The sequence below is a fragment of the Priestia sp. TRN 1309 genome (genome assembly GCF_050846875.1).
Taxonomy (GTDB): Bacteria; Bacillota; Bacilli; order Bacillales; family Bacillaceae_H; genus Priestia; species Priestia zanthoxyli.
On record NZ_JBOZGM010000007.1, the window covers coordinates 1 to 115,343 of the forward strand.

A 115,343-nucleotide genomic window follows, 5' to 3' on the forward strand; every position below is an offset into this window, starting at 1 on the left:
CAGGTTGATAGGTCAGAGGTGGAAGCGTGGCGACATGTGTAGCTGACTGATACTAATCGATCGAGGACTTAACCAAACTTTAAAAGCGTAAGCTTTACTCAGCAAACTGTTACCTAGTTTTGAGAGAGCAATCTCTTGTCTGGTGGCGATAGCGAAGAGGTCACACCCGTTCCCATACCGAACACGGAAGTTAAGCTCTTTAGCGCCAATGGTAGTTGGGACTTTGTCCCTGTGAGAGTAGGACGTTGCCAGGCCAATAAAAAGACTAGTCATTCAATGACTAGTCTTTTTTGTTTCTAAAAATTACAGCATGAATTTAACTTTTAAATTATGTTACACTATAGTGGATTCATTTAATTTTTGTTATAAAAGCTCTTTTTGACGCTGTAAGAAACTTTTTTCGAACTGGAGGCTGCATTTTGGGTAAGAAATCAAAAAAAGTACTGTATGAATTACAAGAAAATGAAACAATCGCAAGTTGTTTAGATCGGATGAAAAAAGATGGGTATATGCCTGTTCGACGAATGGAAAAGCCTATTTTTGAAGAAAAAGAAATAAATGGTAAAAAGGACTATGTTCCGGTAAAGCAACAGATTGTTTTCGAAGGGAAAAGTCTCTAAATACGAACATTTTAATGATAAAAATAGTAAACATTCGATTTTTAGGTTGACTTTTTTCTAGTTTGGCTGTTATTATTAAGTTGTCAATTGAGATATCCGAAACCTCATATAATAGTGGGAATATGGCCCACGAGTTTCTACCCGATGACCGTAAATCATTGGACTATGAGGAGAGTACAATTACTAAATAGGTAAACATGATTCCTTTTCAAAAGGAATGTTGATACATGAAACCTAGGGTAGTTGTGGCTTTCCTTTAGTGAGCCATAACTTACCCTAGGTTTTTTTATAACGTGAAAAAGGAGCTTTTATTCATGAATGTAAAAGTTGCTGTTGTAATGGGCAGTCAGTCAGACTGGAGCACTATGAAATATGCGTGTGACATTTTAGATGAATTAAATATTCAATATGAAAAGAAAGTTGTATCAGCACATCGAACGCCGGATTATATGTTTGAATATGCTGAAACAGCGAAAGAACGAGGGATTAAAGTTATTATTGCTGGCGCTGGGGGTGCTGCGCACTTACCTGGTATGATTGCCGCAAAAACAATTTTACCTGTAATAGGAGTACCCGTTAAATCAAGTAACTTAAACGGTTTAGATTCACTTTTATCGATTGTTCAAATGCCAGGCGGCGTACCGGTAGCTACAGTAGCTATTGGGAAAGCTGGTTCTACGAACGCTGGCCTGCTAGCAGCACAAATCTTAGCAACACAGGATCCAACGTTAAGTGATCAACTTGAAAATCGTAGAGAGTCTATCAAATCATCTGTGTTAGAAAGTAGTGATCAACTTGTCTAATTTACTTATACCTCCTGGTAAAACAATTGGAATCGTAGGCGGTGGACAGCTAGGAAGAATGATTGCACTATCTGCTAAAGAAATGGGTTATTACATTGCAGTGCTTGAACCAACAGAAGATTCTCCTTGCGGTCAAGTAGCAGATATTAAAGTCATTGGCAACTATGATGATAGAAAAGCGGTTGAACAGCTTGCTGAAGTGTCAGATGTCATCACCTATGAATTTGAAAACGTTGATGTTGAGATGATGAAATGGCTAGAAACAAAATGCTACGTGCCACAAGGCAGTCATTTACTAGCCGTTACACAAAATCGTCGTTTAGAAAAAGAAATGATTACAAAGCTTAATCTAGACGTTCCTGATTACGCAATCGTTACGACTGAAGAAGAACTTTTAAAAGCTGTCGAAACAATTGGTTATCCATGTGTCGTAAAAACTTGCCGAGGCGGATATGACGGTAAAGGGCAAGTTCTAGTGAAAAATGAGAATAATATTCGTGAAGCAGCTGAGCTATTAGCACAGTCGGAATGCATTGTAGAACAGTGGATGAACTTAGATAAAGAAGTATCAGTTATTGTACACCGAAATGCAAAAGGCGAAACGGTATGTTTACCAGTAGCTGAGAACATTCATAAGCATCATATTTTGCACCAAACGATTGTTCCGGCACGTATTACAGCAGATCAAGAAGCGAAAGCTCTTCAATATGCGCAAGAAATAGCAAAAGGATTAGATTTAGTTGGTACATTAGCAGTTGAGATGTTCCTAACTGAAGAAGGTCAGCTTTATATAAATGAAATGGCACCTAGACCTCATAACTCAGGTCATTATTCAATCAATGCTTGTGATCTTTCTCAATTTCAGCAGCATGTAAGAGCCATTTGTAACTGGACCCTAGCACAGCCGACTTTATTAAAACCTGCTGTGATGGTTAACCTATTAGGGGAACATATTGAGAACACAATGGCAAAAATCGAATGTTTAGATGATATGCACTTACATTTGTACGGAAAAAAAGTTGCAAAAGAGAAGAGAAAAATGGGACATATCACGGTATTAGCTGATAAGATAGATGAGGCGATAGAAAAAGCCGAATCTCTAGGAATTTGGGAAAGAACGGAGGAAGTAACAACATGATTGAACGTTATACAAGACCAGAAATGGCAGCTATTTGGACAGAAGAAAATAAATTTAAAGCTTGGTTAGAAGTTGAAATTCTAGCTTGCGAAGCATGGTCAGAATTAGGACATATTCCGAAAGAAGATGTGAAGTTAATTCGTCAAAATGCATCTTTTGATATTAACCGCATCAATGAAATTGAACTAGAAACGCGTCATGACGTAGTAGCTTTCACTCGTGCAGTATCTGAAACGCTTGGTGAAGAGCGCAAGTGGGTACACTACGGTTTGACTTCAACTGACGTAGTTGATACAGCTCTATCTTATTTATTAAAGCAAGCTAATGAAATCTTGCTAAGTGACGTAGAGCGCTTTGTAGAAGTACTAAAGGAAAAAGCTCAAGAACATAAATATACGGTTATGATGGGACGTACACACGGTGTACACGCTGAGCCAACGACATTTGGTTTGAAAATGGGATTATGGTATGAAGAAATGAAGCGTAACCTAGAGCGTTTAAAACGTGCTGCAGCTGAAGTGGAATTTGGTAAAATGTCAGGAGCAGTTGGAACGTTCGCTAACATCGATCCTTTCGTTGAAAAATACGTATGTGAGAAGTTAGGAATTTCACCAGCACCAATCTCTACGCAAACATTACAGCGTGACCGTCATGCACACTATATGTCAGTACTAGCGTTAATTGCGACATCTATTGAGAAATTTGCAGTAGAAGTTCGCGGTCTTCAAAAAAGTGAAACACGTGAGGTTGAAGAATATTTTGCAAAAGGTCAAAAAGGCTCATCTGCAATGCCTCATAAACGTAATCCAATCGGTTCTGAGAACGTAACGGGACTTGCTCGCTTAATTCGCGGCTATATGGTTACAGCTTATGATAATGTACCGCTTTGGCATGAGCGTGACATCTCTCATTCATCGGCAGAGCGTGTCATCTTACCTGATGCAACGATTGCTTTGAATTACATGTTAAATCGTTTTGCAAATATTGTTAAAAACTTAACAGTATTCCCTGACAACATGAAGCGCAACATGGATCGTACACTAGGGCTAATTTACTCACAGCGTGTACTTTTAACATTAATTAACAAAGGTATGGTACGTGAAGAAGCATACGACTTAGTACAGCCAAAAGCAATGGAAGCATGGGAAACGCAAGTTCCTTTCCGTTCTTTAATTGAAGGCGAAGAGCGCATTACTCGCCACTTATCGCCAGAAGAGATTGAAGATTGCTTCGATCATAAGCACCATTTAAAAAATGTAGATATGATTTTTGAACGTTTAGGTCTTTAATAAAAAAGGCAAGGCACGTCCTTGCCTTTATCTAAGAAAGTGTATCTGAATATTCTGTATGTAGAGGTGACAGCATGGAAAAGCAAGAGTTACTTTATGAAGGAAAAGCGAAAAAAATTTACGCTACTGATGAGCAAGATGTACTGTGGGTTGCTTATAAAAATGAAGCTACAGCATTCAACGGTCAGAAAAAAGCAGAGATTAGCGGAAAAGCACAGCTGAACAATCAAATTAGTAGTTTACTATTTTCAATGTTACATGAGCAAGGGATTACAACTCACTTTGTGAAGCAGCTTTCAGATCATGAACAGGCGGTTAAGAAAGTAGAAATTGTTCCGCTTGAAGTCGTTGTACGAAATGCTACAGCAGGAAGCCTTGCGAAGCGAATTGGCGTAGAAGAAGGTATTCGTTTTGAACAGCCAATCGTTGAACTTTACTACAAAGATGATGCGCTTGGTGATCCATTAATTCTTGCAGAACATGCGATTTTCCTTAAGGCTGCAACTCAAGAAGAGATTGATAGTTTAAAGGCACAAGCACTTCAAATCAACGAAGTATTATCGAAATTTTTCAAAGATAAAGACATTTTCTTAGTGGATTTTAAATTAGAATTCGGCCGTACTTCTCAAGGCGACATTATTTTAGCGGATGAAATTTCACCTGACACTTGCCGCTTCTGGGATGTTCATACGAACGAAAAATTAGATAAAGATGTATTCCGCAGAGACTTAGGCGGTTTAACAGAAGCATACGAAAAAATCTTACAGCGAATCGGAGGATAACCCAACCATGTATAAAGTAAAAGTATTTGTCACATTAAGAGAAAGTGTATTAGACCCTCAAGGAGTAGCCGTTAAAAATTCATTGCACCGTATGTCTTATGAAGAAGTTCAAGAAGTACGCATCGGTAAATTTTTAGAGCTAACAATCGACAGCACAGATTCATTAGATGAACGCGTAAAAGAAATGTGTGAAAAGCTTTTAGTTAATACAGTAATTGAAGATTACCGTTACGAGGTTGAGGAGGTTGTCGTACAGTGAAATTTGCTGTAATTGTTTTTCCAGGATCAAACTGTGACGTAGATATGTATCATGCTATCAAAGATGAGCTTGGTGAAGAAGTAGATTACGTTTGGCACGATACAGAATCATTAGATCAATATGATGGTATCTTGCTTCCAGGTGGTTTCTCATATGGAGATTACCTTCGTTCAGGTGCTATCGCTCGCTTCTCAAATGTAATGGATGCTGTAAAAAAAGCAGCAAGCCAAGGAAAGCCAGTACTAGGTGTATGTAATGGATTCCAAATTTTATTAGAAGCAGGATTACTGCCAGGTGCTATGCGCCGTAATGAAAACTTAAAATTCATCTGTAAAACAGTGAATTTGAAAGTAGCTAATAACGAAACAATGTTTACAAATGCTTATGGCAAAGATGAAGTAATTGCTATTCCAGTGGCACACGGTGAAGGCAACTACTATTGTGATGAACATACGTTACAAAAATTGATTGAAAACAACCAGATTCTTTTCCAATACGCAGGTGATAATCCAAACGGAAGTCTTCAAGATATTGCAGGGATTACGAACGAAACAGGCAACGTATTAGGAATGATGCCTCACCCAGAAAGAGCGGTAAGCGATCTTTTAGGAAGCGCGGACGGACTTAAATTATTTCAATCAATCGTAAAGCAGTGGAGGGAACAAAATGTCGTTACTTCTTGAACCAAATGTAGAGCAAATTAAAGAACAAAAGTTATATCGAGATATGGGATTAACAGACGAAGAGTTTGCGAATGTAGAGCAACTGCTTGGTCGTACTCCTAACTATACAGAAACAGGCTTATTCTCTGTTATGTGGTCAGAGCACTGTAGCTATAAAAACTCTAAGCCTGTACTGAAAAAATTCCCTATCACGGGTGAAAAAGTATTACAAGGTCCTGGTGAAGGAGCTGGTATCGTTGATATTGGTGATAACCAAGCCGTTGTATTTAAAATCGAAAGTCATAACCATCCATCAGCGATTGAACCTTATCAAGGAGCAGCAACTGGTGTAGGTGGCATCATTCGTGACGTCTTTTCAATGGGAGCAAGACCGATTGCACTTTTAAACTCTTTACGTTTTGGTGAATTAACATCTCCAAAGGTTCGTCATTTGTTTGAGGAAGTAGTAGCGGGAATCGCAGGTTACGGTAACTGTGTAGGAATCCCAACAGTAGGTGGAGAAATTCAGTTTGAAGCTTCATATGAAGGAAATCCGCTTGTTAACGCTATGTGTGTTGGTTTAATTAACCACGAAGATATTCAAAAAGGTCAAGCTAAAGGCGTTGGCAACACGGTTATGTACGTAGGAGCAAAAACGGGACGCGACGGTATCCACGGCGCTACATTTGCTTCTGAAGAGCTATCTGATCAGTCAGATGAAAAACGTCCTGCTGTACAAGTAGGAGATCCATTTATGGAAAAACTTCTTCTTGAAGCTTGCTTAGAGCTTATCAAGTGTGACGCTTTAGTAGGTATTCAAGATATGGGTGCTGCGGGCTTAACAAGTTCTTCGGCAGAGATGGCAAGTAAAGCAGGTTCTGGTATTGAAATGAACCTTGATCTTGTACCTCAGCGTGAAACGGGTATGACACCATATGAAATGATGCTTTCAGAATCTCAAGAGCGCATGCTCATCGTTGTTGAAAAAGGCCGTGAAAATGAAATCGTCGAAATCGTTGAAAAATACGGATTAGAAGCTGTTTCAGTCGGTCACGTAACCGACGATAAGCGCCTTCGTTTAACTCATAACGGAGAAGTAGTAGCAGATGTTCCTGTAGATGCATTAGCAGAAGATGCACCGGTATACCACAAACCATCTCAAGAACCAGCATACTATCGTGAGTTCCAAGAGCAGTCAGCATACGCTCCTACTGTTGAAAATCACAGTGATATGTTAGTAACGCTTTTAAAACAGCCTACGATTGCAAACAAAGAGTGGGTTTACAACCAATATGACTACCAAGTACGTACAAACACAGTTGTATCTCCTGGATCTGACGCGGCGGTTGTTCGTGTACGTGATACAAATAAAGCATTAGCGATGACAACAGACTGTAACTCTCGCTATTTATACCTAGACCCGGAAGTAGGCGGCCGTATCGCAGTGGCAGAAGCTGCTCGTAACCTTGTATGTTCAGGTGCACAGCCTCTTGCGATTACAGACTGCTTAAACTTCGGCAACCCTGAAAAGCCAGAAATCTTCTGGCAAATTGAAAAAGCAACAGACGGTATGAGCGACGCTTGCCGTGAGCTATCGACTCCGGTTATCGGCGGTAACGTATCTCTGTACAATGAGACAAAAGGTGAAGCAATTTACCCAACTCCTGTTATTGGAATGGTTGGTCTAATCGACGATATCAACCATATTACAACTCAATATGCGAAGCAAAAAGATGACTTAATCTATGTTATTGGTAAAGCTGAAGCAGAATTCGCAGGTACTGAGCTTCAAAAAGTACTAGAAAACGGTACGGTATTCGGCCAGTCACCTAAATTAGATTTAGCGGTTGAAAAAACACGTCAAGATCAGCTTCTTCAAGCAATTCGTGAAGGTGCAGTTCAATCTGCTCACGATATTGCAGAAGGAGGATTCGCGGTAGCCCTAGCTGAAAAAGTGATGAACGGCAGCGGGTTAGGCGTAAACGTAACGGTAGACGGTGAAGCAACAGCAGAGCTATTCAGTGAAACACAATCACGCTTTGTCGTAACGGTTTCACCAGAGAATAAAGAAAAATTCGAAATGCTTGTACAAGATGCAACATTAGTAGGACGCGTAACAGAAGACGCAACATTAACTGTTAAACATCAAGAAAATGTTCTTGTTCAATTATCAGTTGAAGAATTAACTACTGCTTGGAAAGGAGCGCTTCCATGCTTGCTGAAATCAAAGGCTTAAACGAAGAATGTGGCGTATTCGGTGTATGGGGACATGAAAATGCAAGCCAGATTGCTTATTACGGTTTGCATAGCTTGCAACACCGCGGACAAGAAGGCGCTGGTATTGCTGTAACAGACGGAGAAAAAGTGACAGTGATGAAAGGCGTCGGTCTTGTTAACGAAGTATTTGGCCACGGAGAGTTAGAGCAACTAAACGGTAAAGCAGCAATTGGACACGTTCGTTATGCAACAGCTGGAGGCGGAGGGTTTGAAAATGTTCAACCCCTTCACTTCCGCTCTCATAGCGGAAGCCTTGCGTTAGCTCATAATGGAAACTTGGTTAATGCAAATGCATTAAAGCATCAGCTGGAAAACCAAGGGAGTATTTTCCAATCAACATCTGATACAGAAGTACTTGCTCATTTAATTAAACGAAGCGGCTATGAAGATATGAAAGATAAAGTGAAAAATGCTTTATCCATGGTTAAAGGCGCATACGCATTCGTTATTTTAACGGAAGATACGATGATGGTTGCACTTGATCCTCACGGACTGCGTCCATTATCAATTGGACGATTAGGTGATGCCTATGTAGTAGCTTCTGAAACATGTGCGTTTGATATTGTTGGAGCGGTTCATGAGCGTGATGTAGAGCCTGGTGAGTTACTTATTATTAATGATGAAGGTATTCAATCAGAGCGATTCACACTAAACGTAAACCGTGCTATTTGCAGTATGGAATATATTTATTTCTCAAGACCAGATAGTAATATTGATGGAATCAATGTTCACTCTGCTCGTAAAAACCTTGGGAAACAACTTGCAGTTGAGTCACCGATTGAAGCAGACGTTGTAACAGGCGTTCCGGATTCAAGTATTTCAGCAGCGATTGGTTTTGCAGAACAGTCAGGGATTCCATACGAATTAGGTTTAATTAAGAATCGATACGTAGGCCGTACATTCATTCAGCCTTCACAAGAATTGCGTGAACAAGGTGTAAAAATGAAGCTGTCTCCTGTACGTAAAATTGTAGAGGGTAAACGTGTTGTCATGGTAGATGATTCTATCGTTCGCGGCACAACAAGCCGTCGCATTGTTCGTATGCTTCGAGAAGCAGGAGCAACTGAAGTACATGTACGCATCAGTTCACCTCCTATTAAAAATCCATGTTTTTATGGAATTGACACATCGTCATCCTCTGAGTTAATTGCTGCTACGCGCTCTGTTGAAGAAATTCGTGAATTGATTGAAGCTGATTCACTTGTTTTCTTAAGCAACGAAGGTTTAGTAGACGCAATCGGCAGACAGTATGAAGGCAACGGCGGACAGTGTATGGCATGTTTTACTGGAAAGTATCCAACTGAAATTTATCCAGATACTGTACACCCTCATGAAAAGGTAACTTGTTAGTTTTAACGTAAAAAAGGAGTGACAACATGTCATATTCATATAAACAAGCTGGAGTTGACTTAGAAGCAGGATATGAAGCTGTTTCACGTATTAAAAAGCACGTAGAACGAACTGCTCGTGCAGGTATTATGGGAACAGTCGGCGGCTTTGGCGGAATGTTCGATTTATCTACATTGAATTTAAAAGAGCCTGTTCTTGTTTCTGGTACAGATGGAGTAGGAACAAAATTGAAACTTGCTTTTCAAATGGATAAGCATGACACAATCGGTGTGGATGCAGTGGCCATGTGTGTAAACGACGTTTTAGCACAAGGAGCAGAGCCTCTCTACTTCTTAGATTATATTGCTTGCGGGAAAGCAGTTCCTGAAAAAATTGAATCGATTGTAAAAGGAATTGCAGACGGCTGTGAACAGTCCAACTGTGCGTTAATTGGCGGAGAAACAGCTGAAATGCCAGGTTTATACGAAGAAGATGAATATGATCTTGCAGGGTTTACAGTAGGAGCGGTAGAAAAGTCAGAAATTATTACTGGAGATGAGATTAAAGCTGGACAGCTGTTGATCGGTATCTCATCTAGCGGTATTCACAGCAACGGCTACTCTCTTGTACGTAAAATTGTTGATGATCAAGGGTTAAATCTTCACGAAACTTACGCTGGTTTTAATGAAAAGCTCGGAGTTGAGTTATTAACGCCAACAAAAATATACGTGAAGCCGGTCCTAAAAGCATTACATGCAGCTAAGATTGCAGGTATGGCTCATATTACTGGAGGCGGATTTGTTGAAAATATCCCTCGTATGCTTCCTGAAGGTTTAGGTGTAGAAATCGATTACGGTTCTTGGCCAATTCCATACGTGTTTGATTTCCTTGAAGAGCAAGGCAAGCTAGACCGTAAAGAAATGTTCGAAGTATTCAATATGGGAATCGGATTTGTTTTAGCTGTTGAACCTGAAGATATGAATAAAGTCATTGAAGCAATTGAAAACGAAGGCGAAAAAGCATTTGTTATCGGACGTGTCAAAGAAGGAACAGGTGTTGAATTTGCTGGAGGGACGTTTGCATGATAAATATTGCAGTGTTTGCTTCTGGAAACGGCAGTAACTTTCAATCCATCTACGAAGCAACTCAGTCAGGTCGATTAAAAGCAAATATTGCGCTTGTTGTTTGTAATAAACCGGATGCATACGTAATTGAACGAGCAAAAGCATGTGGAATACCATGCTTTGTTTGTTCGCCTAAAAACTATGAAAATAAAGAAGCGTATGAAGCAGCAATTCTTGCAGAGCTTACATCAGCTAAAGTAGAATTTCTTGTTTTAGCAGGATATATGCGATTAGTTGGTTCGACGTTGCTTAAGCCATACAAAAATCGTATTGTTAATATCCACCCTTCGCTTTTACCTGCATTTCCTGGGATTGATGCTATTGGTCAAGCTTTTGATGCAGGAGTAAAAGTGATTGGAATTACCGTGCATTTTGTAGATGAAGGCATGGATACAGGACCAATTATTGACCAGCAGGCTATTCGCATTGAAAAAGGCGATACAAGAGAAACAGTTGAGGCCCGTATTCATGAAATTGAACATCAATTTTATCCCGCGGTACTGAATGAATTATTTGAACAAGCCGCAGTTAAATAAATAGGATGTAACCTTGTCAAAAAAGTTTTAATCCTTTACTATGGTAGAGTAGTAGTGAAAGGAAGATTTTAAATGAGAGATCGGATCAGGAGGAGTTTACAAAATGACAGCAAAACGCGCGCTTATTAGCGTATCTGATAAAGAAGGTATTGTTTCATTTGCACAAGAATTAAAGGACTTAGGAGTAGAAATTATTTCAACTGGCGGTACAAAGCGTACCCTAGAAGAAAACGGCATTGATGTTATCGGAATCTCTGAAGTAACTGGTTTCCCAGAAATTTTAGACGGCCGTTTAAAAACATTGCATCCTAACGTTCACGGTGCTTTATTAGCGTTACGCGATAATGAAGAGCATCAAGCTCAAATGAAAGAGCATAATATCTCGCCAATCGACTTTGTAGTTGTAAACTTATATCCATTTAAAAAGACAATTGAAAAAGAGGATGTAACGCTTGCTGAAGCGATTGAGAATATTGACATCGGTGGACCTACAATGCTTCGTTCAGCTGCGAAAAACTATCGTTCTGTCTCAGTTGTAGTAGATCCAAGCGATTACGCAACCGTAGTAGAAGAGTTAAAAGCGGATGGCAATGTTTCATTTGAAACCAACCAACGATTAGCAGCAAAAGTATTCCGTCATACGGCAGCTTATGATGCATTAATCGCTGAATACTTAACAAACATTACAGGTGAAACAACTCCTGAGAAATTAACAGTAACGTATGAGCGCGTTCAAGGCTTACGATACGGAGAAAACCCTCACCAACAAGCTTCTTTTTATAAAAAGCCGTTAACACAAAAAGGTTCTATTGCAACAGCTACGCAGCTGCATGGAAAAGAGTTATCATACAATAATATCAACGATGCAAACGCAGCTCTTCAAATCGTAAAAGAATTCAAAGAGCCGGCTATCGTAGCGATCAAACATATGAACCCTTGCGGTGTAGGTGTGGGTGAAACAATTGCTCAAGCTTATCAAAAAGCATATGAAGCGGATCCTACATCTATCTTTGGCGGCATCGTAGCAGCTAACCGTCCTATCGACCGTGAAACGGCTATTCAGTTAAAAGAAATTTTCTTAGAAATTATCATTGCTCCTGCGTTCGATCAAGAAGCATTAGATGTATTAACAGCTAAGAAAAACCTTCGTTTACTAACGATAGAGCTTGATGAAAAAGCAGAAAAAGAAGCTTTCTTAACGTCTGTAAAAGGCGGCGTGCTTGTTCAGGATGAAGACGTATTCGGATTTGATGATGCAACGATTACTGTTCCAACGAAACGCGAGCCAACAGAAAAAGAGTGGGCAGATTTAAAATTAGCATGGAAAGTTGTTAAAAATGTTAAGTCTAATGCTATTGTACTTGCAAAAGATGACATGACAATTGGCGTAGGTGCTGGTCAAATGAATCGCGTGGGCGCTGCAAAAATTGCAATTGAACAAGCTGGTGAAAAAGCACAAGGTTCAGCTTTAGGTTCAGATGCTTTCTTCCCAATGGGCGATACAGTAGAAGCAGCAGCTAAAGCAGGAATCACAGCTATTATTCAGCCAGGCGGATCAATTCGTGATGAAGAGTCAATTGCAAAAGCAGATGAATACGGCATTGCAATGGTATTTACAGGCGTAAGACATTTTAAACATTAATGAGGTGAAGAACGTGAATGTTTTAGTTATTGGAAAAGGCGGAAGAGAGCATACAATTGCATGGAAAGCTTCAAAAAGTCCACTTGTTAACGAAGTGTTTGTAGCACCAGGAAACCCAGGCATGAGAGATGTGGCAACGATTGTACCAATCGATGAAAGCAGCCAAGAAGAGCTTGTGCAGTTTGCAAAAGAAAATAAGATTGGATTAACAATTGTTGGACCAGAAAATCCGCTAATTGAAGGCATTGTTGATCGATTCGAACAAGAAGGTCTTCCGGTCTTTGGACCGCGCAAACAAGCAGCGATGATTGAAGGAAGCAAAAGCTTTGCAAAAGAGCTCATGAAAAAGTATGATATTCCAACCGCAGCGTATGAAACATTTACGTCTTACGAGGAAGCAAAAGCATATGTGGAAAAGCAAGGCGCTCCAATTGTTATTAAAGCAGACGGCTTAGCAGCTGGTAAAGGTGTAACTGTTGCTTTAACAGTAGAAGAAGCTGTAGATACATTACGTGATTTTCTAGTTGACCAAAAATTTAAAGAAGCAAGTGCCAAAGTAGTTGTAGAAGAATTTTTGGATGGTGAAGAATTTTCATTAATGGCATTCGTACGCGGGACAAATGTGTATCCAATGGTAATTGCACAAGATCATAAGCGTGCTTTTGACGGCGATCAAGGTCCGAACACAGGAGGCATGGGAGCTTACTCTCCTGTTCCGCAAATTAGTGATGCAGAAGTACAAGAGGCTGTAGAAAACATCTTACTTCCAATGGCTAAAGGATTAGCTGAAGAAGGCTGTGAGTATACGGGAATTCTATATGCTGGTCTGATTCAAACACAAAAAGGACCAAAAGTGATTGAATTTAATGCGCGTTTTGGAGATCCTGAAACACAGGTTGTACTGCCCCGTATGAAAAGCGATTTAGTCGATGTGCTTCTTCGCATTTTGAAAGAAGAAAAAGTAGAAATTGAATGGGATAACGAAGCAGCTATTGGAATTGTATTAGCAGCAGCGGGTTACCCAGAAGATTATCAAAAGGGTGCGCCAATTAACGGATTGGATGCGATCAGTGAAGACGCGCTTGTTTTCCACGCTGGTACGGCTTTAGAAAACGACACATACGTTTCGAACGGCGGCCGCGTTCTATTAGTAGGTGCCAAAGGAGCAACTCTTCAAGAAGCGCAGCAAGAAGTATACAAACAAATGGCTCATATCGATGTAGAAAAAGGCTTTTTCTATCGCAAAGACATCGGCCATCGTGCATTAGCAAAAGCAGCTTTAAAATAAAAAAGGAGAGCTCCGGCTCTCCTTTTTACCTTATGAAGGATTATACGTTTCTTCGTTTCCATTTGGATGGTGTTCATGTTCATCGTGTTTTTGACACGAATCATATGCGTACGTAAGGGGGCAAAAACGCGTGATGCCTTCTGCAACTTTTAAAGCTCCCATTAACCCTAAGAAGATGTATGAATCTTTGTACGGTCTGCGAGATAAACGAGATGTTGTCCAAGAAAGAAGGGTAAAGCCCAGTGTAAGTCGAATTAATGCGTTAACAATACCGATATTTGGTTTCATGTTTTATCACCTTTATTCATAAAATTAATAACAGTTTCTGAATGCGTTTACATCACGGATGTGTTACGATAAAAATACATAGTAAATTAGGGGGAATTTAGCATGCCGGAACAGAGATACCGCTGGAAAAGCAAACATATTAGACAGCAGCTTTTAGTATTAAACGGTCAAAAAGCACCAACTATTGTCTTAAAAGATGCAACATATTTGAACGCTCGAATGAAGCAGTGGAAAAAAGCACATATTTGGGTTTACCAAGATCGTATTGTATACGTTGGCTCAGAGATGCCTAAGCACACAGACGCTTCTACAGAGATTATAGACTGCAGTGAGAAATATGTGGTTCCTGGGTATATTGAGCCGCATGTTCACCCGTTTCAGTTATATAATCCCCAGACTTTTTCCCAATATGCAGCCAAGCACGGAACAACCACTTTATTTAATGATAATTTAATTCTCGCTTTACAGCTTGAACAAAAAACGGCATTTTCATTGATTGAAGAAATGAAAACGTTACCACAGTCACTGTATTGGTGGTGCAGATTTGATTCGCAGACAGAAATTGATGAAGAGGCTGATATCTTCTCACATACGAACATTACTTCTTGGCTACAAAATGAAGCTGTCTTACAAGGAGGCGAACTGACAAGTTGGCCGAAGCTTTTAGACGGAGATGATTTAATGCTTCACTGGGTTCAAGAGACAAAGCGGATGAGGAAGCATATTGAAGGACATTTCCCGGGGGCGTCAGCATTTACCTTAGCAAAAATGAAATTGCTCGGGGCAGACAGCGATCATGAGTCTATGACAGGGGAAGATGTTGTTGCTCGGTTAACGCAAGGCTATGACGTTGCTTTGCGCCACTCTTCCATTCGGCCAGATTTGCCAAAACTGCTGCAGGAGTTAAAAGAGCTGCAGGTAGATTATTTTGACCATATTACCATGAATACAGACGGTTCTCCGCCTTCTTTTTACCAAAACGGCGTGTCAGATATGTTAATTACATTAGCTATTTCAGAAGGAGTTCCTGTGTTAGATGCTTATAATATGGTGTCTGTAAATATTGCTCGCTATTATAACATGGAACATTTGCACGGGCATGTAGCAACAGGCTGTGTGGCTAATATTAATATTTTAGAAGATCCTATGCGGCCTACTCCGGTATCTGTCTTAGCAAAAGGAAAGTGGATGAAAAAAGAAGGCAAAGAACAAGCATTAGCCTCGGTAGAATTTCCTTGGGGAAAGTTTGGTTTTTCACCGTTAAAGTTAGACTTTGATTTAACGATGGACGATTTTCAATTTTCAATGCCAGTAGGCGTGAAAATGAAAAATGCTGTTATTATGGAGCCGTATTCAATTCACTTAAATGTGAGCGGAGATGTATTAGCCTCTGATCATGATGAAAGCTTTTTAGTGCTGGTGGACCGAGAAGGCAAGTGGCGCATCAATACGCTGTTAAAAGGATTTGCGACAAATGTATCGGGAATGGCGAGTTCGTTTTCAAATACAGGTGATTTTATTTTAATTGGAAAATCGAAAAAAGATATGATGTGTGCATTCAAACGTATGAAAGAAATTGGCGGCGGTATTGTTATTACAGAAGGTGAGAAAGTAGTATATGAACTGGATCTTCCGTTAAAAGGAGTCATGTCGAATCTGCCGATGGAAGAGCTAAGTAAACGAGAGGTGGAACTCAAGAAAGTGCTGGGTGAGCGAGGATACAAACACGATGATCCTGTCTATTCACTGCTGTTCTTTTCGTCTACACATTTGCCTTATATTCGTATCACGCCAGTAGGAATTTATGACGTTATGAATAAAAAAGTACTTTTTCCGTCTATAATGCGTTAAAATATAAAAGTATCAAAGGAATTTGAAATTTGTATGAAATTGGCTGTCTTCATACAGAATGAATGTATGTGCAAATAAATATAGAAACTGTATTTTATAGATAGAAACAACTAGTAAAGAAAGCCAATGATAAAGGAGTTCGATACGATGCAAATCAACAAACTACGAGGAAAAGAATTAGATCAGCTATTTCAAGCGATTTTATCATTAGAAAACATTGAAGAATGCTATCAATTTTTTGATGACCTATGTACAGTTAATGAAATTCAATCATTAGCACAGCGCTTAGAAGTAGCAAGAATGCTAAGAGAAGGCAACACGTACCATAAAATTGAGACGGAAACTGGAGCAAGCACAGCGACGATCTCCCGTGTTAAACGCTGCTTGAATTATGGAAGCGATGCGTATCAAATGGTGTTAGAACGCCTTCAAGAAGATTCAAATCAAAAGTAAAGCGTATGGCTGAAGCAGCCATACGCTTATTTTTTTTATTAAAATTGAGTTGCTTCTTCAATGATATTTTTAAGGTCGCTAATTGCTACACGTTTTTGTTCCATTGTGTCGCGGTTACGGATTGTTACTTGATTGTCTTCTAATGAATCGAAGTCGAATGTAATACAGAACGGCGTACCGATTTCATCATGGCGACGGTAACGTTTACCGATTGAACCAGCATCATCATAGTCAATCATAAAGTATTTTGCTAAATCTTCAAAAACAGCGCGAGCTTCGTTAGAAAGCTTTTTAGAAAGTGGTAATACAGCAGCTTTAAATGGTGCTAAAGCAGGGTGAAGCTGCATAACTGTACGAGAAGAGCCGTCTTCTAACGTTTCTTCTTCATATGCATCAATCATATAAGCTAGTGTTACACGGTCAGCCCCTAAAGAAGGCTCGATGCAGTAAGGTACATAGCGTTCGTTTGTTTCTTGATCAACATATTGGAAGTCTTCTCCAGAGTGTTCCATGTGCTGTTTTAAGTCGTAGTCAGTACGAGAAGCTACGCCCCATAGTTCGCCCCAGCCGAATGGGAACTTGTATTCAAAGTCTGTTGTTGCATTACTGTAGTGAGAAAGTTCATCATCATCATGGTCGCGAAGACGAACGTTTTCTTCTTTCATACCAAGAGAAAGAAGCCATTTGTTACATGTTTCTTTCCAGTAGTTAAACCACTCTAATTCAGTGCCTGGTTTACAGAAGAACTCAAGTTCCATTTGTTCAAATTCACGCGTACGGAATGTGAAGTTACCAGGTGTAATTTCGTTACGGAAGCTTTTACCCACTTGGCCGATACCGAATGGAAGCTTTTTACGCATTGAGCGCTGAACGTTTTTAAAGTTTACGAAAATACCTTGAGCCGTTTCAGGACGAAGATAAATTTCATTTGTTGATGTTTCAGTTACACCTTGGTGCGTTTTGAACATTAAGTTAAATTGACGAATTTCAGTGAAGTTAGCTGAACCACACTCAGGACATGTAATTTCGTGTTCTTTAATTAAGTCAGCCATTGCATCAAATGAAAGGCCGTCTACGATCATTTCAATGCCTTTTTCTTGAAGCTTTTCTTCAATTAATTTATCGGCACGGTGACGAGCTTTACAATCCTTACAGTCGATCATTGGGTCATTAAAGTTTCCTAAGTGACCAGAAGCTTCCCATGTTTTTGGATTCATTAAAATCGCAGCGTCTAAACCAACGTTGTATGGAGATTCTTGAATGAATTTTTTCCACCATGCTTTTTTAATATTGTTTTTTAATTCTACGCCAAGCGGGCCGTAATCCCATGTATTTGCAAGACCGCCGTAAATTTCAGAACCTTGAAATACAAAGCCGCGATGTTTGGCGTGAGATACGATTTGATCCATTGTTTTTGACATTCTAATTCCTCCTGTAAATGGTAGTAATTCAAGCGAAACAAAAAGAGCGGGTACAAAAAAACTCTCGTCCCTGGGCATATCAACAATATGCCCAGGGACGAGAGTTTTTCCCGCGGTTCCACCCTGGTTGATACAAAATGTATCCACCTTCGTCTGTATATACTCCAGATTGCCTTTTCCTTAAACCATTCTCTAGGCTCCCACCGTCCCTAGTTCGCTTTGTGAAGAGGATTTAAGTACTATTGATCCTTCAGCGTATATCATATGAATTTTAGTAGCTATATATTAGCATATCCTATGCAGAGAAACAATAACCTTGTGCAAAATGGGCTTTTTTTGTGATGTTTTCTTCCGGAATTTGAGGATAAAACCATATCTTTTATCCATATTTTTTGAAAACAAAAAACGTGATGAAAAGTTCGGTTTTCTTTTCATTTCACCCTCTTAGTTTTGTTATAATGAACAAATGGACGAGCGCGAACTTTTAAGTGTAAAGAAATGGAGGAACCTATATGTATGATATTAAAGAGTGGAGACATGTCTTTAAATTAGATCCTAATAAAGAAATTTCAGATGCAGATTTAGAAAAAATTTGCGAATCCGGCACGGATGCGGTTCTTGTTGGAGGATCAGACGGAGTAACTTTAGACAATGTGCTGCAGCTGTTAATGCGTATTCGCCGCTATACGGTGCCATGTGCGCTAGAAGTATCAACAATTGACTCTGTAACGCCTGGTTTTGATTCTTATTTCATTCCGACCGTTTTAAACAGCAAGGATCCAAAGTGGATTGTTGACTTACATCATGCGGCGATGAAGGAATACGGTGAAATCATGGACTGGGATGAAATTTTTGTAGAAGGATACTGCGTACTTAACCCCGAAGCAAAAGTAGCTGCGCTAACGGAAGCGAAAACCGATTTGGATGCAGAAGATGTTGTAGCGTATGCTCGCATGGCTGAACGCATGTTTCATTTGCCCGTTTTCTATCTAGAATACAGTGGAACATATGGAGACCCTGCATTAGTGGCAGAAGTGAAAAATTCGCTAAATGAGACGAAGTTATTTTACGGCGGCGGTATTGAGACAAAAGAGCAAGCAAGTGAGATGGGAGAGCTAGCTGATACAGTTATTGTAGGAAATGTTATTTATACAAATTTATCGGAAGCATTAAAAACGGTAAAAGCGGTAAAAAAGAATATTGCACAGTGAAAAATAAATAAAGTAGAATAGAGAATATATGTTCGATATAGGCGGTGAAAACGTGAATTTTTTAAGTGAAAAATTATTAACAGGATTAAACCCTCAGCAGCAAGAGGCAGTTAAAACAACAGACGGACCATTATTACTTATGGCCGGTGCAGGAAGTGGGAAAACACGCGTATTAACGCATCGAATTGCGTTTTTAATGGCGGAAAAAGAAGTTGCACCTTGGAATATTTTAGCTATTACCTTTACAAACAAAGCAGCTCGTGAAATGAGAGAGCGTGTGGCAAGTATCGTTGGCGGAGTGGCAGAAGATATCTGGATTTCAACGTTCCACTCGATGTGCGTACGTATTTTACGAAGAGATATTGATCGTATTGGCTTTAATCGCAACTTTACGATTTTAGATTCAACGGATCAGCTGTCCGTTATTAAAAACATTTTAAAAGATCAAAACATCGACCCAAAAAAATTCGATCCGCGCTCGCTATTAGGAAGCATTAGTTCAGCTAAAAATGAACTGAAAGTAGCGGAAGAATTTGATAAAACAGCAGCAGGACCATATGAAGAAGTTGTAAGTAAAGTCTATAAAGAGTATGAAAAGCGTTTAAAGAAAAACCAAGCGCTCGATTTTGATGATTTGATTATGACAACGATTCAGTTATTTAAACGAGTTCCTGAAGTGTTAACGTACTATCAGCGCAAGTTTCAATATATTCATGTGGACGAGTATCAAGATACAAACCATGCACAATATATGCTGGTTCGCTTGCTAGCCGCACGATTTGAAAATGTATGCGTAGTAGGGGATTCAGATCAGTCTATTTACCGCTGGCGCGGGGCTGATATTACAAATATCTTGTCATTTGAAAAAGATTACCCAAAAGCCAAAACCATTTTGCTTGAACAAAATTATCGTTCAACGAAAACGATTTTGGCTGCGGCAAACGGCGTCATTGCAAACAATATGAATCGTAAAGTGAAAAACTTATGGACGGAAAACGATGAAGGCCAGAAGCTTTATCATTACCAAGCAATGAGTGAGCATGATGAGGCACAGTTTGTAGCACGTAAAATCAAAGAAGCAGTAGACAGCGGCAAACGTAAATATAGCGATTTTGCCATTTTGTATCGTACAAATGCACAGTCGCGTGTAATGGAGGAAGTACTGCTAAAATCCAATATTAACTATACAATTGTCGGCGGGATTAAGTTCTACGACCGCAAAGAGATTAAAGATTTGCTTGCGTACTTGCGCTTAATTGCCAACCAAGATGATGACATTAGCTTAGCTCGTATTGTGAACGTTCCAAAACGCGGAGTTGGAGCTACTTCAGTCGATAAAGTAGCCAATTACGGAAACGTTCATGACATTTCTATTTTCAAAGCGCTTGATGAAGTAGAATTGATGGGGTTAACGGGTAAAGCAACAAAAGCACTTCGTGATTTCCAATCCATGATTTCAAACTTAGCTCAAATGCAAGACTATATGTCTGTAACAGAGCTTGTGGAACAAGTATTAGAAAGAACAGGGTACCGTGAAGCGCTTAAAGTAGAAAAAACAATTGAAGCACAAAGTCGCTTAGAGAATATTGATGAGTTTTTATCTGTTACAAAAACGTTTGAAGAAGCAAGTGAAGATAAGAGCTTAGTAGCATTTTTAACCGATTTAGCGCTTGTTGCTGATATCGATAAGCTTGACGACGAGGAAGAAGAAGAGAACGAACAAGTGATTCTGATGACGCTTCACTCAGCAAAAGGTCTAGAGTTCCCGGTTGTTTTCCTAATGGGTATGGAAGAAGGCGTATTCCCTCATAGCCGATCGTTATTCGAAGATAATGAAATGGAAGAAGAACGACGCTTAGCCTACGTAGGGATTACACGTGCTGAACAAGAATTGTATTTATTAAATGCTCAAATGCGTACACTATTTGGTAAAACAAACGTCAATCCAAAATCGCGCTTCATTGGAGAAATCCCAAGCGAGCTTGTGGAATCTTTAAATGAAACGATGCGCAAGCCTGCTGCTGGTCGTTCAGGGGCTTCAGCTTCGCCGTTTGCAGCGCGCCGACAAGCGGCCGTGGCAACAACGAAGCTTGTATCAACGGGCAGTGAATCGATTGGATGGAGCGTTGGAGATAAGGCCGAGCATAAAAAATGGGGAATTGGTACAGTTGTAAGTGTAAAAGGAGAAGGAGACTCAAAAGAATTAGACATTGCTTTTCCTAGTCCTACAGGTGTAAAAAGACTGCTTGCTAAATTTGCCCCGGTTACGAAAGTGTAATCGTGAAAAGGAGCTAGAATATGGAGTTTGAGACAGCAAAATCACGCGTTCAAGAATTACGTGACTTATTAAATCAATATGGTTATGAATATTATGTGTTAGATCAGCCATCTGTTCCAGATGCAGAATACGATAAATTAATGAATGAGTTAATTGAAATAGAAGAATCGTTTCCAGAATTAAAAACAGCTGACTCACCTACTCAGCGCATCGGCGGCCAAGTGCTCGATGCGTTTGAGAAGGTTCAGCATCAAACGTCTATGCTAAGTTTAGGAAATGCATTTAATGAAGAAGACCTTCGAGATTTTGATCGCCGAGTGCGCCAAGCCGTTGAAGACGAGTTTTCTTATGTATGCGAACTTAAAATTGATGGCCTTGCTGTATCTCTTCGCTATGAAGATGGATACTTAGTGCTGGGTGCTACGCGCGGAGATGGTACGACTGGTGAAAATATTACTGAAAACTTAAAAACAATTCGCTCGATTCCACTGCGAATTAAAGAACCGTTATCAATGGAAGTTCGCGGAGAAGCATTTATGCCGAGGAAATCATTCGAAGCACTTAATGAAGCAAAAATGGAAAGAGATGAAGTTCCGTTTGCTAACCCCCGTAACGCAGCTGCTGGCTCACTGCGTCAGCTAGATCCTAAAATTGCGGCAAAACGTAATTTAGATATCTTTGTCTATGCCATGACTGATACAGGAGAATTAGAAATCGACTCTCACAGCGAAAGTTTGAATTTACTCGATGATCTTGGCTTTAAAACAAATAAAGAAAGACAGACGTGTGAAACCATTGATGATGTGATTGCTTATATCGAAAGCTGGCAAACGAAACGTCCAGAACTATCTTATGATATTGATGGCATTGTTGTAAAAGTAGATTCATTTGATCAGCAGGCTGAGCTTGGAACAACGGCCAAGAGTCCACGCTGGGCTATTGCTTATAAGTTTCCTGCTGAAGAAGTTGTAACCAAGCTTGTAAATATTGAGCTGACGGTAGGCCGGACAGGTGTCATTACGCCAACAGCTATTTTGGAGCCGGTTCAAGTAGCAGGTACGACGGTACAGCGTGCGTCTCTTCACAATGAAGATTTGATTCGTGAAAAGGACATTCGCATCGGAGATTATGTCGTGGTGAAAAAAGCAGGAGATATTATTCCTGAAGTAGTGAATGTGATTGAAGAGAAGCGAACGGGAGAAGAGCAAGAGTTTACGATGCCCACTCACTGCCCTGAATGTGAAAGTGAACTGGTACGTTTAGAAGGAGAAGTTGCGCTTCGCTGCATTAATCCAAGCTGTCCTGCTCAAATTCGTGAAGGACTTATTCATTTCGTGTCCCGCAATGCGATGAACATTGATGGACTTGGTGAAAAAGTTATATCACAATTATTTCGTGAACAGTTAATTAAAGATGTAGCAGATATTTATACGCTGACAAAACAGCAGTTAATCGAGCTTGAGCGCATGGGTGAGAAATCTGCTGATAATTTGATTGCGGCCATCGAAGCTTCTAAAGAAAATTCACTTGAGCGTTTGCTTTTTGGTTTGGGCATTCGCCACGTTGGAGCAAAAGCTGCAAAGACGTTAGCTCAGCACTTTGAAACCATAGACAAGTTAACAAAAGCAACGTATGATGAATTAGTGGCAATTAATGAAATTGGTGCCAAAATGGCTGATGCTATTGTCGCTTACTTTACACAAGAAGAGGTTCAAGAACTTATACATGAATTAAAAGAGTATGGAGTAAACCTTACATACAAAGGACCCAAGCTTGTAAGTGTAGAAAATGTAGATTCTGTTTTTGCTGGTAAAACCGTTGTATTAACAGGTAAGCTTGAACAGCTATCTCGCAATGAGGCAAAAGCACAAATTGAAGCACTTGGCGGTAAAGTCACAGGAAGCGTAAGTAAAAAGACAGACCTTGTTGTGGCAGGGGAAGAGGCTGGTTCCAAACTGACAAAAGCTAACGAGCTTGAAATTGAAGTATGGGATGAAGCAAGGCTACTTACGGAATTAAATAAATAAGAGGTGTGTGTAGTTGAAAAAGATATTGTTACTTTCTCTTGCGGTCATGCTTGTAACTTCAGCGTGTGCACCGAACCTTTCGGACGATAAAGAGACTGTTCAACAAACCAACAACAAGAAAGAAAAAGCAGTTATTCCGAAGTATAGTATTTCAGACGATTATTACCGAACAATTCTTCCATTTAAAGCGGGAGTGGCAAGAGGCTTAGTAGCAGCAAACTTAAATAACCGCTTGGATGCGCAAGAATTTGAAACAGGCTTAATGCGCTTATCGACAGATAGCTATTCTCCGAAAAAATATGTGTATCAAGAAGGCCAGTACCTTGATAAAGATACTATTCGCTCATGGTTAAGCCGTAAGCTGAGTGATAAACAGTTTAAAGATCTTCAAAGCAAAACAAAAGATGATACGGCGAAAAAGAAGCTTAAAAACAATGGGTTAAACCCAATTGATACAGAAAAAGGCGATTTGAAAACTCGTAACGAAACAAGTCCAATGTACTTAGCGAACATTACTGAACAAGACTACCTTATTCAAGACGGAGACGACAAGGTAAAACTTGGAGGCGTCACAATCGGCTTAGCGATGAATTCTGTTCATTATTATACAGAAGAAAATGGTTATGCACGTGAAGTGAAGCTTACAAATAAAGAGATTGAAGCGCAAGGAAAGCAAATGGCAGATGAAATTGTTAAGCGTATGCGCAACATCAAAGGCTTAGAAAATGTGCCAGTTCGAGTAGCATTATTCAAACAAAGTGCTAAGTCCTCTTTAACACCGGGTAACTTTATAGCTGTCGGAAATGCAGGTTCAAATGATACGGCCGTTGGCAGCTGGGATAATTTAGACGAGCAATATTATTTATTCCCATCATCAGATGCAACAAAAGATCACCGAGATGATGCGATGAAGTTTGATGAGTTTAAAGCGCAAATCGAAGACTACTTCCCAAACTTTACAAGCGTAGTAGGGAAAGGGTATTACAAAGATGGACAGCTTCAAAAAATGACGATTGATATTCCCGTACAATTTTATGGAAAAGGTGAAATTGTAGGATTTACTCAGTACGTTGCTGGTTTAATGCTTGATCATTTCCCTTCATATATGGAAACGAGTATCTCTATTAACTCAGTAAGCGGACCGGAAGCTCTTATTGTTAGAAAAGCAGATGAAGACAAGCCGTTCGTTCATATTTACGAAGAGTAAGCAAAAAAAGACACTGCTCAAGCAGTGTCTTTTTTTAATTCTATGAAATTGCCTCCTATGAAGAAATGGCGTGAGAATTTTGTCTCGTAAACTTAGCAAGATAATAAGCAGCAAATGCAAATGCATCTTGTTCGGTTGTCCGCTCTTCATACGGGCGTTTTTTATCCAGCTCAAATTCTTTCTGATAATAAGGGATGTGATCTTGAATATAGTGACGCAGCTCGTGAAAGATGGTTTCAACAAGCGGAAGGTAGTCATCAAATTTAAAAATAAATATAATGCCGACTTCTCGCCAGTAAACACCTGAGGCAAACTGCAGGTATTCTGCTTCTTCTTCTCCAAGAGCGGAGACAATTTTATTGGCTTCACATGAATCACAAAAAATGATAGGAATATGAAAGGCTTTATTTAAACAAGCAAAAACATCTTTTTGCAAGGTGGACAAATCCCACTTGAATTCTTCATCTAATACAAACCATCTTCCGCTTTGCTGATACACAGGGCGCTGGTGGATGACTGACTGTATAAGTATTTTATTCAATTTTTATAGCACCTCTTTTACGGTAAAGTAGTTATTCGTTTTCTTTACTTTCCCAAAGACTAGTGAAATTAAAACATGGTGGTGTGTTCTTCTAAAGCATGTTTCTCTTTCTATCTATCTTTTCTAAAAAGAAGGTTATTTTATACCTATGCAAGAGAGAAATATTTTATGACGAAGGAAAAGTATGGAATGTTGTTTGAATGAAATAGATTTGGTATAAAATAGAAGTGATAAATGTAAGCCCTGTCTTGTCTGGCGGGGTTTTTAATATTTTAGGAACTAGTCTCAGAAATGTTGCCTGTTGCTAGTGAAGTTTGGTATTATCAGTATATTGTAGTGGGACGAATATTCGGAGGTGAAGGAACATGTCAAGAATTTCTGTTGATCAAGTAAAACACGTTGCAAACTTAGCGAGACTTGCGGTGACGGATGACGAAGCAGAACTATTTACAAAACAATTAGATGCTATTATTACATATGCAGAACAATTAGATGAGCTAGATACTACAAATGTAAAACCAACTTCTCACGTATTGGATATGAAAAACGTGATGCGTGAAGATAAGCCAGCTAAAGGCTTACCAATTGAAGACGTAGTAAAAAACGCGCCAGACCACAAGGATGGCTACATTCGAGTACCAACTATTTTAGAATAAGGAAGGAGGCTTTACGATGTCTTTATTCGATCGTAAACTTTCAGAACTACATAGCCTTTTACACAAGAAAGAAGTACGTGTACAAGATTTAGTAGACGAATCATACAAACGTATTAATGAAGTAGATGATAAAGTAGGTGCGTTCTTAGCGCTTAATGAAGACAACGCTCGTGCTTATGCAAAAGAGCTAGATGAAGCATTACAAACAAAAGATGAATTTGGCCTATTATTTGGTATGCCGATCGGTGTAAAAGATAATATTGTCACAAAAGATTTACGTACAACTTGCTCTAGTAAAATTCTAGCAAACTTTGATCCGATTTATGATGCAACAGTTGTTCAAAAACTGCAGGCAGCTGAAGCAGTAACAATCGGTAAATTAAATATGGATGAATTCGCAATGGGTTCTTCAACTGAAAACTCAGGTCTTCAGTTAACGCGCAACCCATGGAATTTAGATTACGTACCGGGTGGATCTAGCGGTGGTTCAGCTGCAGCTGTAGCAGCAGGAGAAGTTCCGTTCTCTTTAGGTTCTGATACAGGTGGTTCAATTCGTCAGCCAGCTGCTTATTGCGGTGTTGTTGGATTAAAACCAACGTATGGTCGCGTATCTCGTTACGGATTAGTGGCATTCGCATCTTCTTTAGATCAAATCGGACCAATCACAAATTCTGTTGAAGATAATGCATACTTACTTCAAGCAATTTCAGGCGTAGACCCAATGGATTCTACTTCTGCTAATGTTGATGTACCGGATTATGTATCTGCTTTAACAGGTGACGTAAAAGGCCTTAAAATTGCTGTTCCAAAAGAATACTTAGGCGAAGGTGTGGGCGAAGAAGCTCGCCAGTCTGTTTTAGATGCACTAAAAGTGTTAGAAGGACTAGGCGCAACTTGGGAAGAAGTATCGCTTCCACACTCTAAATACGCATTAGCTACGTATTATCTATTATCTTCTTCTGAAGCGTCTGCTAACTTATCTCGTTTTGACGGCGTTCGCTACGGATACCGTACAGATAATGCTGAGAACTTAATCGAAATGTACAAGCAGTCTCGAAGCGAAGGCTTTGGAAACGAAGTAAAACGCCGTATCATGCTTGGGACATTTGCGTTAAGCTCTGGTTATTATGATGCTTACTACAAAAAAGCACAGCAAGTACGTACGTTAATTAAGCAAGACTTTGAGTCTGTATTTGAAAACTATGACGTTATCATTGGACCAACTACACCAACTCCATCATTCAAAATTGGTGAGAAAACAGATGATCCATTAACAATGTATGCAAACGATATTTTAACAATCCCAGTAAACCTTGCTGGAGTACCTGGTATTTCTGTGCCTTGCGGCTTATCAAATGGATTGCCATTAGGGTTACAAATTATCGGTAAGCATTTCGACGAAAGCACAATCTATCGTGTTGCTCATGCATTCGAACAAGCAACTGAGCATCATAAAGCGAAACCAGCACTGTAAGGGGTGAGATAAAGATGAACTTTGAAACGATTATTGGTCTTGAAGTACACGTTGAGCTTAAGACAAAATCTAAAATTTTCTCAGCAAGTCCAAACGCATTTGGTGCGGCTCCAAATGCTAACACAAGTGTAATCGACTTAGGTTATCCTGGCGTACTACCTGTGTTAAACAAAGAAGCAGTTGATTTTGCAATGAAAGCGGCGCTTGCGCTAAACTGTGAAATCGCAACAGATACAAAGTTTGATCGTAAAAACTATTTCTATCCGGATAACCCAAAAGCTTATCAAATCTCTCAATTTGATAAACCAATTGGCGAGAACGGTTGGATTGAAGTAGAAGTTAAAGGTGAAACGAAGCGCATTCGTATCAACCGACTTCATTTAGAAGAAGATGCTGGTAAGTTAACGCATACAGGCGATGGCTATTCACTAGTAGACTTCAACCGTCAAGGTACACCTCTAATTGAGATTGTATCGGAAGCAGATATGCGTTCTCCTGAAGAAGCATATGCTTATTTAGAAAAACTAAAATCAATCATTCAATATACAGGCGTATCTGACTGTAAAATGGAAGAAGGTTCACTTCGCTGTGATGCCAATATTTCTTTACGTCCAGTTGGACAAGAAGAGTTTGGTACAAAAGCTGAGCTAAAGAACTTAAACTCATTTAACTATGTGCGCCGCGGTCTTGAACACGAAGAAATTCGTCAAGAAAAAGTGTTATTGTCTGGTGGCCTAATCGAGCAGGAAACACGCCGTTTTGATGAGTCTACGGGTGAAACAATTCTGATGCGTGTAAAAGAAGGATCTGACGACTACCGCTACTTCCCAGAGCCTGACTTATTAGAATTACACATCGACGAAGAGTGGAAAGAACGCGTTCGTGCTTCGATTCCTGAACTTCCAGATGCTCGTAAAAAGCGCTATGTAGAAGAGCTTGGCTTACCTGCTTATGATGCAATGGTATTAACGCTAACAAAAGAAATGTCTGATTTCTTTGAAGCAACACTTGCTGCAGGCGGAGATGCTAAGCTATCTTCTAACTGGTTAATGGGTGAAGTTTCTGCTTACTTAAACTCAAATCAAAAAGAACTTTCAGATGTAGCATTAACACCTGAAGGTCTAGCTGGTATGATTCAATTAATTCAAGAAGGTACAATTTCGTCTAAAATTGCGAAAAAAGTATTCAAAGAATTAATTGAAAATGGCGGAGATGCAAAGAAAATTGTAAAAGAAAAAGGTCTTGTACAAATTTCTGATGATGCAACTTTACGTAAATTCGTAACAGATGCATTAGATGCAAACCCTCAATCTATTGAAGATTTCAAAAACGGTAAGGATCGTGCAATCGGCTTCTTAGTTGGTCAAATTATGAAAGCTTCAAAAGGTCAAGCGAACCCACCGATGGTTAATAAAATTCTTTTAGAAGAAATTAATAAACGCTAAATTTGATAACTAAATGTGAGGTGGGTATCCATCTCACATTTATTATGAGTAAGGGCGATCGCGCTGAAGGTATGAATAAAAACCGAAACGTGAATATTGTATATCAAGGTTAATTTCTTTATAATATGTTTGTTCATGCCCCCTCTTGTTGATGATGTAATGTGAGGGGGCATTCTTTCACTGATAAAAGTAGGCAAAGATTTGTGACAAATTATCATTATTAGGATGATGAATATGAAAAGAGCGAGAATTATTTATAACCCGACATCGGGCCGTGAAATTTTTAAGAAAAACTTACCGGAAGTTTTGCAAAAGCTAGAGCAAGCAGGCTACGAAACATCTTGTCATGCTACAACTTGCGCTGGCGATGCAACAGAAGCTGCCAAAGTAGCAGTAGAGCGCCGCTTTGATGTTGTAATTGCAGCCGGTGGAGACGGTACCATCAATGAAGTCGTAAACGGTATTGCCGGACAAGACTATCGTCCGCAGCTAGGTATTATTCCTGTTGGAACAACCAATGACTTTGCTCGTGCCATTAATGTCCCGCGTACAATTGAAGGCGCTGTTGATGTTATTGTAGAAGGTGTAACGAAGCCAATTGATTTAGGCTGTGTAACAAACGACGGAGAAACGCATTACTTTGTAAATATCGCCGGAGGCGGCCGTTTAACTGAATTAACGTATGAAGTGCCAAGCAAGTTAAAAACAATGCTTGGACAGCTAGCTTACTATTTAAAAGGCATGGAAATGCTTCCTTCTATTAAACCAACATCCGTTGAAATTGAGTATGACGGAAAATTCTTTGGCGGCGAGATTATGTTCTTCCTCGTTTCCTTAACGAACTCAGTCGGCGGTTTTGAAAAGCTGGCACCAGACTCTTCTTTAGATGACGGCATGTTTGATTTAATTATTTTAAAGAAAGCAAATTTAGCTGAGTTTATTCGAATTGCGACACTTGCGCTGCGAGGAGAACATATCAATGATCCTCATATTATTTATACAAAAGCGAACCGTGTTAAAATTCATACGAATGATAAAATGCAGCTAAATCTAGATGGCGAGTACGGTGGGTTATTGCCTGGGGAATTTGTAAACTTATATCGCCATGTAGAAATCTTTGTTCCAAAAGCAACAGCTGAATTGATGGAAAAAAATGAGATCGCCTAATTGCGATCTTTTTTCATGCTTTCCTTTGTTTGGCTTTCGCTCTTATGGTACAATCAGTTCAGCATTTTCAAATGACTAAAAGGATGTAACGATAAATGGAAAAATTAAAACCACCTGTAGAAAAAAATGAATATATAGATGTTGCGTTTGAAGATTTAACGCATGACGGAGCGGGTGTAGCGAAAGTGAACGGATTTCCTATTTTCGTTCAAAATGCGCTGCCCGGCGAAAGCGGCCAAGTAAAAGTCATTAAAGTAAAAAAAGGCTATGCGTTTGGCAAGCTTATCAAGCACCATACAATTAGTGAGCAGCGTGTTGAAGCACCCTGTCCGGTATACAAGCAGTGCGGAGGCTGTCAGCTGCAGCATGTAAGCTATGAAGGACAGCTGCAATTTAAACAAAAGCAAGTAAAAGACGTCATGGCGCGAATTGGCCATTTACCTGACGTTCCGGTACATTCGACGCTAGGAATGAACGATCCTTGGCGCTATCGAAACAAAGCTCAAGTTCCCGTAGCAGAGCGAGAAGGCGGTTTGGTCGCTGGGTTTTATCAGCAGCGAAGCCACGATATCATTAACATGGATGCCTGTTTGATTCAGCAGCAGGCAAATGATGATGTTGTTCAAGCTGTCAAATCAATCTGTGAAAAGCATGGGGTTTCTGCTTACCAAGAACAAAAGCATAAAGGCTCGCTTCGTCATATCATGGCGCGCTACGGACTTGTAACGGGTGAAATTATGGTTGTAATTGTGACTCGTACAGCTGAGTTGCCAAACAAAAAGCGTATTATAGAAGACATTATCGAAGCCGTGCCGAACGTGAAATCAATTGTTCAAAACGTCAACAGCAAGCGCACGAACGTCATTTTAGGGAACCAAACGAACGTACTTTGGGGAGAAGAATATATTTACGACTATATCGGCGACGTTAAATTTGCCATTTCAGCAAAATCATTCTACCAAGTAAACCCTGAGCAAACGAAAGTGCTTTACGACAAAGCGCTCGAGTATGCAGATTTAACAGGAGAAGAAACGGTCATTGACGCCTACTGTGGAATCGGAACAATCTCGTTATTTCTCGCTCAAAAAGCGAAAAAAGTATATGGCGTTGAAATCGTGCCTGAAGCGATTGAAGATGCAAAGCGCAACGCTGAGCTAAACGGTATTCACAACGCTGAATTCGAAGTAGGCGAAGCAGAGGTCGTCATTCCAAACTGGTACAAACAAGGCATCAAAGCGGACGTCATCGTCGTAGATCCACCGCGAAAAGGATGCGACGAAGCCCTTTTAAATACCATCATCGAGATGAAGCCGAAAAAAGTTGTCTATGTTTCATGCGGACCAGCAACTCTTGCGCGTGATCTAGCTATTCTAGAAAAAGGCGGCTATGAGACGGTTGAAGTTCAGCCTGTTGATATGTTCCCGCATACGACCCATGTGGAGAATGTGGCGGTGCTTACATTAAAATAAGAAAATTGTTTAAAACACCACTATCATTAGGAATGGTAGTGGTATTTTATATTGGCTTTTATTTTTAATACAGTACGGAATATACTAAAAGATTTATAGAGAAACAAATAAAAGCAATTATAAATGGGAGTAAAAAGATTCCTAAATATACATAAGGCAAAATGGATGAAGCAAATTGATTACGTGGGAAACGGATGAAAAAGAGGTAAGTTTAGAAACCATTTTAGATGTAGAAAAAGCATGGGATGTATTATTTCCAATTTACTTTATGGAATGTGTAACAAAGTATCATGGTGGAGAACCTTCAGCTGATGGATTTAATGTTGGAAAGAGAGAATGTTCTTTTTACCAATTACTAAGTTTTAATCAGGAGAAAAAGGATTACATTTTAAACGTGTACCATGATCTTAAATGCCAGCTAGTTGATGGTATTTACCCATTTGGAGATGACATAGCGGATAACCATGTATGTTTTGACTACCGTTCTAACTCTCAGCGGCCTCTTATCGTTTTTATAAATCATGAACTAGCATATGAGAATCCTGAAAGCAGTATTTTTTTCGTCGCCCATTCATTTGAAGAATTTATTAATGGTCTATATGAAGAAGAATAAAATTAAAATAACTTTCCACCAAGAGGCTGGGACAAAAGTATTTTAACCCAAGTAAAAAACGAACCATTAATTAACATGTTTGATTCGTGGTTTATTTTTTTGTTAGGGCAAATAAGTGTCGTCTGTTTCGTTCCTTTTAGCAGTTGATTGGAGGGCAAGACGAAGACTCCTGCGGGAAAAGCGGAATAGGTGAGACCCCGCAGGAGCGCAAGCGACGAGGAGGCTCAGCGGCCGCCCGCGGAAAGCGAAGTCTTGCACGGAAATCAACTGCGGTTCCATACAAGCTCATCTATACTAGTTGTTCGCCTTTAAAATACATTCATTTCATTATGATGTCTCAACCTCTTTTAGGTTAAATAAGTACGGAAAAGGTAAAGGTAGCATTTCTATAACAAAAGCAGCAAAAGCTTGATATAAAAGCATTATCCGCTTGTATGTCCGTTTTATTTTGCCGTTTGTCCACCCCACCAACACAGCAAATTTCTGAATATACTTTTTTTAAGGTTTTCAATATTTTAGGAATTATAATAAAGAAGCAATAAATGAAAACATTATATTTGTGGTAAGAGGTGAAGGGACATCATGTATAGAGCAATTGCTATTATAGCGGGTTCTGTGTTAATTGGATTTGCATACAATTGGTTTTTAATCCCCCATAAAGTGCTAAGCAGCGGCATTAGCGGTATTGCTATGATTATAGGAATTTTAACGCCTGCAAGCACGGGAACAATGAATTTTTTGTTGAATTTACCCCTTTTAATTATTGGTTTTATGAAGTTAGGAAAGCGGTTTGTTTTACATACGCTGCTGTCCGTTGTGGCTTTATCAATTGCTTTATACGTGATTCCCTTGAGAGCTGTTAGTACAGATCCTATTCTGTCAGCTGTTTTTGGAGGAGTTTTAACTGGAATTGGCGTAGGGTTTGTTTTTCGTCAGTCAGCCTCAACAGGTGGATTTGATATTATTGCGATGCTTCTTACGCATAAAAAAGAATTTCCGCTTGGCGCTATATTATCAGCGATGAATGCCGTGGTCGTATTTGTTTCAGGTTTCTTTGTGAATTGGGACGCGGCTTTATATACGATGCTTTCGATTTTCGTCACAGGAAAAGTAGTGGATGCGATTCATACTCGCCACATTAAGCTCACGTTAACCATTATTACGAGAAAAGGCGAAGAAATGAAGCAGCAGCTTCTTACGAATTTGGTGCGCGGTGTGACGTTAATGAACGGTGAAGGAGCTTATTCAAGAGAAGACCGTAAAATATTAATGACGGTGATTTCACGCTATGAGCTTGCAAACCTCAAGCAGTTAATTCAATCTGTGGATCCTGAAGCTTTCGTAAATATTACGGAAACGGTAGAAGTAATGGGGCTGTTTCGACGGGATGCCTATTAATATATTTGTTATTTCAGCGCCGATTTATGATAAATAGCCATTTTTATAGTATAAAAGTTATAAAAAAAGCCTTAAGAGTAGTTCTTGAGGCTTTTTTTGCGTAAAATATGAGTAAGAAAATATCGTGTATGAAAAGTATAAAAAAGGGAATTTGATAGAGTACATAAAATATTGACATCAAAAAGGAGAGACTATATGACGGTAGAATATCAGTTAACGAAAAAGAAATATTACGAAACGTTTATGCAAGAAAATGAAAATCAGCCGCCTGTAAAAGTCCTTGGACAAGCTTATTACGAAGAGCAGCAAAAAGAGTGGTACGACTTATCGCTCATTCGCTTAGCTCAGGGAGAAGTGTACTTCCACAATCAAGATTTTGAATCCGCGATTTTTAAGTGGGAGAATGTAAATGGCGAGTTTAAGCTGTGGGCGAAGAAAAATACAGCCGACGCACATTATGAATTGGGGTTGTCTACGCTCGCTGAAGAGCTTTACCTATCCATCGAAACGGATTCAAAAGTATTAAAAGCTGAAATAGCGCTAAAGCTGTTTTCGCTTTATACGGACCATAACAATATTGAACGAGCTTATGAAGTTATTAACGAGCTGGTTGCTTCTCAGCCGGATTATCCAAACGTCACGGCGATTGCGCGAAGATTTTATGAAGAGCAAGAAGATTTTAATAGCGCAGTGGAGCTTGCAGTAGATGAGTGTATTCGAACAGAATCGCTGAATTGGTTTGCGGTATTAAAGACTTACGTAGATAAAGGATATACAGCAAACTTTATCCCTAACTATTTTTATCAAGTGATGATTTCATTTTACAAAGTGGACCAAGTATATTTCAAACAGCTTGTCTCAGCTTTATGGAAACAATATAAGAGTCAGCCTCCTTATCTTGCTTGGATTAAAACCATCAATGATATTTTCTTGAATATTGAAGTGGGTCTCTATGATTATTGGCAAGAGATTTCAACTCTTTATCAAGAGACGTACACTGACTTAATGGAAAGTGATCATTCTGTAAAGGAATTGCATGAAGTCATTCCGAACGTATTAACAAACTGGCTTAAAATTACTAATAAGTCACGTGCGTTATTTCCGTCTGCGGCCGTGCTTTCATGGAATGAAAAGTTTCCGTCAACTATTGATACCATTACAATCGAAAATGCAGGCAGATTAATTTTTGAGGCGCGTAACGACATTGATGGTCTTGAATATCACTACAAACTTTGCCATGGCATTATTAAATGGGCTAATGAAAATGGTTTAGAAGTGGGGCACACCTTTAAATGGTGGGTAGACTTTTTATTAGATGCTCATACGACACACTTATTAATTACAGGAACAAATGCTGCAACGTCTTCATTTGTGGGATCGATTACAGAAGAAAAGGTACCGCAAAATCATGAAACAACCTTTGTGTTCATTCATGATGAAGAAGAATCTATCCAGCAAATCGCTGATCAAGAAATCATTCCGATGGAAACGATTGACGGAGCGGAGCAATCTTCTCACCAGGCGCTTGTAGAAGTGAAAAAACCTTTTGCGTTCCTTGATAAGCATAATTGTTCATGCATTGTTACGCCAAGCTTTACAGAACAAGAGGCGCGTGAGCAGGATGCATTTAAATATGCTCCTTTAGCAGATGGTTTACTGTTTGTGCTTGATGCAAAAGAATCGCTGCTTGATGAAGAAAGAGAATTATTGCTGGAGATTAAAGAATATGCGCCAAATACGCCAGTTCATTTTGTCATCAACAATATGGACAGTCTTTATAATCAAGCAACGATTGAGCGAATTACAAAAGAATTTGAGGCAAGCATTGGCGCTGATTTCCCACAGGCGCATGTATTAGCCTATACGCCTCACTACGTATCGAGTCAGCACCACGGAGACTTGGCTCAGTTTATTAAAGCTAATTTCTATTACGATCCAAACGACGTTGGAGTAGAAGAGCGTGCGCGCAGACTGCTGTTCTTTATTCAAAGCATGCTAAAGGGCTTAGTGGAGAAGAGAAATCACACAGAAAATCATTTGATTGAAAGTATTAAATGGAACGAAGATATGCTTGTGCGATTAAATGGCTTCTTGCATCGAGTGGATGACTTAGAACAAGAAAAAGCAAGTAGTATTGTTTCGGCTTATCACGGCATCAAAGAGGATATCAGCAAAAAGCTAAAAAATAAAATTCCTCGTTTACTCAAAAAGTCTTCAGAATTAGTGAAGGAAGACAGTGATTTTAGTACGGTTCATATTGAGCTGAATAAACAAATGAACATGCGCGTGGAAGAGCACTTGCAGCAAGATGTTCTACCTAAGTTCCGCATTTCTTTAAAGGACTGGATTGCTACATCAAATGAAGAGCTGATTGCGAGTCAAGTAGATATTGAAGAAGTAGCAGAGTCATTAAATAAGATGTACAATGAGCAAAAATTAACGTTAGCCTGCGATTTTAAAGTGCTGGACGACTGGCGCCGCGACGTTAATCGTATGGCTAATCGGGTTCAGCTGGATGAAGAAAATATTTTACTTCGCGTTAATCCAACGCAGCTTTTGTTAAAAGGAGCAGGAAAACTGTTTTCTTCCATTCTTCAAAATCAAACGCTGCTTTATAATCAATATAAAAAGTACATTGAAAGTCAAGACTATCAAGATATCACAGAATCTATGCTGGCAAAGTTTTTTATGCAATTTAATTTATTTGAGAAAAATTTAGAAGTTGATATTGAACTATTCTTTGAAAAGCCAAAAGAGGTTCTAAAAGAAACGATTGAAGAAACACAGGCGCATATTAATGAAAATCAAGACGTATTAAGTCATATGAAAGCCAATCCTGAAGCTTACTATGATCCGTTAACATTATTCCAGCTTCGCTTGCGTCAGTATGAGTTAATGGTTAAAGCTACAGAAGAAGTACACTATAACGTCTAAAAGGTGGAGCAGGATGTATTTAACGATAAAAGAAGCAGCAGAGTATCTATCTTTCCCTGAAGAATATGTACAGAAATTGATTCAAGAAGGAAAAGTAAGGGCTATATTTGATGGTGAAAACTACTTATTAAATAAAGAGCAGTTTAACACTCATTTAGAGCAAATGGAAAAGTATAAAAAACAAATTGAAGAATACCTAAATGAGCCAATCCCTGAAGATATGGACGTAAAAGATGAAGATTGAAGGCCGAAGCAGAAAACAGATGTTTTCTGCTTTTTCTTTTGGAGTGAAAGTGTTAAAAAAGGTAAGATATGAAAGAAATGTCGAAAAAAGTTGGAATTTCGTTAAAGATGTAGTCTTTTTAGATGCTTTTTTTATATAATGAAAGTATGCTAAACAAAAAGGAGAAGGTCTATGCAACGATCAAGACAGTTAAGGCTGATTTTATTGCTTGCCCTGATTGTTGTCGCTTCGTTTTTAATTATTATTGTTTCGAAAACACAAGGGATTATAAGTCAGCAAACGACAAAAAAAGTAGAAAACACAAGCGTTGCAATTCTCACCTCTGATGTACTGACAGATCAAAGCTGGGGCAGTCTAGCTTATAAAGGAAAAATCAACATCGAGCAGAAGTACCCCGTTTCGGCTCAAGTTATTAGCGAAGTAAATACGAACCAAAAAATGAAGGAAGCTGCTGAAAAAGTTATTCAAAATGGAACAAAAGTCGTAATTGGACATGGAAGAGAATTTTCTACCGTTTTTACAGAACTCGCTCCTAAGTATCCTCATGTTCATTTCGTCACCATTCACGGTACTTCACGTTATAAAAACCAAACTGTATATACATTTGATCAAACAAAAATAGAGTATCTGGCAGGCACGGCAGCTGCCATGAAGACACGAACGAAAAAAATTGGATTAATTGATGCATTTGAAGCACGCGAAAAAAATCCAGGGTTTGAAAAAGGCCTAAAAGCGTCTGATTCCTCAATTGCTTTTTATTATCGAGTGGTAAACAGCCGAGACGATGGAGCAAAAGCAGTAAAGCTGCTCCGTGAGTTAAAAGATGAAGGCGTCGATATCGTCTATGCTAAAGGAAATTCATATAATCAAGAAGTGATTCAAGAAGCGAAAAAACAAAAAATGTACGTAATAGGATATTTAGATGATCAGGCGTATATGGGGAGGTCTGTTATTTTAACAAGTGTGATAAATGATGTTCCTCAAGCTTACAACGCGATTATGAAAGACTATTTTAGTAAAAAGGGCCTTCGATCTGGAGAAGTCAAACTTGATGCCCGGGATGGTGTTTATAAGCTTGCGCCTTTTGGACCAATGTACAGTAAACAAGAAAAACAAATATTATATTCGAAAGTTAGAATGTCTACACAGCCGAAGTAACTATGAAAAAGAAAGAGATGATTATGAATCAATTATTTCGCAACATGTCATTCCGTAGCCAAATATTAACGATTCTTCTTTTGATTACATTCATGTTAAGCGGGTTCTCTTTAGTTTTAGTGCATGCCATTGATAAAATGAATCATGTAAGCAACGAAATTAAAGATGAAGATGTTCCTCAAATGGTGTGGCTTTCTTATTGGGAAGAGCAGCTGAACATAAAAGAATACATTGTGAAAAATAATCTAAAGAACCCCACTGTCTCTTTGATAGAAGAATATCAATCATATGATACACGAGTTATTGAAGACAATGAAAAGTATAAGCAGCCTGTGCCAAAATCGTTGATTCCACTGAAGGAAAAAATTGAGCTGCTTGATTTCAAGATTTCTAATAACGTGCAGGGACTGCTGAAGTACGGAGATATAGAGGGAGCAAAAGAGTATCTTAAGAGAAATTATTTGCCGGATCTGCATCAGATAAAAAAAGATATTAATAGTTCAAAAGAAGAGACGGTTGATTCACTTGATACACTATCAGATACACTGTCTGTTATTATTAAAGATTCATTAATTTTACTATTAATTTTAACAGTAAGTGCTATTGTGGCTTCTCTTTATGTTTCTTATCGTATGAGTGCAAGCCTTACGAAACCAATTGAACAAATGATTGAAAAAGTGAATGACATTGCAGACGGAGAATACGGTCTTGTTCTTCAAGACACAAAGCAAATCGAGCTGAAGCAGCTTTCGGCTTCTATCAATCAAATGTCGGTTAGTTTAGAAGATTCATTTTGGAAAATCATTAAAGATAAAGCATATCGCCAGCAGATCTTAAATTCACTGCCTGTTGGAATTATCACAATAGAAGATGAGACAAATAGTATATTTGCTAATACCTCAGCAAAACAGTTTTTAGATCTCGATGAAAAGGATATTTGCCGGTATATGAAGGAATGTCCTGAATATAATACTGAATTTTGGAGCATGTTGAATTCGGGAGAAATTCACGAAAATAAAAAAGTATTATTTGGAACGAAAGAGACGTGCTATTGCTTTTTAGCCTCTCAAACGCAGCTGTTTAATGAGAAGAACGAAAGCATTGGAAGGATTTTTTATTTCATTGATATATCGGATACCGAAGAATTAGAAAAGCGAATGCATCAGTCTGAGAAACTTGCCTTGGTTGGAGAAGTGGCAGCCGGAGCTGCTCATGAGATTCGTAATCCTCTTGCCGTGATTCATGGATTTATATCTCTTATGAATCAGTCTCTTTCTGATGAGGAGAAAAAGCGTTTTTACCTGCCTCTGCTTATGAAAGAACTAGAGAGGATTAATTACATCATTGAAGAAATGCTGTTGTTATCAAAGCCTGGGACTCCGGTGATGAAAAAAGTCAGCATGCAGGATATTATTAATGAGTTATTGCCTTTGATTACTCACTCAAGCAAATTTACAGAAAAAGATAAGCTTATTTTCGATGTGAAATTGCAGCCGCATGTATTAAAGGTAGATGAAAAACAAATCAAACAAGTTCTTCATAATTTAATTCGAAACAGTATGGAAGCCATGGATGGAGAGGGAGTTATTACAATCTACTCGCAGGTTCATGAAGATAGCTACTGTCTATACATTGAAGATACTGGAAAAGGTATTCCAGTTCATATGCAGCAGTCGCTGTACCAGCCGTTTTCCACGTCAAAAGATAGTGGCACAGGTCTTGGTCTGCCCATTGCTCAGCGTATTCTAGAAAGCCACGGAGGACAGATTAAATTATTATCTACTTCTTCCCGCGGCACAGTTTTTGTTATTAAATTTCCTTTACATTAAGAAAACAGCCTCAAAAGGGCTGTTTTTTAATGTGCTGTTAAAATAAGAGGACCGTTTTTCGTAATCGCAAGCGTATGTTCAAATTGAGCGGATAATTTACCGTCTGTTGTACGAGCAGTCCAACCGTTTTTATCCATTTTAGAATGCCATGTACCAGCGTTTACCATTGGCTCAATGGTAATAACCATACCTTCTTTTAAACGTGTACCTTTGCCAGCTTTTCCGTAGTGAAGAATTGTAGGCGCTTCGTGCATGGTATTTCCAATTCCATGTCCTGTGAAGTCACGTACGACAGAGAATTTTTCGCCTTCTACATAGCTTTGAATAGCGTGGCCGATGTCACCTGTACGGTTTCCTGGCTGTGCTTGCTCGATTCCTTTTAAAAGCGCTTCGTATGTAACATCTACTAGACGCTGTGCTTCGTCTGAAATGTCTCCAACGGTGTGAGTCCATGCCGAATCTGCTAAGCCTCCGTTTAAATTTACAACCATATCAATGGTTACGATATCCCCGTCTTTTAACGGTTTAGTTGTTGGAAAACCGTGGCAAATTTCATCATTCAAAGAAGCGCACGTTGCATATTGATATCCTTTGTATCCTTTTTGTTCCGGCGTTGCTCCGTGCTTTGCTAAGTACTCTTCAACAAATTTATCAATTTGCATTGTTGTTATGCCTGGTTTGATCATTTTAGCGATTTCTTTATGACAAGAAGCTAATAATTTACCTGCTTCGTGCATTAAATTAATTTCGCGTTCACTTTTTAATGTGATCATTGTTGTTCACTCCTTTTTTGATGTAACTTTACGAAAAAAGTTGAGCAGCGGTTATAGCGATGGAAGTCGACTATTCATCAGTTCATTTTTCTTTATTTAAAAATCTAAGAAATACAGGAACCGTCTGCTATTGGGCGATATAAAATCATCCTTAATCATAACGCCCAATGGTAGGGAAATGCAAGATGCAGGCTTAAAAAGGAAGGGTTTGACGCTAGGCATGTAGGGAAAACTGATAAATGAACGTTGAATTGGAGCATTCTCTATAACAAATGCGGTATGATATAGTAAAATAAATGAAACAAAACAATTCTTTAGGAGGGGTATAGGAAAATGAGTGAACATGGAAAATTTATTGGATTTGCAGGTACATATACAAAAGCAGGCAGTGAAGGTGTCTATACATTTACGTTAGATACGAAGGCTAAAAAAATTGTAGAAGTAAAAGCCGTGGCTAAAATTGAAAATCCTACATACTTAAATGCAAGCAAAGACAACGAACATCTTTATACAGTTATTAAAGAAGGAGAAAAAGGCGGCGTAGCTGCTTTTAAGGTTGATCCAAACACAGGGCAATTGAAGTTTGTAAACAAACAGCTGCTAGACGGCGCGCCTCCTTGCTACGTTTCAGTGAATGAAGATAATACGCTTGTTTTATCTGCTAACTTTCATAAAGGGAGCGTTGAGACGTATTCTGTTAATGAAGAAACAGGAGAAATTGAATATGTAGCATCCGTAGTGGAACATCCTCATTCAGACCTCAAAAAAGGACAAAAAGGAAAACCACACGTACACTATGCCGATTTTACTCCTGGAGAAAAGCACGTGGCCGTTGTGGACCTAGGTATTGATGAAATTGTGACATATGAAGTGGAAGAGAATAAATTGAAGGAAGTCAACAGCCTTTCTACATCTGTTGGTTCGGGCCCTAGACATTTAACGTTCCATCCAAATGGCCGCTATGCGTATGCAATGACAGAATTCAGCTCCGAAGTTTTATTTTTAACGTATGACGAAAGCACAGGAAGCTTTACTCAACAACAAGCTACTTTAGCAATTCCGGCTGATTTTACAGAAAATAATCAAGGGAGTGCGATCCACATTTCTTCAGACGGCCGCTTTGTCTATGCAGGAAACCGCGGACATAACTCGATTGCAACATTCAAAGTAGACCAGGATTCTGGACAGTTAACATTCGTAGAATGGACAGGCACTGAAGGCGACTGGCCGCGCGATTTTGTTTTAGATCCAACGGAACAATTTATTGTGGCGTCTAATCAAGAGACAGGAAACTTGGTGCTGTTTGAAAGAGACCAAGAAAATGGAAAGCTAACGCTTCTTCAATCTAACGTTACGGTTCCAGAAGCTGTATGCGTAAAGTTCCTCCACTATAAGTAATCGATGTAGAAAGCCAGACCTGATCCAAAAACAATCAGGTCTGGCTTTCTAAACCTAAGCGGCTGTCACTCTCCTTTCGGGGTTAGTGCCATCCGCATAGGTGAACCTTTGAGGGAATAGTCAGGTAGTTCGCATTCCTAAGCGTCATTTATGATTCCAATTTTTGAAATGAGCATAATCTATATATGGAAGAAAAGCCCTTTTGGAGGGCTTTTTTTTCTGGTGTTGTAGTAGAATGAAGAGAGAACGCATGAAGGGCTGAGGTGATAAGTGTGGAAAATATATGTGAGTATCCAATTGTACAAGCTCCTATGGCAGGAGGAGTTTCGACGCCTAAACTAGCTGCAGCTGTATCTAATAGCGGAGGGCTAGGGTTTTTAGCCGCTGGATATAAAAGTGCGCGTGAATTGGAGCAGGAAATTATAGAGATGCACTCACTTACGAAAAAACCTTTTGGAGTAAATCTGTTTGTTCCGACAAATGAAAAAGTAGCAGTTGATGCACTTGATTGTTATCAAAAAGAATTGTCAAAAGCCGCTGGATATTTGGAGTGTCAAGTTGGCATACCAAAGAATGATGATGATGAATGGAGTGCCAAGCTCGACATCATTCAAAAACATCGAGTACCTGCTGTGAGCTTTACATTTGGGTGCCCGGATCGAGAGATCGTAGCAAGCTTAAAGGGAATTGGAAGTCATATTTTCGTTACGATTACAACACCTCAAGAAGCCGAAGTGGCTTTGAGAGCAGGAGCAGATGTGCTGTGCTTGCAAGGAATTGAAGCCGGCGGCCATCGGTCTACTTTTTTAGAGAGTTCGGTGGACTTTTCGCTTATAAATTTGCTAAAAGAAGTCCGTCTAATCACTAAAAAGCCATTAATTGCTGCGGGAGGCTTGATGACGGGGTCTGACATTAAACGCGTGTTACAGGAAGGTGCTTCTGCTGCGCAGTTAGGTACGGCTTTTATTTGTTGTCCAGAAAGCGGAGCGAGTGCTCTTCATAAAGAAAGCATTCTTCAAAAGCGTTTTAATGAAACAGGTGTTACAAGAGCTTTTACAGGGAAACGTGCTAGAGGATTTGTGAATGCTTTTTTTATTTCCTATGATAAATCAGCACCATCCGCTTACCCTCATATTCATTATATGACAAAGCCTATTCGAACAAAAGCTACACAAATGAATAATCCAGAGTACACTTCTTTGTGGGCAGGAACTGGATTTACGCTGGCAAAAGAACTGCCTGCACATCTTATTGTGGAAGAGCTTGTACAAGAACTAAATGAATGATGAGAATTACGGTGTTGCTTGCTTTAAGTGCAAGCAGCTTTACATAAAGAAGGTGAACTTATAGTGCAAAACAAATTTACGATTGGGCAAATGGCCAGACTGCACGATATTCCAATTAAAACACTTCGCTATTATGATGAAATTGGCCTGTTTGAGCCTTATGAAGTTGATCCGCAAACTGGATATCGTTATTATACGTTAGAACAATTTAAGAAATTAGATATCATTGTCTATTTAAAGCTGATGGGGGTTCCGTTAAAAGAAATTAAAAGAAAAATGGAGCACAGCAGCTTGGACGAATTTATTGAAACCTTAGCGGAATATCAGAAGGTAACAAAAGAAAAAATTCGTCACCTTCAAAGAGTGAATGCGCAGTTAACAACTCGAATGAAGGAATTAGAACAGACGAGACATATTAACCAAATAGGAGCCCCGTTCATCAAACACCTTCCTTCTCGTGAAGTTGTGCAAGTAAAAGCAGAGGTAGGTACGTTAGACGGAACTGAAAGTGTTCTGCGTGATTTAAAAAAGAAAATCAGTCATATTACCCCGATTATGATTGGGAAAGTAGGGTTTATACTATCTGTAGAAAACACAAAAAAACAACAATTTACAGATTACGATGGCATTTTTTTATTGGTCGAAAGCGATGTTTCTTTTAAGCATGAACTCGTTACGTTAATACCTGAAGGCGATTACGCATCTATTTATATGAGAGAAAAGAGAGATACCACAGGAGTCTATTACGATACGTTACTGAACTTTATTAAAGTCGAAGGATACAAAGCAGAAGGGCCTTTTTTAATTCGGCGAATTGTAGATTCATTTATTTCTCATCATGAAGAAGAGCGGCTGACGGAAATTCAAATTCGAATTACGTCTTGACTATCCAGTTGCTGGAGGGTTTAAGATGAGACTATTGTAAAACTGCTGAAGGGAGAGACAACAATAGATGAATCAGCAAAGTATTTCCCAAGGAATGTCTTTAAGCCGAGGAAATCGCATTTTATTTATTTTAATTTTGGGTTCACTAAGCGCATTTGGACCGTTATCAATCGACATGTATTTGCCAGCGCTGCCGACGCTTGCTAAAGAACTGCATACGTCAGCTTCTTTAGCCCAGGTCAGTCTGACAGCTTGCTTATTGGGCTTGGCATTTGGGCAAGTGATAATGGGGCCATTCAGTGATATCCGGGGAAGGAAAAAGCCACTTGTAGCAGCATTAATCACCTATGCAGTTGCCTCTGTTTTATGCGTGTTTGCGCCTTCTATTTGGATTTTTATCGTTTTACGATTTATTCAAGGCATGGCGGGAGCAGCAGGAATGGTTATTTCAAGAGCAAGCGTGCGAGACTTGTTTTCAGGTTCGGATTTAACAAAGTTTTTCTCCATGCTCATGCTCGTAAATGGTTTAGCTCCCATTTTGGCTCCGGTTGCCGGTGGACAGCTGCTGACGGTTATGTCGTGGCGCGGAGTATTTGGTGTGTTAGCCGTAATTGGTGCACTAATGTTTTTTGCCGTTTTATTTGGCTTGAAAGAAACGCTGCCGGCTGAACGCCGTAAAGAAGGTGGATTAACAGAAGTACTGCGTACATTTAGCGTATTGCTAAAAGATAGTGTCTTCGTGGGATATGCGCTGGCGCAAGGTTTTATTATGAGCGCTATGTTTGCTTATATTTCAGGCTCTACATTTGTTCTTCAAGACGTTTATGGACTGTCTCCGCAGATGTTCAGTTTTGTTTTTGCTATTAACGGTTTTGGTCTCATTATAGCTACTCAAGTGACAGGACGTTTAGCTGGTAAAGTAAAAGAAGCTACTCTTCTCATGTATGGATTGCTTCAAGCAGCCGTTGGAAGCGTGCTTTTAGTGGCTGTAATTGCTACTCACACATCCGTTATTTTGGTCTGCATCTTGCTTTTCTTTGTTGTATCAAGCGTAGGAATTGTGAACACAACCGTTTTTTCACTTGCTATGCAAAATCAAGCTTCTAATGCAGGGAGTGCTTCAGCGCTTCTAGGATTGCTGCCGTTCTTGCTCGGAGCAGCCGTAGCTCCTCTTGTGGGACTTGGAGGAGGGCAAAATGCTCTGCCGATGGGCATTGTGATTATGGTCTGTGATTTATTAGCATTAGGTGTATACATGGCATTAGTGAAACGGAAAACTGCATCATAAAAAAGCTACTTGGCTCTCAACAGCCAAGTAGCTTTTTTTAGTTATTGAGCTTTGTGCTCGTTCTTTTCAAACGGCATTGTGACACCGAGTTTTTGAATTTCTTTTTTTGCATTTTCTAAAATGGTTTCGGCCTTAGCTTTTGTTTCAGCATCTAAACCATTTAGAAAATCTTTCTTTTTAGCAGGAAGATCTACGCCAAGTTCTTTTAATTTGGCTTCAGCTTGTTCCTTAGTCAGCGTGCCATCGCGAAGCTGATCCATAATAGCTTTGGATTTTTTCTTAGTGGCTGCATCTAGATTGCTAAAAGGACCGCCTTTATGTTCAGGGAAGTCTACGCCAAGTTCTTTTAATTTGGCTTCAGCTTGTTCCTTAGTCAGGGTGCCGTCGCGAAGCTGGTCCATAATAGCTTTGGCTTTTTTCTTAGTGGCTGCATCTAGATTGCTAAAAGGACCGCCTTTATGTTCAGGAAAGTCTACGCCAAGTTCTTTTAATTTGGCTTCAGCTTGTTCCTTAGTCAGGGTGCCGTCGCGAAGCTGATCCATAATAGCTTTCGCTTTTGCCTTTGTACCAGCATCTAAATTGCTAAAGGGGCCTTCTTTATGATGCTGAGGTAAGCTTACGCCGAGTTTCTGTAATTTTTCCTGTGCTTTTTTCATAATATCATCAACTTTTTGTTGTGTTGCATCACTCGTAGTTGTTGTATTGCCATTTGTTCGCTCTACAACCGTTGAAGAGCTTGTTTCATCTTTGCTTGCTGCAAATGCCGTGGAGTTTGCAGCGGCCATAACTCCTAGTGTTAAACCGCTTGCCATGATATAACCGAATAGTTTCTTTTTCATGCTGTTGTCACTCCTTAAAAGTTATAGGGGTGTGGTACAGAGCTGTCCACAATTGTTAATGTAACCACCAATAGTGAAAAAATGGTGAAAATAGATAAAAAACGAAAAAATATAGACGTTTGTTGAACACTACAACTCTTTTATTGGATAACAAAATGAAATTCGATATGATTTTATCTAAGTAACAGCAAAAAAGAATGGAGACTTTATATAGATGAACGTTCTTAAAAAATTGGCAATAGCTTTGATAGTTGTGATAGCGGTAAGCCTGTTATTTTTGTTTCGCGATGAGTTAAAGCCAGGTCCAACGTTAAAAGATTTTTCAGGAGCAGCTGAGTTGCATCCTGTCGTAGAAGAAAAGAAAAATAAACTTGTTCAACAAGCAAACGACCAAGGAATCTCGATTGTCATTACGAAAGGTTTCCGTTCAAAAGAAGAACAAGATAAGCTTTATGCAAAAGGCAGGACGGAAGAAGGCAACATTGTTACCTATTCAAAGGGCGGCCAGTCTTATCATAACTATGGACTAGCTATTGATTTTGCTATTGGGTTAAAAGACGGACAAGTTATTTGGGACATGAAATATGACGGTAATAACAATAATCGGTCTGATTGGATGGAGGTTGTAGATATCGCAAAAAATTTAGGGTTTGAATGGGGAGGAGATTGGCAAGGTTTTAAAGACTATCCGCATTTTCAAATGAGTCCGGAAAATATAAAAGGCCACACACGCTAATAAAGCGTGTGTTTTTTAGAGAAATAATATAATTTCACTATATTTATGTCAGAACCTCTAACATGAATGGAAGCTTGTATTTACTTTTTTTATTAATTTACTGCTAAGAGAATTATATATATTAATATAATAAAGTGATAGACAGATAATTAGAAAAAGGGCTGATTAGAGAGAACTGCCCTAGAAAAATGAAAGACAATTCGTATAAAGATATGCGTTAACTAATATAATCTATTGATTAAGCTGATACAAGTACCTTCAGCCTAGCGAACGTATGCTTACATATCGGCAAATGCCAACAAAACCTTTTATTTTTCTAGCATATTTTATTTGAAGATAGTTCATTTTGATTACAAAAAAGAGATAATTTGTCAACTGTTGACTTTGCTTTAAGGGTAAGAATATAATTTTTAACATATTTTAAATATTTTAAAAATTTAAATATTTATCATTGTTCGTAGATTAGGAGGAGGAAAATGATTGTTTTTGACGGAGTGAACAAATATTACGGTGATTTTCACGTATTAAAAGATATCAATTTAACGATTAAAAAAGGTGAAGTTGTCGTCGTAATTGGACCTTCGGGTTCGGGTAAAAGCACGATGCTGCGATGCATAAATTATTTAGAAACAATATCTAACGGACAATTGACGGTAAATAATATATTGGTTGCAGATAAAAAAACAAATATTAACAAACTGCGCCGCAATATAGGTATGGTTTTTCAGCATTTTTATTTATATCCGCACAAAACGGTTTTAGAAAATATCACCTTAGCGCCTATGAAAGTACTGGGACAGTCGTCAGAAGAAGCTAAGAAAACAGCTCTATACTATTTGGATAAAGTAGGAATCGGTGAAAAAGCCAACGCCTACCCATCCCAGCTTTCAGGTGGCCAGCAGCAGCGTGTAGCTATTGCGAGGGGACTTGCAATGAAACCAGAGATTATGCTTTTTGATGAGCCTACCTCTGCTCTTGATCCAGAAATGATTGGAGAAGTGCTGGATGTCATGAAAACATTGGCTAAAGAAGGAATGACGATGGTAGTTGTAACTCATGAAATGGGGTTTGCTAAAGAAGTAGCAGACCGCATTGTATTTATGGATCAAGGAAAAATCTTAGAAGAGGCAACTCCGGCTGAGTTTTATGAAAACCCGCAAGAAGAAAGGGCACGTTTATTTCTTAGCCGTATTTTAAATCATTAATTGTTTAATAGGGGGAGTAATATGAAGAAATCAAAAACGTTTTTAAAGGCAGCCGTGCTTTCATTAGCAGCGGCTATGATGTTAGCGGCTTGTGGAGGAAAAAGTGAAGAAACGAGTGGATCATCAGCTAAAAAAGATGCGCTCACTGAAATTAAAGACAGAGGGAAAATTATCATTGGAGTTAAAAATGATACGCGCTTATTTGGCTTAAAGAATCCAAAGACGGGTGAAGTAGAAGGTTTTGATGTTGATATTTCTAAGCAGCTGGCTAAAGAGATTTTAGGAGATGAAAACAAGGTAGAATTTAAAGAAGTTACGTCCAAGACAAGGGTTCCTCTTCTTCAAAAAGGAGATATTGACGCTGTTGTTGCAACAATGACCATCACAGATGAGCGTAAAAAAGAAGTGGATTTTACGGATGTGTATTTTCAAGCTGGCCAGTCTCTTCTTGTGAAAAAAGGCAGTAAAATTAAAAGCGTTGATGATTTGAAGAAAGGTACTAAAGTGTTGGCTGTTAAAGGATCAACTTCAGCTATTAATATTCGCGAAAAAGCACCGGAGACAACGGTATTAGAGTTTGAAAACTATGCAGAAGCATTTACCGCTTTAAAATCTAAGCAAGGAGATGCTTTAACAACTGATGATGCTATTCTTTATGGAATGGCTGATGAAGATCCTTCTTATGAATTAGTAGGAAAGCCGTTCACAGAAGAGCCTTATGGCATTGCTGTGAAAAAAGGAAACAAAGAGCTTGTAGATGCATTAAACGATGCGCTTAAAAAAATGAAAGACTCTGGAAAATATGATGAAATTCACGACAAGTGGATCAAACAATAAGCGTACAGTTTTCTTTTCTCAGGATGAGCAGCATTATGCTCATCCTGCTTGTTTAGTTGAAAGGAGGAAGAAAATTGCTGGATTTTTCAATTCTGACGAACAATATGGATCTTTATTTAGAAGGTTTTAAGTACACCATTATCGCCAGTCTGATTGCTTTAGTGGCCAGTTTTGTACTTGGTACAATCATTGCGGTAATGCGAATAGCCCCTCTCAAAATAGTAAATGTAATTGGCACTGTCTACGTAGAGTTTATTCGAAATATTCCACTTGTGGTTATCGTCTTTTTTATTTTTATTGTGGCAGGAATCAGCGGTACAGCAGCCGGAGTGCTGGGATTAACTATTTATACGGCAGCTTTTATAGCCGAAGCCATACGAGCGGGAATTATGGCAGTTCCAAAAGGGCAGCTTGAAGCGGCGCGTTCATCCGGCCTTACGTACGGTCAGGCTATGCGATTCATTATATTGCCTCAAGCCATTAAAATTGTCATTCCTCCTCTTGGGAATCAATTTATTAATTTAGTGAAAAACTCATCCGTGTTAGGGATTGTTGCTGGTTTTGATTTAATGTATCAGGCAGATCTTGTTTCCTCTCAAACTTATGTAGTGTTTGATGTGTATATTTTTGTTGCTCTGTTTTATTTAGTTCTAACCATTCCGTTGAGTTTAGGAGTTGGTTATCTTGAGAAACGTCTTGGTAAAACAAGCTGAAAGGAGTGAAAGTGATGGATTTTATGGGTGCTTATTCTCCTGATCACCTTTCCTTCTTAATGGAAGGATTTTGGGTCACTTTAAAAGTGGCATTCATTTCGATTGTGTTAAGTTTTCTTATTGGAAGTATAGTAGGTATTTTAAGGTATGCCCGCATTCCAGTTCTGTCTCATGTACTCGCTTTTGTCGTAGAAATTATCCGGAATTTGCCGCTTCTTTTAATCATCTTTTTTACATACTTTGCTTTACCTGAAATCGGAATTGATATGGAAATTACGTCAGCAGCGATTGTGGCCCTCACTGTATTTGAATCTGCTATGATTTCAGAAATTATCCGAAGCGGATTAAAATCAATTGAAAAAGGACAAATTGAAGCGGCACGTTCATCAGGTTTAAACTATTACCAAACGCTTCGTTTTATTGTATTGCCACAAGCTTTGCGACGAATGGTACCTCCTTTAGTTAGTCAATTTATTTCATTATTAAAAGATACGTCGCTTGCAGTGGTCATCGCGCTTCCTGATTTGCTGCATAATGCTCAAATCATTTATGGACAGAAACAAAGTTACGTGGTGCCGATGTTTTTGATCATTGCGATGATGTATTTTATTGTAAACTATGCTTTATCAGTCATTGCACGAAGACTAGAAGTCAAAAGGGTGTAGATACTCTTTTGACTTTATTTTTGGAAAATAAATAACATTGACAATGCATTGTTGCAACGCATAAAATGACTAAAGTAACAGTGATTAAATGAGATTATTTTCATTCATTATATAGAAGAAAAAAACAGTGTTGGTCCAACCCCTACTGAATATCCGGTAGGGGTTTTTGTGCAAGAAGTGATTTGGTTAAACTAACACGTAAAATGAACAGAAGGGACGGGCATTATGGGAAAACAAGATCAAAATTTAAAAAAAGGTCTGTTGCCTCGTCATGTGCAGCTCATTGCACTTGCCGGCATGATTGGGACAGGCATCTTTAAAGGTAGCGCTGACACGCTAGGTATTGCAGGACCAAGTGTTGTACTTGCGTATTTATTTGGCGGCCTTATCTTATTTATTGTAATGACAGCACTAGCGGAGATGGCAATTGTCTATCCGAATATGAACGTACAAAATTTAGTGCATAAGGCATTCGGTACGCAAACCTCTTTTATTGTAGGGTGGCTGTACTGGGTGAACTGGATTGTTGTGACGGTTGTTGAACTGCTTGCGGGAGGAAGCTTTTTGAAGTTTTGGTTCCCTTCTGTACCTCTTTGGCTCTTAAGCTTTCTCTGTGCAGTGCTGATTGTAGGGATGAATTTATTTCAAGTGAAGTATTACGGAGAAATTGAGTTTTGGTTTGCCGGTATTAAAGTAATTGCTCTTACTGCTTTTATCATTTTGGGAGCTTTCATTTTATTCGGTGTAATTCCAAGTGATGTGCAAAATCCTTGGGCAAATTATACGGCTCATGGAGGCTTTTTCCCTCACGGCATGAGCGGTGTGCTGAGCGCCTTTTTAATTGTGATGTTCTCTTACGGGGGAGCTGAACTAATTGGTGTGGCCGTAACGGAAACAAAAGATGTAAAAAACGTGTTACCGAAAGTAATTAAAGGCACAGTATGGCGAGTGATTGGCTTTTATATTTTGCCTATTTTAATTATTTGCGGCCTTATGCCCTGGAATTCTGTATCGGGGCAAGACAGTCCCTTTGTGCAAGTGTTTAGTATTACCGGTCTGCCAGGTGCGGCTCACATTATGAACTTTGTTTTATTGACGGCCGTTTTATCAGCAGCCAATTCAGGGATGTATGCAACTTCGCGTACGCTCTATGCTATGGCTCAAAGCGGAGAAGCATCAAAGCGCTTCTTGAAAGTTTCAAAAAATGGCATTCCGATTAACGGTTTGATGATTACAGCTGCTTGTATTTTAATAGGTTTGTTTTTAGCCTATAAGACGCCGGATAATGTAATTAGTTATTTAATGACTATTCCAGGTTTCACGATCATTCTCATTTGGGTGAGCATTTGTTTAGCTCAATTAAAGCTGCGTAAAGGGTATAAAGAAAAGCCGTTTTTTGCCTTAAAGTGGTTTCCTTATACAACGCTCTTTGCAACAGCAGCACTGCTTGTTATTTTTGTATCGTTTATGTTTAACAAAAACAATGTGATTGGATCAAGCGTATGTGCGGTTATCCTGGTCGTACTCCTCATTTTTTCATTTATTAATAAAAGTCGAAAAGAAAAAAAGTTTGAAGTATAGCAAAAAGGCAATATACTAGAAAGACGAGGGTAAAAGCTTGTCTTTCTTTTTTTGCGAAAATTTCTGTATCACGTTACATATTTCTAGATGAAATGTTTAGTTAAATAAATAAAGGATGAGGACTACAATGGAATCAAATAATGTATTTACAACAAACCCAAAAAAGAAATCAAAGCACTTGGCCACGATTTCTTTGGCGATTATGGGAGTGGGCTTCGTTGCCACCATGCCTTTTGGTGATTCAATTTGGGGTCGGTTGCTTCAAGGTGGGTTCGAAGCTGGATTAGTCGGGGGCTTAGCGGATTGGTTTGCAGTTACGGCTCTTTTTCGTCACCCTTTAGGCATTCCTATTCCACACACTGCGCTGCTTCCTAAAAACAGGCAGCGTATTACAAGAGGGTTAGTCTCAACGCTTGAAAACGACTGGCTGTCAAAAGAAAGTATTCAAGAAAAAGTGAAAAGAATTGCGTTTACAAAGCGTTTGCTTCCGATTGTTCGAAAAGGTGTTCATTCGGAAACGATTCAACAAAAAGGAACAGCACTGCTTGTTGATGCGATTAATCGTGTGGATACAGAGAAAGTAGTTCTTATTATTGAAAAAGAGCTCAAGTCATCGCTTTCAGCAATAGAGTTAAAGCCTATTGTGCATTCGATTGTTGGAGAAGTGGTTAGAAATCAGTATGATGAAAAAGCACTTGATGTTCTTTTAAATAAGGGAGAGGGCTGGATTAAAAAAGAAGAAACCCAGTATCAGCTCGGAAGTATTGCTAAAAATGCGCTTGATAATATTGAGCTTGACGGTATTTTACAATTTGCTCTCAAATCATTTCAAAGCATGATTAACGAAGAGAAGCTAGGGTCTATTTTGCAAAATCTACTGCTTTCTATTACAGGTCGTCTTCGTAATGAAGATGATGAATATCGCCTTGCTTTGGTAAATGGAATTAGAAAAGAGCTGCAAGGCTTGGAACACAATGAAGAGCTTCTTGAGAAATTAGAAGCATGGAAACAAAAAACGATTAATGAATTAAATGTAACGAATAAATTAACAGAAATCGTCGATAAAATGAAAGCGAAAGTGACGGCATTTATTGAAAGCCCTGAATTTATGAAAAGCTACGCCGTTCCTTACGTAGAGAGCTGGCTGAATGCTCTTGAAGGGGATGCACAGCGTCAAGAAGCAATTGATACGGCTATTCAAAAGCAAATCATGAGTTTTGTAGACGAGAATCATTCAAAAATTGGGCAGCTTGTTCAAGAAAACTTAGATAAATTAGATGATGAAACGCTTGTGGATATGATGGAAAACAATGTCGGAAAAGATTTGCAGTGGATTCGAGTGAACGGAGCTCTATGTGGATTCTTGATTGGTATTGTGTTAACGGTTATTAAATTAGCGGTATAAAAAAGAAGCACGCTCCTTTTGGAGCGTGCTTTTTCTATTAATCATCTATTTCTACACTGATTACGTCGCCGTTTTTGGCATCTACTGAAACAGTTGCTTCACGTTTATCGGCTGTGTCAATTTCAATTTCATATACTAAACGGTTGTTTTCTTGGTCTAAATCCGTTTCGTTAACGGTTCCTTTAGCACTCTTTAAAGCTGTTTTTATCGCTTGATCTAATGAAATAGCAGGGGAAGCGTTTTGGAGATTCTCTTCTTTCTTATCTTCATCGTCTTTTTGGTCTTCATCAAATTCAATGATTTTACCGCTGCTGCTGTCAATATCTACATCGTATTCTTTATTACCTTTTGTGATGTCTACTTCATATTGTTTAACGCCGTCATCTACGGCCAATTGGATATTTGTAATGTCACCGCCGTCTGTTTTTTGCAGGGCAATGTCTTTTGCCTTCGCTTCTTCAATCGTTGCTTGAGTCTTGGTACTGCTTTTAGACTGATCCGTCATGGCATATGCACTTGCACCTAATCCACCGACTAATACTGCACTGGCTAAAACGGTTGTAATAACTTTCATATGTTACGGCCTCCTTGGTTTGTTGTTAAGACTATCTTAGCCCATGAACTTTAAAGGAAAAGAAGAAGAAGTTTAAAATTTTCTTAGAAATAAATAAAGGTGTATAAAAAAAGCACAGCTTTTCGCTGTACTTTTAATCGTCGTCATTTTCATAGGTGATGGAATCTACATGCCCAGAGTAAGCGTTTATCATTACTTTAGCTTCTCTTGTTTTAGACTGATCAATTTCGACTTCGTAGAAGGTTTGGCCTTCTTCCTCTTCTATTTCAACTGAGGAAAACGTTCCTTTTACTTTTTGTAAAGCAATATCTCTTGCTTGTTCCATTGAAATGAGAGGCTCGTCGGATGTAGGAGAAACGGGTGGCTGCTCGCTCTTTTTTTGTTCTTCTTCTGTATCATTTTTAGTTTGAGTAGACGTTTGTTTCTCTACTTTTTGTTTGATTAATGACTGGACTTCTCCATTTTCTCCATTTACTGTGATGTGGTATGGAATATCATCTTTAAGCAAAGTGATTCGATAAATCGGTTCATCATCTTTTTGAGAAAAGCTTGCATTTTCAATCGTGCCGCCGTATTTTTTCTGAATCATACTGCTGACGTCAGATTCGGATAAAAGTGTATCAGGCCGATTCATTGCTGTTGCGATTCCGTAAAAGCAAGCTGAGCCAACTGCAAGAAAGATAAGTATAAAAAGCACCGTTTTCTTCATACATTCACCTCCAGTATCTTAAAAAGTAGTATATCAGGCAATTCTTAAAAATCTCTAAGAAACGGTGAGAAATTAAAGAGGAAAGCAAACCGTTACGGATGTCCCTTTTCCTTCATCGCTGCTAATCTCAATACGTCCGCTATGGGCTTCTACAATCTTTCGAGCAATGGATAATCCAAGCCCTGAACCACCGGTTTCTCGATTTCTTGCTTTATCTACGCGAAAAAAGCGTTCGTACACGTTTGATAAGTCTTCTTTTGGGATACCAATTCCTTGATCTGTGACCGTAATCATAAAGCTTTCGCTTCTTGCTATAGTTACTTCCACTGCTTTTTCACTATATTTAATGGCATTATCTAAGAGGATGTACAGCAGCTGCTTTAAGCGTTTTTCATCCGCTGTTACGACGGGATGATCCGTTTTTATATTTAAATAAATGGTTCGTTCAAAAGCTTGTTCTAGATGCTTGATTGTTTGGTTACAGACGGCCGCCGCATCTACGTGTTCCATGTGAAGCTCCCACTGCGACTCATCTTTCGCAAGCACCAGCATTTGAGACGTAAGCTGTTTCATGCGTAAAGACTCAGAGTGAATGGCTTCGATGGCTTCTTCTAAAATATCTGGACGCTTCATCCCCCATCGTTTTAGCATATTGGCATAGCTTTCTACCACGGTCAGGGGTGTTTTTAATTCATGAGAAGCATCGGATACGAACTGCTCTTGCTTTTTATAGTTTTCCTCTAATAAATCCATCATATTATTGAAGGTGTTGGCCATTTGATCTAACTCATCTTTAGAAGAGGAAGAGAGAGCGATTTTTTTGAATGTGCGAGACACTTGAATTTCTTCCATAGTATGAATAAGAGATTTGATAGGCCGCAAAATGATTTTACTTAAAAGCCGTCCGGCAAATATGGTCGGAATTAATATAACAAGAGAGGCAATAAGCAAGATGAATTTTAACGTCTGTAAAGATTGTTCCACGTCTTCGAGTTGTTCCGTGACTTCTAAAGAAACGACTTCACCGTTCGTCCAAATGACCGGAGTATGCGAAATTGCGTATAGGTGGCCGTCGTCTTCTTTGATGGTTGTTTGTTCATTTGAATAATAAGAATAGGATAAGTCCTGAAGCTCTTTCGTTTGATCAGTAACCGATACAACTAAAGGACTCCCTGATTTAGGCAAAATACGAATCATTCCGTTAGGAGGCAAATAGGCACGAAGCAAATTGGCTTGTTTAACCGTCGAACTTGTTTGTTTTAGCCCATTTGTTACGTTGCTTGTTTCTGCTTGTAAACGTTCAATTGCATTGTCTTCCATGGTTTTCTTGAAAATGAAGTAAATCGAGCTGTTCGCAATCACTAGCAGAATAAAAAGCAGGGCAGTTGATGTAAGGATAATCTTTGTTTGCAGTTTCATAAGCTACTCCTTAAGCATATAGCCAACGCCGCGCACCGTTTGAATATAAGGTGTTGAAAATGGTGCATCAATCTTTTTGCGCAAATAACGAATGTATACGTATACAATATTGGTGTCTCCGTAGTAATCGAATCCCCATACGTTTGTAAGAAGCTGTTCAAAGCTCAGCACTTGATTGTTGTTTTGAAGCATATAGACAAGCAAATCATATTCTTTAGGAGTCAGCTCAATAGCTTCATTTTCACGCGTGACTTCTCGCATTTTTTCATTCACAACTAAAGTTCCTAGCTGCAGAGTATCTGCTTTTTTTTCAGAAGGAGATGCTGATGCAGGATGGCGAAGCCAGACGCGGATACGTGCAAAAAGCTCCTCAATTTGAAAAGGCTTTGTAATGTAGTCGTTCGCTCCTAAATCTAGTCCGCTTACCTTATCAGGAAGGGCGTCTCGAGCGGTTAATAAGATAACGGGCGTCTGATCATCGTTTGCTCGAATGCGACGAAGTACTTCGAGTCCGCTCAGTTCAGGAAGCATCACATCTAAAAGCAGCAAATCCCAATCATGTGCTTGAAACTCTGCCAATCCTTCTGTCCCTGTATAAGCCATGCCCGTTTCGTACCCTTCGTGTTCAAGCTCGAGCTGAATCAAACGAGCAATTTTGCGTTCATCTTCTACAATTAAAATTCTGCCTTTACTCAACAAAAATTCCCCCTTGCATCTATGTATAGTTGCGTACATTATAGCATGGAGAGGATTGAGGTGTATAAAAGCAGCTGGAGGTTAGCCCGGCTGCTGATTGGTTGAAAGAGGAATATGTAAGGTAATGGAAGTGCCTTGGTTAGGAGTGGATTTCACTTCAATATGCCCTTTATGAAGTTCGCAAATGGCCTTTGCGATACTCATGCCAAGTCCAGCACCTTCTGTTTTTTCGGTTGTATTTGTGCCGCGGTAATAGCGGTCAAATAAATTTTTCTGCGTTTCTTCATCCATTCCAATTCCATCATCTTGAATTGTAATCAAGACGTGGTCACTTTTTAGAATGGTCAAAATTGTAATAGTGGTGTTCTCCGGATTATGTTTAATAGCATTAAAAATTAGGTTATCAACCATTCTTTCAAACCAGCGCGGGTCAGCTTGAATAAAAGGTTGAAGGTGAACGGGTACATAAGAGAATTGAACATTTTTAATAGTTCGATCGTTAACGAATTTTAAAACAATATGCTGAAGCAATTGATGAACATCCACTTTTTTTGTTTCTAAGGCAACCACATTATTTTTAAGCTTAAAGGCCAGTGAAAAATCTTCTACAAGCCCCACCATATATTCACTTTTGTCACGCAGCGTTTGGCCAATTTCTTTTAGCTCTTCTTCGTTCCAATTGTAATAGCCGCTTTCAAGCATATGGCCATATCCTTGAATCGTCGAAAGGGGGGTTCGCAAATCATGTGATATTCCAGTCATCCATTCTTCACGAGTGGTTTCTAGCTGCTTTCGTTCTTTTTCAGCTAAGCTAAGCTGCTCCGCCATCTCATAAAAAGCTGTGATTACTTCTGAATACAAACGATATTGAAAACGTACTTTTCCATTCTTCCGAAAGACGCGCTTCCGCTCTTTTTCTGTTAGCACTTCTGAATAGTTTCCGCTTCCCATGCGCCCGAGCCAGCTGGTAAAGAGAAGTAAGGGGCCACCGTAGCGAAAAGCGTTCCAGATGGAGAAAGTGATAGTGGCTATAAGAACAGAAACCGCCACGATGATGGAGATCATCCAAGCTTTTCGAATAATAGATTCATCGGTTATACTGTGGTAATTATTAGGAGTGTAAAAAACCCAAGAAATTTTCTTCTTTGGATCATGGAATACAGTAGCTGTTGAATCATATTTATCTTGTTCAATTTTTCGGGAAATAATTTCTAAAGGATCGTAACGTGTTTTTTCTTTAGGCATTCTAATTGAAGCTAAGATATCACCTTTCTCATTTAAAATTTGAAGCGAAGCATCTTTTTCTTTTAACGCCTTTTTGATAAGAGGGATATCGCTTTTGGGAGGCACACTTTGTTTATTATATTTAGCATACAAAGCATATAGCTGGTCTTTTAAATCGCTTTTATAGCCCAAAATATAATAAGTAGGTGTAGTCAAAAAGGTATCAAGTTCTGTTACGACATTATAGCCTTTAAATTTTTGGGTTTTATCCATTTCTAATAACTCTGAAAGACCGTAGTGCTTAGGTAAGTCTTTTGGGGAGTTAACTTCTCCAATTACTTTTCCTTGTTTGTTCAGTACTTGGTACCATAGTCCTTCTTGTTTAAGTTGTTTTGCTAAATCATCTGAAACGCTTGCTTTTCCACCTTCAACTGTTGTATCCCCGGTTAATACGCTAAGTGATCCAGAGGGCAAGTCTCTTTTGATATCTTGCTTTGAAAGGTAATAAGCTAGAAACATTAAAGCGCAAAAAAGAACGCAGCAAACACATGCAATAATTGCAATAAACTGAAACGAAAAATGAAAGGTCAACCTTCTTTTAATTGATTTCATAGTGCTTTTCCGTTCACTAATTTATATCCAAGTCCGCGCACTGTAACTAAATGTTTTGGATTGCTAGGATTATCTTCGATTCTTTCTCTAATTCTTCTAATATGAACGGTTACCGTATTATCGTCTACGAACTGGTTATATCCCCAAACGGCTTCAAGCAGCTGTGATTTAGAAAGAACCATGTTCATGTTTTTACAAAAATGAAGTAGTAGCAAAAATACTTGTGCGGGGCAAGCAACCGTTTGACCATCTACAATGAGCTCTCCAGCGGATTCATCTACGATAAAACGATCAAACTCATAGCGATTTGAAGGCTGTAATTCCATTTTTACAGGACTTCTTTCGATCAGCGTTTGTTTTCTGCGCAATCGTGCTTTAATTCGTGCCGCAATCTCTAAAGGATTAAATGGCTTGGTTACGTAGTCATCTCCGCCCATGGCGAAGCCCGTTAACACATCCAAGTCAGATACTTTGGCTGTTATGAACAGGATATAAGCGTTTGAGAGCTCACGAATTTTAGGACAAATATCAAATCCGCTTTTATCGGGAAGCATGACGTCCAACAAAATAATATCAATCGTTTTATTATGTAAAACATCTAGCGCTTCTTGAGCGGTGTGAGCTTTATAGATTTGGTTGAAGCCTTCTTTTTTTAATACTGTCTCCAACATTTTGACAATAGCAATTTCATCATCAACTAGCAATATAGATGCATCTTCCAATATAAATCACCTCTGTTTCATTTCATACGTATTCGATTTTAGCATAAGAACATTACGAAAAGATTAACAAAATTGGAAAATGTTAAAGAAAAGATAATCTCCTGTTTATTTTCTTGAAACCTTCATTTCATATACTAAATATATAGACACATAGTAAAGGAGTTAAAAGGATGAGTAATGATTTTAGGCGGGTTAAAGTAATTGATAGTATGAGAGGATTTAGCTTGCTGGGTATTTTACTAGCGAATATGCTAATTTTTCAATACGGTATTTATGGAAAGGATATGATTCATCTCTTTTCCCTATCACCAAGCGATTCAGCAGCCTATATTTTTTTAAAAGTTGCCGTAGAAGAAAGTTTTATGCCAATCTTTACTTTTTTATTTGGCTATTCAATGGTGAAGATGAAAGAAAGCTTAGAAAGAAGGGAGTTAGGAGTAAAAAGGCATTTCTTTCGCCGCTTTCTTCTGCTTCTAGGGTTTGGTCTACTGCATGGAGTACTTTTATGGGAAGGAGATATTCTTACGTTTTACGGAATGATGGGGATATTTTTATTAGTTTTCTTTTTAAACCGTAAAGCTAAAACGCTGTTGGTATGGGCATCAATTTTACTAGTTCTTACGGGAGCAGCCGGTTACGGTTCATTAAACGATAATATGTATCTTCTTAGTGATAAGCAAACGCTCACCACATACGTAAAAGATACGATTCATGTGTATGGAAGTGGAACTTATGAACAAATTAAAGACCACCGCAACAACGTTGATCCGATGAATATAGCAGGATATAAATTTGCTTTTGCCTTCTTGTTTACACCATTTATAATGGGTGCTTTGTTTTTGTTTGGTATGTATGCGGGGAAGAAAAATTGGTTTTACGACGCTTCAGCTAATCAAAAACAGTATGGCCGTTGGGCGGCCGTGTTGATTCCGCTTAGCTTGCTGTTAAAAGGAACTATGTACGTATGGCCAGATGCTAATTGGGCTGGTTCTACACATATGTTAGGTGGGAGTCTCTTATCTCTTGGTTATATTGCAGGCTTTGCTTGGCTATATGCGAAATACGAAAAGTCATTTTTGATGAAGGCTTTTGAAAGCGTAGGCAGGATATCGCTTAGTAATTATTTAATGCAAACGGTTATATGCACGACGATTTTTTATGGTTATGGATTAGGTTATTTCGGAAAGCTCGGAATGATTGCAGGGGTTTTTGTCTGCATAGGTATTTACGGAATTCAGCTTATCGGAAGTTATATGTACGTGCAAAAATTTCAAACTGGACCGGTGGAAAAGCTGCTGCGCATATGGACAAATTTTTCTTGGAACGGAAAGCCCAAAGAGAAAAAAGCTTTACCTGAGGGAATAAATCATCCTTTTGTTGGATGATAGCAGTCAAACTTATGTAAAAAGGAGATTTTAAAAATGTGGGCCATTAGTGTAAAAGAGTTTCAAAGCTTATTTAAAAGTGTTAAATCAATTATCGTTATTTTAATCGTATGCGGTGCTTCCTATGGAATAGCCCATCTAGTTAGTCAACTTGGAGGTCAACTGACGAGCGCACAGATTCGAGATGGAGCCAACGGGGGAATTTTGGTGATGCTTCTCGGATTCGGACCCTTGTTTATTTCAAGTCTTTCTCACAATGTTATTAATCAAGAAATTAAAACAAGAACAGCCAGGTTTTTAGTTACCAAAACATCAAGAGAGCGTATTGTACTAGGAAAATTCTTAGGAATTTGTTGTTTCTGGCTTGTTTGTATCTCTATTTCATTTCTACTGATTGGTTTTATTTCGCATCATTTTTCTTTTTATATATTTTTAGAGTGCCTGCTATTCACTACTTGTATCATTTCATCTGTTTTAATGCTTTCAGCTTTACTATCAAATCCAATTCATACTATGTTTTTATCAATTATTTTATCAATTGTTTTACCGGTACTGAGCGTATGGAGCATATTTTCATCAAAAGCGTACATTGCATGGTTTAAGTATGTGACACCTTACTACTATTTAAAGTTGGAGAAAGGGTATTTAACGGTTCTTCTTATTTTTGCAGCACTTTGTCTATGTACGGCACTTTGGAGTTTTAAAAGGAGAGAAGTATAATATGTATGCTATAGAAACAAGTAAATTAACTAAAAAGTATGGATCAAAAACAATTGTTAACAGTATTAATTTACAGGTACCACAAGGAGAAATTTACGGATTTTTAGGGAGAAACGGAGCAGGGAAGTCTACATTTATTAATATGCTTACTGGCGTTTCATTTCCTTCAGCGGGAGAATTTACGCTGCTGGGACAGAGTGATATTGATTTAGAGCTTCAGAAGAAAATAGGCGTGCTTCCTGACTATGCTACCTTTTATGATGAGATGACGGCACTCAATCATTTGCGCTATTTTTTAAAGATAAACGGACATCGTTTTTCTAAAGAACACTGTAGTAATGTACTGAAGAAAGTAGGATTAGAAGGACATGACCATCAGAAAGTTGGAAAGTTTTCATTTGGAATGAAAAAGAAGTTAGGAATTGCTCAAGCGATTGTAACAGACCCAGATCTTGTCTTTTTAGATGAACCAACTTCTGGAGTAGATATTGAATCTGCTCTCCACATTCATGAATTAATAAGAGAACTTCAAAATCAAGGCAAGACAATTTTTATGACGTCTCATAATTTAAATGAAGTTGAGAAGATTTGTACACGTGTAGCGATTATGAAAAATGGTGTTATTTTAGTAGAAGGGACAATGGAAGAACTGCGTTTTCAATACCAAGCGAAAAAAACGGTGATGATTAAACATGATCCTTACCCAAGCAGTCATAAAGCATATATTCAACAGTTTTTCCGTACGGTGAGTCCGGACGTGGAATACCATCACACGTACACAAAAGTGATGCTTCAAAAAGAGAGAAATATCCCTCTGATTATTCGCGAATTGATTCAATGCGGTATCGATATTTATCAAATTCACGTAGAAGAGCCTTCTTTAGAAGAAATCTTTTTGCAACAAAACATCGTGGATCATTCGCAGGTAAGTTAATGGGCAAAAATCTGTTGGCTTACCACTCAGCCTGACTAAGTCATTTATAAATACCAGTTAGGAAGCCTCTGACAAAAACATGTTCATTTTCCCAAGAAACTGATAAGATAGCTAATGACATTTAAAAATAAGAAAGGATTTCGATTATGTTATCAGCTATTAATTCAGTAGACTATACCATTTTCCATGCGGTGAATCAGTACGCCTCGCATGTGAAGTTTGTAGATTCGCTAATGGTATTCTTTGCAGATTATGCCCAGTATGTACTTATTGTTTTACTCGGCTTGTTTTTACTTATTAATAAAAACGGCAGCCGTGTTGTAGCATTTCAAGCTTTATGTGCTTGTGCCACAGGAGTCATTATCAATAAAGTGATTAGTTTATTTGCTTATCGAGATCGTCCGTTTATCTCTCACCACGTGAATCAGCTTATTGATCACGCCGCGAATTCTTCATTTCCAAGCGATCATGCTACATCTGCATTAGTTATCACTTTTACCATCTGGCTGCATTTCAAACGTTCAGGGCGCATGTGGGTTGTCATGGGTGCACTCATTGCATTTTCACGCGTATGGGTTGGCGTTCACTATCCATTCGATGTGTTAACAGGAGCCGCTTTAGGCTGCGTGCTGGCGCTGTTTATTCATTATGTTATTTTTAATACGAAACTGATGAGGGCTATTACCAACTTGTCTATTTTTCGAAAATCACCTTATGACGAACAGTCTCAATATTATTAAGAAAAAGTCGCATATACGCGGCTTTTTTTATTGGAAAATTTTTAATGTATTTAACACTTGTTTTTTAAAATTGAATTGTGTACAATTAAATTACAGAAACGATAAATAAAAAATTTTAATAAAATTACTAAAAAAGAGGAGAGATTTATACATGAAAGCTTTATATGAAACGACAGTCGTTAACACAGGTGGAAGAACAGGAGAAGTTCATTCTTTAGATAATATCTTTAATTTAGACGTTGCAACACCTCCAGCGCTTGGTGGAGAAGCAACAACAGCAACAAACCCAGAGCAGCTATTTGCAGCTGGATACAGTGCTTGTTTCAACAGCGCGTTAGAATTTATGTTGAAAAAACATAACGTAGAAATTAAAAGCAGTGAAGTAAAAGCTACGGTTCAGCTGCTTCCAGATAAAGCTGATCAAGGAGTGAAAATTGCTGTAGCGCTTGAAGCTCATATCGAAGGTTTAGATTTAGAAACAGCTAAAAAATATGTAGACCTAGCCCACTCATACTGCCCGTATTCAAAAGCAATCAGCGGCAACGTAGACGTAACGGTAGAAGTAGTTTAATTGCTTTAAAAAGCCCTGCTAAGCATGTAAAGCTCAGCAGGGCTTTTTTATTTGAATTTTCTCTATTCATTTGTAAGGAGTACTAGTATAATGAGGAAGAAAATGAATCATTCGCACAGTTTAGGTGCTCTTACATAGCGTAAGAGGTAACAGGGAATCGAGTGCAAATCTCGAGCGGTCCAGCCACTGTAAGCAGGGAGTTTTCTATCTTATCGTCACTCAAAACGGGGAAGGCGGTAGAAAATGATGATCTCAAGCCAGGAGACCTACCTATTCTGTACACTTGACTCTTCTAGGAAAGAGGCGGTGTATCAAGGTACGCAGTGAGTAATTACTGTTTATTTTCATATGCCGACACATCCTCAATTTCTATAGAATTGAGGCTTTTTTACGTTTTATTTTAAAAAAAGGAGTGTAGGAAATGGAAGGTTTATCAGTTTTTTTACTTGTCTTTTTATTAGGAATCAGGCACGGATTAGATGCAGATCACTTAGCTTTTATTGATGGCCAGACCCGATATAATTGGCGAATGGGCAGCCGTTTTGCTCCGTGGGTCGGAACGCTGTTTTCACTAGGTCATGGAGGAATGGTGGCCGTCACGGCCGGGGTGCTGGGCGTAGTGATGAAGAATTTTACGTTTCCAGCATATTTCGATCATTTTGCATCTTGGGTATCTATCATCTCTCTCTTTCTGATTGGGACATTAAACACATATCATTTGCTTCGAACTAAAAACAAAGAAGAAGAGTTTCAGGTGAGCGGGTTAAAAGGGAAGTTTATTCCGAAAATCGCAAAAGGAACAACGAATCCTTTTTTAATTATTCTTGTAGGAGCGCTGTTTGCCCTAGCGGCTGAAACGGTCAGTCAAACGGCCGTGTGGTCTCTAGCTGTAGGGAACGCAGGCAAATATACGCCGCTTTTATTAGGACTAGTATTTATGTTTGGTATGATGCTGACAGATACAATCGATTCACTGATTGTACATAAAATGGTGAATGAATCGAGTAAGTTTGGGCAATCTGCTTCCCGCTTGATGGGCTGGGTTATTGTTATCCTCGCATACGGGGTGTCCTTCTACTTAGCATTCACTTTCTTTAATCCATGGGCCGAAGTAAACTTTGAAATGGTTGGCGTTATTTTGTTTGTTTTTTTAGTGTCTATGTTTGTTTTTGTAAGTGTGAAGTCAAAAGGGAAAAATATCAAAATAAATGTCAATTAATAAAATGAAAGCTTTAATCTGTTGAAGATTGAAGCTTTTTTGTATAAATTTGTTGAAGTTTATGGCTATTTTCGGTCGGTTATGAATAAGTTAAAGTATTATCTGTATTTTAAGGATGGAAAATTGTCTGAAAACCATTATAATTAAGGATAATTTAAGGTCGTTATGTGAAACGTAGAACATACTCATACGTACGATAAATAAAAGCAATGAATGCACAAGCAGCAGGGGTTGTTTGGAGGAGGAATTGATTTGAGTCAGGTAATGGTAGAACAAAGCGTATTTAGTTATTTAAAAGAACATGAACAAGAGATGCTCGAAGATTTAGTTGGATTTGTGAAAAAAGAATCACCGTCCTACAGTAAAGAGTTAGTGGATCAGTGTGGAATGTATTTAACGCAGCTGTTTCAGAAGCGTTTAGGCGTAGGGTATGAAATCATAGAAGAAAAAGAAGTAGGAAACCACTTGAAATTTACGATTGGAGAAGGAGAGAAGCAGCTTTTAATTATCGGTCACTTTGACACGGTATGGGAAAAGGGAAGGCTGAGTCTAAGAACAGAAGGAAACAAGCTTTATGGTCCGGGAATTTTAGATATGAAAGGCGGCATTGTGCAATCAATATGGGCAATTAAAGCGATTCAAGAGCTCGGCTTAGAAATGGATAAAAAAATTGTGTTTTTCTGCAATTCAGATGAAGAGATTGGATCAATTTCCTCTAAAAAATATATAGAAGAAGAAGCACAAAGAAGTGAAGCAGTGCTAGTAGCAGAACCTGCGGTGGCGGGTTCAGGTGCGTTAAAAACGTCGCGCAAAGGAGCGGGGATTTTCACCGTAAAGGTGTGGGGACGAGCAGCCCACGCTGGTAATCACCACAAAGAAGGAATCAATGCTATTGAAGAGCTAGCGCGCCAAGTGATTTTTCTGCAGAGCTTAACCGATTATGAAAAAGGTACAACGGTGAACGTTGGGACATTTACCGGAGGCAGCGGTACGAATGTAGTGCCGGAATATGCAGAAGCGCACGTGGATTTACGTGTTTCTACAGAAGAAGAAGCAAAACGTATGACGGATATTATTTTGAATTTAACGCCCATTTTAAAAGGGATTAAGATTGAAGTAACAGGAGGCATGAACCGTCCTCCAATGGTTAAGTCTAAACAAACGGAAGAGTTATTTGAATGCGCTCAGTCGATTGCGGCCAAACTGGGTATGAAATTAGAAGAAGCAGCTGTTGGAGGCGGAAGTGATGGCAATTTTACAGCGGCTATTGGCATTCCCACGTTGGATGGATTAGGAGCATGCGGAAAAGGAATACATGCAGAATATGAACATATTCAAATTGATACGTTGTCCGAGCGTTCTTCTTTATTTGCGAATTTGCTGCTTCAAATATAAAAAAAGCCCGCCTCAAACGGCGGGACTAACCTGAAAGCTTATATTGGGAGAGTATAAGCTTTCTTTTTTATTTACTGCTTTCTTCTTGAAGAGAAAAAGCAGTTTCTTTCTTTTTAAATACCACTTTATCAAGAGCAAGGAACTGGCTTCCTGCAACAAATAAGTGAGCAGACATGGCAATTAAGGCAATATCAAACTCAAACCCGCCAACGAATCCGCTTTTAAGCTTGGCTGTAAAAATAGCGCCAAGCATAACTGCCACAAATAAAGCAGCTACGACTCTTGTTGCTAGACCAAGAATAATCAGAACCCCACCTACAAGTTCAATTGTTGCCACAATATATGCCATGAAACCAGGGATTCCTAAGCTATCGAAGAAGCCTACTGTATTTTCAATTCCCCCTTGCCATTTTTGAAAGCCGTGTACTAAAAATGTAAAACCTAATACTAAACGAATAATAAGCGACCCAATTTCGACGTTTTTATTCACTTTACTTCCTCCTTTAAGTGTATTTGAAAAACACTACATTATGTAGTGTAAAAGCCCGTAAAAAGAAATGTAGCAATTAAATAAAGTCTTTCTTATTTGGATAATTTTACAACATTATGAACATCACACTACACATTGTAGTGTGATGTTTGTCCCCAGTCAAGTAAAAATATAAAATTAGATCATTTGGCATACAAAAAATTTCTGAAGGGCACTTGAAAAATCCTTTAATTATGTACAATTTAGTTCCTTATTTTCAATCTTATTCTCCAACATGCTATACTGATGGCGGAGGTGTTACGATGCGCTTAGAAAATAAAAGAGTTATTGCGCTTGTTAGTGCAGACTTTGAAGATCTAGAACTATGGTATCCAGTGATGCGTCTTCGCGAAGAAGGAGCAGAAGTACATTTAGTTGGAGAAAAAGCAAACGAAACGTACATGGGGAAATACGGTGTTCCAGCCGTATCGGACTATGCATTTAAAGGTGTTGATCCAGCTGAATATGACGCTATTTTAGTACCTGGAGGCTGGGCGCCGGATAAACTGCGCCGCTACCCTGAAGTAATTGAAATGGTTCGTCATATGGATGAACAGCAAAAGCCAATCGGCCAAATCTGCCATGCAGGATGGGTATTAATCTCTGCAAAAATCTTAGATGGCCGAAACGTAACAAGTACGCCAGGAATCAAAGATGATATGGAAAATGCGGGAGCTATTTGGCATGATGAAGCAGTCGTAATCGACGGCCACATCATTTCAAGCCGCCGTCCGCCAGACCTTCCTCCTTATGCAAAAGCATTTGCTGATGTACTAGCAGAGCAATAAGAAAAAAGCCGAAACCATATTGGTTTTGGCTTTTTTATAAGATTCCCTAAAAAAAGAAATGATAAAGTAAATAAAAAATCATCATTAAAAAAGCGAGCAGATGCATCTGCTCGCTTTTGTTCGTGTTTCTTATCAGTAACTTGCTTTTTGCAAGTGTAAAAACAAAATGATTACTTTCTTTATAAAATCCATGATTACGGTTTTTGTAAGTTTCGTTGTTGTTAGGGCACAATTAGCATTGATTGTGCTTGCATGGATTTCATCCATTGCCGCGGTTTGTTTTTCCACATGATCGATTAACCTAAACGACGCAAGCCCTACCTCTCTTGCATCCTTACGGCTCCGAAGCCGATCCAGTGTGAATAAGTTTTGTTCAAAGACATGTGTCGAATGCCAGTATTTTTACCTTGCATTGTACGATACATCCTTTCAAGTTACTTTCACTATGTCCAGCTCTTAAAGAAAAGCCAGAAATCTAAATATAACACTTCAGTTGATCTATGTCAAATAGAAAAAATATTTTTTTCACGTGAAACAATTGCAGCTAAAACATGGTTAAGTAAAGGGATATCCTTTTTATATAGAAGAGTTTTTTGATACGATAAGCTAGAGGAATCCTAGAGGAGGATGAACAATGAACAAAAATGAACAGTTTCGAAATGATGTATTGAACAGTGTAGAATCATTAACATATGAACAATTAAATCAGCAGCCAGCATCTAATACATGGAGCGTTATGCAAGTATTAGAACATTTATATTTGATGGAGCGCATGATTGTTTCACGTGTAAAGGATCAGTTAGAAAACGGTGTAGATCAGCCAACCGAAGATAAGCCGTTTCATTTAGCGGTAGACCGTTCTCGAAAAGTAGATGCACCGGCTCAAGTTACGCCTTCTAATGAAAAGCAGACATTAGAAGAAATGAAGAGTAAGCTGGCGGAATCAAGAGCGGCTTTAGTAGAGTTAGAAGAAACAGCCAGTGAAGAAAACCTAAAGCAAAAATCGTTTCCACATCCTGTGTTTGGGTTAATGGATTTAAAGCAATGGATTGATTTTATTGGCTATCATGAAAAGCGTCACCAAGAACAAATAGAAGAAATCAAAACAGCAATTGGCGCATAAAAAAACAGGCATTCCGCCTGTTTTTTTATTTTTGGACCAAAATAGGGTAATCCGACATCATCCATATCCCAACACTGTATGTTTGGGGATTATGGTTCCCTACGGTAGAGCCTGTTTGGATGGTAAATGAGAGTTGCAGAGGGTCTTGATCGTAATAAATTGTTTGCTTGGTGGAAGGGGAATAGAGTCGCTTCGGAGGGATTTTAGGAACCGTATCCGTCGTGTTAACAAAACAGCGGCTATTTGAAACAAGATTTGTGTATGTTTGAACGAATTGAGGATCCCCTACTCGAGGAGCTCCGTAGTTGTACATTGTAATTTCCGGAAAAGATGCGTTTGTGGCGACATCTAAGGCATGAAGAGCAGCGAGTGCGCCACCTAGGCTATGCCCCGTTATATAAATGGGCTTGGTGGGAAGCGATTTATATGTTTCAAAAATTTCATCACGGCATGATTCGTAAACGGCTAAAAAACCTTCATGAACGAGCCCGGCTCGTTGATTGTATGGATAGGGGCGCTGCCTAATGCGAGCATCAGCAATCCAATCTGCCTCAGATTGAGTTCCTCGAAAGGCAATTACGATAGAGTCATCAGATTCTAAAATAAAACCAAACCATTCTTGCACCCCTACGGCAGAAGCTTTAAACGATTTAATAAGCCGGTAGCCTTCAGGTACATCAAATGTGCCTCCCTGTGCGTATTGCTTATAAGCTAAGACGCACGCATAAAGAAGGTCTAGAGCTAAAGAACGATAAAATAAAGGCTCGATTCTCATCATTGTTTTTCACACCTTCTAATAGAAAATAACTCCTATAGCCTATGTGTTCTTGAGAAGAAAGGTGCAGATATCTCTTTTTTGAGAGCAATAATTATGGAGTGTAAACGATTTCTTATTGGATGTTTTTGAGGGGTTTATAACTTTTTTTGTGTATTTTAACTAAAAAAAAGTTTTAATTTAGAGTTTTATTGTTAAAATTTATAATTTAACTTATAATTTAAAATAGTCTGAATCAAAAAATAAGGGGGTTATCGTTTGGAGCAATTTGTAACGAGTTTGAATAATGTGCTATGGAGCACGCCTGTTATTTATGGGTGTCTTGCGATTGGCCTGTTTTTCTCGATTTTAACAAGGTTTTTACAGGTACGACACTTAAAAGACATGGTTATGCTGATGTTTCAGGGTAAAAGCTCAGAAGCAGGAGTTTCTTCCTTCCAAGCACTGTCTTTAGCGCTGTCGGGACGAGTTGGAACAGGAAATATTGCTGGAGTTGCGACAGCTATCGCTTTTGGAGGTCCAGGGGCTGTATTTTGGATGTGGGCAGTTGCTTTTATTGGTGCTTCTAGTGCATTCATCGAATCAACACTGGCTCAAATTTATAAAGTTAAGCAAGATGGCCAATATCGAGGTGGTCCAGCGTACTACATTGAAAAAGGAACAGGTATGAAATGGTATGGCATTTTATTTGCCATTGCAGCCCTTGTTGCGATGAGTATCTTAATGCCGGGCGTTCAGTCCAATTCCATCGCGCTTGGCATCGACAATGCATTTGGTGTTAGTCCAACGGTTACAGCAGTAGGATTAGTTATTATTCTTGCTTTTATTATTTTTGGAGGCGTTAAGCGTATTGCAGGGGTAGCCCAATTCGTTGTACCTTTTATGGCACTTGGGTATATTATTTTAGCTCTTATTATTATTGCCATGAACATTTCGGAGTTGCCGGGAGTTATCGCTCTTATTTTTAAAAGTGCTTTTGCATTAGATTCTGCTTTTGGAGGAATCGTTGGTTTAGCTGTTTCTTGGGGAGTGAAGCGCGGCATTTATTCAAACGAAGCAGGACAAGGAACGGGGCCGCACGCAGCAGCTGCAGCAGAAGTTTCACACCCGGCGAAACAAGGTCTTGTACAAGCTTTTTCGGTTTATATTGATACACTGTTCGTTTGTTCAGCAACAGCGTTTATGATTTTATTCACAGGCATGTACAACACGGAAGGACCGGGAGGTTCATTTATTATTTCAAATTTACCGGGTGTAGAAGCAGGACCTGGATTTACACAAGCTGCTATTGAAACGGTGTTGCCGGGGTTTGGAGCTGGCTTCGTGGCAGTTGCCCTATTCTTTTTCGCGTTTACAACGATCATGGCTTATTATTACATTGCTGAAACAAATATTGCTTATCTAACTCGCGGAAAGAACGGGAAGTGGGCTATGTTTGCATTAAAACTTGTCCTGCTGGGAGCTACGTTCTACGGGTCAGTGAAACAAGCCTCATTAGCTTGGGCGTTAGGTGATGCAGGACTTGGTATTATGGTATGGCTAAATTTAATTGCTATCTTAATTTTAGCTAAGCCTGCGTTAGTTGCATTAAAAGACTATGAAGCTCAGAAAAAACAAGGGGTAGACCCCGTATTTGATCCTGTTAAGCTAGGAATTAAAAATGCGGACTACTGGGAGAAAGAATATAAGAAAGATGAGTCACAAGTTTCGTAAACAAGAAAATCCTCACATTTGTGAGGATTTTTTTATGAAGAAAGTGAGACAGGCGAATTGTTTAAGTTATAGCGTTCCTTCAAACGATGAATACGGTGTAGTTCTTCAAGCAGGTGATGAATCGCAAGAAGTTCGTACAGCATGGTTGTTTCTGTTGAAAAAGGCTGATCCACTCTGTTTTCTTCCTGCTTATGTGCCCAAAACCTTTGTTTTAAAGTCAAAACAAGCGTTTGATGCTGCAAAGAGCTTTTATATTGTTCATTTTGTAAGACGTTATGAAAGGAAGTGAAAGTGTCCCAAATCACTTGATGTTTTGCACTTTGCAGCTGATGAGCGGGCAAATAAATTAAATTACCAATATGGTAGACAAGCTGCCTCATAAGAGAAAGTTTCTTATATTCATAGTGGAATTTTCTCATAGCTGTACGAGTGAAATGATGAAATTTCCATTCTTTTCGCTGATACTCACAAAGCGTCTCAATTTTTTCAATTTCAGCAGAAAGCTGCTGAAATTGAAGCTTTGTTTGTTTATGACAAGCGTGTACTTGAGAAAGTTCGCTTCCTCTTTGCTGTAAGACGCTACTCATTTGTTTTGAGAGATTTTGAATTTTCCTCGTAATAATCGGTGTATAATTAGGAGGAAGAACAATGATATTTACAAGTGAAGAAGTAAGCAGCCCAATACTAGTGGTCGCTAGGCGAATTAAAAATGATATGAAATAATGGTCGTGCACAATCGTCAGCATAGCCACTCCTGTTAGCGTTGCAACGAGTGTTCCGGCATGTAAACGCAATTTATAACAGGATATAATAGTAGAAACAGCAACAAGCATATAGGTAAGCGGCGTTACGCCTAAAAGAAATGTGTAAATCATGGCAAAAGCAGCTCCAATTGCTGAAGCAGGAAAGCGAATGAACGCTTTTTTGATAGAATCCGCAGCGGTTGGTTCAATCGTAACAATGGCTGTAATAACAGCGAGCATATACGGCCAGCCAACGGACTGACAAATGAGTGCAGTCAAAAAAACGGCAATGCCTGTTTTAATAATACGACCGCCTAAAAAATTAAATTTTTTTACGTTAATCATTATGCATACCTTCTTTAAAACAGTTAGTAGTTTAATTATAAGGCATATTAAGGTGATAGGAAAACACGTCTTAAAAACTAGCTTTCAAAAAACGAATAAATATACTATAATTTGTTTAAATATTTAAAAGAGGAGTACAACTAATGAAACAATTAATAAATGAAACAATTAATAAATTACAGGATAGATTTTATGATGTAAGCAAATATATTGGACAAAATCCTGAGCTTGGCCATGAAGAATTTAAGGCTTGCAAAGCATTAACAGATGTTTTAAAAGAACAAGGGTTCACAGTTGAAATTGGTACATGTGACTTGCCAACGGCTTTTACCGCTGTTTATGACAGTCAAAAGCCAGGTCCATCGATTGGGTTTATGGCAGAGTACGATGCTTTGCCGGATCTCGGACACGCATGCGGACATAACTTAATTGGAACCATGTCAATTGCCGCTGGTATTGGTCTGAGTAAAGCAGTCGCAAAAACGGGCGGTAAAATATACGTATACGGAACGCCTGCAGAGGAAACACGAGGCGGCAAAGTAACGATGGCTGAACAAGGTATTTTTAATCATTTAGACGTAGCTATGATGGTGCACCCTTATCACTGTCATCAAAAAAGCGGGCGTTCTCTTGCGATGGATGCGATTCAGTTTGAGTTCTTCGGAAAATCTGCACATGCTGCCGCTGCCCCTCATGAAGGAATCAATGCACTAGACGGTGTATTACAAACGTTCAATAGCATTAATGCGCTTCGCCAGCATGTAAAGCCGGATGTACGTATTCATGGAGTGATTACAGAGGGTGGCAAGGCGGCCAACGTTGTACCGGATTATGCAGTAGCACAATTTTATGTTCGCGCTTCAACTCGTGCATATGTAGATGAAGTAACAGATAAGGTGAAGGCATGTGCACATGGTGCTGCTTTAGCGACAGGAACAAAATTAAAAATCTCAAACTATGAGTTTTCTTATGATGATATGCAAACGAATCAAACATTATCCGACGTCTATACAAATAATCTCATCTCATTAGGTGTGAGCGAGCAAAGCATTACGGAAGACCAAGGCGATCATGGATCTTTAGATATGGGGAATGTGAGTCAGGTTGTTCCGGCTATTCATCCGTATATTCAAATTTGTGATGATTATTTTGTTTGTCATACGCACGAATTTAGAGAAGCAGCTTTAAGTGAGCAAGGAAGAGAAGCAATGATACTTGGTGCAAAAACAATGGCATTAACAGGGTATGACGTATTAACCAATCAAACGCTGCTCCAAAAAATTAAAGAAGAATTTAATGCTACAAAGTAAGAGATAATAATAAAACCATACTAAATAATACGCTTGCAGTGGCAAGCGTATTATTTAGTATGAGAAGTGGGACTGAATGGTTCGAAAAATTTGACCGTGGCGCTGTTCATCGCTCGCAGCTCGAACAATGCGGCTTTGAATTCGAGCATTTGTGATTCTTCTAGCGATTGATTGATAAAATGGAACGGTTTCTACTTCATCTTTAATGGATTCAGAGACCCCTTCTTGAAAAGTATTTGGCAGTTTTATGTTTAATGAAATCTGTGGGTAGCTGCCTGATAAATCATAATAGGCTTTAGAAAACCAGTCAAAGTGTTTAATTTCATCCTGCCGAATACCTAATATAGCTTGTTGAAACTGATCATTAGGAGCCAGCTCTGCTAGGCGTGTATAGTAGTGAATAGCGGAAAACTCATCGTTTACAGCTTTGTTTATATCTCTTAAAAGCTGTTCGTCTAGTCTTGTATCATCTTCCCAATATTCTTCATGCCGGGAGTAAAATTCATACATATGGATATACCTCCTCACCGTTTTGTTCTCTTGTCGTCACCATCATCGTATGTATAGACAAGAAAAGGCGTACATTAAAAGAAAAAAGTTTAACAAAATGGTAAAAAGGGTATGTGCAGAGAATAGTATCAAAAAAGACAGAGGTTATCTTATGATTAAAATTGTAGCTAAAACCAAAGAAGGAGCTATTAAAGAGATAGAAATGAATGAGATTCGTTCAAGCCATGACTTTCAATGGTATTGGGTTGATTTTTACAATCCCACCGAGGAAGAAAAAAAGCAGCTTGAACAATTTAATTTTCATCCTTTAGCAGTTGAGGACTGTTTGAATCAAGGTCAGCGGGCTAAATTTGAGTTGTATGATGAGCATTATTTTTTAGTGTATTATGCACTTCATAAAGAAGAGCTTGAGCACTTAGAAGTATCTGCATTTGTGGGGGATAACTTTTTAGTCACTTACCACTTGGACAAGCTAACGAGCGTGGCTAGAGTGTGGGAGCTTATCAAAAAAGACCCTGAGGCTACCGAAGATGGAACATGGGATATCATGTATGAACTCTTAGATCATACCGTTGATGAATACTTCCCTGTGCTTTATAAATTTGAAGATCACATAGACGACATTGAAGACAATGCAAAAGACGAACCTATGGATGAACTAATGAGGCAGCTTTATGACATCCGAAGTGATTTGTCACGAATGCGCCGGATTTTAAACCCCATGAGAGATTTAATGTATCGTATTATGTCAACCAATGCGTTAAAAGCAAAAGAGCAGGTTCGCTATTTTAATGATATTTATGACCACCTATTAAATATGATTGAAATTATGCAAGCAAGCAGGGATTTGTCAAATGATATTCGAGAAAGCTTTATGTCCATCAACTCGGATCGTATGAATTCAATCATGTTTACGCTAACGCTGATGTCAGCTATTTTCTTACCGTTGACGTTTATTGCTGGCCTCTATGGCATGAACTTTTCATATATGCCGGAACTGACGGGGAAATATAATTATTTTATTGTACTGGGCATTATGATTGGGCTTGTAGGCGTAATGGTCTTTGCCTTTTATAAAATGGGATGGTTCAAATATCGAAAAGGACCTAAACTATAAAGTAGATTGTTAACCTTCCTGTATAAATGTTCATCAACTCAGTAAAAATGAAATTAAATAAGCGAAGATCTTATCTGCCTCTAGATAAGATCTTTTTCTTGTGCTATAAACAAGGAAAGCAGGGAAGCGAGGGAAGAATGTGAAACACGGAAGAATGGGGCTGCGAAGCATCACGGTGCTGCTTGTATGCATGGTGGTAATTCTATCGCTATTGTTAACGGATTTATTAGTTAGCAGTTCAATTGGAAAAAACATCCGAGATCAACAGGCTGAAAAAGCTCGGACTATTGCTACAATTATTTCAGAATCAACGAACGTGAAAAAAGGACTAGAGACAAAAACACCTCAGTCAATTCAGGAATTTACTGAACGAATTCGTAAAAAATCAAGCGTCTTGTTTATCGTTGTTATAGATATGAATGGAATCCGCCAATCTCACCCAGATCCTAAAAAGATAGGAAAGAGGTTTGCCGGAGGCGATGAGCAAAAATCATTGCACGGGAAATCTTATGTATCTGTATCAAAAGGAACGCTTGATAAATCTCTGCGCGCTTTTGCACCCATTTATAATGAAAAAAATCAACAAATTGGCGCAGTGGCTGTGGGGATTTCTTTGAATAATGTAAATGAAGCGATTAGAGATGGGCATCGTCGAATTGTTTTAGGTTCATTAATTGGCCTACTTGTAGGCGTTCTTGGTGCTATTTTATTAGCGAATTACATAAAGAAAATTTTATTTGGCTTGGAACCTTCTGAAATTGCTAAAATTCTAGAAGAGAGAAGCACCATGCTGCAGTCGGTTCGTGAAGGAGTGATAGCTGTTGATAAAGAAGGTAATATTACACTTGCTAATCGTTCTGCACGCCGTTTATTTGTTAAAGCAGGGTTAGCACCAGAGCCAATCGGTTTGTCTATTCGAGAATATATGCCCACCTCCAGATTGGACGACGTTTTGTCTACGGGGGAATCTCATTATGATGAAGAGCAAGTCATAAATGGAGTAGCCATTGTAGTTAATAGGGTTCCGCTAGTGGTAAACGAAGAGATTGTAGGAGCACTTTCTACGTTTCGGGATAAAACAGAAGTTAATATCTTAGCAGAACAGCTAACAGGTGTTAAAATGTATGTGGAAGCGCTTCGAGCACAATCGCATGAATTTATGAATAAACTTCATGTGATTTTAGGAATGGTGCAGATGAATTATTATGATGAGCTAAAAACGTATATTCATCAGCTTGTTAATCATCGTGTCGATGAATCTAGTTCAGTGACTAAATCTATTAAAGATCATGCGTTGGCAGGGTTTCTCATGGGCAAAATGAGTTATGCTAGAGAGGAAAGCGTAGAACTGACGTTTTCCGCTGATGAAGTTATTCCAGAACCTTCAGATCCACACGTTACTCATCATCTCATTACCATTATTGGAAATTTAATTGATAATGCAATTGATTCAGTTTGTCATCAAGCCTCTAAAAAAGTGTCCGTTATGCTTGTGTATAAAAACAATAAGCTTACGATTCAAGTTACGGATACAGGCTGCGGCATTCCTTCCGATACAATGAATCAGATTTTCAAGAAAGGCTTTTCTACAAAAGGAACGAGCAGAGGGTTTGGGCTGCATTTAGTGAAGCAAACGATTGATGAACTAGGTGGCCAAATCGTTATTGACTCATTTATAAATAGCGGTACCACATTCTATATTGATATTCCGTACGAAACAAGGAGAGATCAAGTTGATTAAAGTATTAATTGTTGAAGATGACCCAATGGTTGCTCAGTTTAATCAAAAGTACATTGAAGAGATAGAGGGGTTTACAGTGGTCGCTGTTGCTCATTCGGGTCATGAAGCCTTAGTGAAGGTAAATGAATATCAAGTTGATTTAGTACTGCTTGATATCTTTATGCCTGGGCAAAATGGTTTGAGAGTTTTACAAGAGATTCGAACAAAGCAAGAGGAAATAGACGTCATTTTTATCACCGCTGCTTCGGATGCCCAAACGATTCAGCAAGCTTTACGCTATGGAGCGATTGATTATTTGATTAAGCCTTTTACATTTGAACGCTTTTATCAAGCACTTTCGGCTTATAAACAAACATTTCGTACGTTAAAACAGCAACCTCAGCTTAATCAACAGGAATTAGACGGGCTGCTGTCTAATAAAAAAATAAAAGAAGCTCCGGTAGAGCCGTTGCCTAAGGGTCTAACGACAGGAACATTAGAAGTCATCGTAGAAGCCATTGTGCATCTTAAAGATCACCCTTTTTCGACCGATGATGTGGCTGAAAAAACGGGAATTTCAAGAGTGTCTATTCGAAAATATTTAAAATTTCTAACAGATATAGGTCTTCTTGGAGAAAGAATGACTTACGGCACAATAGGACGTCCTGTGTATGCGTACTTATACAATGAACAAAACCGTCACTTGCTGCATCACTATCTCGTTGACTTTGAAAAATAAAAAGATTTACCTGTCAGAGACGTCCGGTGCTATTTTGTCGGTGTGAGAATATTTTACTGTAGAGTGCCGGTGAGTTAAGTGGTATGGTTGATAATAACAAAGAAAAAAAACAAGTCGTTTGACTGAAAAAGAGGTGGTTTCTTGATTGAAAGCATAGAACGCTTGACTGAATTACTGTTATCAGGGAATCAAGATGAAGCTTGGAATATTGTGTGGAAAAAAAGACAGCAGGGTTTCGATACATTTTATATTTTTCAGCAATTCATTTCAGTGTCAATGGCTCAAATCGGTATGATGTGGGAAGAAGATGAAATTTCAGTGGCTGATGAACATTTAGCTACTACTACCTGTGACTATGTTTTGTCACGCTATCAATTGTGTATAAGACAAGAAGTTATTAAAAGTGAAAAAAAAGGTCTGTTTTTGTGTATAGAAAATGAACAGCATTTTTTAGGTTTAAAAATGATTTCCATTCTCTTTGAAGAGCACGGATGGCAGACGAAACTTTTAGGAGCAGATTCTCCGCTTTTACATGCAACGCACGCTGTTGAACAATGGAAACCTGATTTAGTAGGAATCTCGTTCAGTTTAACTCATCATATAGAAAAAGCAAACGAATATATAGAAGGATTAAAAAAGACAAAACATCAGCCGCTTATTTTAGTTGGAGGCCGAGTAGTTTCAAACTATAAGTTTCCTCTTGTTCAAACAAATCAAGTTCGATTTATTGCACAGCTAGAGGAGTTGAAAGAGCTTTTTCATTATCAATCAATTAGGGGGATTAAGGTTGTCGACTATTAAATATGCTCCGCTTCCTGCTTTTATTATGGATGAGGAAATGAATATTCTAGCGCAATCTGATGAAGCAGCCGCTTTATTCGGAGAGGTTCAACATTTTTTAGAAATTGTTGATGAAGATAGTCAGAACAAAGCTAGAAAACGATTAGGAAAGAAGGAAAAAATAAAAACAGAATTAGTCATGCATTCGCGTAAATCTAAGATGTCTCTTTATACCGTGAATTGCAAATGGGAGCAAGATAAGGCGCATGTAATATGTGTAGAGGAAGATTCTCAAATTAGAATTCTCTCAGAAAAAATCGAACAGCATACAGCGCGTTTATCTGAAACAGACTTAGAACTGCTGCTGCAAAAAGAACGATTAGAAAAGGCCATGAACCGAGTTATAGAGCTGTCGGGACCGTTTATTCATTTATCGAACAACATGGTGCTTATACCTCTGTTTGGCGATTTATTTGAGGAAGTCATCATGAAAAATGAACATCGGCTGCTCAGACAAATAGATGAGGAAACGGTTGATCGAGTTATCATTGATTTTAATGGAATCGGTCAAATTGATGAACGAGGTGTTGCAGCCCTAGAACATTTAATATGGGAATTTCAGCTAATGGGCGTACAGATTTATTTAACAGGTGTGACACCCGATCACAGTCAATGGCTTCACCAGTATCATTTTCAAGCAAATGTAAAATCTATTAGTAACCTAGGTCAGGCCATTCATCAATTTTTTACAACGGCATGAAATGGCTACAAAAAGTGAACACTTCATATAAAGGCAATAAGACAGGGGATCAATACGGATAAACAGGTGATTAAAATTTGGTGAAACACGCGCGTAAAGTAGCTTTAAGAATTTCAATTATATATATCATTATTGGCGCTGTATGGATCTTGATATCTGATAATATATCTAGAACATTAGCGCAAGGTCGTTTTGAAGTATATATTTTTTTTCAACAATACAAAGGTTGGTTTTTTATTTTAGCTACGGGTATTATTTTGTATGGGTTGGTATATAGGAGAGCTTATAAACTAGTGGAGTCCCAGCAAGAGCTCGTAGTGAAAGAACACGAACTTCAAACGAGCAATCAGCACTATCAATCTTTGTTCAAACATAACCCTGATGGTGTTTTTGAAATAAGTAAAACGGGTGAAGTACTTCTTGCTAACCCGGAAGGTGAAGCAATCGTTGGATACTCCAGTGAAGAACTGCAAAAGATGAAACCTTCAGCTCTTATCGCAGCTGAAGAGTTTGATATGTGTAAAGAGTATTTTAAAGAAGTGCTGAATGGAAAAGGTGCTAAGTTCGAAATGAATGTGATCAATAGAAAGCGAGAAAGACGGTTGCTTAGGTGTTCTTTGCTTCCCATTATTGTTCATAAGCAGGTAGTAGGTGTATTTATGATTGCACGCGATATTACTACATACCGCCAAGATGAAGAGCTTATGATAACCTCGGAAAAAATGTCGGTTATTGGACAAATGGCAGGTGCCGTAGCACATGAAATTAGAAACCCCCTTACTTCTTTAAAAGGTTTTGTACAGGTTATGCAAGCCTCTAAGGAAACAAATGACACATATTTAGATATCATGATGTCTGAAATCGACCGCATCAACTTAATCTCCAGTGAAATGCTCATTCTTGGAAAAAAGCAGCATGTATCTTTTGAAAAGACCAATTTATGCGAGATTTTAAAACAAGTTATTACGCTAATGGAAGCGCAGGCCAATTTAAATAATGTTTCTATTTTATTGAAAGAAACAGCAAAAAGGCCTATTAATGTTTCGGCTGATGCAAATCAGTTGAAACAAGTGTTCATCAATGTGATCAAAAACGGTGTAGAAGCTATTATTGAGAAAGGCCATATTACAATAACAGTTGAAGAAAAAGATACACGAGCATTGATTCACTTCGAAGACAATGGAATCGGAATGAGTCAAGAGAGGATTGAACAAGTAGGGACGCCGTTTTATTCTACAAAAGAAGCTGGAACGGGCTTAGGGCTGGCCGTGTGTTACAAAATCATGGAGCGTCATCAAGGTACCATGCATTTTAAAAGCGGTAAAGGAAAAGGGACAACGGTTACTATTGATATGCCAATTACAGAACGAAACAGCCGCCTTTCGTAGTTCAGAGAGGCGGTTGTTTTCTTGAAAAAGAGGAAGTAAGCAGCTGAGCCCTTTGCGTCCGGATCCATATAGGACATAAAACCTCCTTCTTATACAAGTTTTCGTCCATAATAAAGAGGATCATATTGTTTTCTATAGAAGCAATAGTGTATCATAGTTGAAGCTATGTATATCGATGTAGAAAAGTTAAGGCAACAATCGACTTTTCTACTGACGGATTGACAGGGTCCCTTGGGATAAGGAAGGTTTATTTATAAATAGAAATTAAGGTCAGTATTAACGCACATGGCCACTGATACATTCGTTTAATTGAAATAAAAAAATCGTTTATAATATCGAGAAAAGCATGGAAAAGGAGATAGATATGAGTCAGTTTATAGAGACTTTACAGCCTTTTTTACAAGAGGCGTGGAAAAAAGCAGGGTTCAATGAGCCTACTGCCATTCAAACGAAAGCTATTTCAGAGATTTTAGCTAATAAAGATGTAATAGGAGAATCCCCAACGGGAACAGGAAAGACACTGGCATATTTGTTGCCTGTCTTACATCGCATTCAGCCGGGACCATCTCATGTTCAAGCGGTTATTTTAGCATCTTCCCATGAATTAGTTATGCAAATTCATGGTGAAATTCAAACTTGGTCGCAGGGAAGCGGTATTTCAAGCGCTGCGTTTATTGGCGGAGCAAATATGAAACGGCAATTAGAAAAACTCAAAAAGCGCCCTAATATCATTGTTGGTACCCCAGGACGTTTGAACGAATTAATTAAAATGAAGAAATTAAAAATGCACGAAGTCAAAACAATTGTGATTGATGAAGCGGATCAATTGTTTGTACCTGAGCATGTTCAAACGGTTCAACAGATTGTAAAAATGGCGTTAAGTGATCGTCAAATCCTAATCTTCTCAGCTACTGTATCAGAACGTACCAAATCGCTAGCGAAAGACATGATGAACCAGCCTCTTGAAATAGAGGTAGGAAGAGATGAACTCCCAGCTTCGAAGGTAGAGCATGTATACATCAAAAGTGAAGCTAGAGATAAAGTGGACGTGCTTAGAAAACTAGTTCGTCAAGAACAAATGAAAGCTTTAGCCTTTTTTAAAGGGATTGATACTCTGATCGAGTTTGAAGAAAAATTAACATTTAAGCGTGTAGAAGCAGGCTCTTTACACAGTGAAACGAAAAAAGAAGATCGTGCTACGACGATTAAAGGTTTTCGAAAAGGAGATTTCCCTGTCTTATTAGCAACGGATGTCGCAGCTAGAGGATTAGACATTAAGGGATTGACGCATGTAATTCATATCGATGTTCCTCAAGATGCAGATCAATACGTACATCGCTCAGGTAGAACAGGCAGATCGGGAGCAGAAGGTACAGTCATTTCTCTTGTCACTGAACGAGAAGAGCGAAATTTAAAACAAATCGCACGTGAACTTCAACTTTCATTAGCGAAAAAAGAGCTTTATATGGGCGAAATCGTCGATGAAGGTACAAAAGAGCAGTCCCGTACAGCTAAAAAACCTTCAAAAAAGCCATTTAACAAGAAAAAGAAACAAAAAGGTCGGATGTAAACTAGGTATTCTTCCTTTTTATAACAGCAGTGTCACAACCTAAAAAGCAACGTCTACTGCTTTATTACAGCAGCCTGGCGTTGTTTATTTTCTCTATTTCCCCTGTATAAATAAGTAAAAAAAGAGAAATGTAGATATTTTTTCCTAGGTATGAAAATAGTTTGAATGATGGATTTTGTTTTTTGTAACCTTATTTTAACATTACTTTAAGAGACTTCTAATAAAAGAGGAAGAAGGACGTGGGGACATTTTATGGATGCAATTGATGATCTCTTTGACGACATAGAGCGAAGAAGAAAAAGCAAAGAATATAGTCGAGATGCAGATCAATTAGAATCATATTTACATGAAGTTCAACGTATCATGGAATTTCTTGAAGAAGGTATCTATCTGTTTCAAAATTCGCACCAACAATATGCGTCAGATTGGTCAGGGCGTTCTAAGAGCTCATATGAGGATATTTATAATGATATTACGCAATCCACTTTTCATCTGTACGACGTAAGGGATGAATTGTTTCAAACTTTACGCTTAGAAATTTCACGATTAAGAGAGCTAGCATCGGCGTAATAAATAACATTATCGACTCACTCTTTTAGAAAGTGAGTCTTTCCGTATAGGCTTAAAAAATGTTTGGATGATGACTGAAGGCTTACAAGAGATAGGGGGACGGACATACATGGAGATAAAAGTAAATCCAGAGGTGCTGCAGACATTTGCAGAGCGAATTCAACAGTCTCATTCACAGACGGCTGATGCACTTCAAAAACTAAGCTGGGAAGCTACAAATCTACATTTCTTGTCTGTTGCAGATATTGATAAAGTGCTGGACTTGCAGGAAGAGTTACAGCATATGATTCGCAAACTTGATTCGCTAACGGAAAATGCACATTTATTAGTAAAAGACACTGCGGAGCAAATGAGAAAAGCAGATGGAGAGCTAGAAGGCTCTTCAGGCTGGACGGAGTTTTGGTCGAGCGTATGGAGCGATGGGAGCGCCCATTCGCAAGATACGTGGAATGACATAAAGAACTTAAAAGAATGGAACACGTATGACAATATGCATAGAACGATTGAAAAACCTCTAGGTACTCTTAATGTTATGTGGAATTCGCTTTCTATGTCTTGGGAAGAAAAAGTAGTGAATGGTTCTACATGCAGTCGAACGGAATTTTTCACTTATGGGGTTATTCAAATGGGATTGGGCATTTTAAGTCAGGAGATGAATCCTTCAAACATTATGTTTAGTGACAGCACAGAGGAAGTGAAGAGAGAATGAATGAAGTATATGATGGCGCTGGAAGTGAAATGGTACAGTTCCTTACAGGGTTGTCTCAGCAATGAAGTATACATTTAATTTATTAGAAAAATCGTTAATTGAAGCAATGAAAGATAATAAAAAAATTGCTCAATTTTATAAAACTTTAATGAATAGCAATTTATGGCTAGTTGTTAGCTCAGAACATGTAGCATCAGATATATTAATTGCAGAGCACTACGTTCAGACGATGAAAAGTGCAGCGTATCGATATTTACCTGTTTTTTCGTCAAAATATCCGATTGAACAGATGCTAAAAGATGAAAAGACCGTATGTGTATCATTTAAGGATATGCTGCCTGTATTAAATGAAGAAATAGCCATATTACTTAATCCTGACACGCCTCTCTCAAAATTATTCATCCCGGAAGAAATAAGAATGTTAAAAGAAGATAAAAATTATTTTAAGCAGTAGCCAAGGCGATAACAAGCACATGTCCTTTTTTCAAGCATGTCTGAATCTTAAATAAATAGGATATATATAGGCAGGGCCTTAAACAGGCTGCTGCTTTTTTATTACTAGTAAATAGTTCTATAGATAATAAATAGAAATGTAATTTAATAGTCTTATAGTTTTTATTTTCCTTTAAATAGGTACCTATAGATTAGATGGAAAAGGTTTAAATGAGAACAAAATCTTGGTTTTTTAGGTTTTATTTGCATTTTTTAGGGGTATTTGTAGATACATATTCTCATTTTTGGAGGCTTTTGCAAGTAACCTTTGACCTTATCACTAGAGTTTCTTACAATAATAGTAAATATATAAACCGAAGGAGAGATATGTATGTCAGGAATTATTCGCGTAACACCAGCAGAGCTTCGCGACATGTCAGGTCGCTATACTAACGAAAGCGGTCAAGTTCAAGAACTAGTAAGCCGTCTTGATACAATGAAAAATCAACTTCAAGATATGTGGGAAGGTGCTTCAAGCGAAGCGTTTGCTGCTCAATACGAAGAATTAAAACCTTCTTTCGTTGAAATGTCTAACCTACTTACAAAAATTGCTAAGCAATTAGACGACTCTGCAAATGTTCTTGAAGATACAGATAACCAAATCGCTAGCCAAATCCGCGGTTAACTTCATCTAATAATCTAAGTGAAGTAATAAAAGGAGCGCCCCATTCTCAAAAGATGAAGGCGCTTTTTCTATGTTTTGAGGTGATGAAACCCTATGTATATAGAAGTAACAGTAGACTTAAAGCACTATACAGGTGATCGGTTCGATTTGCGACTATCAAACTATCATTCAATCAAAAAAGTAGTCGAGATCGTTTGGCAAGCTAAAAAGATTACTCAATCACCAAAGGACGGTGCGTGGATACGTGTTTCAAATAAAAATCTTATTTTCTCGGGAAATGAGACGATGATTAACTGCGGAATTACCACAGGTGATTGTATCGAAATTCTCTAAAGGAGTCTATTAGAATGTCAGAGAAGAAACCGACTTACTTAGAAGAGCAGCTCGAAGCTGTAATGACACGTCATAATAATGAATATACATTTGTTTTTCAAAAAGAAAAAATTCGACTTGATCGTTCTGTTGAAATTGAAATGTTAAAGGATGTAAACACGGCTTTTCAAAAAGAAATCATGATGAGCGATGATGAACTTAAAATAACAATTAAGCCTACCTCTGAATTTCAACCTTTTACAGCATTAAGGGGAAAAGAAGAACAGCAAAAGTGGCTGTTTGCAGATCAGCTTATCAAAAAGGTAAAGCAGCATTCTTTTTCAAGGCTGCATTTGTTGATTTGTCCAGAAAATATCATTTTTGATAAAAGTTTAAGTCCTGCTTTTTTACATTATGGAGTGAAAGAAAGTTTACCTCCTTATGAGCCTAACGAGGAACAAAGCTTTCAGGAGTTAAAGGCTACGATAGCGGCGGCCGTTGACTCATCGCATACATTTGAACAGTATTTTAAGTTATACGAGACCTTGCAATTAAAAGAAGACGCTAAAAAAATAATGCATATCAGCAATGAGGAAGAGTTGAGTCAATTTGTTCAGCATAAGCTAACCCAAATTGAAAAACATCAAAAGACACTTGTTCAACTTCCTCAAAAACGCTGGACCATTTTTAAGTTTTCATCTGTCGGTATACTTGTCTTATTAATTCCAGCTCTTATTTATACTTTTTATTCTTATTTTTTTGCTCAGCCGAAACAAGAAGCATTTGTAGAAAGCAACGAATACTTTCTTGAAAAAAACTACAGCAAAGTAGTCGACACACTTGAAGATTACGATATTGAAAGTATGCCTAAAATTGTGCAATACGAAATAGCAACCTCCTATCTTGTTAATGAAAAGTTGGGAGAGGAGCAAAAGGCAAATGCTTTAAAGACTATTACGCTTCAGTCAGATCCTCAGTACTTTGCCTATTGGTTTTACATTGGCCGAGGAGACAACAAAAAAGCTTTAGAAGTGAGCAGGTTGTTAGAAGAACGTTCGTTAATTATCTATGCATTAATGAAATACGAAGGTCAGCTAAAGACAGACAACGATTTAGCGGCTGATAAAAAGCAAGAAGAGCTTGATAAAGTAGCGAATGAACTGGAAGAATTCAAGAAAGAAAATGATCAGCAAGAAGCGGAAGCAGCCAAGCAGCAAGAAGAGAAACAGGCTGAGGAAGCACAGGCGGCCAAGCAGCAGGAAGAAGAACAGAAAGCTGCAGAAGCCGAGAAAAAGAAACAAGAAGAGCAGAAAAAACAGCAGGAAGATCAATCGAAGTAGGGAGGTAGTTGTATGAATATGCTTTGGATAGTTAGTGGGCAAACGTATCAGCAGCTGCCTATAGATTTTAAAACCTTTCGCCAAGCAACGGTTGGAAACACTCAGCATCAAACGTTTACTTTTTCCTATCCGTTTGAGAAAGGTCAAATGACGCTGTCATCTGAAAAGAACGGCCGGCTCTTGGTTTCCTACGGAGAAGAAAGGATAGCAGAGCTATCTGTTTCTGAGTCGTTTGTATGGCGAGAACAAGGACAGGCTTTAACCTTTGCCCTTACAGAGACGGCTGTTAAAGAAGCTGTCTATTATATTGATTACGAATCAGAAGTCTCGTTTTCCACAAGTGATGAAGCAGCTGATGTGTATCAGCAGAAAGAAAAGTATGTAGTAGAGCCAAAAGAAGGATTTTACTTATCAAAGATAAACGGGAAGTGGAAGGTCTTTTATAACCAAGAACGGCTTTATCTTAATGGACACCGAATAGAAGAGAATAGGAACCTTCAGCCCGGAGATCTTATTTTATGGTCTTCTATGACGATTCAATTGATCGAAAAAGATTTGCTGAAGATTCAAAGCTACTATGATTATGCATCTAAGCTTCCGGCTACGGCGCAACCTATTTCTGAAATGAAAAAGAAGTACCCGGTTTATAGACGGACACCGCGCATGATATATGATTTGCCTAATGATAAGGTGAGCTTGTCCTTTCCGTCTCAAGACAATGATGAAAATAACCGAAGCTTATGGCTTACCATTTTACCCCCATTAGTCATGCTTTTAGTCATGGGTACGGTATCGATTATTCAGCCCAGGGGAATTTTTATTATTATATCTGTCATGATGTTTACGACCACGCTGATTGTATCTACCGTTCAATATTTCAAAGATAAAAAACAGCGCAAGAAGCGCCAAGAGCGTCGTCGTCGAATTTATACAAAGTACTTAGAGAACAAGCGCGAGGAATTACAAGAACTAGCATCAGTTCAACGAGATGTATTATCTTATCATTTTCCAACGTTTGAACGAATGAAATATTTAACAGAACAGATTTCCGATCGAATTTGGGAACGAACTGTGGAAAGCAGTGATTTCTTACAGGTGCGTCTTGGAAAAGGAACAGTTCCTGGAAGCTACCAAATTTCTTTAAATAGCGGAGATATGGCTAATCGAGAAATTGATGATTTGCTTGAGCAGTCTCAGCACATGGAAAAAGTCTATCGAGAAGTCAAAAATGCACCTGTTACCGCTCACTTAGGTTTAGGCTCTATCGGTCTGGTAGGAAAGATGAAGACGGTGAAGAATGAACTGCATCAGCTTGTAGGACAGCTGGCATTCTCCCACAGTTATCATGATGTGAGATTCGTATTCATTTTTGATGAAGAAGAATATAAAGAGTGGGAATGGATGAAATGGCTCCCTCATTTTCAGCTGCCTCATTCTTTTGCGAAAGGCTTCATTTATAATGAACAAACGAGAGATCAGCTTTTATCTTCTATTTACGAAATGCTGAGAGAACGCGACTTAGATGAAGCAAAAGGAGAAGGGGTTTTTTTGCCTCACTTTGTTTTTATTATTACGAATCAGCAGCTAATTGCAGATCACGTTATCTTAGAGTATTTAGAAGGGTATCACCCTCATCTTGGGTTCTCTACGATATTTGCGGCAGAGACGAAAGAAAGCTTAACGGAGCATGTTCACACACTCGTTCGTTATATTAACGAATCCGAGGGGGATATATTAATTCAAAAGCAAAAAGCTGTGAATATTCCATTTCAGCTTGATAAACACACGCTTGATTATAATGAAAGATTTGCAAGGATGCTGCGGACATTGGATCACCAAGTTGGCATGACCAACTCAATTCCAAATAGCGTTTCATTCTTAGAATTATTTAAAGCAAGAGAAATTGGTGAGCTGGATATCGTGCAAAGGTGGCACACCAATGAATCAGCTAAGTCGCTAGCGGTTCCAATTGGTTTAAAAGGAAAAGAAGATATTGTTGAACTAAATCTTCACGAAAAAGCTCACGGCCCTCATGGATTACTTGCAGGTACGACGGGGTCAGGGAAAAGTGAATTTTTACAAACGTACATTCTTTCTCTAGCGGTGAATTTCCACCCCCATGAAGTCGCATTTTTATTGATTGACTATAAGGGCGGAGGAATGGCTCAGCCGTTTAAAAACATGCCTCACCTGCTTGGAACCATTACAAATATTGAAGGAAGTAAGAATTTTAGTACAAGAGCCTTAGCTTCTATTAAAAGTGAATTAAAGCGACGCCAACGCTTGTTTGATAGATATGAAGTCAATCATATTAATGATTATACAGATTTATATAAGCAAGGTATGGCAGAAGAACCTCTGCCTCACTTATTCTTAATCTCGGATGAATTTGCTGAGTTAAAAAGTGAAGAACCAGAGTTCATTCGCGAATTAGTCAGCGCGGCGCGAATTGGACGTAGTCTAGGCGTTCATTTAATTTTAGCAACACAAAAGCCAGGCGGTGTTATTGACGATCAAATTTGGAGTAATGCGCGCTTTAAAGTAGCGTTAAAAGTCCAAGATGCCGCTGATAGTAAAGAAATCTTAAAAAATGCAGACGCTGCTTCTATTACGGTGACGGGTCGAGGCTATCTGCAGGTTGGAAATAATGAAGTGTATGAACTGTTTCAGTCAGCTTGGAGCGGCGCGCCGTACATGGAAGATACGTATGGGGCTGAAGATGAAGTAGCCATTGTCACAGATCTCGGGTTGATTCCTTTATCTGATGTATCTACTCAGCAGACGTCATCCAAACAAGCGGAAGCAGAAATTGATGTTGTGGTGCAAAAAATCGAACAAACGCAGCAGGAATTAGGTATCAAAAAATTAAATAGTCCATGGCTGCCGCCTCTTAAAGAGAGATTGCTTCGCAGTGAGTACAAAGAGAAGCGAGACAGCGTATTCCCAATTGGCTTAATTGATGAACCTGAAAAGCAAAGTCAAACGGTATATAACTATCAGCTGATGGACGATGGAAACATTGGTATATTTGGTTCGTCAGGATACGGTAAATCGTTTACAGTCATGATGTTGCTTCTTAGTCTAGCTGAAAGACAGAGCCCAGAGCAGCTTCATTATTACATTTTTGACTTTGGGAACGGTACGCTGCTGCCGCTTCGTCAGCTGCCTCATACGGCGGATTATTTCTTAATGGATCAAATGCGTAAAATTGAAAAATTCATGACGATTATCAAACAAGAAATCGCAAGGCGAAAGCAGTTATTTCAACAGCAGGAAGTTAGCAATATCAAAATGTATAATGCTCTAAGTTCAGAAGAGCTTCCTCTAATTTTTATCACGATTGATAATTTTGATCTTGTTAAAGAAGAAATGCAAGATCTAGAAATGCAGTTCACACAGCTTGTGCGTGACGGCCAGTCTTTAGGAATTTATATGATCTTTACCGCAACGCGCGTGAATTCTATTCGTCAGTCACTTATGAATAACTTGAAAACGAAGGTGGTTCATTACTTAATGGATCATTCAGAAGCGTATTCTATTTTAGGACGTACGCCGTATGCGCTGGAGTCTATTCCAGGTCGGGCTATTATCAAAACGGATCAACCTTATTTTGCACAGCTGTTTTTACCTGCGGAAGGAAAAGATGATTTTGAAATTTTTGATGCAGTTAAGCTGCACATTCAACGATTAAAGAATCAATATGCTGATGCTATTCTTCCGGAGCCGGTGCCAATGCTGTCATCGAAACTTGTACTTGCCGAATTTATGACGGACAGAAGAGTTATTCGCGAAAAAGGAGTTATTCCTCTTGGGTTAGATGAAGAGTTTGTTCGACCGGTGCATATGAACTTTACGAAAAATAAGCATTGTATCGTCATGGGGCAGACGCAAAAAGGAAAGACAAATGTAGTGAAAGTCATACTGCAAACAGCGCTTGAACAAGGCGTGAAGCAAATCGGACTATTTGATTCGGTTGACCGTGGTTTATCAAGCTATGCAGCTGAAGAGCAAGTTGTTTACATGGAAACAAAAGAACAGATCGTCGACTGGCTTGACCTAACCGAAGAACGATTGCAGCGACGTGAAAATAAGTATTTGGAAGCAGTGCAGGAAGGAACCGTACACGGCCTTTCATTTGCCCCGATCATGCTTGTGGTAGACGGATTTGTACGATTCCAGCAAAACTTAGACAGTGTCTTGCAGGATCGTATTACAAAATTGATGAAAAATTATAGCCACCTGGGCTTTAACTTGATTGTTGCAGGGAACAACAATGAGTTTTCAAAAGGATTTGACGCGTTAACAACAGAAGTGAAGCAAATTGGCCAAGCTGTGTTGTTGATGAAGAAAACAGAGCAAAGCTTATTTACACTTCCTTATGACCGAAAAGAAGCCGACGTTAACCCTGGCTTCGGTTATTATATTAAAAGTGGAAAAGAAACAAGAATTCAAATCCCGCTATGTGTAAGTGAAAGGAAGATCTTAACATGACCGAACAGCGTAAGTATACACTTAAAGTCATATTAGCTGTTGTTTTAATTTTGGCTCTTCCTTCTTTCTTTTTCCAGTATATTGGAGACAACCCGCTACAAGTCACAGAAAACTCAACAAGAACGATTGCGGTTGTTAACGAAGATAATGGAGTAAAAGAAAATAGTGAAAAAGCGATAGAATTTGGAGAAAAAGTGACTCCTCTTTTACAGGAGGGGTCAGATTATCAATGGACCGTGCTTGGACGAAGCGCAGCTACAAGCGGTTTACAGAATGGGAAATATGATGCGGTTATTTATATTCCCTCGACTTTCTCACAAAATATTTTATCGTATCAGGAAAAAAAACCAGAAAAAGCTACTTTGGAATACAAAGTTCAAAGTCAGCTTAACGCAGTTAATAAGGAAAAAGTAGTAGGGGAATTAGAAGATGCTACTACAAAGGTTAATAATGAAATGTCCTCTTTGTACTGGAGTTATGTATCACAGGAAGTGGATAAGGTACGCGGACAGTTCGATAAAATTCTAAATAAAGAAATCGCCTTTCAAAAAACAATGGTCGCTTTTTATAAACCGAATTCAAAAGATTTAGCAGGTGAATTAAATGATCAAAAGAAAATTCTTCAGCAAATCCAAGATAATGTAAATAAAGCAGAAAAAGGTTCTAGCGACAGACAAGGCGACGTAGAACAGGTTGAAAAGAATTTAAACAGCTTCATTGAATATGTAAATCAATATCAAACATATCAAGAAACACAGAAACAAATGCTTGAAAAAACGCAGGCTCAAAGTGTCGCTGCGATTCAACAAGGGTTGTCTTCCCTTGAATCTAATCAGCCAAGCTCTAAGCAAAATTTTAATGAGCAGGCCAATCAAGTGTTTAGTGGCTTATCTTCCATTCAACAGCAGCTGGATGAAAATCAAAAAGCCGTTGGAGAACTTGGAGATCAACAAGCAGATAACGTCAGTGAACAAGAAAAAGCTCTGCAAGATTTGAACGGCCAAATCATCAGTTCATACAAACAGCAGTCTGAGCAAACAACCTTAAATCAAATTGAAAGTAAGCTAAAGCCGCTTCGTGCGCAGCTAGAGACAGCTTCATCAAATGATAGTGGTGGAGGCTCAACGGATCCAGGGGAAAGTGATGGAACTCAGCCAGATCCTAATCAAGACGGAGAGACGCCAACGGACCCTGGAGAAGGTGACGGAACTCAGCCAGATCCTAATCAAGGTGGAGAGACGCCGACGGATCCTGGAGAAGATGATGGAACTCAGCCAGATTCCGGTCAAGGCGAAGGAACGTCAGAACCAATTCAAGTGGATTTATCTCAGCAAACAGCAAAGCTTGATGATATATCAAAAGGGCTTGATGATTTAGAAAAGCAGCTTCAAGGCATGACGAGTGAAACACCCGAAGCGCCTGAAGCACCTGAGACACCTGAGGACACGGAAACGCCTGGAACGCCTGAAACACCGGATACACCTGATACATCAGGCACATCCAATGCTGTGAAAAGTGCGCTTGAAAAAGTGGCTAATCTGAAAACACAGGTACAGGCGGTCAAAGATGAGCTGCAAAATGTAACCGTTCAGCCTGAAACTTCAGGAGAAAATACGGATGCGCTGAAGCAGAAAATTGCCAGTTTGGAAGCAGACGTCGAGTCTTTGACAGCACAGAAAAACAAAGCAGAGAAAGACTTAGAAGAAGCAACCAAGTCGTCCAGCAGTCAAATTGCTAAGCTTCAAGAAGAAAATGAACGATTAAAAAAAGAGAATGAAAAGTTGAAAGAAGACGGCAAAAAACCTTCTAAAGGCAGTGCGGATGTTGATGGTCTCATTACGATGATTAAAAACAAAGAAGATAAAATCTTATCTTCTCCAAACCTTTCAGCTTCTCGAAAGGAAAAGCTGAGCAATACATTCTCAGGTAAGATTAAAAGCAGCAGTGCCGAAGATCTGTTAAAGTACTACGGTGATTTATCGCAGTATGATTTGACTTTAGCTCAAGTAGGAAATACAGACATACAGAACAGCGTCCTTAACAATGACTCTATTAAAGGAAGTTTGCAGCAGGCGTTAGCTGGAACCGTTTCTTCTCAAGACGCGCGTAAGCAAATCCAACAAAACCTGTCTCTAACAAAAGAAGAGTTAGCACAGTTCCAAAGTTCAGTGCAAGATTTTGCTGATCAATATGGACAAACAGTTGATGCTGAACAAGCATCGATTATGGAAGAGCTATCAGCTATTCAAGAAAAAGCAAATGCAATGAATCAAGAGCTTCAATCTAGCGCAGGTGAAGATCAAGCATTAGAAAAGAAAGAAGCTCCGGACGTAACAGGCTTAATGACGCTGCAGCAAAGCATGGGTCAAGAGTTGAAGGGAATGAACGAACTCATTTCATCTTTAGGTGAAAGACAAGCTAATGTTGTCACGTACACAGATGAATTGCAGAAGCGTGTAAATGAAGTTCAGGATAAGGCTGACACGCTTAACAGCAAGTGGGCCCAAAACGTGGATTCAACGAAGTTGGTGCGAGGCCAGGTATACCGCTTGTTAAATAATACATTAGTAGATGGACAGAATAATGATTACGTTTATCATTATTTAGCAAATCCTCTTCAAGTAAGCGGTGAAGTGCCGGCTGAAAAAGTAAAAGAGGTTCCACCGGTTGTCATTTTGGTTATTATCTTAATCAGCAGCCTACTAATTGGCTATTTCAGTCAATACTACCGACATGCACCTATGCTTGTAAAAGGTACGCTCTTTGGATTATTGAATTTGATTGTAGGGTTAATGGTAAGTATCTTTAGCCTGAATATTTATTCGTTATCGGGAGACCGGGCAATGGAATGGTCAATCTTTACGATCGTCTTATTGCTTGCTTCATCTACACTTGTACGTATTGCTTTCTTATTAGGAAGCTTCGCTGGATGGGTGACGACAGTAGGGTTGATTTTATTTTATATTACCCCGCTTCTTAACTTATCTATGCCAAACTTTAATTACGAAGATCCAGTATCTAAAGTGTACATGTCCATTCAATATGATACGCAGTCTCTGTTTGGACAGGCGCTTATTGTATTACTGGGAATGACTGCTGTTTTAAGTGTTCTGCCATCTATTATTCGTGCTTTAAAGACGACTAAAGAGGTTGAAAATGATGAAACCTATAGTGCTTAGTAAGAAGATTGGAAGTGTTGTTCTTATTTTTTCACTTCTTTGTTTCCCTATAGCAGCAGCGGCTGAAGCTGATGATGGAAACGTTGAAGAGATTAAACCAAATGTATATAAAGATGATCCCATTAACTTAGACCCCGAATCTTTGCTAGAAAATAAAAAAGAAGTAGGAAATATTCCGGAGGAAATAAAGGATCTTACATTTGAAAAAGAGGAAGATGCAGAGAAAGAGAGTTTAAAAGAAAGTCTTTTTGCGAACGCATCAGCTGAAGATAATACGATTTCTGCGAAAGCAAAAGAATATAACTTGTTTTCTTCTAAAAACACTTCCTACAAGAAAGATCGGACAGAACAAACGGCTTCTGAAAAGTCATCAGATCTACAATGGTTTTATTTATTATTGATTGGTGTGGGGGTTGTTGTATTATTTGTGGTTTTAATACCGCGCATTAGCCCTCAGCCTTCTGTGAAAAAATGAAAAAACCTCGCTGTTAATCAACAGCGAGGTTTTTGCGTATAGACGTAAATTTACAGGCGGCGGAAGCCTTCTTCAAACAAATAATCTTCTGCTTCTTCGTAAGATAAAAATGCTGCCTCTAAATTCAAGCCAGAATAAATATTCCACAGGTCATCTTCATGAACAAGTAAAAGCGTTGCATTGTCTGGGCCGTTCCAGCGCTGTTCATTTCCATTCCCTACAATAGCTTCTTCTCTAGCTGTATCAGGAAGGGTAGACAAAGATTCAATAGAAGCTTCAATAATTGATCGAAGATCTTCTTCAGTGTAATCACGGATATTCACAAGACCTTTGTCATTTGTTTCATATCCTTTTAAAAAACCTGCATATACAAATCCATTTCCGTTAGGATGCAGATGATGCACAACAACCGTTTTATCGTACACGCTTTCTTCATAATGAAAATTCACGCGTCCTAAAGATACATCTTTTCGATGCAGCTCTGGAAACGATGAAATAATAGCTAATTTTTCGTCAAAACTAAGCATAGACAATCCTCATTTCTATTTAAATCATTTCATTTTCTGAAATGGTATAAGCTCTTTTACGATTCGGTTGATTATACCATATATAAAGAAAGACACATAATGCTTTTTCCAGTGTGGACTTTTAAAAATATAACCCTTCGCATAAAGCAGCCGCCACTGTAAAGAAGAACACATCTTTTTCACTATAAAACTTAACAAAAAACAGGCAGGGAATTCACAGTGAAAAAATAATATAAAGAGGTGGAAGGAAACGAGTTTTTAAACCTATCATAAGGAGGAATAAAAAAGTGAGATTACATGCTCTGTGTAAAAAAACATGGGTAATGTCCCTGCTTGTTTTTGCTCTTGTAGTGAGCTTAACTCCTGTTAGTCAAGCAGCGGCATCTTTATCTGTGTCACAAGCTCTTGAAAATCAAAACAATAGTGTACAAGCTGTTAAAGGATATGTAGTAGGTCAACCTACAGGCACATCTACAGTTATTACGAGCAATTACCCAAACGATTATGCACTTGCTCTCGCTGACAGTGCAAACGAAACCAACACAGACAAGATGGTATACGTTCAAATTCCTTCAAATTTGCGAAGTACATTTGGACTTCAAAGTCGCTCGGAGTTAAAAGGGAAAAGTCTTACTGTTACGGGCACACTCACCCCTTACTTTTCACACCCAGGAATAAAATCAGTTACTTCTATCAGTACAGAAACAGGAGGAACTGATCCGACTCCAGACCCCACAGAGCCAACTGTTCCAGTAGAAGACTATTATCGTACCGCAGCTGGAAAAACAGGAAACACCTTAAAAACAGAGCTTCATAACATTATTGACCATCACACAGAACTTTCGTATTCAGCCGTATGGGAAGCTTTAAAGAAAACGGATGAAGATCCAGCTAACGCAAATAACGTTATTTTGCTCTATACGGGGCGTTCACAGAGTAAGAGTACAAATGGAGGCGGAGTGGACGATTGGAATCGTGAGCACGTCTGGGCAAAGTCTCACGGGGACTTTGGAACAGCTATGGGTCCTGGAACAGATCTTCATCATTTACGTCCAACCGATGTGTCTGTAAATGGTACGAGAGGAAACTTAGATTTTGATAACGGAGGGACGGAACATAGCGAGGCACTCGGAAATTATTTTGACAGTGATTCATGGGAACCTCGAGATGAAGTAAAAGGTGATGTGGCTCGTATGTTGTTTTATATGGCCATACGCTATGAAGGCGATGTAAGTGATGAGCCTGACTTAGAACTTAATAACACAGTGAATAATGGCACTGCTCCTTATCATGGGAAATTATCTGTGCTTCTTCAATGGAACGCCGAAGATCCAGTAGATGATCGAGAACGACGCAGAAATGATATTATTTATTCAGACTATCAGCATAACCGCAATCCGTTTATTGACCATCCTGAATGGGTGAATGAGATTTGGAACTAATGTAGGAGGCGTCCTGGCGGGGCGTCTTTTTTTATAAAAGAAAAAGGAAAAAACTAAAATCCGCCGAATACCTATAGGTGATTTTGAAAAAATGGAGGGAAGCTATGAAACAGCTATGTAAAAAAGGGTTGGCTTTTATTTTGGTGCTCATTTTTGTTAACGCTTTCATTTTGAATCCACTTAATGGAGCGGCTGCCGTAGATGGAAAATCAATGAATCCTGGTTACAAAACCTACTTAATGGCGCCTTTAAAAAAGGTAACAGACTATACAACATGGGAAGCGTTTGAGAACGATTTACGCAAAGCGAAACAAAATGGATTTTATGCGGTGACAGTAGACTTCTGGTGGGGAGATATGGAGAAGAACGGCGATCAGCAGTTTGATTTTTCCTATGCTCAGCGCTTTGCTCAAGCTGCTCGTAATGCAGGTATAAAGATCGTTCCTATTATTTCTACTCATCAGTGCGGCGGTAATGTTGGAGATGATTGTAACGTTCCGCTTCCGTCTTGGGTATGGAACTTAAAAAGTGATGACAGCCTTTACTTTAAATCTGAAACAGGTACGACAAATAAAGAAACGCTAAGCCCGCTTGCAACTGACGTTATTTCTAAGCAATACGGAGAGCTCTATACGGCATTTGCGCAAGCGTTAGCACCTTATAAAGACGTGATTGCTAAAATCTATTTATCCGGAGGCCCTGCAGGTGAAATTCGTTATCCGTCCTATACAGCAGCAGACGGAACCGGCTATCCGTCTAGAGGAAAATTTCAAGTGTATACGAACTTCGCCAAAAGCAAGTTTCAATCATATGCTTTGACTAAATACGGTTCACTCGCCGGCGTCAATCAGGCATGGGGAACCAATTTAACCTCTGCATCGCAAATTTTACCGCCATCAGATGGCTATCAGTTCTTAAAAGATGGTTATTCAACAGCTTATGGAAAAGATTTCTTAGCATGGTATCAAGGAGCTTTGGAAGATCACACAAAACGTATTGGACAGTTAGCTCATCAGGCTTTTGATGCCACCTTTAACGTACCAATCGGTGCAAAAGTGGCGGGAATTCATTGGCAGTATAATAATCCGACGATTCCTCATGCTGCAGAAAAACCTGCTGGATATAATGATTACAATGCGCTTTTAGACGCTTTTAAAACAGCTAAATTAGATATAACGTTTACGTGCTTAGAAATGACGGACAGCGGAAGTTATCCCGAATATTCTATGCCAAAGACGCTTGTACGCCAAGTAGCAGGTATTGCGAATGCAAAAGGAATTGTTTTAAACGGGGAAAATGCTCTAACTATAGGCAGTGAAGATCAATATAAAAAAGCAGCTGAAATGGCCTTTAACTATAATTTTGCAGGATTTACTTTGCTTCGTTTCTACGATGTCATTAACAATGATACGCTGATGGGGCAATTTAAAAATACGCTGGGCGTTACACCAGTTGCGCAAACGGTTGTAGTGAAAAATGCGCCAACTGCGGTAGGAGAAACGGTTTATATTGTTGGAGACAGAGCTGAGCTAGGTCAGTGGGATACGTCCCTTTATCCAATTAAATTAACATATAATTCATCTACAGCCGATTGGAGAGGCACCGTCTATTTTCCTGCGAGTCAAAATGTTCAATTTAAAGCAATTGTGAAGAGAGCTGATGGCTCGTTAAAAGCATGGCAGCCTTCGCAGCAATATTGGAGCGTGCCGTCAACAACAGCAACTTATACAGATAATTGGTAAACAAAGCCGCATAGCAAACGCTATGCGGCTTTGTTTCGAACATAAGAATTATTTCCAGTTCGCTTGAATAAACTCATCTCGACCAGACTTAGCGCGGTCTTCTTTATAATGCTTTGGATTTTTCTTGTGGAAATCTTGGTGATACTCTTCCGCTTCATAAAACGCAGAGGCAGGAAGGATGCTTGTCACGATTGGTTTTTTAAAACGTCCGCTTTTTGCGACCTCTAGCTTTGTCTCTTCAGCTTCCTGCTTTTGGCTATCGTTATGGTAAAAAATTGCTGTTCGATACTGCGAGCCTCGATCTTGGAATTGACCTCCATCATCTGTTGGATCAATTTGCGGCCAATAAAGATCTAACAAACGTTTATACGGAAACACTTCAGGGTCAAATGTGATTTGAACCACTTCGTAATAACCGCTTGTGCCAGATTTTACTTGCTCATAGGTAGGGTTATCCACAGTTCCCCCCATATATCCTGATACAATGCCGTGAATACCTTCTAGCTCTTCAAATGGTGTAACCATACACCAGAAACATCCACCTGCAAATGTAGCTTTTTCCATACGTAATCCCTCACTTAATCCGTTGTTATGAAGGGTATTATAACAAATTTATATTGAAACAGCTAGAAAAGGGTTTGTAGGTTGTGTAAAAGCTGTGGATAAAGATAAATATCCACAGCTTTTACACAATAAACTCGGCTATGTTGAAGATTGAAAAATGCAGGAGAGAAGAAAGAAAAAATGATAGAATAGATGAGGTGTATATATCGATGTAGAAGAGATTAGGCGGCAGAAGCAGGATCTATGCGGCATCTAGATAAATAAAGTTAGTACGTTAGTAACAAGAGGTAAGAAACAGCATATTCGCGCTGTTAAATAAATATACAAAGATAATAGGAGAGTTGAATATGTTACAAGATAATCTCATCCTAGAGCACTATGGATTAAATGAATTAAATTTTGATACGATCAAAAGCTACCGGGATCGATTTGCTGAAGTAAAACCAGCTCATCCTTGGAATGCGCTTGAAACAAAAGAGTTTTTATACAAAGTAGGAGCATGGGGAAAGGTAAGAGATACCCATAAAGAAGGAGTTACGCTCGCAGGCCTGCTTTTATTCAGTGAAGAACGGATTATCACAGAAGTTTTACCACAATACTTTTTGGAATACCGGGAAAGTAAAGGGAATGAAGAATGGACAGAGCGTTTTACCTCTCAAGACGGGACGTGGTCAGGAAATATTTTCGATTTTCATTTCCATATTCATGAAATTGTTCGCAATAGCGAACACCAGTCGTCAATCGCTTCCTCTTTAACAGAAGTTTTAATCAATATGCTTATTCATGCAGATTATAATGGCGAGGGCGGCGTTATTTTAGAAAAGCAACCTTCTCATTACGTTTTTTCTAATCCAGGTCTTTTGTTAGTACCTACAGATTCAGTTTTTAGTAAAACCGTTAGTCAGCTTCGAAACCCGAATATCGTTAAGCTATTCAGTTTACTAGGGCTATGTGAACGTTCGGGCTCTGGCTTGAAAAAAGTGAAGCAAAACTGGAGCTTGCATCATTATAAAAAGCCTTCTGTTGATCAAGATGTTTCTATGCATCGTACGGTAGTCACGTTATCTCTGTCCACTCAAGAAAGACAGATTAGTTCTTCTGAAAAAGACACTTATCATACGTCTGTAACTGATTTGGGAAATAATTTTAAAAGTGTCGAAAAATATCAAAACATACCTGAAAACAATGTCGAAAATAACTCCTATAATAAAAATAAAGACTCTTATAATAAAGATTTATTAGAGGAGTTAAACTCATGTAATAACGAAAATAACTCCTATAATAAAGAAGAAAACTACTATAATAGTGAACTTAACTCATACAATAAAGATGATTACTCCTATAATAGTTATCAAAGCTCCTATAATAAAGAATCGGAAGATGGTTCTTCTAATTCAGTGAATGGTGAGGATATTGATACGAAGCTATGGGATATTGCAGCGCTGGCTCGTGAAAAAAAACGGCTTTCGCCTAATCAGATGGAGCATATTATTCTTGAATTATGCAAAGAAAAACCGCTCATGCTTAAAGAGTTTGCTTATTTACTAGAAAGAACGCCGGATGGAGTACGTAATAATTATTTAACAAAGCTATTACGAAAAGGACAATTACAGTTGAAATATCCAAATCAGCCAAACCATCCAAAGCAGGCATATTTATTCCATAAGAAAGATACAGGGAAGTAAATCAAGCAACCGCTAGAACAAATAAAGATTAGGCTGAAAAAATTGATAAGGGAGAGTTTGCTGAAAGCTACAGATCTAAGGGAGAAATTCACCATAAAGTTGCCAAGCTGCCAGACTCTCTTTATATGAGTTCTGGCTCGTATAAAGGAGGAAATAGAGTGTGAAAAGCAAGTGCGTTCTTATTTTTCTGGTGGTTGTATGGCTGTTTAATATGGGGAAAGGAATAGGATGTGGATCAAAGGTGAATGCAGAGATGAATATACCGCTGTCGACGTGGGTGTGGGATACAAAGAAATGGATGTTGAACCAAGAAGCTATCCGTGAAAAACTTCAAGAAAAAAAGGTGACAAAGGTTTATTTACAAATTGATGCTCATCTTTCACCTTCTGTATATAGGCATTTTATCCAACAAGCGCAAGTCCAGGGTATAGATGTCTACGCACTTGACGGCGCTCCTTCTTGGATAGGGCCTTCTGGTATAGAAGAGCAGGCAGCATTTTTTAATTGGATAACAGCTTACCAAGCAGAAGCAGACGATCAACAGCAATTTTCAGGGATTCATTTGGATGTAGAGCCTTATTTGTATAAAAGTTGGGAAAATAATCGAGCGAAAAGTATTCTGCAGTATCAATATGTTATTTCTCAAGCTGCAGTACAGTCTCGTCAGTTACACTTGCCGCTTGCTGTAGATATACCGTTTTGGTTTGACGAAGTTCCATTCAAAAATAGCAACGGTTCCGGTTCGCTGGGGCATTGGATTATTCAGTACGCTGATGAAGTCACAATTATGTCGTACCGAAACCATGCAGATAAAGAAGACGGTATTGCTGACATAACGCAAAATGAACGCAAGTGGGGACGTGTACTATCCACTCCGATTGAAATAGGGGTAGAAACGATGGCTTCAGATGAAGGGGAATACATTTCTTTTTCTGCTAAAGGAGAAGAAAAGATGATGCAAGAGCTGGGTAAGTTGCTTACGAAGTGTCAAGCTAAAAACCCTCCAAGCAGTATAGCTGTTCATCATTTTGATAGCTGGCTACAGATGAAACCATGACAACGAAAAGACCGCTGCATCACTGCAGCGGTCTTTTTGGGTTTAGGGAGTATAGATACAATATAGCCATTTTATTAAAGGACTATACATAAAAAAAGTAACCATTTAAAAAATGGCTACTCACACAAAGGGGGGGAACTTAATCTTATCATTCCCACTTTTTCTAAAAGATATGCCTCTTTTAACCCGTTTTTTTAAAATAATTTAGTCGTCCAAGATTCGCAGTTCCACACGTCTGTGACTACATCTTGATAAAATTCAGGTTCGTGACAAATAATTAAGATACTTCCTTTGTATTCTTTTAAAGCTCGTTTTAATTCATCTTTCGCATCTACATCCAAGTGGTTTGTAGGCTCATCCAGTACAAGAATGTTGGTTTCATTGTTAATCAGCTTACATAGACGGACTTTTGCTTTTTCTCCACCGCTTAGAACTTCTACTTTACTTTCAATATGTTTGGTTGTTAAGCCGCATTTAGCTAACGCTGCACGAATTTCATATTGGGTAAAGTGAGGAAACTCGTTCCATGCTTCTTCAATACACGTATTGTAGTTAGCTGATTTAACTTCTTGTTCGAAATAGCCAATATGCTGGTAATCGCCTTTTTCTACAGAGCCTGAAATCGGTTTGATTTCTCCTAGAATACTTTTTAAAAGAGTTGTTTTCCCGATTCCATTTGCTCCTACAAGGGCAATCTTTTGACCTCGCTCCATTTTTAGATTCAGTGGCTTAGAAAGCGGCTCTTCGTATCCAATGACTAAATCAGATGTTTCAAAAATTAATTTGCTTGAAGTACGAGCACTCTTAAAGTTAAACTCTGGTTTTGGACGCTCTTGAGCTAGTTCAATTACTTCCATTTTATCCAGCTTTTTTTGACGGGACATGGCCATATTTCGTGTCGACACGCGCGCTTTGTTTCTCGCTACGAAATCTTTTAAATCTGCCATTTCTTGCTGTTGTTTTTTATAAGCTGCTTCAAGCTGCTGTTTTTTCATCTCATATACTTTCATAAAATCGTCGTAGTCTCCTACATAGCGATTTAACTCTTGGTTTTCCATATGATAAATTAAATTGATCACGCTATTTAAAAATGGAAGATCGTGAGAAATTAAAATAAAGGCATTTTCATATTCTTGCAAGTAGCGTCGTAGCCACTCAATATGCTGTTCATCCAAGTAGTTTGTAGGCTCATCAAGTAAAAGAATTTCTGGTTTTTCAAGCAATAGTTTGGCTAGCAATACTTTTGTACGCTGTCCGCCACTTAAATCCTGTACGTCACGATCTAAGCCGATATCTTCTAATCCTAATCCGCGCGCAATTTCTTCGACTTTTGCATCGATAACGTAAAAGTCATTGTTTGTTAAGAGGTCTTGAAGCGTACCGACTTCTTCTAATAGTTTTTCGAGTTCTTCTGGTGATACATCCGCCATTTTCTCATAGAGGCCATTCATTTGAGCTTCTAAATCAAATAAATATTGAAAAGCACTTTTTAGTACATCACGAATAGAAAGGCCGCGCTCTAATGCCGTGTGCTGATCTAAATAGCCAACGCGCACTTTTTTAGACCATTCTACTTTTCCCGCATCCGGTTCTAGCTTGCCTGTAATGATGTTCATAAATGTTGATTTACCTTCGCCGTTTGCTCCAATCAAGCCGACGTGTTCACCTTTTAACAATCGAAATGATACATCGTTAAAAATCGCACGGTCACCAAAACCATGGCTTAGATTTTTTACGTTTAATACACTCATGCTGACACACCTTTTCTTTTAAAATATCTATCGTACGTTTCGTTATAAACAAATTGATTCATAACGATTATAGCGAACTTATATACATAAATCCATATGAGTTTTCCAGCCTTGAAAGTCATATAAAATTCACTCGCGTCTTCCTTTCACTTGATTCATACTATATATATCAATGTAGAAAATCCTTCATGACGAAGGGACGGTTATATCGAATCATTCAAATAGAGTATATAGAAGAATAAAAAGGCAGGGGGAAAAGAAATGAACATTTATACGATACTAGTGGCAGGAAGAATGCATAAGGAGCTGGAGGAGATAATCAAACAAAAGCAGCTGTCTCAGACGTTTCGATTTATGGAAGAGCAAGACGTTACAATGGAAGATTTAAACTGGGCTGACGCGCTTTTATCCTTCGGTCCAACGAATTACTTTAAAGACCATAGCTTCAAATGGATTCATTCTCTCGGTGCAGGAGTTGATCGGTTCTTAGAAAGTGGGGATTGGAAAAAGAGCGTGATGTTAACACGTACGGTTTGTTCATTTGGTCAGCGGATCAGTGAATATTGTCTTAGCTATATGCTAGCTGAACTTCAGCACCACGCACAGTTTCAGCATCAGCAAAAACAAAAGCAGTGGAAAGCGGTAGAGCCTCAGCAGCTTTCTGCTCAAACGGTCATCATTTATGGAACAGGTGAAATCGGCGGACGTCTTGCAACCGTTTTAAAATCTTTTGGTGTACGAGTGATAGGAGTATCTAAAAGTGGAAATGAAAAGCCGTCATTTGATCAAGTAGTCTCGATTTCAAATGAGAGAGACTTGCTAAAAGAAGCTGATTGGATTATTAGTACAATGCCGCTAACGAATGAAACAAAAAGCTACTTTGATTCAAAATGGATGAATGTAGTTGAAAATGCATACTTTATAAATGTTGGACGAGGTGCAACTGTAGATGAAAATGCGTTAGTAGAGGCTATTGAGCAAAAGCGTATTCGAAAAGCATACATAGACGTATTTGAACGTGAGCCGTTAACGAAAGAATCTTTTTGGTGGAATCATTCACATATCATCGTAACACCTCATATTTCGGCGGTGACTACGCCTGAAGAAGCAGTAGAGTGCTTTGTTGAAACGCTGCAAAAAGTTGAGCAAGGCGAATTGCCTTCTAACTTGGTTAATATTGAAAGAGGTTATTAAAGCATTATGATGCGCGTTTCCGCTATGAGAATGGTATACTGAAACTTGCTTTTCTTGGACGAAAAGAATGAAATCTGTTCTTCTAGGGGGGAACAAACGTTGAAGCAAGAAGAATTATTTGAACAAGCACGTGTATTTATAGAGACGTGCTACGCTGAACTTGAAAAAAGCGAAGCGGACAAAAACAGGCGATTAAAAGAAATTCATCAGCAAATTATGTCACTCGGACATTATGATCATACATTTGAAGAGTTAGAGCACGGAGCTCGCATGGCTTGGAGAAACAGCAATAAATGTATCGGACGACTATTTTGGCAATCGCTCAATGTATTTGATAAGCGAGAGGTGAGCACAGTTGAAGAGGTAAGAGACGCTCTGTTTCATCATATTGAATATGCAACAAATGACGGGAAAATCCGGCCTACTATTACGGTGTTTAAACCGAAAATGCAAGCAAAAGAACCGGTTAGAATCTGGAATCATCAGCTAATCCGCTATGCTGGGTACGAGACGGAATATGGTGTGATAGGAGATCCTGATTCTGTTGCGTTCACGGAGGTTTGCCAAAAGCTAGGGTGGGAAGGTGAGAAAACTCACTTTGATGTTCTTCCTCTGGTCCTGCAAGTTAATGAAGCGTCACCTCGATGGTTTGAGATTCCAAAACATTTAGTGAAAGAAGTAGCTATTACGCATCCGGAACTTCCTGAATTTGAAGACTTACAGTTAAAATGGTACGCTGTCCCGATGATTTCAGATATGAAGCTAGAAATTGGAGGGATTGATTACGTCGCAGCACCATTTAATGGATGGTACATGGGGACTGAAATTGGTGCCCGAAATTTGGCGGATACGTATCGCTATAATCAACTTCCAAAAATAGCTTCTATGATGGGATTGAACATGGATTACAACGCGACGCTTTGGAAGGACAAAGCTCTTATTGAATTAAACGTTGCGGTGCTTTCTTCTTTCAAACGAGAAGGTGTTAGCATTGTAGATCATCATACGGCTGCTCAGCAATTTCACTTGTTTGAAGAAAGAGAACAAAAAAATGGCCGGGAAGTGACTGGGAACTGGACATGGTTAATCCCACCGGTTTCACCAGCTACCACACATATTTTTCATAAGCCTTATAAAAATAAAGTATTATCACCAAATTATTTTTATCAAGACGCAGCTTATTAAATGAACAAAAAAGAGAGTACAAATTTGTACTCTCTTATTACACGTTAATTAATTTTTGTGTTTATCAAGCAAGTTAGCAAGTACATATGTTTTGTACTTTTCCACTTTGCGGCCTTCATGGTTGCGAACTCCTCGTTTTTTAAGTTCCTCAACATACCAACCTTTGCTTCCTACGTGCATACTCAAACACCCTTTCGTCATTTTTTTAGGATGAACAGAATGAGGTTCATTGTCTGCTCGAATGGAGACATCTTGTCTTTCCAATACGTGCCTCATTGTAACATCTTTTATTTTATGATGAAAGGGAAAAAGGTCAAAAAAACGAGAATGATTTCAGGTGAATTTTAGTTTGTTCATTCCTCGTTTTTTTGAGATAGGAGGAGGAGGTTTAATTCGTCTTTATTTTGGATTAGATCTTCTAATGTATACTGATCTAACACTTTAATGAAGGCTTGCATGGCTTCATGCAAAACACTTTTTAACTTGCAGACGGGGCTAATAATGCAGAAGTTTCCTTCACGGTCAAAACATTCAACAATATGAAAATCTTCTTCAGTTTGACGTACCACTTTGCCAATATTAATGTCTTTTGGAAGCTGAGCTAAACGAATACCGCCGTTTCGTCCTCGTATCGTTTCAATTAAGCCAAGTTTTCCAAGTTCGTGAATGATTTTCATAAGATGGTTCTTTGAAATATTATACGCTTCAGCAATTTCTTTTATATTGCTTAGTTTATTATTATCGCGAACGCCTAAATATAATAAAACTCGCAGTGAGTAATCTGTATATTGTGTGAGCCTCATCTTTTTACCTCTTCTCTTATCAGCAGCTGATATATCTATAATAGCATGTCTATATCTAAGAAATACAGAAAGAATGCTCACATTTTTGACAGGGTGAATTTGTGAACATTTCTTTAAATGTGTATATAAAATATATCTTTTTAAGTAGGATATGAGTATTATAAAGATGTATTAAAAATATATCTTTTAAAAATGAATCTTTCGGAGGCGAAAGTTATGAAACAAACAACTATTTCTATTGTAAAAAGTACAGTTCCTGTTTTAGAAAAGCATGGGCAAGCAATCACAACTCGTTTTTATGAAATGCTTTTTGAACAGTATCCTTCTTTAAAAAATGTATTCAACCAAACAAATCAAAAAACAGGACGTCAGCAAATGGCGTTAGCTAATACAGTTTATGCCGCTGCGCAGTACATCGATCGGCTTGAAACGCTGCTTCCAGTTGTGAAGCAAATCGCCCATAAACATCGCAGTATCGGCGTGAAAGCAGAGCACTATCCAATTGTCGGCGAGTTCTTATTAAAGGCAATTAAAGATGTTTTAAAAGAAGCTGCGACCGATGAGATTATGGAAGCTTGGAAAGAAGCTTACGGTGCCATTGCAGACGTATTCATAAGTGTGGAGCAAGAGTTATATGAAGAAGCTGAAGAAAAAGGATGGAAAGATTATAAAAAACTAATGGTTCATAAAAAAGTAAAAGAAGCAGAAGGCGTGTACTCGTTTTATTTAGTATCACCTGATCAAAAAGCACTGCCTGCTTTTCTGCCAGGTCAGTACGTGAGTGTACGAATTCCTGGTCAAGAATATTTATCCATTCGCCAGTACAGCTTATCTGGCTATCCAAACCAACCATACTATAAAATTACGGTGAAAAAAGAAAAACAAATGGAAGACGGGGTCGTGTCAACGTATTTACATGATCAATTGAAAGAAGGAGACTTGCTTGAAGTCAGCGTTCCAGCAGGAGATTTTGTCTTAAAAGAAAATAATAAATCAGTATTTATCAGCGGAGGTGTAGGAATTACTCCAATGATGTCAATGCTTCATCAAGCATTGGAAAACAATCAAGAAGTAACATTTATTCACAGTGCTAAAAATGAGCAGTTTCATGCAATGAAACGAGAGCTTCAATCGTTGTCAGAGACATATACGTTTGAACAGCACGTTTTCTATAGTCAAGCGCAAACAGATCAGCATGATGAAAACATAACGTATGGTCGCTTAACTAAAAAAGAGCTAGCTAAATATGCCGGCGATAAACATGCATATTATTATGTTTGTGGATCTTCTTCATTTACACAAATGGTGTTAGAAGGCCTAGATGAAATGGGCATTTCCCAAGAAAATATCATGTATGAATCGTTTGGCCCGAAAATGAGTATGACTCCTTCCGCATAAATGTATGGAAAAAGGGTAAAAAGCTAACAGTAGACAATACTGTTAGCTTTTTTTTATGAAAGGGAGTTTAAAGATGACAAATAAGCAGTATGACATGGTGGGAATAGGAATAGGCCCTTTTAATTTAGGCTTAGCGGCCCTTGCTGAGCCTCTTGATGAAATTGATGCAGTCTTCTTTGATAAAGAAGAGAAATTTGAATGGCATCCGGGCATGTTAATTGACGGCACGGACTTGCAGATTCCGTTTCTAGCAGACTTAGTTACATTTGCAGATCCAACAAGCCCCTATTCTTTTCTAAATTATATTCACAAGCAAAAGCGCTTGTATCCGTTCTTTTTCTTTAATCGTTTTGACATTCCGCGTCAAGAATACAACGAGTACGCGAAATGGGTAGCGGAGCAGCTATCTTCCTGCCACTTTTCTTCAAAAGTTGTGGACGTGATACCAAAAAATGAAGAAGAGTATTATGAAGTAAAGGTAGAAACACCTGAGGGAATTCAAACGGTAAATGCTAAACACGTTGTAATGGGAACAGGAAGCATTCCACTTGTGCCTCCGGCTTTTGAAGAAAAGCTAAATGAGCATATTTTACACAGCAGCGGCTATTTACATAAAAAAGAAGAGATTCAAAAAGGAAAGCATATAACGATCGTTGGTTCAGGGCAAAGTGCTGCCGAGATTTTTCTGGATTTACTAGAAGAACAGACTGAACATCATTACCACCTTACATGGTTTACAAGATCCTCTAATTTTTTTCAGCTTGATCAATCCAAGCTTGCTCAAGAGTTATTTTCGCCAGACTATGTAGATTACTTTCATTCGCTGGCTTTTGAGGAACGTACAAGCACGGTAGAAGATTTAAACCCCCTACGTCACGGAATTGAATCTTCTACCTTAACGAAAATCTATGATTTACTCTATCATCGTTCACTTAAAGGAAGAGTACCCGTTACGATTCAAGCTTCGACTGAAGTAAGTGACATTCATAAAAAAGCAAATGGATATGAGCTGGAGTGTAAACAATTAAAGGCTGATCGCTCTTTTCAATACGAAGCGGATCGTTTGATATTATCCACGGGCTATAAGCCAAAGATTTCGCCGTTCATCGAACGAATAAAAGATGATATCGAATGGGAAGATGACAAGCGTTTCAACGTCACAAAAGATTACCGGCTTGTCTTTAAACACCCCCGTAACCACCACTTTTTTACGTTAACTAACATTGAACATTCACACGGATCTGGCGCAACAAATCTTGGTTTATCCGTTCAGCGTAATCAGCGTATTCTGAACGTAATTGCAGGTAGAGATGTGTATCCAGTTCCAGAAGAGACGACGTTTCAGACATTTAATTTGTTTTGAATGTCTGATTTATAAAAACCTACACTGTGTTTTTAGATTATTGTAGAAAAGTTTTTTACTCATAAACCATGTTTAAAAGAATAGTGTACGGGTATTTTATTTATAGAACATTAGTACACAAATCAATTAAGGAGTTGCTTAGAATGAGTAAGAAAATTGCAGTATTAGTAACAGATTTATTTGAAGATGTGGAATATACAGATCCAGCCAAAGCCTTTGAAGAAGAAGGCCATACGCTAACAAAAATCGATGTGAAAACAGGCGAAGTAACAGGTAAACAAGGCGAAACAACATTAACAATTGATAAAGCAATTGTCGATGTAAAACCAGAAGATTTTGACGCATTGTTTTTACCCGGAGGCTTCTCACCAGATATCTTGCGTGCGGACGATCAAGTCGTAGCTTTTACAAAATCATTTATGGATGAAGGCAAACCGGTTATGGCTATTTGTCACGGGCCACAGCTGCTAATCAATGCTGAAACATTAAAAGGACGTGACGTAACTGGTTTCAAATCAATTGCTATTGATTTGAAAAATGCAGGCGCAAACTTCCATGATAAAGAAGTTGTGGTATGCGGTAATCAACTAGTTACAAGCCGTACACCAGATGATATGGAAGCATTCGTACGTGAATCAGTAAACGTCTTAAAATAAGTAAATAATATTAGTAAAACTTTCTGTAAAAGGCGATAACAGGGTGGTTTACCACTCTGCTGTCGCCTTTTTTGTATGTAACGTTTTTGACGAGGAATTTACAGTTATATTACCGCATTGGATGAAGCTGTTTTTCAAAGTATATGAAAACCTTTTACTATCAATAGCTGGAAGTCGCGTAATATAATCGAAATATTTTTTACATAAGTGTGAGTATAATTTTGGTAGCTTAAAAGACGTTGCGAGTTTCATAGTTTTCGTGCAACAATGAGGATGCATCACGAGGTTGGCTTGCTACAAGCTTAGATGCGTTGCGGTTTTACAAAAAACTTTATTATCACATAGGAGGATTTCAAACATGAAGAAAAGGTTTCGTATTGCCACTGTCGCAGGTGCCGTATCATTAGGATTACTAACAGCAGGACAAGCAAATGCAGCAGCTCCTGATTGCAACACTCCAAAACAAATTACCATTAAAGATGCTCAAGCAGCACAAAATATAAATGTAGACGAGCTATTAAAGAAATTTAACGCTCAAGGACAATCTGCTCAAGCAGCTCCACAGCAAGAAACACAGGCACCAGATCAAGCTGAAGAAGCTCCACAGGAACAAGCACAAGCACCAGAGCAAAGTGAAGAAGCAAAAGCTCCGGAGCAAACACAGCAAAACACAAAAGCTCAACAATCAGAAAATACTGATAAAGCAGAGCAAACAAAAGATGCTAGTCAATTTGAACAAAAAGTAGTAGATTTAGTAAACCAAGAACGTCAAAAACAAGGTTTAAAGCCTTTAACACTTAACAAAAAATTAAGTGACGTTGCACGCACTAAATCAAAAGATATGATGGACAAAGGGTACTTTGACCACAATTCACCAACATATGGTTCACCATTTGATATGATGAAACAATTCGGCATTGAATATACAACTGCAGGTGAAAACATTGCAAAAGGTCAGCAATCTCCTGAAGATGTAATGAATGCTTGGATGAATAGTGACGGTCACCGCAAAAATATTCTAAACCCTGATTTCACTGAAATTGGTGTTGGATACGTAAAAGGTGATACTACGTACTGGACTCAACAATTTATCGGTAAGTAATACAAAAAGAGCAGGATATACCTGCTCTTTTTTGCGTTTTTAGCTGTCCAATTTGGGTATAGTAAAGTAAGAACACGTAAAGGAGTGCCTTACATTGGGACGTATATTAAAAAAAATTCTAGTCGCTGTTTTTCCCATCCTTTTAAAAGAAGGATATCGTCATTATAAAAATCGTAAAACTCGAACTACGCCGTCTAAAGGGTATAAATAAAAAGGACTCAAAAGAGTCCTTTTTGTTTTATGCTTGAACGGGGATATGCTTGAATTCTTTTACGTTAAATAATCCTTTGTCGGTTAATTTTAGACATGGGATAACAGGCAAGCTTAAGAAAGATAACGTCAGCAGCGGGTTGAATTTCTGTGAAATATCAAGCTCATGAAGAGCCCCGTGAAGCTGCTTAAGTAAGCTATTTACTTCATTGTAAGGGTGAGGTGACATTAACCCTCCGATGGAAAGAGGGAGGGAACCAATCACTTCATTATCTTTTACAATAACAATACCTCCGCCGATTTCTTCAATTGCCGCAATTGCTTTTGCTAAATCCTCATCATTTGTTCCTACGGCTACGATATTATGTGAATCGTGAGCAATCGTAGTAGCGATCGCTCCGTCTTTTAACTGAAATCCTTTTACGATCCCAAGACCAATATTTCCTGTTAGATGATGGCGCTCAACAACAGCCATTTTCAGCTGATCGTTTTCTACAGAAGGCTGAAATTCGTTTTGCTTTACTTGAACTTCTTCTACAATATGATTTGTAAGCAGGCTGTTTGGATTAATTTCAATAATATTAGCCCGATTGTGCTGAAGTGGTATCGTAAGTTTGTTAATAGAAAACTCTTTCAAATGAACAGAATTCATTAGTTCTGTCGGAAGATCAATTTGTTCTTCTTGCACAGACAGCATCTCTCCATTTTCAGCAATGAGCTCTCCGTTTTGATAAACATGTGCTGCAGATATATCGGTTAAGTCGTCCAACAGAATAAAATCAGCTTTGTAACCAGGAGCAACCGCACCTCTATCTTTTAACCCGTAGCATTCAGCGGCATTTAATGAAGCCATTTGAATCGCAATTAACGGATCCAGCCCGAGTTCAATAGCAAAACGAACATTGTAATCAATAGAGCCTTCCGTTAATAAATCATCTAGATGTTTGTCATCGGTACAGAATAAAAATCTGCGCGCGTTGCGTTCATTTACAGCAGGTAACAATTGTTTCAAATCTTTAGCAACAGAACCTTGGCGGATTAGAACATACATCCCGCGCTGAATACGTTCAATTGCTTCTTCTGCTGTTACGCATTCATGATCTGTTGAAATATTAGCGGTACGATAAATGTTAACGCCCGTGGCATCTAGCCCTGAGCCGTGCCCATCAATTACGCCGTTTGCATCGTTAGCTGCTTGTAATTTATCGAGCATATCGTCATCTCCATCTCGAACAGCAGGGAAATCCATTACTTCTGCTAATCCAAGCACGCGAGAGTGAGAGAAAAATGGCGCTAAGTCAGCTGCTTTTAAGACGGCTCCAGAGCTTTCAAAAGGAGTTGCTGGCACGCTTGAAGGTAAGTTCACAAATACGTCTAAAGGAATGGAGTCCGAGTTTTGAAGCATAAACTCAATACCAGATTTCCCTGAAACATTCGCAATTTCATGAGGATCCGTTACGACAGTTGTGACGCCTCTAGGTACAAGAAGTTTTGAAAACTCTTTAGGTGTAACCATTGATGATTCAATGTGAACGTGTCCATCAATGAACGTAGGAGAAATGTATTTTCCTTTTGCATCAACGACGTTATTCCCATCGTATTGACCTATTCCAACAATCACTCCATCAGCAATCGCAATATCGGCTTCAATGATGGAAAGCGTAAAGACATCGATAATTTTCCCGTTTTTCACTACAAGATCTGCAGGTATTTTTTTATTGGCAACAGCAAGCTGTTTTTTTAATGTTGTTTTTGTATTTGACATGAATGTGACTCCTCTCATTGTATAACTGAATAACAATGAAGGACTATGTAAGGGAGAACATAAAGAAGAATAAAAATGCAGTATGAATGATGTTCAACCCTCGTAGTCCAACTATTTACGGTAGTTCGGTAGAAACTCTTGGACCCTATTTCCAAGACTATACGAGCTTTAGGTATTTCGATACATTCTATAGACAAATAATAAAAACGTCAATTCCTAATAAAAAAGAAAGATTTTTGGGAATATTTCATCTATGTGTATGTAAACGATTTAACTCTTATTTGCTCGCTAAAAGGTGCAGCATTCATGTATAGAAAAAAATGTAGAAAAAACCGTCAATGGCTATTAGTCATTGACGGAGGTGTCATTAAGCTTGTTTACGCAGTGTACCTAATTCTTCCGCGATCGCTTGCATTTCACTTGGGCTAAAAGAATCTTTTCTCATTACCATATCGTATAAGTACTTTAAGTCTTCATACATTTCTTCGTCAAAAGCTTCGGCTTTAATTGCTCCGATATTTAGCATGCGCAATTTTTCACTGATGCTATCGACCATATGTTTAATATTCTCTGGAGATTTTACTGATAAATCCACTTTGTTCATCCTTCCAGTTGCGTTTTTTTTATTGTAACATGTTTTTATCGTGTGAACACTTTTATGTCAGGTTCTTATCCACAGAAGAGTGGAAACGATATAAATAAAAGAAAACTATTTTTTAGTTTAAAAATGATTGTATATAATGTTTGTAATAAGGGAAAGGAGTCGAGACTATGATTAACGTATTATTCGTTTGTTTGGGAAATATTTGTCGTTCACCCATGGCAGAAGCGGTCTTTAAAGATATGGTGAAGAAAAAAGGGCTACAAGGACAAATTCACGTAGATTCTGCAGGCACAGGAGGCTGGCACAAAGGAAATCCTCCTCATGAAGGGACGCAATCTATTTTAACGAAAAACAACATTGATTTTAAAGGGCAAACAGCAAGACAAGTGATTCAAGAGGATGTAGCTAAATTTCATTATATTATTGGAATGGATGTCGAAAATGTAGGAAATCTGAGAAGAATGGCTGGACATACTAAAACAGGTTATATTGCAAGACTTTTGGATTTTGTGCCTGGTTTACATATTGAAGATGTGCCTGATCCTTATTTCACGGGAAATTTTGACGAAGTATATGACTTAGTTCAAGAAGGATGCAAGGCGCTTTTAGACGAAATTATAGAGAAGCATTTCTCGGAATAAGTGATACTAAAAAAATAAAAAACGGAGGAGAAACGACAAATGGGTAAACGAAATAAGCTAGTAGAAGGTATGGTCATTGGAGCAATTATAGGAGGAGCTGTTTCTTTATTTGATAAAGAAACCAGAAGTTCCGTTATTCAAGGAAGTAAAAAATTGAAAGACAAAACAACGACTCTTATTCAGCATCCTGAACTTGTAACGGATACTGTGAAAGAGAAATATGAAACGATCCGTACGACCATTGAGCAAGTTTCTGAAGATGTATCATTTGTAGCAGGAAAAGTAGAAAAGTTAAAAGAAACAACCCCTCAGGTGATGGAAATTGTAAACGATACAAAAGAAGCATTTGTAGAGAAGTATGGTGATGAACAAAAATAAATAAGGAGGCACATATGGCTGGAATATACATAAATAACATCGTAAAGTTTGGCAAAGAACTCATGGGCCGCATTCATCGAGATGAGCTGCCCAGCTTATCAGCTGAATTGGCTTATTATTTGCTGCTCTCGCTATTTCCTTTTTTAATTTTCTTAATTACGCTGATTGGATTTTTGCCATTGGAATCAACAGATCTGCTTGACTTGGTCGAAAATGTAGCGCCACAGCAAACGCTGCACATGATTGAAAGCAACGTTTCTCATATCATTGGTTCTCATAATGAAAAACTATTGTCCTTTGGTATCATTGCCACGATGTGGTCTGCTTCAAATGGAATTAATGCGATCGTAAGGGCATTTAACCGAGCGTATCACGTACAAGAAAATCGGCCGTTTTTAGTGGCGAGAGGCATGGCAGTTCTCCTTACTTTTGCGATGATATTTGTTATTATTGTAGCGCTTTTACTTCCTGTTTTTGGTCATATGATTGGTCTTTATTTATCGTCTACGTTTGGATTTTCAGAAACTTTTCTCGCTTTATGGTCTGCTTCCCGCTGGATTATCAGCGGTCTCATTTTGTTTACTGTTTTTACGGGGTTGTATTACTTTGCTCCTAATAAAAAGCTGCTGATTCGAAATGTTGTAAAAGGAGCGGCTTTTGCTACGGTCGGATGGACAGTGGTATCGATGCTATTTGCGTACTACGTCAATCATTTCAATAACTATACGGCTACATATGGAAGCTTGGGCGGAATTATTATCTTGCTTATTTGGCTGTACCTATCGGGGATGATTATCGTTATTGGAGGAGAAATTAACGCTATTTTCTACGACCGCCGAGTCAAATCTTCATAGTCACAAATTGGGATGAAATCATTCGCAAGATATGAGCATACTAACCAAGTGAAAGGGAGGTTTTACATCATGACAAAGCATACAAAAAAAGACGGAAGCAATACAAAGCAAAATAAAAAGAGCCAGCCAAAGCATAAAACAAGCAACAGCCAAAATGGACAAAACGGTTACCATTAAGGCATCGATTTCCATAATAAAAAGCCTAACAAATACGTTAGGCTTTTTTTCGTTAAGATTTTAGCAAGCGAAGGCCATTTAAGATAACTAAAATGGTGCTGCCTTCGTGACCAATAACACCAAATGGCATATCAAGCACTTGGAAAAAATTCGAACAAATTAATAAAAAGATGACGGCAATAGAAAAAATAACGTTTT

General features: G+C 38.6%; 105 protein-coding genes, 1 rRNA gene and 3 riboswitches (1 of these 109 running past the window's edge). Of the genes, 83 read left to right on the top strand and 23 right to left on the bottom strand.

What is annotated here, in order from left to right:
- Positions 1-138: 138 nt before the first annotated feature.
- The 14 genes from rrf to purD all read left to right on the top strand — a co-directional run bounded on the left by rrf (position 139) and on the right by purD (position 13,749).
- Positions 139-254, top strand: a 5S ribosomal RNA gene (gene rrf / locus ACRPLQ_RS22900).
- A 165-nt stretch (positions 255-419) separates the two neighbouring features.
- Complete coding sequence (locus tag ACRPLQ_RS22905; protein ID WP_016762769.1) at positions 420-620, top strand: NETI motif-containing protein; 201 nt, start codon at positions 420-422, stop codon at positions 618-620.
- Positions 621-704: 84 nt separating this feature from the next.
- A riboswitch (purine riboswitch) is annotated at positions 705-806 on the top strand.
- A 128-nt stretch (positions 807-934) separates the two neighbouring features.
- Positions 935-1,423 (top strand): 5-(carboxyamino)imidazole ribonucleotide mutase, encoded by a 489-nt coding sequence (purE, locus tag ACRPLQ_RS22910; RefSeq protein WP_028412533.1) that lies wholly within the window; start codon positions 935-937, stop codon positions 1,421-1,423.
- The gene (gene purK, locus ACRPLQ_RS22915) at positions 1,416-2,561 is read left to right on the top strand and encodes a 5-(carboxyamino)imidazole ribonucleotide synthase (protein WP_013081438.1); all 1,146 of its coding nucleotides are present in this window, start codon (positions 1,416-1,418) and stop codon (positions 2,559-2,561) included. Before purE ends, purK begins: the two co-directional genes overlap by 8 nt.
- Positions 2,558-3,850, top strand: a complete 1,293-nt coding sequence (gene purB / locus ACRPLQ_RS22920; protein WP_013055036.1) for an adenylosuccinate lyase — start codon at positions 2,558-2,560, stop codon at positions 3,848-3,850. Before purK ends, purB begins: the two co-directional genes overlap by 4 nt.
- Positions 3,851-3,924: 74 nt before the next feature.
- Positions 3,925-4,632: a phosphoribosylaminoimidazolesuccinocarboxamide synthase gene (gene purC, locus ACRPLQ_RS22925; RefSeq protein WP_028412531.1), complete on the top strand. Its 708-nt coding sequence runs from the start codon at positions 3,925-3,927 to the stop codon at positions 4,630-4,632.
- A 7-nt stretch (positions 4,633-4,639) separates the two neighbouring features.
- Positions 4,640-4,891 carry a phosphoribosylformylglycinamidine synthase subunit PurS gene (gene purS, locus ACRPLQ_RS22930; RefSeq protein WP_014461938.1) on the top strand — a complete coding sequence of 84 codons (252 nt, stop codon included), beginning with the start codon at positions 4,640-4,642 and terminating at the stop codon, positions 4,889-4,891.
- Positions 4,888-5,574: a phosphoribosylformylglycinamidine synthase subunit PurQ gene (purQ, locus tag ACRPLQ_RS22935; protein ID WP_013055039.1), complete on the top strand. Its 687-nt coding sequence runs from the start codon at positions 4,888-4,890 to the stop codon at positions 5,572-5,574. Before purS ends, purQ begins: the two co-directional genes overlap by 4 nt.
- On the top strand, positions 5,558-7,789 hold the full coding sequence (gene purL, locus ACRPLQ_RS22940) for a phosphoribosylformylglycinamidine synthase subunit PurL (protein WP_028412530.1): 2,232 nt from the start codon (positions 5,558-5,560) through the stop codon (positions 7,787-7,789). Before purQ ends, purL begins: the two co-directional genes overlap by 17 nt.
- Positions 7,765-9,180 (top strand): amidophosphoribosyltransferase, encoded by a 1,416-nt coding sequence (purF, locus tag ACRPLQ_RS22945; protein WP_013055041.1) that lies wholly within the window; start codon positions 7,765-7,767, stop codon positions 9,178-9,180. Before purL ends, purF begins: the two co-directional genes overlap by 25 nt.
- Before the next feature lie 26 nt (positions 9,181-9,206).
- Entirely contained in the window at positions 9,207-10,244 is a 1,038-nt protein-coding gene (purM, locus tag ACRPLQ_RS22950) for a phosphoribosylformylglycinamidine cyclo-ligase (protein WP_028412529.1), read from the top strand.
- The gene (gene purN, locus ACRPLQ_RS22955; RefSeq protein WP_014461934.1) at positions 10,241-10,819 is read left to right on the top strand and encodes a phosphoribosylglycinamide formyltransferase; all 579 of its coding nucleotides are present in this window, start codon (positions 10,241-10,243) and stop codon (positions 10,817-10,819) included. The genes purM and purN overlap by 4 nt, the downstream gene beginning before the upstream one ends.
- Before the next feature lie 103 nt (positions 10,820-10,922).
- Positions 10,923-12,461, top strand: a complete 1,539-nt coding sequence (gene purH, locus ACRPLQ_RS22960) for a bifunctional phosphoribosylaminoimidazolecarboxamide formyltransferase/IMP cyclohydrolase (RefSeq protein WP_025752921.1) — start codon at positions 10,923-10,925, stop codon at positions 12,459-12,461.
- 13 nt (positions 12,462-12,474) lie between these two features.
- Positions 12,475-13,749 (top strand): phosphoribosylamine--glycine ligase, encoded by a 1,275-nt coding sequence (gene purD / locus ACRPLQ_RS22965; RefSeq protein ID WP_033580832.1) that lies wholly within the window; start codon positions 12,475-12,477, stop codon positions 13,747-13,749.
- 30 nt (positions 13,750-13,779) lie between these two features.
- Here purD and ACRPLQ_RS22970 read toward each other — a convergent pair whose 3' ends face one another.
- Complete coding sequence (locus tag ACRPLQ_RS22970) at positions 13,780-14,037, bottom strand: YgaP family membrane protein (protein WP_016762773.1); 258 nt, start codon at positions 14,035-14,037, stop codon at positions 13,780-13,782.
- A gap of 102 nt (positions 14,038-14,139) precedes the next feature.
- Between ACRPLQ_RS22970 and ACRPLQ_RS22975 the strand changes: the two genes are divergently transcribed.
- Both ACRPLQ_RS22975 and ACRPLQ_RS22980 read left to right on the top strand, forming a co-directional pair.
- Complete coding sequence (locus ACRPLQ_RS22975; RefSeq protein WP_034263936.1) at positions 14,140-15,888, top strand: adenine deaminase C-terminal domain-containing protein; 1,749 nt, start codon at positions 14,140-14,142, stop codon at positions 15,886-15,888.
- Between the two features lie 147 nt (positions 15,889-16,035).
- Positions 16,036-16,341 (top strand): YerC/YecD family TrpR-related protein, encoded by a 306-nt coding sequence (locus ACRPLQ_RS22980; protein ID WP_013055048.1) that lies wholly within the window; start codon positions 16,036-16,038, stop codon positions 16,339-16,341.
- 38 nt (positions 16,342-16,379) lie between these two features.
- Here the strand turns inward: ACRPLQ_RS22980 and ACRPLQ_RS22985 are convergent, their stop codons facing one another.
- On the bottom strand, positions 16,380-17,762 hold the full coding sequence (locus tag ACRPLQ_RS22985; protein WP_013055049.1) for a glycine--tRNA ligase: 1,383 nt from the start codon (positions 17,760-17,762) through the stop codon (positions 16,380-16,382).
- Between the two features lie 512 nt (positions 17,763-18,274).
- Here ACRPLQ_RS22985 and ACRPLQ_RS22990 point away from each other — a divergent pair.
- From ACRPLQ_RS22990 to ACRPLQ_RS23005, 4 genes are read left to right on the top strand one after another with little or no spacing between them, the layout of a single operon-like run.
- On the top strand, positions 18,275-18,973 hold the full coding sequence (locus tag ACRPLQ_RS22990) for a heptaprenylglyceryl phosphate synthase (RefSeq protein ID WP_033580830.1): 699 nt from the start codon (positions 18,275-18,277) through the stop codon (positions 18,971-18,973).
- Positions 18,974-19,001: 28 nt separating this feature from the next.
- Positions 19,002-21,251: a DNA helicase PcrA gene (gene pcrA, locus ACRPLQ_RS22995; protein WP_432236285.1), complete on the top strand. Its 2,250-nt coding sequence runs from the start codon at positions 19,002-19,004 to the stop codon at positions 21,249-21,251.
- A 20-nt stretch (positions 21,252-21,271) separates the two neighbouring features.
- Positions 21,272-23,278, top strand: a complete 2,007-nt coding sequence (gene ligA / locus ACRPLQ_RS23000; RefSeq protein ID WP_028412523.1) for an NAD-dependent DNA ligase LigA — start codon at positions 21,272-21,274, stop codon at positions 23,276-23,278.
- A gap of 13 nt (positions 23,279-23,291) precedes the next feature.
- The gene (locus ACRPLQ_RS23005) at positions 23,292-24,485 is read left to right on the top strand and encodes a CamS family sex pheromone protein (RefSeq protein WP_014461929.1); all 1,194 of its coding nucleotides are present in this window, start codon (positions 23,292-23,294) and stop codon (positions 24,483-24,485) included.
- 55 nt (positions 24,486-24,540) lie between these two features.
- Here ACRPLQ_RS23005 and ACRPLQ_RS23010 read toward each other — a convergent pair whose 3' ends face one another.
- Positions 24,541-25,026: a DUF3920 family protein gene (locus tag ACRPLQ_RS23010; RefSeq protein WP_047751762.1), complete on the bottom strand. Its 486-nt coding sequence runs from the start codon at positions 25,024-25,026 to the stop codon at positions 24,541-24,543.
- A gap of 365 nt (positions 25,027-25,391) precedes the next feature.
- Here ACRPLQ_RS23010 and gatC point away from each other — a divergent pair, with 365 nt between their 5' ends.
- The 12 genes from gatC to ACRPLQ_RS23070 all read left to right on the top strand — a co-directional run bounded on the left by gatC (position 25,392) and on the right by ACRPLQ_RS23070 (position 39,413).
- Positions 25,392-25,682, top strand: coding sequence for an Asp-tRNA(Asn)/Glu-tRNA(Gln) amidotransferase subunit GatC (gene gatC, locus ACRPLQ_RS23015; RefSeq protein ID WP_013055055.1), 291 nt, complete (start codon positions 25,392-25,394; stop codon positions 25,680-25,682).
- A gap of 16 nt (positions 25,683-25,698) precedes the next feature.
- Positions 25,699-27,156 carry an Asp-tRNA(Asn)/Glu-tRNA(Gln) amidotransferase subunit GatA gene (gene gatA / locus ACRPLQ_RS23020; RefSeq protein WP_013055056.1) on the top strand — a complete coding sequence of 486 codons (1,458 nt, stop codon included), beginning with the start codon at positions 25,699-25,701 and terminating at the stop codon, positions 27,154-27,156.
- 14 nt (positions 27,157-27,170) lie between these two features.
- Positions 27,171-28,601, top strand: a complete 1,431-nt coding sequence (gene gatB / locus ACRPLQ_RS23025; protein ID WP_013055057.1) for an Asp-tRNA(Asn)/Glu-tRNA(Gln) amidotransferase subunit GatB — start codon at positions 27,171-27,173, stop codon at positions 28,599-28,601.
- A 234-nt stretch (positions 28,602-28,835) separates the two neighbouring features.
- On the top strand, positions 28,836-29,768 hold the full coding sequence (locus ACRPLQ_RS23030; protein WP_028410196.1) for a diacylglycerol kinase: 933 nt from the start codon (positions 28,836-28,838) through the stop codon (positions 29,766-29,768).
- 95 nt (positions 29,769-29,863) lie between these two features.
- The gene (rlmD, locus tag ACRPLQ_RS23035; RefSeq protein WP_047751760.1) at positions 29,864-31,237 is read left to right on the top strand and encodes a 23S rRNA (uracil(1939)-C(5))-methyltransferase RlmD; all 1,374 of its coding nucleotides are present in this window, start codon (positions 29,864-29,866) and stop codon (positions 31,235-31,237) included.
- Between the two features lie 175 nt (positions 31,238-31,412).
- Positions 31,413-31,850: an SMI1/KNR4 family protein gene (locus tag ACRPLQ_RS23040; RefSeq protein WP_049162726.1), complete on the top strand. Its 438-nt coding sequence runs from the start codon at positions 31,413-31,415 to the stop codon at positions 31,848-31,850.
- A gap of 143 nt (positions 31,851-31,993) precedes the next feature.
- The gene (locus ACRPLQ_RS23045; protein WP_080974221.1) at positions 31,994-32,206 is read left to right on the top strand and encodes a hypothetical protein; all 213 of its coding nucleotides are present in this window, start codon (positions 31,994-31,996) and stop codon (positions 32,204-32,206) included.
- A gap of 226 nt (positions 32,207-32,432) precedes the next feature.
- Positions 32,433-33,248 (top strand): YitT family protein, encoded by an 816-nt coding sequence (locus ACRPLQ_RS23050; RefSeq protein ID WP_013055060.1) that lies wholly within the window; start codon positions 32,433-32,435, stop codon positions 33,246-33,248.
- A gap of 195 nt (positions 33,249-33,443) precedes the next feature.
- Positions 33,444-36,182, top strand: a complete 2,739-nt coding sequence (locus ACRPLQ_RS23055) for a GTPase domain-containing protein (protein WP_033580823.1) — start codon at positions 33,444-33,446, stop codon at positions 36,180-36,182.
- Positions 36,183-36,195: 13 nt separating this feature from the next.
- A complete protein-coding gene (locus ACRPLQ_RS23060; protein WP_013055062.1) occupies positions 36,196-36,426 on the top strand; it encodes a helix-turn-helix domain-containing protein in 231 nt (76 codons plus the stop codon).
- A 171-nt stretch (positions 36,427-36,597) separates the two neighbouring features.
- Positions 36,598-37,584 (top strand): BMP family ABC transporter substrate-binding protein, encoded by a 987-nt coding sequence (locus ACRPLQ_RS23065; RefSeq protein ID WP_028412512.1) that lies wholly within the window; start codon positions 36,598-36,600, stop codon positions 37,582-37,584.
- 23 nt (positions 37,585-37,607) lie between these two features.
- A complete protein-coding gene (locus tag ACRPLQ_RS23070; RefSeq protein ID WP_028412511.1) occupies positions 37,608-39,413 on the top strand; it encodes an ATP-binding protein in 1,806 nt (601 codons plus the stop codon).
- 26 nt (positions 39,414-39,439) lie between these two features.
- Here ACRPLQ_RS23070 and map read toward each other — a convergent pair whose 3' ends face one another.
- Positions 39,440-40,186 carry a type I methionyl aminopeptidase gene (map, locus tag ACRPLQ_RS23075; protein ID WP_025752900.1) on the bottom strand — a complete coding sequence of 249 codons (747 nt, stop codon included), beginning with the start codon at positions 40,184-40,186 and terminating at the stop codon, positions 39,440-39,442.
- A 333-nt stretch (positions 40,187-40,519) separates the two neighbouring features.
- Between map and ACRPLQ_RS23080 the strand changes: the two genes are divergently transcribed.
- From ACRPLQ_RS23080 to ACRPLQ_RS23095, 4 genes are all read left to right on the top strand, one after another.
- Positions 40,520-41,584 carry a lactonase family protein gene (locus ACRPLQ_RS23080; protein ID WP_028412510.1) on the top strand — a complete coding sequence of 355 codons (1,065 nt, stop codon included), beginning with the start codon at positions 40,520-40,522 and terminating at the stop codon, positions 41,582-41,584.
- Between the two features lie 272 nt (positions 41,585-41,856).
- Positions 41,857-42,870: a nitronate monooxygenase gene (locus ACRPLQ_RS23085; protein ID WP_098112280.1), complete on the top strand. Its 1,014-nt coding sequence runs from the start codon at positions 41,857-41,859 to the stop codon at positions 42,868-42,870.
- 63 nt (positions 42,871-42,933) lie between these two features.
- Positions 42,934-43,755, top strand: a complete 822-nt coding sequence (locus tag ACRPLQ_RS23090) for a MerR family transcriptional regulator (protein WP_033580818.1) — start codon at positions 42,934-42,936, stop codon at positions 43,753-43,755.
- Positions 43,756-43,822: 67 nt separating this feature from the next.
- Entirely contained in the window at positions 43,823-45,043 is a 1,221-nt protein-coding gene (locus ACRPLQ_RS23095) for a multidrug effflux MFS transporter (protein WP_432236286.1), read from the top strand.
- A gap of 41 nt (positions 45,044-45,084) precedes the next feature.
- Here ACRPLQ_RS23095 and ACRPLQ_RS23100 read toward each other — a convergent pair whose 3' ends face one another.
- Positions 45,085-45,882, bottom strand: a complete 798-nt coding sequence (locus ACRPLQ_RS23100; RefSeq protein WP_098112283.1) for a hypothetical protein — start codon at positions 45,880-45,882, stop codon at positions 45,085-45,087.
- Between the two features lie 214 nt (positions 45,883-46,096).
- Here ACRPLQ_RS23100 and ACRPLQ_RS23105 point away from each other — a divergent pair, with 214 nt between their 5' ends.
- The 7 genes from ACRPLQ_RS23105 (at position 46,097) to ACRPLQ_RS23135 (ending at position 53,024) form a co-directional block, all read left to right on the top strand.
- Positions 46,097-46,618 carry a M15 family metallopeptidase gene (locus ACRPLQ_RS23105; protein WP_432236287.1) on the top strand — a complete coding sequence of 174 codons (522 nt, stop codon included), beginning with the start codon at positions 46,097-46,099 and terminating at the stop codon, positions 46,616-46,618.
- A gap of 476 nt (positions 46,619-47,094) precedes the next feature.
- Positions 47,095-47,823, top strand: coding sequence for an amino acid ABC transporter ATP-binding protein (locus ACRPLQ_RS23110; protein ID WP_028410185.1), 729 nt, complete (start codon positions 47,095-47,097; stop codon positions 47,821-47,823).
- Between the two features lie 21 nt (positions 47,824-47,844).
- Positions 47,845-48,660, top strand: coding sequence for a transporter substrate-binding domain-containing protein (locus tag ACRPLQ_RS23115; RefSeq protein WP_028412504.1), 816 nt, complete (start codon positions 47,845-47,847; stop codon positions 48,658-48,660).
- A gap of 74 nt (positions 48,661-48,734) precedes the next feature.
- Positions 48,735-49,373, top strand: coding sequence for an amino acid ABC transporter permease (locus tag ACRPLQ_RS23120; RefSeq protein ID WP_013055074.1), 639 nt, complete (start codon positions 48,735-48,737; stop codon positions 49,371-49,373).
- A gap of 14 nt (positions 49,374-49,387) precedes the next feature.
- The gene (locus ACRPLQ_RS23125; RefSeq protein ID WP_033580703.1) at positions 49,388-50,038 is read left to right on the top strand and encodes an amino acid ABC transporter permease; all 651 of its coding nucleotides are present in this window, start codon (positions 49,388-49,390) and stop codon (positions 50,036-50,038) included.
- 225 nt (positions 50,039-50,263) lie between these two features.
- Complete coding sequence (locus tag ACRPLQ_RS23130; RefSeq protein ID WP_033580704.1) at positions 50,264-51,619, top strand: amino acid permease; 1,356 nt, start codon at positions 50,264-50,266, stop codon at positions 51,617-51,619.
- A gap of 127 nt (positions 51,620-51,746) precedes the next feature.
- On the top strand, positions 51,747-53,024 hold the full coding sequence (locus ACRPLQ_RS23135) for a DUF445 domain-containing protein (RefSeq protein ID WP_098112286.1): 1,278 nt from the start codon (positions 51,747-51,749) through the stop codon (positions 53,022-53,024).
- Between the two features lie 37 nt (positions 53,025-53,061).
- Here the strand turns inward: ACRPLQ_RS23135 and ACRPLQ_RS23140 are convergent, their stop codons facing one another.
- The 6 genes from ACRPLQ_RS23140 to ACRPLQ_RS23165 all read right to left on the bottom strand — a co-directional run bounded on the left by ACRPLQ_RS23140 (position 53,062) and on the right by ACRPLQ_RS23165 (position 58,980).
- A complete protein-coding gene (locus tag ACRPLQ_RS23140) occupies positions 53,062-53,598 on the bottom strand; it encodes a PepSY domain-containing protein (protein ID WP_098112287.1) in 537 nt (178 codons plus the stop codon).
- A gap of 133 nt (positions 53,599-53,731) precedes the next feature.
- Complete coding sequence (locus tag ACRPLQ_RS23145) at positions 53,732-54,307, bottom strand: PepSY domain-containing protein (protein ID WP_098112288.1); 576 nt, start codon at positions 54,305-54,307, stop codon at positions 53,732-53,734.
- 72 nt (positions 54,308-54,379) lie between these two features.
- Positions 54,380-55,726 carry a HAMP domain-containing sensor histidine kinase gene (locus ACRPLQ_RS23150; RefSeq protein ID WP_098112289.1) on the bottom strand — a complete coding sequence of 449 codons (1,347 nt, stop codon included), beginning with the start codon at positions 55,724-55,726 and terminating at the stop codon, positions 54,380-54,382.
- Between the two features lie 3 nt (positions 55,727-55,729).
- On the bottom strand, positions 55,730-56,461 hold the full coding sequence (locus tag ACRPLQ_RS23155; protein ID WP_432236288.1) for a response regulator transcription factor: 732 nt from the start codon (positions 56,459-56,461) through the stop codon (positions 55,730-55,732).
- A 42-nt stretch (positions 56,462-56,503) separates the two neighbouring features.
- On the bottom strand, positions 56,504-58,258 hold the full coding sequence (locus tag ACRPLQ_RS23160; RefSeq protein ID WP_098112291.1) for a sensor histidine kinase: 1,755 nt from the start codon (positions 58,256-58,258) through the stop codon (positions 56,504-56,506).
- Complete coding sequence (locus ACRPLQ_RS23165) at positions 58,255-58,980, bottom strand: response regulator transcription factor (RefSeq protein WP_098112292.1); 726 nt, start codon at positions 58,978-58,980, stop codon at positions 58,255-58,257. Before ACRPLQ_RS23165 ends, ACRPLQ_RS23160 begins: the two co-directional genes overlap by 4 nt.
- A gap of 170 nt (positions 58,981-59,150) precedes the next feature.
- On the opposite strand from ACRPLQ_RS23165, the gene ACRPLQ_RS23170 reads away from it, so the two are divergent.
- The 7 genes from ACRPLQ_RS23170 to ACRPLQ_RS23200 all read left to right on the top strand — a co-directional run bounded on the left by ACRPLQ_RS23170 (position 59,151) and on the right by ACRPLQ_RS23200 (position 65,944).
- On the top strand, positions 59,151-60,365 hold the full coding sequence (locus tag ACRPLQ_RS23170) for a DUF418 domain-containing protein (RefSeq protein WP_165635429.1): 1,215 nt from the start codon (positions 59,151-59,153) through the stop codon (positions 60,363-60,365).
- 36 nt (positions 60,366-60,401) lie between these two features.
- The gene (locus ACRPLQ_RS23175) at positions 60,402-61,085 is read left to right on the top strand and encodes an ABC transporter permease (protein WP_028412494.1); all 684 of its coding nucleotides are present in this window, start codon (positions 60,402-60,404) and stop codon (positions 61,083-61,085) included.
- A gap of 1 nt (position 61,086) precedes the next feature.
- Positions 61,087-62,019 (top strand): ABC transporter ATP-binding protein, encoded by a 933-nt coding sequence (locus ACRPLQ_RS23180; protein WP_028412493.1) that lies wholly within the window; start codon positions 61,087-61,089, stop codon positions 62,017-62,019.
- Between the two features lie 146 nt (positions 62,020-62,165).
- The gene (locus ACRPLQ_RS23185; RefSeq protein WP_432236289.1) at positions 62,166-62,759 is read left to right on the top strand and encodes an undecaprenyl-diphosphatase; all 594 of its coding nucleotides are present in this window, start codon (positions 62,166-62,168) and stop codon (positions 62,757-62,759) included.
- Positions 62,760-62,910: 151 nt separating this feature from the next.
- A complete protein-coding gene (locus ACRPLQ_RS23190; protein WP_028412491.1) occupies positions 62,911-63,330 on the top strand; it encodes an organic hydroperoxide resistance protein in 420 nt (139 codons plus the stop codon).
- Positions 63,331-63,435: 105 nt separating this feature from the next.
- Positions 63,436-63,618, top strand: a riboswitch (cobalamin riboswitch).
- Between the two features lie 133 nt (positions 63,619-63,751).
- Positions 63,752-64,549, top strand: a complete 798-nt coding sequence (locus ACRPLQ_RS23195) for a sodium:proton antiporter (protein WP_047751749.1) — start codon at positions 63,752-63,754, stop codon at positions 64,547-64,549.
- Between the two features lie 231 nt (positions 64,550-64,780).
- Positions 64,781-65,944, top strand: coding sequence for a M20 family metallopeptidase (locus ACRPLQ_RS23200; protein ID WP_033580777.1), 1,164 nt, complete (start codon positions 64,781-64,783; stop codon positions 65,942-65,944).
- Between the two features lie 67 nt (positions 65,945-66,011).
- On the opposite strand, the gene ACRPLQ_RS23205 is transcribed toward ACRPLQ_RS23200, so the two are convergent.
- The gene (locus tag ACRPLQ_RS23205; RefSeq protein WP_028412488.1) at positions 66,012-66,434 is read right to left on the bottom strand and encodes a DoxX family protein; all 423 of its coding nucleotides are present in this window, start codon (positions 66,432-66,434) and stop codon (positions 66,012-66,014) included.
- Between the two features lie 302 nt (positions 66,435-66,736).
- Here ACRPLQ_RS23205 and ACRPLQ_RS23210 point away from each other — a divergent pair, with 302 nt between their 5' ends.
- Together ACRPLQ_RS23210 and ACRPLQ_RS23215 are read left to right on the top strand one after the other, a co-directional pair.
- On the top strand, positions 66,737-67,261 hold the full coding sequence (locus ACRPLQ_RS23210) for a type 1 glutamine amidotransferase domain-containing protein (RefSeq protein ID WP_432236290.1): 525 nt from the start codon (positions 66,737-66,739) through the stop codon (positions 67,259-67,261).
- 634 nt (positions 67,262-67,895) lie between these two features.
- Positions 67,896-68,384: a DinB family protein gene (locus ACRPLQ_RS23215; RefSeq protein ID WP_033580719.1), complete on the top strand. Its 489-nt coding sequence runs from the start codon at positions 67,896-67,898 to the stop codon at positions 68,382-68,384.
- A 25-nt stretch (positions 68,385-68,409) separates the two neighbouring features.
- Here ACRPLQ_RS23215 and ACRPLQ_RS23220 read toward each other — a convergent pair whose 3' ends face one another.
- Positions 68,410-69,162 (bottom strand): lipase family protein, encoded by a 753-nt coding sequence (locus ACRPLQ_RS23220; RefSeq protein WP_034327418.1) that lies wholly within the window; start codon positions 69,160-69,162, stop codon positions 68,410-68,412.
- A gap of 255 nt (positions 69,163-69,417) precedes the next feature.
- Between ACRPLQ_RS23220 and ACRPLQ_RS23225 the strand changes: the two genes are divergently transcribed.
- A complete protein-coding gene (locus ACRPLQ_RS23225) occupies positions 69,418-70,872 on the top strand; it encodes an alanine/glycine:cation symporter family protein (RefSeq protein WP_028412486.1) in 1,455 nt (484 codons plus the stop codon).
- 32 nt (positions 70,873-70,904) lie between these two features.
- On the opposite strand, the gene ACRPLQ_RS23230 is transcribed toward ACRPLQ_RS23225, so the two are convergent.
- A complete protein-coding gene (locus ACRPLQ_RS23230; RefSeq protein ID WP_033580721.1) occupies positions 70,905-71,960 on the bottom strand; it encodes an aromatic acid exporter family protein in 1,056 nt (351 codons plus the stop codon).
- A 143-nt stretch (positions 71,961-72,103) separates the two neighbouring features.
- On the opposite strand from ACRPLQ_RS23230, the gene ACRPLQ_RS23235 reads away from it, so the two are divergent.
- A complete protein-coding gene (locus ACRPLQ_RS23235) occupies positions 72,104-73,270 on the top strand; it encodes a M20 family metallopeptidase (protein WP_432236291.1) in 1,167 nt (388 codons plus the stop codon).
- 54 nt (positions 73,271-73,324) lie between these two features.
- Here the strand turns inward: ACRPLQ_RS23235 and ACRPLQ_RS23240 are convergent, their stop codons facing one another.
- On the bottom strand, positions 73,325-73,780 hold the full coding sequence (locus ACRPLQ_RS23240) for a ferritin-like domain-containing protein (RefSeq protein ID WP_028412483.1): 456 nt from the start codon (positions 73,778-73,780) through the stop codon (positions 73,325-73,327).
- Between the two features lie 151 nt (positions 73,781-73,931).
- On the opposite strand from ACRPLQ_RS23240, the gene corA reads away from it, so the two are divergent.
- The 16 genes from corA to essA all read left to right on the top strand — a co-directional run bounded on the left by corA (position 73,932) and on the right by essA (position 94,047).
- Complete coding sequence (corA, locus tag ACRPLQ_RS23245; RefSeq protein ID WP_028412482.1) at positions 73,932-74,897, top strand: magnesium/cobalt transporter CorA; 966 nt, start codon at positions 73,932-73,934, stop codon at positions 74,895-74,897.
- A gap of 154 nt (positions 74,898-75,051) precedes the next feature.
- Positions 75,052-76,638, top strand: coding sequence for a DcuS/MalK family sensor histidine kinase (gene dcuS, locus ACRPLQ_RS23250; protein WP_049166327.1), 1,587 nt, complete (start codon positions 75,052-75,054; stop codon positions 76,636-76,638).
- Positions 76,631-77,356 (top strand): response regulator, encoded by a 726-nt coding sequence (locus ACRPLQ_RS23255; protein ID WP_028412480.1) that lies wholly within the window; start codon positions 76,631-76,633, stop codon positions 77,354-77,356. The genes dcuS and ACRPLQ_RS23255 overlap by 8 nt, the downstream gene beginning before the upstream one ends.
- 141 nt (positions 77,357-77,497) lie before the next feature.
- Entirely contained in the window at positions 77,498-78,157 is a 660-nt protein-coding gene (locus ACRPLQ_RS23260) for a cobalamin B12-binding domain-containing protein (protein ID WP_028412479.1), read from the top strand.
- Positions 78,144-78,896 (top strand): STAS domain-containing protein, encoded by a 753-nt coding sequence (locus ACRPLQ_RS23265; protein WP_028412478.1) that lies wholly within the window; start codon positions 78,144-78,146, stop codon positions 78,894-78,896. Before ACRPLQ_RS23260 ends, ACRPLQ_RS23265 begins: the two co-directional genes overlap by 14 nt.
- Before the next feature lie 293 nt (positions 78,897-79,189).
- Positions 79,190-80,284 carry an ATP-binding protein gene (locus tag ACRPLQ_RS23270; protein WP_321201887.1) on the top strand — a complete coding sequence of 365 codons (1,095 nt, stop codon included), beginning with the start codon at positions 79,190-79,192 and terminating at the stop codon, positions 80,282-80,284.
- A 364-nt stretch (positions 80,285-80,648) separates the two neighbouring features.
- On the top strand, positions 80,649-81,854 hold the full coding sequence (locus ACRPLQ_RS23275) for a DEAD/DEAH box helicase (RefSeq protein ID WP_098112296.1): 1,206 nt from the start codon (positions 80,649-80,651) through the stop codon (positions 81,852-81,854).
- Positions 81,855-82,106: 252 nt separating this feature from the next.
- Positions 82,107-82,424, top strand: a complete 318-nt coding sequence (locus ACRPLQ_RS23280) for a hypothetical protein (RefSeq protein ID WP_013055102.1) — start codon at positions 82,107-82,109, stop codon at positions 82,422-82,424.
- Positions 82,425-82,533: 109 nt separating this feature from the next.
- Positions 82,534-83,133, top strand: a complete 600-nt coding sequence (locus ACRPLQ_RS23285) for a WXG100 family type VII secretion target (RefSeq protein WP_028412475.1) — start codon at positions 82,534-82,536, stop codon at positions 83,131-83,133.
- Between the two features lie 61 nt (positions 83,134-83,194).
- Positions 83,195-83,587 carry an SseB family protein gene (locus tag ACRPLQ_RS23290; RefSeq protein ID WP_028412474.1) on the top strand — a complete coding sequence of 131 codons (393 nt, stop codon included), beginning with the start codon at positions 83,195-83,197 and terminating at the stop codon, positions 83,585-83,587.
- A gap of 369 nt (positions 83,588-83,956) precedes the next feature.
- Positions 83,957-84,250: a WXG100 family type VII secretion target gene (locus ACRPLQ_RS23295; protein WP_028412473.1), complete on the top strand. Its 294-nt coding sequence runs from the start codon at positions 83,957-83,959 to the stop codon at positions 84,248-84,250.
- A gap of 93 nt (positions 84,251-84,343) precedes the next feature.
- Positions 84,344-84,583: an EsaB/YukD family protein gene (locus ACRPLQ_RS23300; protein WP_025752817.1), complete on the top strand. Its 240-nt coding sequence runs from the start codon at positions 84,344-84,346 to the stop codon at positions 84,581-84,583.
- Between the two features lie 14 nt (positions 84,584-84,597).
- On the top strand, positions 84,598-85,902 hold the full coding sequence (essB, locus tag ACRPLQ_RS23305) for a type VII secretion protein EssB (RefSeq protein WP_048021601.1): 1,305 nt from the start codon (positions 84,598-84,600) through the stop codon (positions 85,900-85,902).
- A gap of 12 nt (positions 85,903-85,914) precedes the next feature.
- Positions 85,915-90,393 carry a type VII secretion protein EssC gene (gene essC / locus ACRPLQ_RS23310; RefSeq protein WP_165635426.1) on the top strand — a complete coding sequence of 1,493 codons (4,479 nt, stop codon included), beginning with the start codon at positions 85,915-85,917 and terminating at the stop codon, positions 90,391-90,393.
- Complete coding sequence (gene esaA, locus ACRPLQ_RS23315) at positions 90,390-93,572, top strand: type VII secretion protein EsaA (protein WP_098999455.1); 3,183 nt, start codon at positions 90,390-90,392, stop codon at positions 93,570-93,572. Before essC ends, esaA begins: the two co-directional genes overlap by 4 nt.
- Positions 93,550-94,047, top strand: a complete 498-nt coding sequence (gene essA, locus ACRPLQ_RS23320; RefSeq protein WP_028412470.1) for a type VII secretion protein EssA — start codon at positions 93,550-93,552, stop codon at positions 94,045-94,047. The genes esaA and essA overlap by 23 nt, the downstream gene beginning before the upstream one ends.
- Positions 94,048-94,097: 50 nt before the next feature.
- Here the strand turns inward: essA and ACRPLQ_RS23325 are convergent, their stop codons facing one another.
- Entirely contained in the window at positions 94,098-94,574 is a 477-nt protein-coding gene (locus ACRPLQ_RS23325; protein ID WP_028412469.1) for a hypothetical protein, read from the bottom strand.
- Positions 94,575-94,861: 287 nt separating this feature from the next.
- Between ACRPLQ_RS23325 and ACRPLQ_RS23330 the strand changes: the two genes are divergently transcribed.
- Both ACRPLQ_RS23330 and ACRPLQ_RS23335 read left to right on the top strand, forming a co-directional pair.
- A complete protein-coding gene (locus tag ACRPLQ_RS23330) occupies positions 94,862-96,016 on the top strand; it encodes an endonuclease (protein ID WP_165635422.1) in 1,155 nt (384 codons plus the stop codon).
- Positions 96,017-96,120: 104 nt separating this feature from the next.
- On the top strand, positions 96,121-97,758 hold the full coding sequence (locus ACRPLQ_RS23335; protein WP_033580731.1) for a family 14 glycosylhydrolase: 1,638 nt from the start codon (positions 96,121-96,123) through the stop codon (positions 97,756-97,758).
- Positions 97,759-97,806: 48 nt separating this feature from the next.
- On the opposite strand, the gene msrA is transcribed toward ACRPLQ_RS23335, so the two are convergent.
- A complete protein-coding gene (gene msrA / locus ACRPLQ_RS23340; protein WP_028412466.1) occupies positions 97,807-98,322 on the bottom strand; it encodes a peptide-methionine (S)-S-oxide reductase MsrA in 516 nt (171 codons plus the stop codon).
- Between the two features lie 347 nt (positions 98,323-98,669).
- Here msrA and ACRPLQ_RS23345 point away from each other — a divergent pair, with 347 nt between their 5' ends.
- Positions 98,670-100,007 (top strand): ATP-binding protein, encoded by a 1,338-nt coding sequence (locus ACRPLQ_RS23345; RefSeq protein WP_165635421.1) that lies wholly within the window; start codon positions 98,670-98,672, stop codon positions 100,005-100,007.
- A gap of 160 nt (positions 100,008-100,167) precedes the next feature.
- Complete coding sequence (locus ACRPLQ_RS23350) at positions 100,168-101,064, top strand: hypothetical protein (RefSeq protein WP_028412464.1); 897 nt, start codon at positions 100,168-100,170, stop codon at positions 101,062-101,064.
- Positions 101,065-101,258: 194 nt separating this feature from the next.
- On the opposite strand, the gene ACRPLQ_RS23355 is transcribed toward ACRPLQ_RS23350, so the two are convergent.
- Entirely contained in the window at positions 101,259-102,815 is a 1,557-nt protein-coding gene (locus ACRPLQ_RS23355; RefSeq protein WP_028412463.1) for an ABC-F family ATP-binding cassette domain-containing protein, read from the bottom strand.
- 261 nt (positions 102,816-103,076) lie between these two features.
- Between ACRPLQ_RS23355 and ACRPLQ_RS23360 the strand changes: the two genes are divergently transcribed.
- Together ACRPLQ_RS23360 and ACRPLQ_RS23365 are read left to right on the top strand one after the other, a co-directional pair.
- Positions 103,077-104,009 carry a D-2-hydroxyacid dehydrogenase gene (locus ACRPLQ_RS23360; protein WP_205663754.1) on the top strand — a complete coding sequence of 311 codons (933 nt, stop codon included), beginning with the start codon at positions 103,077-103,079 and terminating at the stop codon, positions 104,007-104,009.
- Positions 104,010-104,108: 99 nt separating this feature from the next.
- Complete coding sequence (locus ACRPLQ_RS23365) at positions 104,109-105,194, top strand: nitric oxide synthase oxygenase (protein WP_165635419.1); 1,086 nt, start codon at positions 104,109-104,111, stop codon at positions 105,192-105,194.
- 48 nt (positions 105,195-105,242) lie between these two features.
- Here the strand turns inward: ACRPLQ_RS23365 and ACRPLQ_RS23370 are convergent, their stop codons facing one another.
- Positions 105,243-105,374 carry a YflJ family protein gene (locus tag ACRPLQ_RS23370; protein ID WP_016762840.1) on the bottom strand — a complete coding sequence of 44 codons (132 nt, stop codon included), beginning with the start codon at positions 105,372-105,374 and terminating at the stop codon, positions 105,243-105,245.
- Positions 105,375-105,547: 173 nt separating this feature from the next.
- Positions 105,548-105,997, bottom strand: a complete 450-nt coding sequence (locus ACRPLQ_RS23375) for an Rrf2 family transcriptional regulator (protein WP_028410145.1) — start codon at positions 105,995-105,997, stop codon at positions 105,548-105,550.
- A gap of 216 nt (positions 105,998-106,213) precedes the next feature.
- Between ACRPLQ_RS23375 and hmpA the strand changes: the two genes are divergently transcribed.
- The 4 genes from hmpA (at position 106,214) to ACRPLQ_RS23395 (ending at position 110,516) form a co-directional block, all read left to right on the top strand.
- Positions 106,214-107,395 (top strand): NO-inducible flavohemoprotein, encoded by a 1,182-nt coding sequence (hmpA, locus tag ACRPLQ_RS23380; protein WP_047751739.1) that lies wholly within the window; start codon positions 106,214-106,216, stop codon positions 107,393-107,395.
- 73 nt (positions 107,396-107,468) lie between these two features.
- The gene (locus ACRPLQ_RS23385; protein WP_165635418.1) at positions 107,469-108,758 is read left to right on the top strand and encodes a lysine N(6)-hydroxylase/L-ornithine N(5)-oxygenase family protein; all 1,290 of its coding nucleotides are present in this window, start codon (positions 107,469-107,471) and stop codon (positions 108,756-108,758) included.
- A gap of 143 nt (positions 108,759-108,901) precedes the next feature.
- On the top strand, positions 108,902-109,414 hold the full coding sequence (locus ACRPLQ_RS23390; protein ID WP_165635417.1) for a type 1 glutamine amidotransferase domain-containing protein: 513 nt from the start codon (positions 108,902-108,904) through the stop codon (positions 109,412-109,414).
- 358 nt (positions 109,415-109,772) lie between these two features.
- Positions 109,773-110,516, top strand: a complete 744-nt coding sequence (locus ACRPLQ_RS23395; RefSeq protein WP_154974108.1) for a CAP domain-containing protein — start codon at positions 109,773-109,775, stop codon at positions 110,514-110,516.
- Between the two features lie 238 nt (positions 110,517-110,754).
- Here ACRPLQ_RS23395 and ade read toward each other — a convergent pair whose 3' ends face one another.
- Together ade and ACRPLQ_RS23405 are read right to left on the bottom strand one after the other, a co-directional pair.
- Positions 110,755-112,491: an adenine deaminase gene (gene ade, locus ACRPLQ_RS23400; protein ID WP_047751737.1), complete on the bottom strand. Its 1,737-nt coding sequence runs from the start codon at positions 112,489-112,491 to the stop codon at positions 110,755-110,757.
- 83 nt (positions 112,492-112,574) lie between these two features.
- Positions 112,575-112,676: riboswitch (purine riboswitch) on the bottom strand.
- Between the two features lie 182 nt (positions 112,677-112,858).
- A complete protein-coding gene (locus tag ACRPLQ_RS23405) occupies positions 112,859-113,086 on the bottom strand; it encodes a DUF1128 domain-containing protein (protein ID WP_013055127.1) in 228 nt (75 codons plus the stop codon).
- A 176-nt stretch (positions 113,087-113,262) separates the two neighbouring features.
- On the opposite strand from ACRPLQ_RS23405, the gene ACRPLQ_RS23410 reads away from it, so the two are divergent.
- Genes ACRPLQ_RS23410 through ACRPLQ_RS23420 form a run of 3 tightly spaced genes read left to right on the top strand, consistent with a single transcriptional unit; the run spans position 113,263 to position 114,968 of the window.
- Positions 113,263-113,736, top strand: coding sequence for a low molecular weight protein-tyrosine-phosphatase (locus ACRPLQ_RS23410; RefSeq protein WP_098112304.1), 474 nt, complete (start codon positions 113,263-113,265; stop codon positions 113,734-113,736).
- A 39-nt stretch (positions 113,737-113,775) separates the two neighbouring features.
- Positions 113,776-114,114, top strand: coding sequence for a YtxH domain-containing protein (locus ACRPLQ_RS23415; protein WP_098112305.1), 339 nt, complete (start codon positions 113,776-113,778; stop codon positions 114,112-114,114).
- Between the two features lie 14 nt (positions 114,115-114,128).
- On the top strand, positions 114,129-114,968 hold the full coding sequence (locus ACRPLQ_RS23420) for a YihY/virulence factor BrkB family protein (RefSeq protein WP_034267022.1): 840 nt from the start codon (positions 114,129-114,131) through the stop codon (positions 114,966-114,968).
- A gap of 229 nt (positions 114,969-115,197) precedes the next feature.
- On the opposite strand, the gene ACRPLQ_RS23425 is transcribed toward ACRPLQ_RS23420, so the two are convergent.
- Positions 115,198-115,343 carry the final stretch of a heavy metal translocating P-type ATPase gene (locus tag ACRPLQ_RS23425; RefSeq protein WP_034267025.1) on the bottom strand. Its footprint extends 1,774 nt past the window's final position, so only the last 146 of its 1,920 coding nucleotides appear in the window; the start codon falls outside the window, past its right edge; it ends in the stop codon at positions 115,198-115,200.

What these genes read in the sequence shown, in the direction of transcription:
- purE (WP_028412533.1), top strand. Translation starts at nt 935, where the DNA reads ATGAATGTAAAAGTTGCTGTTGTAATGGGCAGTCAGTCAGACTGGAGC.
- purB (WP_013055036.1), top strand. Translation starts at nt 2,558, where the DNA reads ATGATTGAACGTTATACAAGACCAGAAATGGCAGCTATTTGGACAGAA.
- purC (WP_028412531.1), top strand. Translation starts at nt 3,925, where the DNA reads ATGGAAAAGCAAGAGTTACTTTATGAAGGAAAAGCGAAAAAAATTTAC.
- purS (WP_014461938.1), top strand. Translation starts at nt 4,640, where the DNA reads ATGTATAAAGTAAAAGTATTTGTCACATTAAGAGAAAGTGTATTAGAC.
- purL (WP_028412530.1), top strand. Translation starts at nt 5,558, where the DNA reads ATGTCGTTACTTCTTGAACCAAATGTAGAGCAAATTAAAGAACAAAAG.
- purF (WP_013055041.1), top strand. Translation starts at nt 7,765, where the DNA reads ATGCTTGCTGAAATCAAAGGCTTAAACGAAGAATGTGGCGTATTCGGT.
- purM (WP_028412529.1), top strand. Translation starts at nt 9,207, where the DNA reads ATGTCATATTCATATAAACAAGCTGGAGTTGACTTAGAAGCAGGATAT.
- purN (WP_014461934.1), top strand. Translation starts at nt 10,241, where the DNA reads ATGATAAATATTGCAGTGTTTGCTTCTGGAAACGGCAGTAACTTTCAA.
- purH (WP_025752921.1), top strand. Translation starts at nt 10,923, where the DNA reads ATGACAGCAAAACGCGCGCTTATTAGCGTATCTGATAAAGAAGGTATT.
- ACRPLQ_RS22970 (WP_016762773.1), bottom strand. Translation starts at nt 14,037, where the DNA reads ATGAAACCAAATATCGGTATTGTTAACGCATTAATTCGACTTACACTG.
- ACRPLQ_RS22975 (WP_034263936.1), top strand. Translation starts at nt 14,140, where the DNA reads ATGCCGGAACAGAGATACCGCTGGAAAAGCAAACATATTAGACAGCAG.
- ACRPLQ_RS22980 (WP_013055048.1), top strand. Translation starts at nt 16,036, where the DNA reads ATGCAAATCAACAAACTACGAGGAAAAGAATTAGATCAGCTATTTCAA.
- ACRPLQ_RS22985 (WP_013055049.1), bottom strand. Translation starts at nt 17,762, where the DNA reads ATGTCAAAAACAATGGATCAAATCGTATCTCACGCCAAACATCGCGGC.
- ACRPLQ_RS22990 (WP_033580830.1), top strand. Translation starts at nt 18,275, where the DNA reads ATGTATGATATTAAAGAGTGGAGACATGTCTTTAAATTAGATCCTAAT.
- pcrA (WP_432236285.1), top strand. Translation starts at nt 19,002, where the DNA reads ATGTTCGATATAGGCGGTGAAAACGTGAATTTTTTAAGTGAAAAATTA.
- ligA (WP_028412523.1), top strand. Translation starts at nt 21,272, where the DNA reads ATGGAGTTTGAGACAGCAAAATCACGCGTTCAAGAATTACGTGACTTA.
- gatC (WP_013055055.1), top strand. Translation starts at nt 25,392, where the DNA reads ATGTCAAGAATTTCTGTTGATCAAGTAAAACACGTTGCAAACTTAGCG.
- gatA (WP_013055056.1), top strand. Translation starts at nt 25,699, where the DNA reads ATGTCTTTATTCGATCGTAAACTTTCAGAACTACATAGCCTTTTACAC.
- gatB (WP_013055057.1), top strand. Translation starts at nt 27,171, where the DNA reads ATGAACTTTGAAACGATTATTGGTCTTGAAGTACACGTTGAGCTTAAG.
- ACRPLQ_RS23030 (WP_028410196.1), top strand. Translation starts at nt 28,836, where the DNA reads ATGAAAAGAGCGAGAATTATTTATAACCCGACATCGGGCCGTGAAATT.
- rlmD (WP_047751760.1), top strand. Translation starts at nt 29,864, where the DNA reads ATGGAAAAATTAAAACCACCTGTAGAAAAAAATGAATATATAGATGTT.
- ACRPLQ_RS23050 (WP_013055060.1), top strand. Translation starts at nt 32,433, where the DNA reads ATGTATAGAGCAATTGCTATTATAGCGGGTTCTGTGTTAATTGGATTT.
- ACRPLQ_RS23055 (WP_033580823.1), top strand. Translation starts at nt 33,444, where the DNA reads ATGACGGTAGAATATCAGTTAACGAAAAAGAAATATTACGAAACGTTT.
- ACRPLQ_RS23060 (WP_013055062.1), top strand. Translation starts at nt 36,196, where the DNA reads ATGTATTTAACGATAAAAGAAGCAGCAGAGTATCTATCTTTCCCTGAA.
- ACRPLQ_RS23065 (WP_028412512.1), top strand. Translation starts at nt 36,598, where the DNA reads ATGCAACGATCAAGACAGTTAAGGCTGATTTTATTGCTTGCCCTGATT.
- ACRPLQ_RS23070 (WP_028412511.1), top strand. Translation starts at nt 37,608, where the DNA reads ATGAATCAATTATTTCGCAACATGTCATTCCGTAGCCAAATATTAACG.
- map (WP_025752900.1), bottom strand. Translation starts at nt 40,186, where the DNA reads ATGATCACATTAAAAAGTGAACGCGAAATTAATTTAATGCACGAAGCA.
- ACRPLQ_RS23080 (WP_028412510.1), top strand. Translation starts at nt 40,520, where the DNA reads ATGAGTGAACATGGAAAATTTATTGGATTTGCAGGTACATATACAAAA.
- ACRPLQ_RS23095 (WP_432236286.1), top strand. Translation starts at nt 43,823, where the DNA reads ATGAATCAGCAAAGTATTTCCCAAGGAATGTCTTTAAGCCGAGGAAAT.
- ACRPLQ_RS23100 (WP_098112283.1), bottom strand. Translation starts at nt 45,882, where the DNA reads ATGAAAAAGAAACTATTCGGTTATATCATGGCAAGCGGTTTAACACTA.
- ACRPLQ_RS23105 (WP_432236287.1), top strand. Translation starts at nt 46,097, where the DNA reads ATGAACGTTCTTAAAAAATTGGCAATAGCTTTGATAGTTGTGATAGCG.
- ACRPLQ_RS23110 (WP_028410185.1), top strand. Translation starts at nt 47,095, where the DNA reads ATGATTGTTTTTGACGGAGTGAACAAATATTACGGTGATTTTCACGTA.
- ACRPLQ_RS23115 (WP_028412504.1), top strand. Translation starts at nt 47,845, where the DNA reads ATGAAGAAATCAAAAACGTTTTTAAAGGCAGCCGTGCTTTCATTAGCA.
- ACRPLQ_RS23125 (WP_033580703.1), top strand. Translation starts at nt 49,388, where the DNA reads ATGGATTTTATGGGTGCTTATTCTCCTGATCACCTTTCCTTCTTAATG.
- ACRPLQ_RS23130 (WP_033580704.1), top strand. Translation starts at nt 50,264, where the DNA reads ATGGGAAAACAAGATCAAAATTTAAAAAAAGGTCTGTTGCCTCGTCAT.
- ACRPLQ_RS23135 (WP_098112286.1), top strand. Translation starts at nt 51,747, where the DNA reads ATGGAATCAAATAATGTATTTACAACAAACCCAAAAAAGAAATCAAAG.
- ACRPLQ_RS23140 (WP_098112287.1), bottom strand. Translation starts at nt 53,598, where the DNA reads ATGAAAGTTATTACAACCGTTTTAGCCAGTGCAGTATTAGTCGGTGGA.
- ACRPLQ_RS23145 (WP_098112288.1), bottom strand. Translation starts at nt 54,307, where the DNA reads ATGAAGAAAACGGTGCTTTTTATACTTATCTTTCTTGCAGTTGGCTCA.
- ACRPLQ_RS23150 (WP_098112289.1), bottom strand. Translation starts at nt 55,726, where the DNA reads ATGAAACTGCAAACAAAGATTATCCTTACATCAACTGCCCTGCTTTTT.
- ACRPLQ_RS23155 (WP_432236288.1), bottom strand. Translation starts at nt 56,461, where the DNA reads ATGTACGCAACTATACATAGATGCAAGGGGGAATTTTTGTTGAGTAAA.
- ACRPLQ_RS23160 (WP_098112291.1), bottom strand. Translation starts at nt 58,258, where the DNA reads ATGAAATCAATTAAAAGAAGGTTGACCTTTCATTTTTCGTTTCAGTTT.
- ACRPLQ_RS23170 (WP_165635429.1), top strand. Translation starts at nt 59,151, where the DNA reads ATGAGTAATGATTTTAGGCGGGTTAAAGTAATTGATAGTATGAGAGGA.
- ACRPLQ_RS23175 (WP_028412494.1), top strand. Translation starts at nt 60,402, where the DNA reads ATGTGGGCCATTAGTGTAAAAGAGTTTCAAAGCTTATTTAAAAGTGTT.
- ACRPLQ_RS23180 (WP_028412493.1), top strand. Translation starts at nt 61,087, where the DNA reads ATGTATGCTATAGAAACAAGTAAATTAACTAAAAAGTATGGATCAAAA.
- ACRPLQ_RS23185 (WP_432236289.1), top strand. Translation starts at nt 62,166, where the DNA reads ATGTTATCAGCTATTAATTCAGTAGACTATACCATTTTCCATGCGGTG.
- ACRPLQ_RS23190 (WP_028412491.1), top strand. Translation starts at nt 62,911, where the DNA reads ATGAAAGCTTTATATGAAACGACAGTCGTTAACACAGGTGGAAGAACA.
- ACRPLQ_RS23195 (WP_047751749.1), top strand. Translation starts at nt 63,752, where the DNA reads ATGGAAGGTTTATCAGTTTTTTTACTTGTCTTTTTATTAGGAATCAGG.
- ACRPLQ_RS23210 (WP_432236290.1), top strand. Translation starts at nt 66,737, where the DNA reads ATGCGCTTAGAAAATAAAAGAGTTATTGCGCTTGTTAGTGCAGACTTT.
- ACRPLQ_RS23215 (WP_033580719.1), top strand. Translation starts at nt 67,896, where the DNA reads ATGAACAAAAATGAACAGTTTCGAAATGATGTATTGAACAGTGTAGAA.
- ACRPLQ_RS23220 (WP_034327418.1), bottom strand. Translation starts at nt 69,162, where the DNA reads ATGATGAGAATCGAGCCTTTATTTTATCGTTCTTTAGCTCTAGACCTT.
- ACRPLQ_RS23230 (WP_033580721.1), bottom strand. Translation starts at nt 71,960, where the DNA reads ATGATTAACGTAAAAAAATTTAATTTTTTAGGCGGTCGTATTATTAAA.
- ACRPLQ_RS23235 (WP_432236291.1), top strand. Translation starts at nt 72,104, where the DNA reads ATGAAACAATTAATAAATGAAACAATTAATAAATTACAGGATAGATTT.
- ACRPLQ_RS23240 (WP_028412483.1), bottom strand. Translation starts at nt 73,780, where the DNA reads ATGTATGAATTTTACTCCCGGCATGAAGAATATTGGGAAGATGATACA.
- corA (WP_028412482.1), top strand. Translation starts at nt 73,932, where the DNA reads ATGATTAAAATTGTAGCTAAAACCAAAGAAGGAGCTATTAAAGAGATA.
- dcuS (WP_049166327.1), top strand. Translation starts at nt 75,052, where the DNA reads ATGGGGCTGCGAAGCATCACGGTGCTGCTTGTATGCATGGTGGTAATT.
- ACRPLQ_RS23275 (WP_098112296.1), top strand. Translation starts at nt 80,649, where the DNA reads ATGAGTCAGTTTATAGAGACTTTACAGCCTTTTTTACAAGAGGCGTGG.
- ACRPLQ_RS23280 (WP_013055102.1), top strand. Translation starts at nt 82,107, where the DNA reads ATGGATGCAATTGATGATCTCTTTGACGACATAGAGCGAAGAAGAAAA.
- ACRPLQ_RS23285 (WP_028412475.1), top strand. Translation starts at nt 82,534, where the DNA reads ATGGAGATAAAAGTAAATCCAGAGGTGCTGCAGACATTTGCAGAGCGA.
- ACRPLQ_RS23290 (WP_028412474.1), top strand. Translation starts at nt 83,195, where the DNA reads ATGAAGTATACATTTAATTTATTAGAAAAATCGTTAATTGAAGCAATG.
- ACRPLQ_RS23295 (WP_028412473.1), top strand. Translation starts at nt 83,957, where the DNA reads ATGTCAGGAATTATTCGCGTAACACCAGCAGAGCTTCGCGACATGTCA.
- ACRPLQ_RS23300 (WP_025752817.1), top strand. Translation starts at nt 84,344, where the DNA reads ATGTATATAGAAGTAACAGTAGACTTAAAGCACTATACAGGTGATCGG.
- essB (WP_048021601.1), top strand. Translation starts at nt 84,598, where the DNA reads ATGTCAGAGAAGAAACCGACTTACTTAGAAGAGCAGCTCGAAGCTGTA.
- essC (WP_165635426.1), top strand. Translation starts at nt 85,915, where the DNA reads ATGAATATGCTTTGGATAGTTAGTGGGCAAACGTATCAGCAGCTGCCT.
- esaA (WP_098999455.1), top strand. Translation starts at nt 90,390, where the DNA reads ATGACCGAACAGCGTAAGTATACACTTAAAGTCATATTAGCTGTTGTT.
- essA (WP_028412470.1), top strand. Translation starts at nt 93,550, where the DNA reads ATGATGAAACCTATAGTGCTTAGTAAGAAGATTGGAAGTGTTGTTCTT.
- ACRPLQ_RS23325 (WP_028412469.1), bottom strand. Translation starts at nt 94,574, where the DNA reads ATGCTTAGTTTTGACGAAAAATTAGCTATTATTTCATCGTTTCCAGAG.
- ACRPLQ_RS23335 (WP_033580731.1), top strand. Translation starts at nt 96,121, where the DNA reads ATGAAACAGCTATGTAAAAAAGGGTTGGCTTTTATTTTGGTGCTCATT.
- msrA (WP_028412466.1), bottom strand. Translation starts at nt 98,322, where the DNA reads ATGGAAAAAGCTACATTTGCAGGTGGATGTTTCTGGTGTATGGTTACA.
- ACRPLQ_RS23345 (WP_165635421.1), top strand. Translation starts at nt 98,670, where the DNA reads ATGTTACAAGATAATCTCATCCTAGAGCACTATGGATTAAATGAATTA.
- ACRPLQ_RS23355 (WP_028412463.1), bottom strand. Translation starts at nt 102,815, where the DNA reads ATGAGTGTATTAAACGTAAAAAATCTAAGCCATGGTTTTGGTGACCGT.
- ACRPLQ_RS23360 (WP_205663754.1), top strand. Translation starts at nt 103,077, where the DNA reads ATGAACATTTATACGATACTAGTGGCAGGAAGAATGCATAAGGAGCTG.
- ACRPLQ_RS23370 (WP_016762840.1), bottom strand. Translation starts at nt 105,374, where the DNA reads ATGCACGTAGGAAGCAAAGGTTGGTATGTTGAGGAACTTAAAAAACGA.
- ACRPLQ_RS23375 (WP_028410145.1), bottom strand. Translation starts at nt 105,997, where the DNA reads ATGAGGCTCACACAATATACAGATTACTCACTGCGAGTTTTATTATAT.
- hmpA (WP_047751739.1), top strand. Translation starts at nt 106,214, where the DNA reads ATGAAACAAACAACTATTTCTATTGTAAAAAGTACAGTTCCTGTTTTA.
- ACRPLQ_RS23385 (WP_165635418.1), top strand. Translation starts at nt 107,469, where the DNA reads ATGACAAATAAGCAGTATGACATGGTGGGAATAGGAATAGGCCCTTTT.
- ACRPLQ_RS23390 (WP_165635417.1), top strand. Translation starts at nt 108,902, where the DNA reads ATGAGTAAGAAAATTGCAGTATTAGTAACAGATTTATTTGAAGATGTG.
- ACRPLQ_RS23395 (WP_154974108.1), top strand. Translation starts at nt 109,773, where the DNA reads ATGAAGAAAAGGTTTCGTATTGCCACTGTCGCAGGTGCCGTATCATTA.
- ade (WP_047751737.1), bottom strand. Translation starts at nt 112,491, where the DNA reads ATGTCAAATACAAAAACAACATTAAAAAAACAGCTTGCTGTTGCCAAT.
- ACRPLQ_RS23410 (WP_098112304.1), top strand. Translation starts at nt 113,263, where the DNA reads ATGATTAACGTATTATTCGTTTGTTTGGGAAATATTTGTCGTTCACCC.
- ACRPLQ_RS23415 (WP_098112305.1), top strand. Translation starts at nt 113,776, where the DNA reads ATGGGTAAACGAAATAAGCTAGTAGAAGGTATGGTCATTGGAGCAATT.
- ACRPLQ_RS23420 (WP_034267022.1), top strand. Translation starts at nt 114,129, where the DNA reads ATGGCTGGAATATACATAAATAACATCGTAAAGTTTGGCAAAGAACTC.